Source organism: Streptomyces sp. NPDC005722, assembly GCF_040630935.1.
Lineage (GTDB): Bacteria > Actinomycetota > Actinomycetes > Streptomycetales > Streptomycetaceae > Actinacidiphila.
Window position 1 is genome coordinate 1 of record NZ_JBEXYN010000015.1, and the last position, 109,929, is coordinate 109,929.

The window sequence follows — 109,929 nt, forward strand, 5'->3', positions numbered from 1 at the left end:
CAGAAACAGGCGTACTCCGCCCTTGTACGGGCTGACCGCCCCGCTCCCCCCGGCGGTATAAATTTCTGTCGGGCTCGGTCGGGTGGTGCCGTCACCGCCGCGGGAGGGCCGCTGCAGGCGCCCTGCCCGACCTCCTCACCGTGGGCCGTCACCGTCCGGGCCCGGGGGACCGGGCGGTGACGGTCGCGGTGGGGACGTCATCGGGCGGGCCTGCACGTCACCGGTGCCGGCGCCGAGGCGTCAGTGCTAGAAGCCTCCGTAGAAGCCGTAGAAGCCGGGGTAGTAGCCGTAGTAGCCGCCGTAACCTCCGTAACCTCCGTAGCCGCCGTAACCGCCCCAGCCGTAGCCGCCATAACCGTAGCCGTTGCCCCAGCCGCCGTAGCCGCCGTGGCCGCCGTGGCCGCCGTGCCCGCCGCCCCAGCCGCCGCCGTGGTCGACGACGGACTGCGCGGTCGCGGGTGCTGTCTGTGGCGTCGCCGCGCTGGCCGCGGTGGCTCCGGCGAATGCGAGCAGGGGCGCCACCACGACAGCGGCGGCGATCCTGCGGATGGTAAGCCTTCGCATGACTCCCCCTTCGGGGATGTGGACTTCGGGTCGCGGCCCGCGCGGGGCCGACCACCGTCCGCGCGGGAACGTGCGTGATCCCGGCGGGTTGGGGTGCGGACGACCGGGCGCGGAACGCACCTCACGGACGTGGAACGCCGGAACAGATGTCTGTAGTTGAAGACGTCCCTATATGCACGGTAGGCGCGTTTTGTGCCGCCCGTCAAAGGGATCCGGCAAAAAGTGCATATTGGTATCTTTTGCTCTGCTGTGACGCCCTGTCAACCGTGCGTGCCGCGAAGGTTCCGTTGCGTCAGTGGCGACCCAACTGCAAGTCCGCGTGCGGAGGTTGGCGTCGCGCAGCAACCCCTCCCGCACCCCTGACCGCGTGTCCGTAGAGGCGGGTGTGGCAAACGTGACAGAAGGGGTGTGAGGGGCCAATGGTGCCCAAAAGAAGATCCCGCCGGAATTCGGAAGCTGCGAATCCGATTCGATGCCAAGCGCTTCCGCCCCGTGAGCGACGCCGCTGCGTCCACACCCGGTCACTCCGGGCATCCGTCGCATGTCACGCACTCGTTGAGCGTCGGTAACACTTCAAAAATCGCAGGTCGGCAATTTGTTAACACCATTGACATATCTGCGCCCGCTGCATACGGTCCTGCGTCGAAGCGCTTCGACGCGTCGCATCGAAACCATTCGATGGGCGCCTCACTCGTTCGGCCCAGGTGGAGGTCACTTCAATGTTGAAGGTGCGCAGACCGCTGGCTCTCGCAGCAGCTGCCCTTGCGGGCGCCATGCTCATCACTTCGTGCGGAAGCTCGGACAGCGGTGCGGAGGGCGACGGCAAGACGCTGAAGCTCTGGCACTACGAAGCTCCGAACAGTGCCATGGGCATCGCCTGGAACCAGGCGATAGAGGAGTTCAAGAAGTCCCACCCCGGCGTCAAGGTCGAGTTCGAGGCGAAGGGCTTCGAGCAGATCCAGAAGACCGCCTCGATGGTGCTCAACTCCAGCAACGCCCCTGACCTCATGGAGTACAACAAGGGCAACGCCACGGCCGGCCTGCTGGCCAAGCAGGGCCTGCTCACCGACCTCACCCCGCAGGTCACGAAGCACGGCTGGGACAAGTTGCTCAGCCCCAGCGTCACCACCACCAGCCGCTACGACGCCAAGGGCGTCATGGGCTCCGGTAACTGGTACGGCATCCCGAACTTCGGTGAGTACACGATGGTGTACTACAACAAGGACCTCTTCTCGAAGAACGGCGTGAAGGTCCCGACCACGTTCAACGAGTTCGAGCAGGCCCTCGCGGCCTTCAAGGCCAAGGGCATCACCCCGCTCGCCAACGGCGGCGCCGAGTACCCGGCCCACCAGTACCTGTACCAGCTGGCCCTGACCAAGGCCGACCGCAGCTGGGTCGACTCCTTCGAGCTCTACAAGGGCAAGGCGGACTTCCACGACGCCGCCTGGACGTACGCCGCCAACACCCTGTCGGACTGGGTGAAGAAGGGCTACATCGCCAAGACGACCAGCGGCGCCAAGGCCGAGGACGCCGGCGTCTCCTTCATCAGCGGCAAGTCCCCGATCTTCTTCTCGGGCAGCTGGTGGTACGGCCGCTTCCGCGACGAGAGCAAGTTCCAGTGGGGCTCGTTCCTCTTCCCGGACTCCAAGATGACCCTCGGCTCGGGCGGCAACCTCTGGGTCGTCCCGAAGAACGCCAAGAACAAGCAGCTGGCCTACGACTTCATCGACATCACGATGAAGAAGGGGATCCAGAACACCCTGGGCAACAACGGCGGTGTGCCCGTCGCGGCCGAGCCCTCGGCGATCACCGACCCCAGCTCCAAGGAGCTGATCGAGAACTTCAACAAGGTCTCGGACCAGGACGGCCTCGCCTTCTACCCGGACTGGCCGGTCCCCGGCTTCTACGACGTGCTGGTCTCGGCCACCCAGAAGCTGATCACCGGCAGCGGCACCCCGGACCAGGTCCTGGACGAACTGCAGAAGGCCTATGACGCGGGTGCGCCCACGTCATGAGCGCCCGACCCCTCCGGCTGCGCAATCCCTACGCGCTGTACTTGATCCCGGGTGTCATCGCCTTCCTGGCCGTCGTGATCGTGCCGTTCGTGATGAACATCTACTTCAGCTTCACGCACTGGCAGGGCGTCGGCTCGCCCACCTGGGCGGGGCTGGAGAACTACCGGGAGCTGATGAAGGACTCGCGGTTCTGGGAGTCCTTCCGGCACAGCGTCGCCATGGTCCTGGCGATGGCGGTGATCCCCACCGCCGTCGGCCTCGTGGTGGCGGCGGCGCTGTTCGACTTCATCGGCAAGCACTTCGGTTCGAAGCTGGCCAGCGTGCTGCGTGCCTGCTTCTACCTGCCCCAGGTCCTGCCCATCACCGTGGCGGGCATCGTCTGGAGCTGGATCCTGGCCCCCGAGAACGGCTCGCTCAACGAGCTGCTGAAGGCGGTCGGCCTGGGTTCGCTCCAGCAGGACTGGCTGGGTGACCCGAAGTTCGCGCTCTACAGCGTGATGGCCGTCATGGTCTGGGTGCAGCTGGGCTTCCCCGTCGTGATCTTCATGGCGGGACTCCAGCGGGTCGATCCCTCGCTCTACGAGGCGGCCGAGCTCGACGGGACGAACTGGTGGCAGCGTTTCTGGCACGTGACGCTGCCCCAGATCCGCCCCGAGATCTACGTGGTGATGCTGTGGTGCACCATCGCGGCCCTGAAGGTCTTCGGCGCGGTGTACGTCCTCACCAAGGGCGGGCCCGCCGACGCGACCATCGTGCCGTCCTACTTCTCCTTCTCGACCTTCTTCGAGAAGACGGACGTCGGCTACGGTTCGGCGATCGCGACGGTCCTCACCCTGATCATCCTGGCGCTGACCACGGTCGGCCTCCGCTTCCAGACCCGATCGGAGGACGCACAGTGAAGGCGCTCAAGCGCTACCCGGTGCTGGTGGCGATGATCCTCGGCGCGATCTTCATGGTGCTGCCGCTCCTGATCGTGCTCATCAACGCGCTGAAGTCGCCCGCCGACTACTCCGCGCACGGTCCGCTGTCCCTGCCCCACGGCCTCCACCTGGACGGCCTGACGGACTTCTGGACGCGGGTCAACTTCGGGCACACGCTGCTGAACTCGATCGTGATCTCGGGTTCGGTCGCCGTGTTCGGCGTCATCCTCTCGGTGCTCAACGCCTACGCGATCGGCATCGGGCGGATCAAGGGCAAGGCGTACTTCCTCGCCTTCTTCGTGCTGGCCAACGTGCTGCCGCAGGAGGCCCTGGTCTACCCGCTGTACTACCTGTCCAAGCAGGTGGGGCTGTACGACACCAGGCTGAGCCTGATCATCGTCTTCAGCGTCGTGCAGGCGGCCTTCGGCACGTACCTCCTCTCCTCCGTGCTCGGGGCCTTCCCGAAGGAGATCATCGAGGCGGCCAGGATCGACGGCGCCAACAGCTGGCAGATCCTGTGGCGGATGGTGGTCCCGGTCAGCCGGCCCACCCTCGGCGTCCTGCTCGTGTTCTTCTTCATCTGGACCTGGAACGAGTTCCTGCTCCCGCTGGTCATGCTGCCGTCGAACGACAACCAGACCGTCTCGGTGGCGCTCGGCGTGCTCCAGGGCCAGCGCCTCATGGACGCGACGATGACCAACGCGGCCGGTCTGCTCGGCGCGCTCCCCGCCATCGTGTTCTTCCTGCTCTTCCAGCGGACGCTCACCCGGGGCATCGCCGTCGGCGCCGTGAAGTGACCGCCGCCCGGACGCCTGTGTCCGAGGCCCTCCACCCGGGCGGGTGACCACCCCGCCGACCCGCCCACGGCTCTGCCTCCCCCCGTCACGGGGCAGGAGGCAGGGCCACCCCCACCTGCTCCGACACGTACACGTACCGAGAACGCCGGTGGCAGCCCACCGGGAAAGGCATCGACCATGAAGTTCACCAACGGGTACTGGCTGCTGCGCGAAGGCGTCACGGCGGCGTATCCGGCCGAGGTCCTCGATGCCGTCCCGGGCCCCGGAACCCTGCGGGTGCACGCACCCACGCAGCACATCCGGCACCGCGGCGACCTGCTCAAGGGCCCGCTGGTCACCGTCGACTGCACCGCGCCGATGCCCGGTGTGATCGGCGTGCGCATCACCCACTTCGAGGGCGAGGTCGAGACCGGCCCGAACTTCGAGCTGCACCACGAGCCGCACGAGCCCGTCGTGACCGTCGACGAGGAGCAGGCCGTCCTCACCTCCGGCGACCTGAGCGTCCGCTTCCGCCTCGACGGCGAGTGGCGGATGGAGTTCCAGGCCGACGGGCGCACCCTCACCAGCAGCGACGTCAAGGCCATGGCGCTGATGGAGACCGCCGAGGGCGAGCACCACGTCCGCGAGCAGCTCCGGCTGGCCGTCGGCACGTCCGTCTACGGGCTCGGCGAGCGCTTCGGCCCGCTGGTCAAGAACGGCCAGACCGTCGACATCTGGAACGCCGACGGCGGTACGAGCAGCGAGCAGTCCTACAAGAACATCCCGTTCTACCTGACCGACGCCGGCTACGGCGTCTTCGTCGACGACCCCGGCAAGGTCTCCTTCGAGGTCGCCTCCGAGCAGGTCTCGCGCGTCCAGTTCAGCGCCGAGCGCCAGCAGTTGCAGTACTACGTCATCCACGGCCCCACGCCGAAGGAGATCCTGCGCAAGTACACCGCGCTCACCGGCCGGCCCGCGCTCCCGCCCGCCTGGTCGTTCGGGCTGTGGCTGACCACCTCCTTCACCACCTCCTACGACGAGCAGACCGTCACCGGGTTCGTCGACGGGATGGCCGAGCGCGACCTGCCGCTGTCGGCCTTCCACTTCGACTGCTTCTGGATGCGCGAGTTCAACTGGTGCGACTTCGAGTGGGACCCGCGCGTCTTCCCCGACCCCGAGGGGATGCTGCGCCGGCTCAAGGAGCGCGACCTGCACATCTGCGTGTGGATCAACCCCTACATCGCCCAGCGCTCCCCGCTCTTCGCCGAGGGCAAGGCCGCCGGTTACCTGCTCAAGCGCCCCGACGGCGGCGTCTGGCAGTGGGACCTGTGGCAGCCCGGCATGGCCCTGGTCGACTTCACCAACCCCGACGCCTGCGCCTGGTACGCGTCCAAGCTCGAGGCCCTCCTGGAGATGGGCGTCGACTGCTTCAAGACCGACTTCGGCGAGCGCGTGCCCACCGACGTCGCCTGGTTCGACGGCTCCGACCCGGAGCGCATGCACAACTACTACACGCAGCTGTACAACAAGACCGTCTTCGACGTGCTGCGCAAGCACCGCGGCGAGGGCGAGGCGGTGCTCTTCGCCCGCTCCGCCACGGCCGGCGGCCAGCAGTTCCCCGTGCACTGGGGCGGCGACTGCGAGTCCACGTACGAGTCGATGGCCGAGTCGCTGCGCGGCGGCCTCTCCCTCGGCCTGTCAGGCTTCGGCTACTGGAGCCACGACATCGGCGGCTTCGAGGGCCTGCCCGACGCCGGGCTGTTCAAGCGCTGGACCGCCTTCGGCATGCTCTCCTCGCACAGCCGCCTGCACGGTTCCTCCTCCTACCGCGTGCCGTGGCTGTTCGACGAGGAGGCGGTGGACGTCCTCCGCCACTTCACCAAGCTCAAGCTGAGCCTCATGCCCTACCTCTACGGTGCCGCGCACCAGGCGCACACCGAGGGCGTCCCGATGATGCGCGCCATGGTGCTGGAGTTCCCGGACGACCCGGGCTGCGCCTCGCTGGAGCGCCAGTACATGCTCGGCGGGGACCTGCTGGTCGCGCCGGTGTTCTCCGAGGACGGCGAGGTGTCGTACTACGTGCCCGAGGGCACCTGGACCCACTTCACGACCGGCGAGCAGGTCACCGGACCGCGCTGGGTCCGCGAGACCCACGACTACCTCAGCGTCCCGCTGCTGGCCCGGCCCGGTTCCGCGATCCCGGTCGGCGCCGTCGACGACCGCCCCGACTACGTGTGGGCCAACGACGTGACCGTCCGGGTCTTCGAGCCGGCCGACGGCTCCCGCACCACCGTGCGGATCCCCCGCGAGGACGGTTCGGCCGCGGCCGAGATCACCGTCGTGCGCGAGGGCTCCACGCTGCGGGCCGAGACCTCCGACGCGTCCCTGCCGTGGGGCGTCGAGGTCGCCGGCGGTCCCTCCGCGCGTGCCGCGGCCGGTACCGCCGTCCTCACCCTGGAGCTCGCCGGCTCCTGAGGACGGCACGGCACAGCACGCACGTAGGGGAAGGGAGTTGCATGGTCAAGATCACTGACGTCGCGCGGCACGCCAACGTGTCGCCGAGCACCGTCAGCTACGCCCTCAGCGGCAAGCGGCCGATCTCCCCGGAGACCCGGCGGCGCATCGAGGACAGCATCCGTGAACTGGGCTACCGGCCGCACGCCGGGGCCCGGTCCCTGGCCAGCAGCAGGTCACGGGTGATCGGCCTCGTGCTGCCCCTCCGGAAGGGCATCCACGTGCCCGTGGTCATGCAGTTCGCCACCTCCGTGCTGACCGCCGCCCGGGAGCACGACCACGATGTCCTCCTCCTCACGCAGAACGAGGGGGAGGAGGGCATCAACCGGGTCGCCCAGAGCGCGATGGCGGACGCCTTCATCATCATGGACGTCGAGATGGACGACCGGCGGCTGCCGTTGCTGCGCGCCCTGGACCGGCCGTCCGTGCTCATCGGTTTCCCCTCCGACCCGGCGGGGCTGACCTGCGTCGACCTGGACTTCGCGGGCGCCGGCGAGGCATGTGTCGAGCACCTCGCCGCGCTCGGCCACCACACCGTAGCCCTCGTCGGCTCGCCGCCCGAGGTCTACGTCCGCGGCACCGGCTTCGCGCGCCGGGTCGCCGCGGGCTTCACGGCGGCCGCCGACCGCCTCGGCCTGCGCTCGTCCGTCCACCCGTGCCCGGAGACCCCGGCTGCCGCGCGGGACATGGCGGAGCAACTGCTGCGCGAGCAGCCGGGACTGTCCGGCGTCGTCGTCCACAACGAGCCGATCACCCAGCCGCTGATCGCGGCCTTCCAGGCCATGGGACTGCGGGTCCCGGACGACCTGTCGGTGGCCGCGATCTGCCCCGACGAGACCGCCGAGCAGGCACCCGTGCCCATCACGTCGGTCTCGATACCCTCCGCCGAGATCGGCACCCGCGCCGTCCAGCTCCTGATGGCCAAGCTCGCCGACCGCGACGACGTCCCGGAGACGACCGTGCTGTCCGCGGTCCTGACCCGCCGGGCCACCACCGCCCCACCGGCCCGGCACTGACAGGGTGACGCGGAGGTGGGCTGGAGAGCCCGCTCAGGGCATCCCGGATGGGGACACACGGCGAGGATTCCCTCGGTCGATCGTGAACACCACGCTGCTCCCCGTCTGCAGCGGTGTGGTGAAGATGGCATGGGCGGCGACCTGGCCGAATGCGTCGGGGTACGTACGGCCGTGTTGCGTCAGGCCCCCGGTGCCGAGCCTGGTGAGTCCTGACACCTGAGTGTTGAGGATCTGGGCGCCGATGCCCTGTCCTACGGTCAGGCGGTACTCGGCGTCCAGTACGGGTCTGAACGTGTACGCCTGCACCCGGATCTCACGGTCGGTTCCCAGGTACTTGCGTGTGACGACGTTGAACTCAACGGAACGGAAGCCGTGATGGTGACGAGGTTCCGGCAACACGAAACGGTATTCGACCGCCGGTGAGCCTCGCAGTTCGGTCTGGCGCGGGGAAGTCTGTGACAACTGCTGCCCGTCGACGCGAACATGATCGACGCGGAAGCAGTCGCCATCGGTCAGCGACAGTCCCTCGTCGATCTGCCAGCGGAAGACGTATCGGTTGTCGCTGGCGAGGATGCCGAAGGGCTCGTCGCTGAGGGAAGAGACGCAGATGAATCGCAGTTCCCTGGGTAATTCCGGTACGTGGTAGGAGATGCGCATTGCTTGGACCGCATAACCGTCGGAGCCGAGATGGTCCAAGTGACAGTCCCACCTGTAGCGCGCCAGGGCACCGGCAAAGAGGTTTTCACGAATGGGTTCGAGTATCTCTCGGAGCGCGTGGTCGATGGCTTGATCGACCTGAAGCGTCGTGTCACGGATGGTGATCTGCCCGAAGATGAAACTGACCATGGCTGCGGAGACAAGGGTGGTGCCCACTATCTCCGACGTCTTGGCAAGAACGTCTTCGTGCGCTCGGTTCACCGACACGATCAGCGCAACCGTTCCGACAACGAGGACGAGCAGGTTGTAGATGCGGACCGTCCGCCGTACTTCCGAGATTACGCCGCGCTGATCGGCCATCGCCCATCACCGACCTTGTCAGAGGGTTTCGTCGGCGAGGCGCCAGATGTCGGCTATGCAATCCCCGATTTGGATGTTCACGAGCGCCGTGTCTTCTTGCCGGTCCGTGAGAAAAACGGCGATCAAGTCGATGTGGCGTCCGTACAGGATGCCCGCATCATGTGCGAGTCCACTGAGACTTCCGGTCTTGTGGGCGACCGGCAGTTGGTCGGGAAGCCGAAGCGGCAGGCGGAAGTTCCGCATACTGTTGCGAAGGGCTGTGAGGAGTGGGCGGAGCCGCGGCGTGGTCGCCACGTATCGCAGCATGCATGCCGTGTCGTCCGCGGTTGTGACGCTGTCCCGTGCGGTCGCGTTGAGTTCGCCGTCAGTAAAACCCACCCGCATGAACGTCTGCTGGGCGCCTGCCCGGGCGGCCGTCGCTGTTACGGCGTCCATGCCGACGAGGTCGGTGAGGAAAGCTCCGATGGGGTTGTCACTGGTGGCGAGCATGAGGCCGCACAATTCGGCCAGAGTGAATTGATGCCGCGGCTCGAAGACCTCCAGAAGAGACGGGTAGTCCGTGCGGCCGAGATCCGATCGGGTCACGACGCGGCGTGGGTCCGACTGCTCCATCACGGTGACCGCTAGTGCCAGCTTCATCAGGCTTGCTGCGGGGAACACCCGGTCGGCATTCCGACCGACTCTGATGTCAGTACCGCGAAGGGACTGCAGTACGACGGCTCTGGAGTCGTCGTCGCCTACGAAATCGTTGACGCGGCCGACGATGTTCATGTGAACCCCCTGCCCCCCGAGAGGGTACGAAGACCCTCCGTCGCGCGCGACCCGTTCAGGTTAAGCGTGAGGTTTGCCGGTGTCCACTGCGCTTCGGGCGAATTGCCAGGTGTTCCCTGTGGCATCCGGATGTGTCCGAGGGCCGGTTCTCCAACTGCCTGACGCCGCCGCGTGTCACTCCGTGCGCAGGCCGTCCGGGCGCACCGTGCGGCCAGGGCGGGAAGGCTGAGACGGGTCACCAGGAGAACGACGGCCATGTCGACGCCGGTCGTGGCGGCAACGTCGTGCCAGTCGACGGTCACGGCCGTCCCGACCATGCGCAGCAGTACCGCCCCAGGGTCAAGCCGACCACGCCGGCGAGGGCGAGGACGAGGGCGACGAGGATCGCGGTCTGTCACAGCACCGACAGGCCGAGGGTGTTGCGGCGGGTGCCGAAGGCCACCACGGTTGACAGCATCGTGGCGGGCCCCGCCGAAACGGACGGCTGCGGACACCCCAACGGGCAAGAGCAGCCCCACGGGGACGATGAGCACGAGCAGCGCCAGGACCGGGTCTCCAGTGCCGCCCCCGGTCGACGGAGCCGAAGGCGTGGATGCATTCGACGCGGACGGTCTCCCCGGCCCTGGTGCCGGTGACGCGGTACGGCAGCCGCTCGCTCACCAGCGGGTCCCGCGCAGAGGTGAGCAGCCGCCGCAGGGCGGGGAAGGCCACCATCGTCCCTGGTGCGGGCAGCCTGCCGACGCCGGGCGGCAGCGGTGCCTCCCGGCCCTCCGGCTTCAGTAGGCGACCGCGCACCTCCTGGCCGCGGTAGGCGGTGTCCACCGCGTTGATCAACAGTGTGTCGTCGGCCCGGTCCTGACGATCGAGATGTACGTCATGTTGTCGCGGGCGCGTTCCAGGTCGTCACGCCTGGTCAGGGCGCTCGGCAGGGAGGCCGTGAGCAGCAGCAGGGGCCACCCAGAGGCCGGTCAAGAGGGTTCGCGCCCGGGCTTCGCGGCCGCCAGTGACGGCGGGATCCGGCGGGTGGCGAGGCGGGCGGCGCGGGAGATGTTTCCGGGCCTCATGCCACGCGCGCGGTGTCGCGGGCCTTCCCGTCGCGTACGACGACCTCGCGGTCGGAGTACGCGGCCACCCGCGTCTCGTGGGTGACCAGGACGACCGCGGCGTCGGTGTCACGGGCGGCGTCGGTGAGCAGGCGCATCACCCGTTCGCCGTTGAGGGAGTCCAGCGCGCCGGTGGGTTCGTCGGCGAACACCACGCGGGGGCCGGTGACCAGGGCACGGGCGACGGCCACCCGTTGTCCCTGTCCTCCGGAGACCGCCCCCGGGCGTTGCCCCGCGACGTCGTCGACCTCCAGCCGGCGCAGCCATTCCAGGGCGGTGCGCGCGGCCTCCTTGCGGGAGGTGCCGCCCAGGCGCAGGGGCAGTGCGACGTTCTCCGCGCAGGTCAGTTCGGGTACGAGCTGCCCGAACTGGAAGACGAAGCCGAACTCGCCGCGCCGCAGCGCGCTGCGCCGGGCGTCGTTCATGGCGGACAGTTCGGCGCCGCGGTAGGTGATGGTGCCGGCGTCGGGGACGACGATCCCGGCGAGGCAGTGCAGCAGCGTGGACTTCCCGGAGCCGGAGGGTCCCAGCACGGCGACGACCTCACCGGCGTGCACGGAGAAGTCCGCCCCGTCGAGCGCCGTCGTCGGGCCGTAGCTCTTGTGCAGGCCTTCGGCGGTGAGCAGGGGCTCGGGGGCCGTCATGCGCCGACCTCCCGGGCCAGCCTGTCGAGGCGCGCCGCCGTCAGCTCCAGCCAGCGCACGTCGGCCTCCAGGTGGAAGAGGGCGTGGTCGCAGATCAGCTGGTCGGCGAGGTCCCCGGTGCGCTTGCGCTCGGTCAGGTCGCGCATCAGCCGCAGGTGCTCGGCGCGCTGCACGTCGAGGATGTCGGCGGCGTCCCGCTGGGTGAGGAGCGCGAGGACGACCTTGGTGTAGAGGGTCGACTGCAGGTACGGCTCCGGCTTCTCCGGCGTCGCGAGCCACTGCGCGACGTCGGTGACGCCCGCCTCCGTGATCGCGTACCGCTTGCGCTCGGGGCCCTCGCCGGGCTCTATGGCCTCGACCTCGACCAGGCCGTGCTTCAGCAGCCGTGACATCGTGGAGTAGACCTGCCCGTAGTGCAGCGGGCGGTCGTGCCCGAATCGCTCGTCGAAGGCGCGCTTGAGGTCGTAGCCGTGGCGCGGTCCCGATTCGAGGAGACCCAGGAGGGTGTGGCCGATGGACATGCGCGTCAATATACACATGAGGTATACACGTCATGTAGACGGCGGGTCGCCGCGGGGTGGACGGGGGGTACCCCCGGTATGAATGACATGTATACCCCTTATGTATAGTCGCGGCCATGCGATATGTCCGGCCTCGACGCCACCTGCCCGCCCGACCTGACGCCGCCCCCGCCCGGTTCGCCCGCAGATGGGCGGCGCTCCCCGTGGCCGCCCTCGCGATAGCCCTCGCGCTCACCGGGTGCACCCGCGTGGAGACCACCTCGCCCGGCACCGTGCGTCAGGAGGCCGGCAAGAACGGCACGGGCACCTTCGGCAGCGTCGACTGCCGCAAGGCCAAGTGCATCGCGCTCACCTTCGACGCGGGACCGAGCAAGAACACCGCGCAGCTGCTCGACGTCCTCAAGGACAAGCAGGTCCACGCCACCTTCTTCCTCCTCGGCAGGAACCACGTCGAGCGCTACCCGGACATGGTCAAGCGCATGGCGGCCGAGGGGCACGAGGTGGCCAGTCACACCTGGTCGCACAAGATCCTCACGGACATCGACCCCGAGGAGATCCGCGAGGAGCTGAGCCGGCCCGACGACGCGATCGAGCGGATAACGGGCCGCAAGCCCACCCTCATGCGCCCGCCGCAGGGGCGCACCAACGACACCGTCCAGGGGATCGCCCGCGAGATGGGCCTCTCCGAGGTGCTGTGGAGCGTCACGGCCAAGGACTACGAGACCAACGACCCCGCCCTGATCACCAAGCGCGTCCTGGACCAGGCCGACCGCGACGGCATCATCCTGCTCCACGACGTCGTCCCCGGCCCGGACGCCAAGGGCTACCGCGGCACCCTGCCGGCCGTGCCCGGGATCATCGACGCCCTCAAGCGGCGGGGCTTCACCTTCGTGACCGTTCCGCAGCTGCTCGCGCCGGGCACCCCGCAGCCAGGCGTCGTCTACCGCCCCTGACCGGATCCGAGGGCCATCCGGCCGGATGGCCGTGGTCCCCGCACCGCCGCCGGAGCGACCCTGGAGGGGCCAAAGCGGGAAGCGCGCGGCGGGAGCGAGACATGACGAACACCCACCTTTCCGGTGCGGCCGACCCGCCGGGCGCCCCCGGGCCGGCCGGCGGGCGGCACGCGCGCCCGGACGGGGCCCCGCGCCACGGTGACGAGGGCGCGGTGGTCTGGCTGGTGGGGCTGCGTCATCGCGGCGGTTCGGGGGCGCTGGTCCACCACTACTACGTGGTCGCGGGGATGTCCGCCGGTGCCGAGGCGCTGCACCGGGCCCACTGGTACGCGGCCCAGCCCGCGGAGCGGCTGCTGCGCGGTGATGCGATCGTCGACGGCACCTGGGCCGAGGTGCGCCGGCTGGTGCGGGACACGCTAGGCCGGTTCCGTCTCGCGGCGCGGCCGGGCTGACCGCTCGGTGCCCCCGCTCCTCACTCCGCGGGCCGCGGGCCCACGAGCAGCAGGGCGATGTCGTCCCGGCCCCCCGAGGTCCGCTGCGCCTCCCGCAGGAGTTCGTCGGCGAGGTCGTCCAGCGACCCGACGGGCGCTACGGAGAGCCGCTCGGCGAGTTCCCGCAGCGCCGTCTCCAGATCGGTGCCGGGACGTTCGATCAGCCCGTCGGTGAACAGGGCGAGCACGCTTCCGGGCGGCATCCGCACCTCCGCGGCCCGGTAGTCGGCGGCCACGTCCACCCCGAGCAGGAGCCCCGGCGGCACCTCGAGGATCTCCGTCCGGCCCGACGAGTGGCGCAGCAGCGCCGGCAGGTGGCCGGCGCTCGCCAGCAGCGCGCGGTGCCCGGGCACGTCCAGCTGTGCGTACAGGCAACTGGTGAACAGGTCCGTGTCGAAGTCGCTGAACAGGCGGTTGATCCGGGTGAGGACGTCGTCCGGGGACGCGCCGGTGCTCGCGTGGGTGTGCACCGCCGTGCGGATCTGGCCCATCAGCGCCGCCGCGTTGACGCTGTGCCCCTGGACGTCGCCGATCACCGCGGCCGCGGCCCCGGAGCCGTCGAGGCGGATCAGGTCGTAGAAGTCGCCGCCGATGTCCATGCCGCTGGCGGCCGGGAGGTAGCGGGCGGCGACGCGCAGGCCGGGCACCTGCGGCAGGGAGTGCGGCAGCAGCGCCGTCTGGAGGGTGCGCGCGACCTGGCTCTTGGTGTCGTACAGCCGGGCGCGTTCCAGCGCCTGGGCGATCATGCCGGCCAGCGAGGTCAGGGCGGCGCGTTCGTCGGGCGGGAAGGCACGGGGGAGCGCGAAGGCCAGGACGAGGCAGCCGATCGTGCGGCCCGAGGCGTTGAGCGGGAGGAAGGCCCAGGCGCCCATGCGCGTGTACGGGGTGACGAGGGGGAACGCCTGCCGTATCGCGTCGACGTCGCTGAAGAACATCGGGGTACCCGTGGCGACGGTGCGCGAGCCGGCCGTGTCGACCGTCAGCGACAGGCCCCGGAAGAAGTCCTTGTGGGCCGGCGGGAAGCCGCGGGAGGCGACGTCCTGGAACCGTCCCTCGTCCGTGATCAGCAACGACAGGCCGTCGGCCCCGAGGACGGGCATGATCTGCTCCGTGACGGACGCGGCCACGTCCCGGACGCCGACCGCCTCGGTCAGGGACGAGGCGATGTAGAGCAGGTGGTACAGCGCGCCGGCGCGGGTCGGCGCCGTCCCGGAGGGAGTGCTGGGCGGGAGGCGGTTGCCCGCCGGCGCGGGGGCGGGCCGCAGGCGGATGCTGATCCCGGTGGTGTCCGGGTAGAGCCGGAAGGACAGCCAGTCGTCCGGGGGGCGCAGGGCGGTGAAGTCCGCCGGGAGGCGGCTGAACAGGGCGGCCAGGTACGGGTCCTCGTAGGCCGGGTCGATCAGCCAGGGAAGGCACTCCCAGAGGCGGTTGTGCATCAGCTGCCGCTTGTCCTGGCCCAGCAGCTCGGCCGCCTTGCCGTTGAGGAAGGTCACCCGTCCCTCCAGGTCGAGCGCGAGCACCCCCTCGTCCAGGCGCTCGGCCAGCTCCGCCGCGGCCTGGGCTTCGGCGGGCGGCAGGGGTGGCGGAGGGTCAGGCGCGAGCACCCGCGGTACGGGGCCCGGCCGCAGCGGCCGCCCCCGGGCGGCGGCCTGCGTCAGCAGCCCGTTCATCCGCTCGGCGGCGCGGGTGACCGCGGCCCGTTCGTCCGGGGAGAGGCGGTCGGGGCGCGTGTCGGGCCACAGCAGTTGCAGCACGCCCGACACGGTGGTGCCGGTGAGCAGCGGGACGACGTACATCGCCACCCGGTAGGGCAGGGCGAAGGCGGTCCGCGGGAACCGGCGGGCCAGTTCGTCGTGCCCGTGCACCCAGACCGGGTGACCGTCACGCGCCACCGTGGAGACGGGGGCCGGGGTGGCCAGCGCCAGCCGCGACCACGGCCGCACCACACCGGCGGACAGGCCCGTCACCACCGCCAGCCGCAACGCCTGGGCGTGCGGCACCAGCAGGAAGACGCCGGCGGCATGGGACCCGGTGGTTCTCGCCACCTCCGCCAGAGCCTGGTCGAGTGCGGCCTCCTCCTGCGGCGCGGCGCCTGGCGCTGCGCTCCCGCCCATCACCCACCGGCCCCGCGCGGTGCCCAACGGGCCGGTCGCCGCCGGGGAACGCCGTTCCGTCCGGGGCGGGGCGCTCCCATATGTGGACCATAGTCCCCGCCGACACGTGGGGGCATCTCGGCCGGGCGCGGCCCCGGCCGGTGCCGGAGCGGCGTCATCTGGTTTAAAGTTGAAACCACCCACCGGAGGAGAACCCAAGCATGCAGTCGGCCGCACCGGACGCACCCGTGACCGTCACGCTCCCGGAAGCGTTCCCGAGCACCCCCTCGGAGGTCCGGGCGGAGGCTCCTTCGGTCACGTCGTCCGGGCCCGCGCACGCCGCCGGCGGCAACGGCGGAGCCGCCCGGCGGGCGACCCGCATCGGGCTGATGTCGGTGTCCCTCGGCACGGCGGGGCTCGGCGGGCTCTGGCAGTCGGCGGCGGCCACGGTGTCCGCGCCGATCGGGGTCAGCGACGTCCTGTTCGTGGTCAGCGGCCTGGTGTGGGTGGTGCTGCTGGCGCAGTACCTGCGGCACGGCGGAACCCGCCGGCGCAACGTCCTGGACGATCTCCACCACCCCCGTCAGGGCTTCGCCCTCGCGTACGTGCCGATCATCGGCATGCTCGCCACCGGCCACTTCGCCCGCTTCGGCGTCGAGGCCGCGCGCTGGCCCTACGCGCTGTTCGCCCTCGCCTCCGCCGTGATCGCCGCCCGGCTGCTCGCCCACTGGGTGACGGGCGGCCTCGGTTCCGCGCCGCTCCACCCCGGTTACCTGCTGCCGGTGGTCTCCGGGCCCTTCATCGCCGCCACCACCGGCTCCGCGGTCCGGCTCCCGGCCGCGGCCGAGGCCGCCTTCGCGGTCGGGGTCGTGTACTGGCTCGCCTTCGGCGCCGTCGTCCTCGGCGGCCTCGTCACGAACGGCCTGCCCGGTCCCGCCCGTCCCACGCTGACCGTCCTCACGATCCCGCCCGCCGTGGGCGGCCTCGCATGGACCGCCGCGCACGGCGGACGGGTCGACGCCGTGGGCCAGGGCTTCGCCGGGCTGGTGCTCTTCACCGTCCTGATCGTGCTCTTCCTGGTGCCGCACGTCCGCCAGGACGGTTTCCACCTCGGCTACTGGGTCTTCTCCTTCCCGGCCGCCGCCAGCGGCAACTTCCTCGTGCGCTGGCTGCACGGCGCCGCCGTCCCGGGCGGGCGGGTGCTGGCCTGGCTGGTCGTCGCCCTGGTCAGCGCGGCGTTCCTCGCCCTCTACGCGGCGACCGTCCGCTACGCCGTCCGCGCCGCCGGCCGGCACCGGGCGGTCGCCGAGGCGTAGCCGCGGCCGAAGGCGCCGGGTCCGCTCGACCTCAGGTGAAGGGCGGTTCGCTGTCCAGGAAGCGCGCGACGTGGGCGCAGAAGAGCCGGGGGTACTGGAACAGCGCCCCGTGGCCCGAGTCCGGGTAGATGACGAGCTGCGCGTGCGGGATGGTCCGCGCGAGGATCCACGAGTTGACGGTCGGGACCATGATGTCGTCGCTGCCGTTGACCACGAGCGTGGGCTGCGTGACGCGTCGCAGCTCCGAGAACCGCTCGCCCCGCGGGGTGTTCCAGTCCGCCCGTACCGTCTGCTGTGCCCGCACGCTCTCCGGTCCCGACTCGGCGTCGGCGTCCACCGTCCGTTCGTGACGGCGCGCCCAGAACTCCCGGCCCGCCCGCCGGCCGCCGGGGGAGTCGTCGAAGAAGAGGTACAGGTAGTCCTCCTCCGTCAGGAGCTCGTGGGCGGACACCTCCGCGACGCGTTCGCCGACGCCCGCCGTCTCGCCCGCGCGCGGCTTCGTTCCGGCCAGGACCAGGCGGCGCACCAGTTCGGGACGGGCCAGGACGAGCGCCTGGGCCACGTAGCCGCCCAGCGAGAAGCCCAGCAGGTCGACGCGGGGGACGTCCAGGGCCCGCAGGAAGGCCGCGGTGTTCGTGGCGAAGCCCTCCGCCGATTCCGGTGTCCGGCCGCCGGAGTTCCCCACCCCGGCGTTGTCGAAGAGGATCACCGGCCGGTCCGCGGCGAGACCGTCCGTGACGAGCGGGTCCCAGTGGTCCATGCCCGCGCGGAAGTGCGGCAGCATCAGCAGGGGCGTGCCGCTCCCGGCGCCGAACCGGCGGTGGGCGTACCGCTCCCCGTCCACCTCGACGTACCGGGTCGGTGCCGTGGTGTGCACGTACGAAGGCATGACGCCCTCCCGTGGTCGGTGGGCCCCGCTGCCGCCGGTGCGGTGACCGCGTCCTGCCGACATTGTCCGGCAATGTGCGGTTCGCCTCAAAAGGCGCCGGCGACGGCGGGGCCCCACCGGCTCACCTGACGGTGGCCAGCACCTCGTTGAAGGCCTCGGTCGAGCTCGGGTGCGTGTAGATCGCGTCGCGCAGCTCGGTCGCCGTGACCCCGTGCCGTATGGCCAGCGCGACGGTGTTGATCAGCTCCTGGGAGTCCACGCTGAACAGGGCCGCGCCGAGCACCCGGTCCGTCGCCGTGTCCAGGACGAACTTCATCACCCCCCGCGTCTCCCCGACGATCTTCGCCCGGGGCATCGCGGCGATGTCGGCGACCGCCTTCTCGGCGATCGCGACCGCGTAGCCCTGCTCGCGCGCCTGCTGCTCCGTGAGCCCGACGCGGGACAGCGGGGGCGTGGTGAAGAGGGTGTACGGCACGGCCTCGCGGTCCCGGGTGGTGCGCGTGCCGGCGCCGGCCAGCTGGTCGTGGACGATCCGGCTGTCGTCGAGCGAGATGTAGGTGAACTGGGGCCCGCCGTTGACGTCACCGACGGCGAAGACGTGCGGCTGGCTGGAGCGCAGGTACTCGTCCACGGCGACGGCACCCGACGCCGTGGTCAGGATGCCGGCCTCCTCGAGGCCGAGCCCCGCGGTGGCGGGCCTGCGCCCGGCCGCGACCAGCACGGCGTCGACGTCGGCCGTCCGTTCCTGCCCGTCGACGCGGTAGTGCACGGTGGCGTGGTCCGCCGCGTCCGTGACGCCCGTGACCGTCGCCCCCGTCACGATGGTGACGCCCTCCTCGGTCAGCACGGACGCCACGGCGCCCGCGACGTCCTCGTCCTCACGCGGCAGCACGCGCGCACCCGCCTCCAGGACGGTCACCTCGGTGCCGAACGCGCGGTACATCCCGGCGAACTCCAGTCCCAGGTAGCCCGCGCCGAGGATCAGCATGCGGGCCGGACGCCGCGGGTCGCGCACCAGGTCGGTGCTGGTCCTGGTGTACGCGCTGGTGCGCAGCCCCGGGACGTCGGGGACGACCGGCTCGGCGCCGGTGTTGACGACGACGGTGTCCGCGGTGACGAGCAGCCGGTCGGCGCCGGCGCTGACCTCCACCGTCTTCGCGTCCACGAACCGGGCTCGGCCCGTGACGACCGTGACGGAGTCGACGGTGTCGAGCATCTCGAAGTTCTTCGCGCGGAGGGCGTCCGTCAGCCGGGTCGTGCTGTGCACGGCGTTACGGAAGCCCTCCTCCGGCGGATCGTCCGGGCGGCGCTCGCCGGCCCGGTGGATCAGTGCCTTGGTCGGTACGCACCCCACGTTGATGCAGGTGCCGCCGTACATCGAGTCCGACTGCTCGACGATCGCGACGCGCCGGCCGAGACGGCCCATCCGCCCCGCCAGGGTCTTGCCGCCCTTGCCGAATCCGATCACGAGGAGATCGACATGCATGTTTTCCATGGCGACCACCTTGCCGCCCGCCGGTCGAGATGCCAAGATCAGTGAGTACCGATTTCTATCGAGAAAGTCTCATGGACACCCTGAGCCGCGTGGTCCACCTCGCCCGGCTGCGAGGCAGCGTCGACATCCGCTGCCTGATCGCCGGGAGCCACACCATGGACAACCCCGCGGGCGGCACCGGCAGCTCCCCCTTCCACCTGCTGCTGGAAGGGGAGTGCACCCTCGAACTGCCCGACCGGAGCATCGACCTGCGGGCGGGCGACATGGTGCTCCTGCCGCGCGGCACGGCGCACCGCGTCCACACGCACGGCCCCGGCCCGGCCACCTCCGTCGAGCACCACGACGTCGGCCCGTACGCCCTGCTGAGCGGGACAGGACCGGTCGGCGACGTGGTGCCCGTCGACCTCTTCTGCGGCCACTACACGTGGGAGCGGGGCGCGGGCCAGGTGCTCATGGGCATGCTGCCCGAGGTGCTGCACGTGCCGCTCGGCGCCGGGCCGGGCAGCCCCCTGGCGCTGCTCAGCGCCTTCATGCGCGACGAGGCCCGCACGGCGGGGCCGGGCACGGAGGCGGTCCTCGACTCCCTCTGCGACGTGCTGCTGACGCTGGCCCTGCGCGGGGTGTCCGGCGTGGGCCGGGTGGCGTGGCTCGCCTCCACCCGCGGCGTCGTACGGACCGTCACCGACGCCGTCCTGCGCGACCCCGCCCACGACTGGGGCATCGAGAAGTTCGCCGCGCTCAACTCCATGTCGCGGGCCACCTTCATCCGGCACTTCGGCCGGGAGACCGGGATGAACGCCGGGGAGTTCCTGATGCGGCTGCGCATGCTCCTCGCCGCGGAACTCCTCACGGAGACCGAGCAACCGGTCTCCGCCGTCGCCGCTTCCGTGGGCTACGCCTCCGAGTCCGCCTTCGGCCGCTCCTTCCGGCTCGCGGCGGGCGACACCCCTGCCCGGCTCCGCCGGGCGGCCCGTCAGGGTGTACCCGGCGAAGGCGTCTCCGTCCTGCGTCTGCGCGACGCCGACGGCGGGGCGGCGCAGGCGCCGTGACCGGTCAGCGGCGGCGCCGCAGGCGGCGGGCCCACCCGCGCGGACCCCGCGCGGAGCGGGTGGCCGGGCGGGCCGCGAGGGTCGCCCGGGCAGGGCGCCACGGGTCGTCCGGCGACTCCACGGGCAGCTTGCGTCGGGCCTGGGTGCGGATCTCTTGGTGCGCCTCGTAGGACGTGACGCGGAACGCCTCCTCGTAGGAGGCGAGCGCGGCGGTCACCGCGTGCCCGGCGACTCCGCGGCGCCGGATCACCCGCGCGAGCCAGGCGAACGCGCCCATGACCACGGCCAGTACGGCGGCGAGGGCCAGGCAGCCCAGGAGGTCGTCCACGGGCCACAGCCTACGTCGGCCGCCCTCACCGGCGCGTCGGTCACGGCCGGTTGTTTTATCGGCCGATAAAGTGCGTCGAAGCCGGGAAGGAACGGGCCGGCGGGCGGGCGGACGCGCGGAAGGAGGGCCGGGGATGCTGGCGGTGGACGTACGGCAGGCGCTGCGCGACGGCCGCACCGTCGAGGAGAGCGCGGCCCGGGCGTGGCGCTTCTCGGCCCGGACGGTCGCCCAGCACGGGGACTTCCTGCTGGCGTTCGTCGACGGCGGGGTCTGCGTGGGCGCGTTCGAGATCCGCGGCAGCCGCTCCGACGACCGGAGCGGGGGCAGGTACCTCTTCGACCTGGCACCCGCACGGCGCTTCCGCTGGGCCCTGGGCCGCAGGCTGCCCCTGCCCCCGGGGCGCAACCCGGCCCGTATCCTCACGGGGCAGCACCTGCGCGAGTTCCTCGACGCGGAACCCCACCGCGCCGCCGGAACCGGCCGGGACTGAAGCAGCGAAGGAGCCCACCGCCGCATGGCCAGCACGTCCGATCCCGTCGACGCCCTCCTGAAGTCGGGGCCGCGGCGGACCCGCCTGCCCGATCCCGCCGAACGCGCCCGGCTGCGCACCGAGTACGGCCTGACCCAGGCCGAGGTCGCCGAGGCGCTGGACGTGACCCGGACGACCGTGGCCGGGTGGGAGGCCGGCCGCAGCGAACCGCAGGGTGCCACCCGTGCCGCGTACGCCAAGCTGCTGGACGGCATCGCCGCTCAACTCGGAGCCCCGGAACCTGTCCCCGTCTCGGCTCCCGCCCCCGCGCCTGCACCCGTGCCGGACCCAGCACCCGTGCCGGACCCCGCCCCTGCCCCCGCGCCCGTGCCGGACCTTGCGCCCGTGCGGCCGGCGCCGGCCCGCGCCCGTAGGGAAGCGGCGCCCGAACCCGCCGCGCCGGATCCGCGTTTCGCCCACGGCCCGCTCGCCGTGCTGGACGGCGACGGCACCGCCCACTGCGCGGGCGGTCTCCTGCTGCCGTGCCCGGCGACGGACCTCCCGTCGCTCGTCACCTGGACGCTCGCCGAGGCGAAGCTCGGCGCGCCGCGGCTGCACCGCAACGGCAAGGACGCCGACCCGCTGGTCGTCCTGACGGCCCAGGCCGCCGAACGCCTCGGCCTGCCCGCCGTCCTGGAGGACCGCCGGACCCTGCGCCTGCCCGCCGACCACAAGGTCGTCCGCCAGATCACCCGCGCCAAATGGCAGCTCACCCGCCGCGGATTCGGCCCCTGGGCCCGCGTCTACCGCCCGGCGCAGGACGGCACGCGCCAGTGCGTGCAGTTCGCCGTCCTTCCCTGGGGCGCCTTCGACAGCCGCTCCTGGGGCGACGCGGAACACCTGCCGCCCCCCGAACTGGCGCAGCTGCTCACGGACTACGCGCACCGCGTCATCACCCCCAGGGGCTCCACCGCCGTGAGCGGCCTGGAGCTCATGACGGCCCTGCGCCCGCCGACCCGGGCCGTCAGGGACCAGTCCACCGGTGCCTGGGTCTCCGGACGGAACCCCGGCGCGCTGGCGGAGCCCGTCGACCCGGCACCGCCCGAGGCCCCCGACGAACACCCGGTCGTCGCCTCGCGGTTCGCGCGCGGGCACCGCCGCACCCCGGAGGAGGTCCTCGACGAGGAGGCCTTCGAGTGGATCCGGGACCCGCAACTGCTCACCGACGACGAGTGCGCCCGGAAGTACGCGGTCGGGATCGACGTCAACATGGCGTTCGCCGCGGCCGCGAACCGGCTGAACGTCGGCCTGGGCGCCGCCGTCCACGTACGCGCCCCGGAGTTCGACACGTCGCTGCCCGGATCCTGGCTCGTCGACCTCTCGCACGTCGACGTCGACCCGCGGCTGCCGAACCCGTTCACCCCGGCCGGCACCCGCCCCGAGGGCCCCGCCTGGTACGCCACCCCGACCGTGGCCTACGCCGTCGAACTCGGGTACGAGGTGCGCCCGGCCGAGGCGTACGTCCGCCCCGAACACGGCGCTTACCTCGACGCATGGTACGGCCGGCTGCGCGACGCCTACCTGGCCACGATGGCCGAACTCGGCGTCGTCGCCGGCATGCCGGAGGCCGACTTCCTCGCCGCGATGGAACACCACAAGGAGACCGATCCGACCCGCGCCGCCCTCCTCTCGGCCGTCAAGGCCACCGTCAAGGGCGGCATCGGCAAGCTCCGCGAGCGTCCCCAGGGCGCCGGTTACCGTCCGGGGGAGCGCTGGCCCGCACTCGACCGGCCCACGTGGCGTCCCGACATCCGCGCCGCCGTCATCGCGACCGCGCGCGTCAACATGCACCGCAAGATGGTCAAGTTCGCCTCCGCGGGCCTCTTCCCGGTCGCCGTGCTGTCCGACTGCGCCGTGTACCTGTCCGACGGCCCGGGACCGCTGGACTTCCTGCCGCGCACACCGGAGGACAAGCCGCTGCCGGGCGGTTTCCGCCTCGGCGTCTCACCCGGCATGGTCAAGCACGAGGGCACCCAGTCCCTGATGTGGGCCGTGGAACTGCTCGAGGACGGCCACAACCCCGCCCGCCACATCAAGGGCGGCGACGCCGCATTCGACGGAGAGTAGGAGAGCCCGGTGGGCATGCTCGGCGACGGCCTCGACAAGGCCACGGCGAAGACCCTCACGCGGCCCGTGCCCAAGTCGGCGCAGGCCCAGATGCGTTTCCTGGTCAAGCAGGATAAGGGCACCAGGGCCGTGGCCGCGCTGCTCGGCGTCTCGCAGCGCACCGTCGAGCGCTACCTGACCGGCCAGATCAAACGACCGCGCAAGGACCTCGCCGCCCGCCTCGAGGCGGAGGTCCGCAGGCGGTGGCAGCCCCGCGTCCGCGAGCGCGCGCGGCAGCGGGCGGCCACCACCGGCGGCATCGTCATCGAAACCCGCGCCCGCTTCGGCTTCACGGCCGCCCCGGGCTCCACCGACGACGCCCGCATCCGCCTCGTCACCCAGGCCCTGCCCCCGGACTACGCTGCCCGCCTCTTCGACGCCCAGTCCGCGGGCGCCGGCGAGGACCGGCTGCGCGCCATCGCGGCCGAGGGCCTCCAGGAGATCTACTTCAAGGACCGCGGCCGCCGCGCCCAGGGCCTGCAGGTCGACTTCACCGACATCGACTACGTCGAGTTCGAGTTCTGAGCCGCACCGGCGGGGCCGGGCGTGCGGCGGGGCCGGGCGAATCAGGGTGCGGCCAATCCGACCTCACTGATCCACACGGGGAAGGGCGCCGGCTCCGGCCGGCCGGTCGTGCCCGGATCCTCGTCGCGCAGGAAGCCCTCGACCACACGACCGAGATCGCGGGTGGGCGCGTAGTGGCCGCCGAACGGCAGCTCGTCCGCGGCCACCGACCCGGTCGAGCACCGCAACTGGCCGGCCTGCTCGTCATGCCAGACGTAGAACGTCGCCACCCCGGCGTAACCTGACGCGCGGATACGGCCCCGCACACGGCCGGCGACGCGCTCGAAGGCGGCGACCACTTCGGACACGGACAGCGTCCGCCGGTCCGCCTCCTCCGCGCCCAGCCACCAGGTGTTCGCCTCCCACTCCGCACGCCGGTCGGCCGGCTCCAGCACCAACGGCTCGTGCGCGATCTCCGCGATGGATGTCAACAGCACTCCGGCAGTATCCGGCACGCCCTGCCCACGAGTGCCGGTGGCTCGACTTCCTCGTCGACTCAGTTGCCGACGGACTCCGCGATCCGCCGGGCTGCCTGGGCGGGCGTCAGGTGTGTGGTGTCGACGACCTCGGCCGCGCTGTGCAGCCAGGTACGGGCCGCCTCGGCGTAGGGCTCGAGGTACGTGCGGCGGAAGGAGGAGGGACCGAGCACGGTGTCGCCTTCGATGCGCGCACGGAGGGTCTCCTGGTCGGCGTGGAGGACGAAGTGCCGTACCGGGATGGCATGGTCGGCGAGCCCGGCGCTGATCTCGCGCCAGTACTCCTCGACCAGGACCGTCATGGGCATCACCAAGGTGCCCCCCGTGTAGTCGAGCACCCGGCGGGCGGTCTCGACGACGAGCGGCCGCCATGGCGGCCAGTGCTGGAAGTTGCCCATCTCGGGCAGTCCCGGCGTGATGTCCATGAGCGTCTCGCCGACCTTCTCGGCGTCGAACACGCGTGAATCCGGGATGAGCTGCTGCACGAGCGCGCTGGTCGTCGTCTTGCCCGCGCCGTGGGTTCCGTTGAGCCATACGATCATGGACCCCGAGGCTAGCGCCGTGCGGCCGGCGGGGACAGGTGCACCAGGCGCGTCATCTCCGCCACCGGCAGCGACGGGTTGGCGGCCGCGGCGCCGGCCACCTGCCAGTCGTCGTCCGCGAGCAGTTCGGCGATCACCGCGGGTGGCAGCGCCGGATGGCCGGCGGCGATGAGCCGTGCCCGGCGGTCGTCCAGGCATGCGACCAGCGCCGCGGCCGTCGCGTGCGGGTGCCGGGCGATCTCGCGCAGTGCCTTGCGGGCCGGGGGCCGCCGGCGGGCCAGCCGCTCCAGCAGGGCCGCGGTCGCGCCGGGGTTCGCCGCCACGGCGGCAGCGACGCGCACGCCGTGCCGGTCGACCATCGCCGCCAACCGGTCCTCGGTCAGGCCCGGATGGGACGCGACGGCGGCCAGCACTTTGGCGTCCCGGTCGCGGGCCAGCGCGTCGCGGATGCCGTCCGGCAGATCGCTGCGCCGGGCCGCGAGCATCCGTACGGCGGGGTCCGGCGAGGCGGCCAACTCCGCGAGCTCGGCGGGGGAGGCGGAGGCGACGCGCGGCAGCGGGGCGGAACCGGTCCGCACGCCGGCGACGAGGCGGCACAGGACGTCCAGCGGGACGGCCGGGTTGTGCGCCGTCCGTTGCCGGACGTCATCGTCGTCGTCCGCGGCCAGTGTGCGGATCAGTGCCTCACCGATCGCCGGGTTGTCCGCGAGCCGCGCCCTGATCCGGGGGTCGGGGTCGGCGGCGAGCCGCGTGTACGCCTGCGGTGGCAGGTCGGTCCGGGCCGCCAGTTCCCGGCGCAGCAGCCAGGAGGGGTGGGCGGTGAAAGGCGTGGCGGCCGCCGCGGGCGTGGCCGGGTTGCCCAGTGCGGCGTACCACATCGCGTGGACGGTGGACTCGTGCACACCCTCGCAGTGTTCCCAGGGCGGGACCGGCTCGCCCTCGCACACGTGGCAGGACCGGGCCGGCGGCAGCGCGTCACCGTCGAGGAGGGCAGCCAGCACCTCCGGTGGGGTCGCCTCGTTGACCGCGACCGCGCGGCGCACCTCCGCGTGCGGATGCTCCGCCAGGCGGCCGAGCAGCCCGGATGTCGTCCGGAGCGCGAGTTCCGCGACCACCCGGACCTCCGGGTCGGCCGCGAGGGTACATGCGACGTCCTCCGGCAGATCGGGGCACTCGGCCAGCTTCTCCCGGTGCTCGACGGACCTCGCGCGGGCGAGCAGACGCGCCCACTCCGGTGGTCCCCCGCGCTCGCCGAGCAGGGCGAGCGCGACGAGCGGTTGGGTGACGGGATCGACGGCGGCCGGGGCAAGACGTCCCGCGTACGCCAGTTGCAGCGCCGCGTCCTCGCCGCGGGCGGCGAGCACCGCCACCTGCGCCCGGGTGAGGTCGGCCCGGCCGGCGAGCGCATCGGCGAGTTCAGCGCCCGCGGTCGCGATCAGCCGGTCGACCAACTCGCGCGGCAGCGAAGGGTTGCCGGCCAGGTCGTGCAGGACGTGACTCATGGGCGACCATCGTGCCGGAACCCCTGCCCGGCCGCGCCTCGATTTCGTACGGCTGTGCGGCTCGGCTCCGCCCTGCGACGCACGGTGTTCCTCGCGCACGGCACCAGGGCGATCCTCGGCGAACTCGTCGTTCCCCACCCGCGAGGCTCGGCACCGCCGCCGGACCCGCTGTGGCAGGGCGACCGAGCCTGGTGGGTCGGAGCACCACCCGTAGCCCCTCGACGCCCGGCCCGGCGGGCCGCAGCGCCGACGGCGACAGCGGCCCCACACTGACCGGCGGCGCCGCGCGCCGGGGCGTCAGGCCGTCATGGAGAAGCGGCGGCACACGTGGACCCGGCTGAACTCGGCGCGCATGCGGGCCTCGTCCTCCAGCCCGGCGTGCAGGAACGCGGCCATGAGGCGCAGGCCGGGGCGAGGGGTGAGGATCGCGCGGTCCGGTTCGGCGGGATCGGTGTACCGGTGGGCGTAGACGTGCAGGTAGTGGTCGCTCTCGGCGAAGCCCACGGCCCGGTACCAGGCGAGGGTGGCCGGGTCGTCGCGGGTCCAGGCGTCGAGGGTGGACGCGCCGCGCACCCGGACCTCGGCCCGGGTGCGGTGCAGGAGGGCGCGGCCGAGGCCGCGGTGCTGGTGGTCGGGGTGGACGGCGACGGTGTCGATGGTCGCCAGCCCGGCGTCGACGGCGGTGTCCATGATGCCGACGACCGTCCCCGCCCCGTCGACGGCGACGAGTTCCAGCCCCGGCGCCGGGACGGGCGGCTTGGCGCGGTCGACGTCGTCGTAGTAGGCGGTGCCCAGGAACGAGAGCACCCTGCAGCGCAGCCAGGAGGTCTCGTCGGCCGGGGTGTACTCACGCAGTGTGTAGGTCACGTCCCAGAACCTCGTGTGCCGGCGGTGGATGACGGACGCGATGCTCCTCGCGCCGTGCGGCGCCGCGCAACGTGGTTTCCGCGTACCGCGCCGTGCCCGCGACGAGCCGTCCCCGCCGCACGACGGTGCGACGGGGACGGCGACGGGACGGACGCGCGGGACCGGGGCGGGCGGCTCCGGGCCGCGTTACGGCGGTCAGGCGCGGTGGTACTGAACCGGGGTGTTGACCTGCCCGCCCAGCGCCGCGGCCGCGTGACGCGCCCAGTACGGGTCGCGCAGCAGCTCGCGGCCGAGGAGGACGGCGTCGGCCTTGCCGGAGCCGACGACGGCCTGCGCCTGGTCGGGCTCGGTGATGAGACCGACCGCGGCGACCGGCATTCCGGTCTCGTTGCGGACGCGCTCGGCGAACGGCACCTGGTAGTCGGGGGCCGCGACGATCTTCGCGTTGGGGGCGTTGCCCCCGGTGGAGACGTCCATCAGGTCGACGCCGCGGGCCTGCAGCTCCTTGGCGAGGCGCACGGTGTCGTCGCCGGTCCAGCCCTCGCGGTCGTCGTCGGCGTTCTCGCTCAGCCAGTCGGTCGCGGAGATCCGGAAGAAGACCGGCAGGTCCTGCGGCCACACGGCGCGGACGGCCTCGACGACCTCCAGGGCGAAGCGGGTGCGGCCCTCGAAGTCCCCGCCGTATCCGTCGGTGCGGCGGTTGCTGTGCGGGGAAAGGAACTGGTTGATGAGGTATCCGTGGGCCCCGTGGATCTCGGCGACCTGGAACCCCGCGTCAAGGGCGCGCCGGGCGGCGTCGGCGAAGTCCGCGACGATCCGGCCGATCTGCTCGGTGCTGAGCTCCTCCGGCGTGGTGGAGCCGGTGTCGAACGGGACGGCGCTGGGGCCGGCCGGCGTCCAGCCGTGCCGCTCGCCCGGGGGGAGAGGGGCGCCGCGGTCGACCCAGGTCCGCTCCGTGGAGGCCTTGCGACCGGCGTGCGCGAGCTGGATGCCGGGCACGGTGCCCTGGGACTTCAGGAACGCGGTGATCCGCCGGAACGCCTCGACCTGGGTGTCGTTCCAGATGCCGAGGTCGTACGGGCTGATCCTGCCCTCGGGGCTGACGGCGGTGGCCTCGGTGATGATCAGGCCGGTGCCGCCCGCCGCCCGTGCCGCGAGGTGCGTGAAGTGCCAGTCGTTCGGCACGCCCGCCTGCTCGCCGTCCGGGGCCGCGCTGTACTGGCACATGGCTGCCATCCAGATCCGGTTCGGGACGGTCAGCGACCGGAGGGTGAAGGGCTCGAACAGGGTGGTGGTCACGAAGCTGTCTCCTCGGGAGGCGGTCGGGGCCGGGTCGCGCGGCGACGAGTCGGTACATCGTTCATGCGCCTGCGCCCTACAGGCTCAATCAATAATTGCACACGCCGATTAATTCCCGTACGCCGGCCAACAGGCGACATTCGGACCGCGCAGGTATCACGCGTTTGCATTAGTCGGCGTCTGCAAGTAATGTTAGATCCCGTCAGGCGCCGGACGTGGTGCACGCCCCGTCCGGTCGCGCCCCCGGCGAACGCCCGGCCTCCGGGCACCCGGAGGCGATCCCCTCACAACCCCGGCCCCCGCGGTGGAGCACCCCGCGCCCCGCGCACGGCCGCCGAAAGGCACACCATGTCGCTCAAGGAACTCATCCCCGGCCGCCTCGGCTTCGGCACCGCCCCCCTCGGCAACATGTTCCGGGCCATTCCCGAGGAGGAGGTGAACGCGACCCTGGAAGCCGCCTGGGACCAGGGCATCCGCTTCTACGACACCGCCCCCTTCTACGGAGCGGGCCTCGCGGAACTGCGGCTCGGCGAGCTGCTCTCGCGGCGGCCCCGCGACGAGTACGTGCTGGCCAGCAAGGTCGGGCGGGTCGTCCTGGACGAGCCCGAGCCGGGCGCCCGCGACCTCGGCGAGAAGGGCGGGCTGTTCGAGCACGGCCGTCCGAACGCGATGCTCCACGAGTGGACCGCCGACGCGACCGAGCGGTCGATCGAGGGCAGCCTGAAGCGCCTCGGCGTGGACCGCCTGGACATCGTCTGGGTGCACGACATCGCCCAGGACTTCCACGGCGACCTCTGGCTGAGCAAGTTCGAGGAGGCCCGCACCGGCGCCTTCCGCGTGCTGTCCCGGCTCCGCGACGAGGGCGTCATCAAGGCCTGGGGCCTCGGCGTGAACCGGGTCGAGCCCATCGAGCTGACGCTCGACCTGGACGAGCCGCAGCCCGACGGGTTCCTGCTCGCCGGCCGCTACACCCTGCTGGACCACGCGCGCCCGCTGGAGCGGCTGCTGCCCAAGGCGCAGGAACAGGGCGTCGGCATGGTCGTCGGTGGCCCCTACAGCTCCGGGGTCCTCGCCGGCGGCACCCACTTCGAGTACCAGGACGCGCCCCCGGAGGTCGTCGAGCGCGTACGGCGCATCAAGGAGATCACGGCCCGCCACGGGGTGAGCGTCAAGGCCGCGGCCCTGCAGTTCTCCCTCGCACACCCGGTGGCCGTCGCCGCCGTCCCCGGTGCCACCAAGCCGGGCCGCATCGCCGAGGACATCGCCGCGCTCCACGAGGACGTCCCGGCCGCGTTCTGGACCGACCTCCGCGCCTCCGGCCTCGTCAGCCCCGCCGCTCCGCTCCCGAACGGCGCCTGAAGCGCTCCCGCCCGACCCCGCAAGCCAAGGAGAGAAGACCCATGGCCTCCACCTCGGTCAGTCGTGTCGTACCCGCGTCGCCCGAACGCGTCTGGAACCTGATCGGCGGCTTCCACGCGCTGCCCGACTGGCTCCCGTTCATCCCTGAGAGCGCCCCGCTGGAGGGCGGGCGGGCCCGCAGGCTCCGCACCCCTGAGGGGGACGTGATCGTCGAGCGCATGGTGGCCTTCAGCGAAGCCGAGCGGCACTACGCGTACGCGCTCCTGGAAGCACCCTTCCCCGTGACCGGGTACGTCTCCGACCTGCGGGTCCACGCCGTGCCCGGACAGCCGGAGGTCGCCGAGGTCGTGTGGAGCGGCCGGTTCGTCCCGGAGGGGGCCGGCGAGGCGGAGGTGGTCGAGCTGTTCACCGGCATCTACCGCGACGGCCTCGAAGCCCTCCACGGCGCGCTGGCGGGCTGAGCCCGCGTGCCGGCGCTCTCCCGTCACGTCCGCCGCCGGGGGAGCGCCGGTCCTCCGCGTCCCGTGCGCACGTCATGATCGTTATCCTGTGGGGGCAGGGGCGCCGTCCCACTGGGCGGGCCCGGGCCGGCCGACGGCCCCCCGGCACCCCGGACGTGAGGTGAGCGAAGCCATGGGTGACATCCCCGCCGACAGCCGGCCGCTGGACGACGCGCGACCCGGCCAGATCGTCGTGATCGCCCGCTGGACCCCCGCCCCCGGCAACCACGAGGCCGTCCGCGCCGCGCTCGCCGAGCTGGTCGGCGCCTCCCGGGCGGAGCCGGGCTGCCTGGGCTACCAGGCCTTCCGCCCCGACGGGAGCGAGGAGGGCGACATCGTGCTGGTCGAGCGGTACGCCGGCCAGGAGGCCCTGGACGCACACCGCGGCAGCGTCCACTTCCGGAGGCTGGCGCTGGAGCGGATCGTCCCGCTGCTCCTGGACCGCCACGTCGTCGTGACGACGGTCTCCTGAGCGGGAGGCGGTCTCAGGGGAGGATGGCGTCGACGTAGCCGCCGTCGACCCGCAGGGCGCCCCCGGTGGTGGCCGACGCCAGGTCGGAGCTGAGGTAGACCACCATGTTGGCGATCTCCTCCGGCTCGATCAGGCGCTGCAGCAGCGACTGCGGGCGGTGCTCGCGCATGAAGGCCCGCTGTGCCTCGTCCCAGGGGAGGCCGGGGTCCACCAGTTGGTGGACGAAGTCCTCGACGCCCGCCGTGTGCGTGGGGCCGGCGATCACCGAGTTGACGGTGACCCCGCTTCCGGCGGCCCGCTTGGCGAAGCCGCGGCCGAGGGCGAGCAGCGCGGTCTTGGACATGCCGTAGTGGATCATCTCGGCCGGCGTCACGACCGCGGAGTCGCTGGCGATGTACTGGACGCGGCCCCAGCCCCGTTCGAGCATCCGGGGCAGGTACATCCGTGTGAGGCGGGCCGCGGCGAGCACGTTGACCTCGAAGTAGCGGCGCCACTCGTCGTCGTCGATGTCGAGGGCGTCCACGGCCCCGTAGACGCCCAGGTTGTTGATGAGGACGTCCACGTCCGGCACCTGCTCGTACACGCGGGCGGCGTCCTCCGGTGAGGCGACGTCGGCGCCGACCGCGAGGAAGTCGCCCTCCGGGACCTCGCCGCGCATCCGTGCGACGGCCTCGTCGACCCTTCCCTGGTCGCGGCCGTTGACCGCGACCCGGGCGCCCGCCCGCGCGAGGCCGGCGGCGATGGCCGCCCCGATGCCCTGCGTCGACCCCGTCACCAAGGCGGTCCGTCCGGTGAGATCGATGCGCATGTACCGCTCCTTCGGCTGTCCCGGTCTCCGGCGGACGGCCGTCGGCGCGGCCGCCCACCTCCCAGCCTTCCCGCGCGGGGCCGTGGTGAGCGGTGGGCGCGCCGTGCGGGGGACGTTCCGGCGTGCCCGCGTCCGGCACCTGCCTGACGGTGTGTTAGCTGGGGGCCGATGATCGGCGTCAGTGAGGAGTGGACATGACGACGGCGACGGCGCAGGGGCCCGTGGAGGAGTTCCGCCGGCTCAGTGACGGCGACGCGGAGCTGCGGGCGCACGGGGCGTACTTCAGCTGCACCTATCTGCTGGACATGGAACGGCACACCTTCCTGGTGCGCATGCACCGCGGCCGGGTGGAGGACCTGGTCGTCGACCCCGAGCCGCTCACGGCCTACGACTTCGCCATCAGGGCCGGTGCGGCGACGTGGCGGGAGTTCTGCTCGCCGGTGCCGAAGCCGATGTACCACGGCATCTGGGCCGCCAGCTTCCAGCGGGACATGCGGCTCGAGGGCGACCTGCTGGTGCTCATGCAGAACCTGCGCTGCCTCACCCGCCAGCTGGAACTGCTCCGCCTCACCGGCCCGCTGGGCTGACCACCGCTCCGGCCCCGCGCCGCCGAAAGGACCCGTCATGAGCACCGCCTCCCGCATCTCGCCGGTGACCGGCCACTACGTCACGATCGACGTGGAGGACGTCCAGTACAAGGTCTTCTACCTGGAGAACGGCCAGGGCCAGCCGCTGGTGTGCCAGCACACCGCCGGCTGCCACAACCACCAGTGGCGCGGCCTCCTGGAGGACGAGGAGATCACCGCGAACCACCGCGTCATCGCCTACGACCTGGCGCGCCACGGCAAGTCGGACCCGCCGCTGAACAAGGAGTGGTGGAAGGAGGAGTACAAGCTCACCGCCGACCACTACGTCGCCTTCATCACCGCGTTCTGCGACGCGCTCGGTCTGGAGGACCCGATCTTCATGGGCTCCTCGTTCGGCGGGAACGTGGCCCTGCAGCTGGCGCTGCGGCACCCGGACCGCTTCAAGGCGGTGATCCCCGTGGAGGGGGCCGACTACTCCCCGGGCTTCTACCTCGACTGGTGGCAGCACCCGCACGCCAACGCGGCGCAGGTCTGCGCCAGCGGGGTGTGGGACCTGATGGCCCCGCAGTCGCCCGACGCGGACCGCTGGGCGACCTGGTTCTACTACAGCCAGGGCTCCGAGGCGTTCAAGGGCGACCTGTACTTCTACTCCGTCGACCACGACCTGCGGGGCAGGCTGGGGGAGATCGACGGGGAGCGCTGCCCGGTCGTCATGCTCACCGGCGAGTACGACTACCTGACCACCCCCGCGGACGGGGCCCGGACCGCGGAGCAGATCCGCGGGGCCGAGTTCATCGAGATGAAGGAGATCGGGCACTTCCCGATGAGCGAGAACTACCCGCGCTTCGCCGGTTACCTCAAGCAGGCACTGCGGCGTATCGAGGAGCGCACCGCCTCCTGAGCCGGGACGCCGGCGGGCCGGCCCGCCGGGTCGCGGGGTGCGGCCCGCGGTCCGGCGGACGGGACGGCCCCGCGCGCCCCCGGCGGTCAGTTGAAGGAGGCGGGGTCCGGGCCGATGCGGGCGCCGGTGTCGAGGGCGGTGATCGCCGCGATGTCGGCGTCGGAGAGCGTGAAGTCGAAGACGTCGATGTTCTGGCGGATCCGCTCCGGGGTCACCGACTTGGGGATGACCACGTTGCCGATCTGCAGGTGCCAGCGCAGGATCACCTGGGCCGGGGTCCTGCCCAGGCGCCCGGCGATGCCGGTGACGACCGGGTCCTTCAGCAGGGCGCCCTGGGCGAGCGGGCTCCACGCCTCCGTGGCGATGCCGTGCCGGGCGTGGAAGGCGCGCAGCTCGGCCTGCTGGAGCCGGGGGTGCAGCTCCACCTGGTTGACGGCGGGGACGACGTCGCTGTCGTCGATCAGCCGCTGGAGGTGCTCGGGCTGGAAGTTCGACACGCCGATGGCCCGGGCGCGGCCCTCGGCGTGCAGCTTCTCGAAGGCCCGCCAGGTGTCGAGGTAGGTGTCGCGGGCGGGTGCGGGCCAGTGGATCAGGTAGAGGTCCACGTGGTCGAGGCCGAGCTTGGCGAGGGAGGCGTCGAAGGCGGCGAGGGTGCTGTCGTAGCCCTGGTCGGCGTTCCACAGCTTGGTGGTGACGAACAGTTCGTCGCGGGCGATGCCGGAGGCGGCGAGGGCCTGGCCGACGCCGGTCTCGTTGCCGTAGACGGCCGCGGTGTCGATGCTGCGGTAGCCGCTCTCCAGGGCCGAGGTGACGGCGGCCGCGGTGTCGGCGTCGGGGACCTGGAAGACGCCGAAGCCGAGCTGCGGCATGGTGACGCCGTTGTTGAGGGTGATGTCCGGGGTGGGGGTGGTCATGGTGCTGATCCTTTCGCGTCGCGGCCGGCGGCGGGCGCCGGTGCGAGTGCGGACGGGTGACGTCCCGGGAGGGGGCGGGTGACGCGCGCCCTTCCCGTGCTCCACGACCACATTAATTGCGTACGCGGTTAATTGCAAACGCCGCATAACCTCGCACGCGGATGCCGGGCTCGCGGATGCCCGGCTCAGGAAGCCGGGACCTTCGCGCCCTGCAGGTCCTCCACCGCCTTGACCAGGGGGGCGAGCTCCGGGACGAGCGCCGCCTCGTCCATCGCCGCGCGCAGCGCCTCGTTGTTGGTCGGGCGGGCCTCCTCCAGCAGCTTGAGGCCGGCCTCGGTCACGTCCGTGTAGATGCCGCGCCGGTCGGTGGGGCAGAGGTACCGGGCCAGCAGGCCGCGGTCCTCCAGCCGGGTGACCAGGCGGGTCGTCGCCGACTGGCTGAGCACCACGGCGTCGGCGACCTGGCGCATCTGCAGGTGGCCCCCCTCGCCGTCGTGCTGGCGGCTGAGGACGTCGAGCAGTGAGTACTCGCGCACGCTCAGGTCGTGATGGGTCTGCAGCTGCTTCTCGATCCGCCCCTCGATCCGTCCGTGCAGCAGCGACAGGGCGTGCCACCCCTGGGCGAGGGCGGTCAGTGCCGGATCGGTGGCGGTCATCGAAGTCCCCTTCGTGCGGCGGCTGCGGGCGCGGTCAGGCTGTTCGCCCGTACTGGCCATGGTATGCCGCCGTCCGAAGATGTCCAGCGCTTGACGTTATAGCGCGTCTGCAATTATTGTGAGCGCTCGTTAGGTGCCACTGCAACATCTGGAAGGTCTCCGCCATGCCTCTCGCGCTCCTGGCCCTCGCCATCGGGGCTTTCGGTATCGGGACCACCGAATTCGTGATCATGGGCCTGCTGCCCGAGGTCGCCACCGACTTCGGGGTCTCCGTCCCCACCGCCGGCCTGCTCGTGACCGGCTACGGACTCGGCGTCATGATCGGCGCGCCGATCATGACCCTGCTCGGCACCAAGGTGTCCCGCAAGAACATGCTCATGCTGCTCATGGGCGTGTTCGTGCTCGGCAACCTGGTCTCCGCCCTGGCACCCGCCTTCGGCGTGATGATGGCCGGTCGCATCGTCGCCTCCTTCACCCACGGCGCCTTCTTCGGCATCGGCTCGGTCGTCGCCGCCGACCTGGTGGCCCCGGAGAAGAAGGCACGCGCGATCTCCATGATGTTCGCCGGCCTCACCGTGGCCAACGTCGTCGGCGTACCGCTCGGCACCTTCATCGGGCAGCACGCCGGCTGGCGCGTGACCTTCTTCGTCGTCGCAGGCCTCGGGGTCGTCGGCCTGGCCGGTGTCCTCAAGCTGGTGCCCGACATGCCGAAGCCGCAGGGCGTGCACCTGCGCCACGAGCTGGGCGCCTTCCGCAACGTGCAGGTCCTGCTGGCCATGGCCATGACCGTGCTCGGCTTCGGCGGCGTCTTCGCGGCCATCACCTACATCGCGCCGATGATGACCGAGGTCACCGGCTTCGCCGACTCCTCCATCACCTGGCTGCTGGTGCTCTTCGGCGTCGGCATGGTCGTGGGCAACCTGATCGGCGGCAGGTACGCCGACCGCGCCCTGATGCCGATGCTCTACACGGCGCTGGGCGCCCTGGCCGCCGTACTGGCGCTGTTCGCCCTCACCGCGCACAACGAGTTCACCGCCGGTGCGACGATCTTCCTCATCGGCGCCCTGGGCTTCGCGACCGTCCCGCCGCTGCAGAAGCGGGTCCTGGACCAGGCGTCCGGCGCACCCACCCTGGCCTCGGCCGTCAACATCGGCGCCTTCAACCTCGGCAACGCGCTCTCCGCCTGGCTGGGCGGCGTCGTGATCGCCGCGGGATTCGGCTACACCTCGCCGAACCTCGTCGGGGCGGTCCTGACCGCCTCCGCCCTCGTGCTCGCGGTCGTCTCCGCGGCGCTGGAGAAGCGCCGCGGCGGCCGGCCCGGCCGGGTCGTCACCGGGGCCGCGCCCGCCGAGGAGACCGCCCTCACCTCCCGGCACTGACCGCGACGCCCGGGACCTCCGGCACCACCTCCTGGAACCACCCCGGGGGCGATGGCCGACCCGGGTGACGCCGAACCCGCGCCGGGCCCCGGTCACGTGACCGGGGCCCGCCGCGCCGCGGACGGGCCGGCGCGGGGTCAGCGGTGCCGGGGGCTGCGGCCCGGGGGCTGCTCCGGAGCCGTGCGGCTGGGGAGGGTCGGCACCTTGCGCGTCTGCGGGTGATCGACGGCCACGCTGAACAGGTCGTCGTAGTGACGCAGTTCCAGCGGGTCCCCCTCGAGGAGGGTGTACGTCGCGGCGGCGCCGGTGATCTCCACCTTCAGCCGCCGTCCGAGTACCTGCACCGTGAAGGCGAGCCGCCGCAGCTTCTCCGGCAGCCGGGGCGCGAAGGCGGCGCAGCCGTTCCGGTACCGCATCCCGCCGAAGCCGCCGACCAGGGCGGCCCAGGTGCCGGCGAGGGAGGCGATGTGCAGGCCGTCGCGGGTGTTGTTCTCCAGGTCGTGCAGATCCATCAGCGCCGCTTCGCCCAGGTAGTCGTAGGCGAGGCGCAGATGGCCGACCTCGGCGGCCATGATGGCCTGCGTCGACGCCGACAGGGACGAGTCCCGCACGGTCAGCGGCTCGTAGTAGGCGAAGTTGCGGGCCTTCTGCTCCTCGTCGAAGGCCTGCGGCTGCTTGACCATGGCCAGTACCAGGTCGGCCTGCTTGACCACCTGCCTGCGGTACAGGTCGAAGTAGGGGAAGTGCAGCATCAGGGGGTACTGGTCGGGCTGCGTGGTCGTGAAGTCCCACGCCTGGTGCCGGGTGAAGCCCGCCGACTGCTCGTGGACGCCGATCGCGCTGTCGTACGGCACGGTCATCGCCGCGGCCGCGTCGCGCCACGCCGCGGTCTCCTCGTCGTCGACGCCGAGGGCGGCGCCCTCCTTGGTGTGACGCTCCACGATGTCGGCGGCGGCGCGCAGGTTCGCCTGCGCCATCAGGTTGGTGTAGATGTTGTCGTCCGCGATGGCGCTGTACTCGTCGGGCCCGGTGACCCCGTCGATGTGGAAGTTGCCGTGCGGGTCGTGGTGACCCAGCGAGTGCCACATGCGGGCGGTCTCCACCAGGATCTCCACGCCCGTCTCACGCTCGAAGTCCTCGTCGCCGGTCAGGGAGACGTAGCGGATGACGGCGTCGGCGATGTCCGCGTTGATGTGGAACGCGGCGGTTCCCGCCGGCCAGTAGCTGGAGCCCTCCGAGCCGTCGATGGTGCGCCAGGGGAAGGCGGCGCCCTCCAGGCCGAGCTGGCGGGCGCGCTCCCGGGCGGCGGGCAGGGTGGCCTGGCGCCAGCGCAGGGCCTCCGCGACGGACTCCGGCGAGGTGAGGGTGAGCAGCGGCAGGACGAAGGTCTCCGTGTCCCAGAAGGAGTGCCCGTCGTAGCCCGAGCCCGTCAGGCCCTTCGACGGGATCGCCCGTTGTTCGGCGCGCGCACCGGCCTGCAGGACGTGGAACATGGCGAAGCGGACCGCCTGCTGGATCTCGGCGTCGCCGTCGATCTCCACGTCCGCCCGCGACCAGAACGTGTCGAGGTAGTCGCGTTGCTCGTCGCACAGCCCCTGCCAGCCGGTGCTGCGGGCGCCTGCGAGCGCGGCCTCCACCTGGTCGCGTACGGCGGGCAGCGAGCGGACCTGGGACCAGCTGTAGGAGACCATCTTCTCCAGGCGCAGCTTCTCCCCGGCCTTCAGCGAGCAGGTGACGGTGAGCCTGCTGGTGTCGTCACCGCTCTCGCTGAAGCTCCGGGTGGACGGCGGGCCCTCCACGGCGTGGTCGGCCGCCACCGCGACCCGCAGCCCGGTGACCGAGGTGGTGTGCACCAGGCGCAGGCGGTTGTCCAGCGCGAGGTTCTCCTCCGGTTGCAGGGGGGAGTCCAGCACGGCGGAGACCCGGGGGTCGCCCGAGGTCCTCGGCAGCTGCTCGTTGGCCACCAGTTCGGACTGGACGACCAGCCGCACGTCGTCCACGGCCTCGACCTCGTACACGACGGCCGCGATGGACCGCTGGGTGAGGGAGACCAGACGGGTCGAGGTCACCCGGACGGAACAGCCCGCCGGGGAGGTCCATTCGCAGCTGCGGCGCAGCTGCCCGGCGCGCAGGTCGAGGACGCGCTCGTGCGAGACGAGCCGCCCGTAGCGCACGTCGAAGGGCTCGTCGTTGACGAGCAGCCGGATGATCTTGCCGTTGGTGACGTTGATGACGGTCTGGCCGGCCTCCGGGTAGCCGTAGCCCGCCTCCGCGTACGGCAGCGGGTGGCGCTCGTGGACACCGTTCAGGTAGGAGCCGGGCAGTCCGTGCGGCTCGCCCTCGTCGAGGTTGCCCCGCCAGCCGACGTGTCCGTTGGACAGGGCGAACACCGACTCGCTTTGGGCGAGCACCTCGAGGTCCAGCTCGGTCTCGCGGACGCACCACGGCTCGACCATGTAGGAGGAGTGGCTGATCACGCGTCCGCCTCCAGCAGCTCGGCGAGGTCCTGTACGACGATGTCCGCGCCGTGCGCGCGCAGCGCGTCGGCCTGGCCCACCCGGTCGACCCCCACGACGTAGCCGAAGTGGCCGGAGCGGCCGGCGTCCATGCCGGCCAGCGCGTCCTCGAAGACCACCGCCGCCTTCGCCTCCAGCCCGAACTCGCGCGCCGCCTCCAGGAAGGTGTCCGGGTTGGGTTTGCCCGGGAGCTTGCGTTCGGCGGCGACGACGCCGTCGATGCGGACGTCGAAGAGGTCCTCGATGCCGACCGAGACCAGCACGTCGCGGCAGTTGGCGCTGGACGACACCACGGCCGTCCGCAGGCCGGCGGCCCGTACGGCCTTGACGTAGCGGACGGAGCCCGGATAGGCCTCGACCCCCTCGGTGCGGATCTTCTCCAGCAGGATCTCGTTCTTGCGGTTGCCCACCCCTTGCACCGTCTCGCGCTCGGGCGGGTCGTCCGCGGAACCCTCGGGCAGCTCGATGCCGCGCGAGGCCAGGAAGGACCGTACGCCATCCGCGCGTGGGCGGCCGTCGACGTACTCGTCGTAGTCGGACACCTTGTCGAAGGGGCGGAAGTCCGCGCCCTCCCGGCGGCGCAGGAAGTCGTCGAACACCTCCTTCCAGGCGGCGGCGTGCACGACCGCGGTCTTGGTCAGCACTCCGTCGAGATCGAACAGGCAGGCCCGGATGCCCTCCGGGAGACCGGTCTTCGTCATGCAACGCGCTTCCCCGCAGCGGACCACCGGCATGCCTTCCGCGGCTGTGGACCACCGGGACGCGGGAACAATCCGGGCCGGGACGCGGTTCCCTTTGATGCGGGTGCCGTGAGTGGGCCAGTGACCCCGGGCCTCATCATTCCGCCCGTGGGGACGATCGTCCGGCTGAAGCCCCACGGAGCCCCCTGCCGGGGGCGACCGCCACCACGGCCCCGCACCGCGATCGGCGCCGGTCAGGTTTCCCCCGTCCTGGCCGGCGTCCCGGTGTTCAGGCGGAGACGGCCTTGATCACGGGCTCCCGGTGCGGCACGAGCGCCTTCGTGACGAGTGCCAGCGGTCGCCGGGGAGGCGCGCTGCCGGATTGAAGGGCCGTCACGTAGGCGAGGGCCTCGGCCGGGCCGAGCGCCGGTATCCGTTCACGCAGCTCGACCATGGCGAACACACGGCCGCGGGCGGCCGCCGACGCGCGTACGCGGTCGTCCAGCTCGTCCACCGCCGTCCGCACGGGCAGTCCGCGGACGCGGGCCCGGTACTCGTCCTCCCATCCGCCCATGAGGTAGTCGACCGGGCCGATCGTGTGCATCCGGCCGTCGGCGCGGTCCACGAGGTAGGGGCCGTTGCCGGCCAGGAGGTGCCGCGAGTCGCCCGTCCTGACGTACTCCGCGGACTGGTAGAGCACGACCCACACCAACTCGTGCTCCTCGGCCTCCACCACCGCCATCCGTCCCGGGAAGTGCAGGTCCAGGTGCTCCTGGACCCTCCGGACCGCGTCCTCGCGCTCGATCATGCGGTGAGCATCCCCCAACCGGGCCGGGCCGGGCCAGTCGTCCCTTCGTCCTAGGTCCCCGCCGGTTCGGTGCTCCGGCGCTTCTCGGCGCCCCGGTCCTCCTCGCCGCTCTGGCCTTCCGCGCCGCCCCGGCCCTTCTCGGCGGCGGCCTTCAGCATGCGGAGTATCTCCTCGTGGCCCTCACGGAGCCGTGCGCTGTCGTAGAAGAGCGTGAGCAGCGGCCCGGAGAGCGACTCCTCGATCGTGACGACCGTGCCGCCGCCTTCCGCCGGCGCCATCCGCATCCGGTCGATCGCCTTCATCCAGCCCATCGCCACGCCCGTCCACGTCAGCTCCCGCTCGGGCTCGACCACGGCGAAGGTGGACGTGATGGGCGTCCCCCGCAGCTTCCAACGGAAGCGCGCGTCGGGCTCGACGGCCCCGAGCTCGACGACGCGTGCGTCGGAGCGCCACCTGTCCCAGCCGTGCATGTCGCTGACGAGCCGCCACACCGCGGCGACCGGTGCGTCCACGCGCACCGAGCTCGTCGACCTGACCGGCGCCTGCTCGTCCAGCCGGCCCTTCTTGGCGTACTCCTCGTGCAGTTCCCGCAGCGGCGGGCCCATACGGAACAGCTTCGGCGTCATCGTCGTCATCCCATCCGAGAGCATCGCTTCCTTGTGAGAGCAATGCTCTCTCTTCGGCGTGGGTGCAGTCAAGACCCCTTTCGGGGCATGCGTCGACGACCCCGGTGTCTCCCGGGGTTGGGGAAGGGGTGTCGGGTGTTGGGCTGGGGCGCGCGTGCGCTACGGCGCCGTCGTGGGCGCCGTCATCTCCAGGCGCGCGGGCGGCGGTTCCGGCAGGGGCCCGGCGTCGGTGGCTACCAGCCCGTCGAGGGCCAGTGCGAGGTAGCGGCGCCAGGCCTGGGGCTGCACGGGCAGCAGGGGTGCCGCGGTCTGATGGATGCCGCCGAGCAGCAGGACGACGTCGGTGCCCGTGACGTCACCGCGCACGGCGCCTCGCTCGCGCGCCCGGGCGGTGAGTGCCTCGGCGGCGTCGCAGAGCAGGGCGATGCGGTCCCGGACCTCGGCGTGCTGCAGTGAGGGGCGGCCGATCACCTCGCAGAACGCCCGGTCGGTGGCGAGCGCCTCGACGCCGTCGGACATGAACTCCCGCAGCGCGACCGCCGGGTCGGCGGCCTCGAGGAGGCGGTCGGCGGAGCCGATGAGCTGGTCGAGCAACTGGAGCATGATCGCCGCGAGGAGGTCCTCCTTCGAGGCGAAGTGCCGGAACACCGTGCCCTTGGCGAGGCCGGCCCGCTGGGCGATCTCCCCGATCGGCACGTCGACGCCGTGCTCGGCGAACGCCGCCGTCGCCGCCTCGAGCAGCTGGCGTCGATTGCGCACCATGTCCGCCCGCCGGCCCGGAGTGGCCGTCGTACCGCTCATGCCTGCCTCCTCCCAGGTGTGGAGCCTACCACCAACGTGACCGAGTGGTCAGGTTAGCTGTTACGCTCAACATGACCCGGCGGTCACCTTCCGCCCGGGTCGTGCACCACGTACACGAACACCTGGGAGAACAACGTGAACAGCACCCTCGAAGGCAAGGTCGTCCTCGTCACCGGCGCGTCCTCGGGCATCGGCCGGGCCACGGCCCTCGCCCTGTCGGAGGCCGGGGCCGCGGTCGCGGTCGGGGCCCGGCGGGCCGACCGGCTGGAGGACCTCGTGCGGGACGCCCCCGGCGACATGCTCGCCCTCGACCTGGACGTCACCGACCACCAGGCGGTGCGGGACGCGGTGGCGGCGACCGTCGAACGCTTCGGGGGCCTCGACATCCTGGTGAACAACGCGGGCGTCATGCTCAGCGGGCCGATCCTCGGCGCGGACACCGAGGAGTGGACGCGGATGGTCGGGACCAACCTGCTCGGCTCGATGTACGCGGTCCACGCCGCGCTGCCCCACCTGCTGGAGCGCAAGGGGGCCGTGGTGCAGGTCTCCTCGACCTCGGGGCGTACGGCGACCGCCGCGAGCGGCGTCTACTCGGCCACCAAGTTCGGCGTCACCGCCTTCGCCGAGTCGCTCCGGCAGGAGGTCACCGAACAGGGAGTCCGGGTCGTGGTCGTCGAACCGGGCTTCGTCTCGACCGAGTTGACGTCCCACATCACGAACCCGGCCATCCAGGCGATGGCGAAGAGCATGGCCGAGTCCATGCGGACGCTCCAGCCCGAGGACGTCGCCGCCGCCGTCCTCTACGCGGTCACCCAGCCCGACCACGTCGCGGTCAACGAGATCCTGATCCGCCCCACCGACCAGGCCCGCTGACCCCGCCCCCCGGCCCGCCGCCCCCGAGCCCCGCCCGGCCCGCGCGGACCGGGGGCGTCGCCGGCGTCGCGACGTGCGAGCGGCCCGGCGGGCGGCGGACGGTGGGCTCAGGGCGCCTCCAGTGCCTCCAGCATGATGCGCTGCGTCTCGGCGAGGTACGCGCCGGCCGCCGTGCGGGCCGCGGCCGCGTCGCCGTCGGCGACCGCCGTGACGAGGGGCTCCAGGCGGGCGGCCGCCTCGCCCGGGTCGCGGAAGGGCGCGACGAGGCGGGCGCGCAGCGGCAGGTAGGCGGCGAACAGGGTGTTGGTCAGCAGCACGTAGACGCGGTTGCCGGTGGCCTGGGCGAGGGCGCGGTGGACCTCGGCGTCGGCCAGTTGGGCGGCGTCCGGCCCGCCGGCCGCGGCGACGGCCTCCAGGAGGGTGCGCAGCCGGGCCCGTTGCGGGGCGGTGGCCGCGGCGGCCGCGCGCTCGGCGATCAAGGCGCCCACGCCGGCCCGGACCTCGAAGATGTCCGCCAGCCATCCGGGGTTGTGCCGGACGAGCATGGGCAGCAGATCCGCGCCGCCGAGGCGCAGGAAGTCGCGGACGCGGGTGCCGACGCCGTGGCGGGTCTCCAGGAGCCCGGCCTGGGTGAGCCGGCCGAAGGCGTGCTTCACCGTCGTGCGGGTGACGCCGTAGCCCTCGGCCAGGCGCTGTTCGGGCGGCAGCAGGCTGCCGGCGGGGTGGGTGCCGCCCAGGATGTCCTCCTGCAGGCGGCGTTCCAGTAGGTCGACGATGGTCTCGCGGGGCAGTGGCTCCACCGTGGTCGTCCCCTCTCGTGCGGTCCGGCCCAAGCCCACCCGGCGACGGGGCGGCGCGTCAACACACTCAGGCAGTGGATGAGCCACTCATTCAATGAGTCTGTGTGCAACCTCTTGCCCTGACGTCACGTCAGCGGCATCCTGCGTGGTGCCCAGGCCCCGTACGCCCCGTCCCCACGACCGCCGGAGCCCGCCCATGTCCCGCTTCCGCCGTCCCTCACGCCTGCTCACGTCCGCCGTGGCCGCCCTGCTGGCCGCGACCGCGGCCACCGCCGCCGCGCCGGCCGCCGCGAACGCCCCCGAGCCGTACACCGAGCCGCCGTTCTCCGCCGCCTGTGACTGGCACGCCTACGGGGAGGGCGAGACGCCCGACCCCTGGCTGTGGCTGTCCGACCCGGTGTGCGTGGAGTACTCCAAGCGCGACATCACCCTCGACAACGGCGGCGCCGTCCGCTTCCTGCTCGCCGAGCCGGCCCGCTTCGCCCTCGCACTGCCCGTGTGCCGCTACTACCAGCGCGACCACTGGAGCGTGCAGTCCACCACCGGCGCGATCCCGTACGTCTCCTGGGACGGCCGCTACTGGTTCGACAAGCGGGGCCGCCGGGCGGCGATGCTCCTGACGAACCTCAAGGTCGGCGGGGTCACCGCGGGCATCGGCGACCTGGTGGCCGCGCTGCGCCCGCACCTGCCCGAACTCGCCGACGTCCTGGAGGCCTACGGCGACGAGGCGGGCGAGACCGGTCTGTCCGTCACCCTGCCGTTCAGCCTGCTCTGCGCGGGACGGTGACGATGCCCCCCACCCCGAGCCCCTCCGGCACCCCGGACGCCGCCACCCCCGGCATCGACCGGCGCGTCCTGCTGCGCGGCCTGGCCGCCGCCGTCGCCGCGCTGCCCACGCTGGGCACGGCCGCGGCACCGCCCGCCGCGGCCGCCACGCTCGGCTCCTGGCCGGTCTCGACCCTGGAGGCCTTCGCCGACACCCTCGTACCGGGGGAGCGGCGTTCGTCCTCCGACCGCGCCGTCGCCGGTGCCGCCCCCGGCCCGGGCGCCGTACAGGCCGGCGCGATCGCCCTCCTCACCTCGCCCGACCTCCCACTGGGACCGCTCCTGCCGGGCATCGCGGTACTGCTGGACGCCCGCGCCACCGCCTACGCGGTCAGCCGGCTCATCCTGCTCCCCATCGACCGCCCGCCCTTCGTCGGCCTCTCCTTCGACCACCGCACGAACCTGGTCGCCGGGCTCTTCCAGGCGGACGACCTCGACCGCCCCGTCTGGCAACTGCTGGCCTTCCTCGTCGGCCTGGCCTTCGACACCGCGGCCCACCGCCACACCGCGCAGGCCCTCGCCGAGGGTCACCCCGGCCTGGTCTGGACGGGCTTCCCGCCGCCCGGCGCCGACGGTCTGTGGCGCTTCCCGTCCCACTCCTACGGCACGGCCCTCGCCGAGCCGCACCCGGCCACCACCCCCTCCGGGAGCCCCGCATGAGCCCCCAGACCACCGATGTCCTCGTGATCGGCAGTGGTTTCGGAGGCGCGATCCCCGCCTACCACCTCGCCGCCGCGGGCGCCCGGGTCACCGTCCTCGAACGCGGACCGCGCCTGGCCACCGAGGACTTCACCCACGACCTCGACCTGGGCGCCTACCCCCGCATCGTCGACGTGATCAAGGGCGACGGCGTCTCGGTCGTCGCAGGCAACTGCGTGGGCGGCGGCAGCGTCGTCTACTTCGCCGCGTCACTGCGCGCGCCCTCCTTCGTCTTCGACCGGCGCGACGCGGCCGGACGGCGGCTGTGGCCCGCCTCCCTCAGCCGCACCGTCCTCGACCCCTGGTACGAGCAGGTCGAGCAGGCGCTGCCGGTGACGAAGCTCGACTGGCCCGACGTCTCCTACGCGGGCGGTGTGCTGGCCGCCGCCTGCGACCGCGCCGGACACACCTGCAACCCGGTGCCCGTCGCCGTCGACCGGGCCCGCTGCACCGACTGCAACTGGATGCTCTCGGGCTGCCGCTTCGGCGCCAAACGCTCCATGCTGCTCAACTACCTCCCCGCCGCCGAGGCCCACGGCGCGGAGATCCGCCCGCTGCACGAGGTCCAGCTGATCCGTCCCTCCACGGTCCCCGGCTACCGCTACGCCGTCGACCACACCACCGTCGACCCGGACGACTACACCTGCCCGACCGGCGTGGGCACCCTCCACACCAAGGTCCTGGTGCTGGCCGCGGGCGCCGTCGGCACCCCGGTCCTGCTGCAGCGGTCGGCACTCGCCCTGGGCGGAGTGCCGCCGGCCGTCGGCGGCTACTTCTCGGGCAACGGAGACCGGGTCAGCGTCGCGGAGATGGACGAGGGCAAGGTCCGCTCCCTGCTGGGGCTGTCGCGCAGCGCGTCCGTGGCGTACGAGGGCCTGCACATCGGGATGCCGATCACCGCGGCGTCGTTCGACCGCCTCGACGCGCGGGCGCCGCAGTTCACCCGCTTCACGCTCCAGCAGATCTACTTCCCGGCCGTCACCAACACCCTCGCCCAGACCGCCGGGCAGCGCTGGTCGGGCGTCGCCAAGAAGCAGATGCGTGCCCGCTGGCGCTCCTGGCTCACCGTGCTCGCCATGACCGAGGACGAGGCCGAGGGCAGCTTCGGCGTGCCGCCCCTCACCGGCAGCTTCACCCGGCTGGCCAACGGGCTGGGCCTGGGCAGCATGCGGTTCGCGCCGACGGCCGGCACCCGGCGCGGCTGGGCCGAGGCCGACGCCCACACCCGGGCGGTGCTGGAGCGGGACGGCCTGGCCACGGTCCGCCCGTGGAGCGAGGACGTCGCGGGCACGGTGACCGCCCACCCCCTGGCCTCCTGCCGGATCGGCGACGACGCCGCGATCTCCGCGCTGACCGACCTCAACGAGCTCCGCGGCCACCCCGGCCTGTTCGTGACGGACGGTTCCGCCGTCCCCACCTCCCTCACCGTCAATCCCTCGCTGACCATCGCGGCGCTCGCCGAACGGGCCTGCCCCGCCATCGCCGCCCGCTGCGCCCAGTACGGCGTCGCCGTGCGCTACGCGCCGAGCGATCCGCTCACCGGCGCGGCCGGCCGGGGCGAGGTCGCCGAGGCGGCACGGGCCGTCGCCGGCCGCGCGGGGGCTTGAGTCTCCCTCAGGGGGAGACGGAAGAGTGGGCGCGTGAACGGCGACGCGCACCACTCGATCGGTGACCTGGCCCGGCGTACCGGGCTGACGGTCAAGACCATCCGCTTCTACTCCGACCGGGGGATCGTGACGCCGGCCGGCCGCAGTCCGGCCGGCTACCGACGCTACGACGGCGCGGCCCTGGCCCGGCTGGAACTGGTGCGGACCCTGCGCGACCTGGGACTCGACCTCGCCACGATCCGGCGGGTCGTGGACCGGGAGCTGTCCCTGCCCGAGGCCGCGGCGGCCCACGCCGCGGCCCTGGAGGCGCAGATCCGCACCCTGCGGCTGCGGCGCGCGGTGCTGACGGCCGTGGCCCGGCGCGGGTCCACCCCAAAGGAGACGGAACTCATGCACGAACTGGCCGGGCTGTCCGCGCAGGAGCGCGGCCGGCTCGTCGACGACTTCCTCGACGCCGTTCTCGGCGCACCCGACGGCGACCGTGCGGATGCCTCCGCGATCGCGGGCCTGCGCCACACCCTCACCCCGGTGCTGCCCGACGACCCCCACCCGGACCAGGTCCAGGCCTGGGTGGAGCTGGCCGAACTCTCCCGGGACCCGGGGTTCCGGGCCGTCATGCACCGGGTGGTCGAGGAGCACGCGGCCGACCGCGCCCGTACCGGGACCGCACTGCCGCGCCGGGACGTCGTCGCCTCGGCCGGCGAAAGGGCCGGCGCCGCCGTGGCCGCCGGCGTCGACCCCGCCTCCGACCGGGCGCGTCCGGTCGTGGCGGCCGTCGCCGCGGAGTACGCCGGCCTCCTCGGCGCCGCGGACGGCGCCGAGCTCCGGGGACGGTTGCTGGGCCGGCTGCGGACCGCGTCCGACCCGCGCCGGGAGCGGTACGCCCGGCTCCTCGCGGTGATCAACGGGTGGCCCCCGCCGGCGAGCCGTGGGCCCGCCCTCGACTGGGCCGTCCGGGCCCTCGAGGCCGCCCCGGCCTGACCGCACGCCCCCGCGCCCGGCACGCGGAGTCCCGGGGGCACGTTCCGTCAGGTCGCGGGGGTGCACCACCGGCAGTAGCTTGGGCGGCGGGTTCGCCCCCGCAGCCCAGGCCGTGCAGCGACGCGGCCCGGGGCGGGGCCCGGCCGTCCGGAGGGCGCGATGAGGGTATGCCGATGACTCACCCCTCCGGGTTGTCGCGTTTCCGGCCGGCCGTGATCATCGTCCTGCTCCTGGCGGTGGGCGCGGGGCTGTTCGCCGGCTCGTACAGCTTCGCCATGGCGCATCCGACACCGCACCACATCCCCATCGGCGTCGTGGACGACTCCCCGCAGCTGCAGAGGTTCGTGGCGGGGATGGACGCGGACCTGAGCACCGAGCTGGTGCAGCGGCGCTTCGCCACGCGCGGGGACGCCGTCGACGCCGTCGACCGTCAGCAGGTGTTCGCCGTGGCGCAGACGAAGCCCGGGGGCGGCACTGTCTCGTTCGACCTGGTGCCGGCCGCCGGGGCCTCGGTGGCCCGCGTCCTGGCGGCGGCCGCCCCGACCGCTGCCCAGCAGGCCGGGGTGGGGCTCAGCCTGGGCGACCTCAGGCCGCTGCAGCCCGGCGACCCGCAGGGGCTCGCGATCTTCTACATCACCTTGGCCGCGGTCATCGTGGGCTTCCTCGGCGCGGTGCAGCTGACCGTGCACGCGACGGAGCTGAGACCGCTGGAGCGCTTCCTGACGGTCGTCGTGTACTCCGTGCTAGGCAGCCTCTCGATCGTGGCAACGGTGGACTGGGGCCTGCACGTCCTGCGCCTGCCCTTCCCGGAGTCCTGGGGGATCCTCACCCTCACGATGGTGACCTCGGGGCTGGTGTTCACGGCGTTCTACATGCTGTTCGGCAAGTGGGCCATCCTGCCGACGTGGCTGCTCATGGTGCTGCTGGGCAACCCGTCCTCGGGCGGCGCGGTCTCCTGGCTGCTCCTGCCCCAGCCGCTGGGCGCCGTCGGCCGCTGGCTGCCGCCCGGCGCGTCGGTGAACGCGCAGCACAACGCGATCTACTTCGAGGGCAACCAGTACGCCTTTCCGTACCTGGTGCTCATCGGGTGGGCGCTGGTGGCCGCCGCGGTCGCGTGGACCTGGCGCCGCCGCCGCTACCCGGACATGTGAAGCGCCCGGCTTCGCCGCGGCCGCGGGGCGGGTTCGTGGGCTGTCGAGCTGTGGCGGCTGCCCGGGGTGCCGGTGAACGTGCGGCGCGGGGCTGATGTGTTGCGCGGACGACCAGGATGCGCCGCCGGTTCATGGGGTACGTCGCAGGACGCCGTCCGGGACGCGGGGCCCGGGTGCCGGCCGTCCCCAGGGCGGCCGCTCAGCGGCGGTGCCGCTGGGCCGTCACGATGTCCTGCGTGACGCGGTCCGCCGATCCGCTGAGCCGCTGGACGCGGGCGGCGAACACCGGGAACTGCCCGGCGACGGCGGTGAGCAGGCGCAGCTCGGGCGGGGCCACGTTCACCTCGCCGAGGTTGCGCTCGACGGCCCGCACGACCCCTGACGTGACCTGGCGCGGCGTCACCGTACGGGCCCCGGCGGGCGCCCTGGCGCCGGTGTCGGCGAACATGCCCGCGTCCCTGACGAATCCGGGCTGCACCAGCGACACCCCGACGCCGGTGCCGTGCAGGTCCTCGCGGAAGCCGTGGGCGAAGCCGCGCAGTCCGAACTTGGTCGCGTTGTACAGGGAGGTGGAGCGCGAGGCGGCCTTGCCCGAGAGGGAGCCGATGAGGACGATGTGGCCCCGCCCGGCCGCGACCATGGCCGGCGCCAGCAGCCGTGCGAGCAGGACCGGCGCGCGCAGGTTCACCATCAGGGCGCGGTCGAGCTCGTCGGGGGAGTAGTCCAGCAGTTCGCCGCTGCTCGGCAGGGCGGCGTTCGCCACGAGGACGTCGACGCCGGCGCACTCGGCGGCCAGCCGCTCCACGTCCGCCCGGTCCGCCAGGTCGGCGGGGACGGCGCTGGCGTCCAGGCCCTTCGCCAGGGGTTCGAGGACGTCGGCGCGGCGCCCGCTGAGGGTCAACCGCGCTCCTCTGGCGGCGAGTTCGCGAGCCATGTCCTGGCCGAGCCCACCCGTGGCACCGGTGAGCAGAACGGTTGCACCGGCGATGCGCATCCGTCTAACCTCCCGTCTCGTTCGTTCGAACGAACAATAGGGAGAGGGGGCGGCCGTGTCCACTGCCCGTACCGAGGGCCTGGCGGCGCAGGCACGTGCGCTGCGCGAAGGCGATGTCACCGCGGCGGAACTGGTGCGCACGGCGCTCGAACGCGTCGCCGCCACCCAGCCGACCGTCAACGCCTTCCGCCGCGTCCGCGCCGAGGCGGCCCTCGCGGAGGCCGAGGAGGCCGACCGGCGGCTGGAGCGCGGCGAGCGGCTGCCGTTGCTGGGCGTTCCCGTCGCGATCAAGGACGACACGGACCTGGCGGGCGAGCCCACCGCGTTCGGCTGCGCCGGGGACTTCGCGGCCAAACCGGAGGACGGCGAGGCGGTACGGCGCCTGCGCGCGGCCGGCGCGATCGTCGTCGGCAAGACCAACACCTGCGAGCTGGGGCAGTGGCCGTTCACCGAGGGCCCCGCGTTCGGAGCCACCCGCAACCCGTGGGACCTCGGGCACACGCCCGGCGGATCCTCCGGCGGCGCCGCGGCGGCGGTGGCCGCCGGGGTGGTGGCCGCGGCGCTCGGCTCGGACGGGGCGGGCTCGGTCCGCATCCCCGCGGCGTGGACCCGTCTGGTGGGCATCAAGCCGCAGCGCGGCCGGGTCTCCACGTGGCCGGACGCCGAGTCCTTCCACGGCCTGACCGTCAACGGCCCGCTCGCCCGCACCGTGGGCGACGCGGCGCTGCTGCTGGACGCCGCCGCCGGACAGCACCCGGGCGACCTCCACCGGCCGCCGGGCATAGCGGCGGTCGAGGCGGCCGGACGGGAACCGGGCCGGCTGCGGATCGCGGTGTCCTGGCGGCCCCCGTTCGTCGCCGCCCGCGCCCCGCTCCACCCGGGCGTGCGCCGCGCGGTCGGCGACCTGGCCGACGCGCTCGCCCGGCTCGGCCACGACGTGGAGGAGGCCGAGCCGCGCTACGGCCTGATCGGGTTCGGCTTCCTGCCCCGCGCGTTCGCCGGCATCAGCCAGTGGAGCGACCGCGTACCGGACCGCACGCTCCTCGATCCCCGCACGCTTGCCGCCTCCCGGAACGGGCGCCTGCTCGCCGGGGCCGCCCTGCGCCGGGCCCGCCGTGCGGAGGGCGGCCAGCACCGCCTGATCGGGGAGGTCTTCTCCCGCTTCGACGTGCTCCTCACCCCGGCCACCGCCACCCCGCCCCCGGCCGTCGGTGCCATGGCGGAGCTGTCCGGCCGGCGGACCGACCGGGCGGTGATCGCGGCCTGCCCGTACGCCTGGCCGTGGAACGTGCTCGGCTGGCCCGGCATCAGCGTCCCCGCGGGTTTCTGCGAGGGTCTGCCGGTGGGCGCCCAGCTCCTCGGGCCCGCCCACAGCGAGCCCCTGCTGATCTCGCTCGCGGCGCAACTGGAGGGCGATCAGCGCTGGTACGAGCAGCGGGCCCCGGCCGCGGTGACAGAATGACGGACATGCCCAACCCCGCCGGCACCCGCCAGAACATCATCAGCGCCGTCCTGCGGATCATCGGCCAGGACGGTGTCGCCGCGGTCACCAACCGGCGCATCGCCCAGGAGGCCGGGGTGTCCCTCGGCTCGGTCACCTACCACTTCGCCACGCAGCACGACCTGTTGCGGGAGAGCCTGCTGCACTTCGTGGAGGAGGAGACCGGCCGCTTCACCGAACTCGCCGCCCGGGGCCGGCAGGAGGGCCTGGACGTCAAGGGCGCCGCGGCGCTGGTCGGGCAGGTCGCCGAGGGGACGGGCTTCGACAGCACGCACCTCGCGCCCTTCGAGCTGTACGTCCAGGCCGGTCGTGACCCCGCGCTGCGGGAGGCCGCGGCCGAGTGCTTCGCCGCCTACGACCGCCTCGCCGCGTCCGTCCTGACCGGTCTCGGCGTTCCGGACGCCGAGGAGGCCGCCTCGACGGTGGTGGCCCTGGTCTTCGGCATGCAGATGCGCCGTCTGGCCACCGGCAGCTCCGCCGAGAGCCTGGTCGACGCGCTGCTCCTGCTCGCACGGGGTGCCTCGGGCCCCCGCTGAGCCGGGCCGCTGAGGCGGGTCCGCTGAGTCCGGCCTGCCGTGCGCCACAGCACGGCAGAAGACGGGCCCGGGGCCGCGGCGGGTTCACCGGGGTCGTGCCGCCCGGCACGGCGTGCCGGATCGCCGGCAGGGCCCGGGCAGCGCCCCGCCCCGGTCCCGTACTCCAGCACCCCGCGGGCGGCCTCGCGCAGCACGTACCGGCGCCGGTCCCGCCACCCGTACCAGCGGGTGCCGGCCCGCCGGTACGCACCGGTGGCGTCAGCCGCGCGCCTGCCCGGCCGCCTCGGCGGCCAGCTTCGTGACCTCCTCGGCGGCCCGCTTCGCGCGTCCGGAGACCTTCCAGGCGACCATGCGCATGGCGACGGCCGGCGACGGGGGGAAGACGCCGAGCTGGCCCAGCATCGTCACGTCGTCGCGCAGCGCCTCGTGCCGGACGACCTTGCCGTCACGGAGGTCGAGCAGGTGCACCTGCTCGAAGTCGACCTCGCGCCCCGTGGGCGGGATCGCCTGGTCGAGGACGCCGTCGCGGAAGCGCACGAACGGGCCGGTGTGCCGTCCCTGCATGCGCAGCCGGATCCAGACCTGGTCGTCGTTGCGGGCGATGCCCAGCACCGGGAAGCGCAGGTCGGCGAAGGCCGAGCGGAGCCACGCGCCGGAGGCGAGCGTGCCCGCCGGGCCGGGTATCGAGCAGGCCGCGGGCGAGACGGCCGCCTCGCGGTTGTGGTTGTCGGGTCCCACGACCTCGGCGGCCAGTGCCGCGTCGCCCGTCTCCAGGATCCGGAAGAGCCCCTCGGCCAGGTCCTTGGCGTCCATCGCCATCGTTCCCATCTTTCGCCCGCCCGCCCCGCGGGCCGGTCTCGGCGGACGTGCAGGCCGCGCGTCCAATATTGAGGTTATAGAGGACCGATTGGATAGGTCAAAGCGGCATGGATGTCCCGTAGGATGCCGCCATGTCCACCAAGCGCGCTTACGTCTCCCCGCTCCGAGAACAGGCCGCGGCGCGCACGCGTGCGCTGATCCTCGAACAGGCCGAGCTGCTCTTCGCCGAGCGCGGCTACGGCCGGGTGACCGTCGCCGACATCGCGACGGCGGCCGGGGTCGCGTCGAAGACCGTCTTCGCCAGCGTCGGCAGCAAGTCGGACATCCTGGACCGGATCGTCGACAAGGCCGTCGTCCGCTCCGGATACGAGGAGGCCGTCGCGCGCATCCTGGCCCTGAGGACGCCCGAGGAGGTCCTCAAGGCGCTCGCCGGCGGTACCCGGGCGGGCAACGAGAGCCAGTTCAAGGCGCACGAGGCGATTCGCAAGGCACTGCCCGTGCACGAGAACGGCGAGGCGCTGTGGGAAAGAGCGACGGCCGACTACCGGGCGGCGTTGCGCGCGGTGGCGCGGCATTTCCTGGAAGTCGGCGCCGCCGCGCCGCGGTACTCGCCCGAGGAGACCGCCGACCTGCTCTGGCTCTGGTTCGGCCCGACCGGCTGGCGGACGCTGGTGGTGGAGAACGGCTGGTCGTGGGACCGGGCCGAGGAAGTCCTGTACCGCACCGCCGCGTCCGCCCTCGGCTGACCCCCGCCGCTTCCCGGTCGCCGAGGAATTCGGCGGGAGGGGCGTGATGAGACGTCATAAAACGGGCCGGGGTGTCACTCGTTAAGGCGATCCGTGGATTGACGGACGTTCACCGGGGAATGCGTTCTTCCGAAAGGGAGTGATTCTTCATGGATTTGAAGATTCGCAGGCTCGTTTTCGGTGCGGGAATGCTGGGCGTGGTGCTGGGCGCCGTGGTCGGGGCGCTCTCGGCGGGCACGCTCTACAGCGTCTTCGTCGGTGCGTTGCTGTGCGCCACGGCCGGTGTCGTCGCGGTCCTCTACTGGGGTGAGCACGGAGGTGCCCGGCGCCGCCGTGTCCGGTGGGCGCAGCGACCCGAGCAGATCCCGCACCCGCGGCGCTTCGGGCGGCTCGACGGCCCCGACGCCTTCCGCTACTGACCCGACGGGGCGTGGCGCCCGGGACCGGTGCGCGCGAGCGCCGGGTTCCCGGGCGCCCCCATACAACGGCCGAAGCGGGGAAGGCGGGCATTCGACGCCGAAGTGGAGGTGCCCATGTCCCCCGTGTCCGACCGTGTCCACGACCGCCGCCATCCGTACGGCGGCCCCCTCGTCCCGTGCCGGCGAACGCCCCTCCCGCACACGGAGGATCTGCGATGATCGCCGCGTTGGTGCTCGGGCTGCCGGTGTTCCTGCTCGGGCTGATGCTCGTCCTGTCCGCGGTGGAGGACCGGATCATCGCTCCTCCCCCCACCACCCAGCCGCCGACGGGTCCCAACGCGCCCGGCACGCAGACGCCGTAGGGCGACCGCCCGCCACTGCCGCGGCGGTCCGGCGGCGGAGGAGGCACGTTGACCGGAGCCGACGCGACCGACGCCGGTTCCGGCGGCCTCATCGTCTTCCTCAACGGGACGTCCAGTTCCGGGAAGTCGAGCATCGCCGGGGAACTGCTGCTCACCCTGGACGGGACCTGGTTCCACCTGCCCGTGGACGCCTTCCACGCCATGCGGTCCCGTCGCGAGGTGACCGCGCAGGAGCTTCCGGGCGTGCTGCGGCGCACCTGGCGGGGCTTCCACCGGGCGGTCGCGGGCATGGCCGCCGGCGGCAACAACGTCCTGGTCGACCACGTGCTCAGCGAGCCGTGGCGGTTGCGGGACTGCCTGGGTCTGTTCCCGGCCAGGGACGTCGTCCTGGTCGGGGTGCACTGCTCGCTCGCGGAACTGCGGCGGCGGGAGCGGGAGCGCGGCGACCGTCCCGAGGGTCTGGCGGCCCGCCAGTTCGGGCTCGTCCACGCCCACGGCCACTACGACGTCGAGTGCGACACGACCGCTGCCCCGGCGGCGGAATGCGCCCGCCGCATCCGTGACTTCCTGCCTCGCAGGCCCTTCCCGACCGCGTTCGAGCGGCTGGCGGCCGTCAGCCGGTGAGGGCCTGGGTGCCGAGGACGGTGAGCAGCGCCAGGCGGTCGGCGTCCTCGGTGCCGGGCTCGGCGGTGTACACCATGATGCGCAGGTCGCTGCCGGTCACGGTGAGCACGTCGCAGTCGAGGGTCAACGGGCCCACGCGCGGGTGGTCGACGGTCTTGCGGGCCGCCTCGTGCCGGCCGACCGCGCCGGCGTCCCACAACCTGGCGAACCGGTCGCTGTGCGCGCGCAGGTCGGCGACGAGCCGGCGCACCCGCTCGTCGGCCGGGTAGCGGTCGGCGGCCGCGCGGAGGTCGGCGACGAGCGCCGACTCGAAGGCGGGCAGGTACTCCGGGGTGCGCCGGACCCGCCCGGGCTCGCCGACGAAGTGGTTCCAGACCCCGTTGCGCTCGTTGCCGCGCCGGCCGGACGGATCGCCCATCAGCGCCGTGTACGGCGGGTTGGCCACCAGCAGCGTCCAGGAGGCGTCGTAGACGGCGACCGGGGTTCCGCTCAGCCGGTCGAGCAGTCGCTGCACGCTGGGGGTGATGTACGCGGGGACGGCGTCCGGCCCCGGGGGCGCCAGGCCGGCCAGCTGGAACAGGTGCCCGCGCTCGTCGGGGGACAGCCGCAGGGCCCTGGCCAGGGCCTCCACGACCTGGGCGGACGGATGGGAGGCCCGGCCCTGTTCGAGCCGGGTGACGTAGTCGACGGAGATTCCCGCGAGCTGGGCCAGTTCCTCCCGGCGCAGTCCCGGGGCACGCCGGTGGCCGCCGACCGGCAGCCCCGCGGCCTCGGGCGCCACCCGTTCCCGCCACCGTCGCACCGCCCTGCCGAACTCCGTCGCCGCCATGCCCCCAGTGTGCTGCGCCGGAGACGAGGGTGCCTGGTACCAGGAGGGCCAGGAGGGCCGCCGGTGCCGGACGCGGGTGCACACATTTGACTCAGTCCAAACTGGGTTCTACGTTGGGTCGAAGCGGAGGCAGGGCTTCCGGGCCCGCAGGGACGTGCGCGCACCCGGGCGCCGGCCCCTCGCTACGGCGGGGCGGCCCGCGCCGACAGTTGGCCCCGGCGCGGGCCGCCCCGCCGACTCACTCGGTGGCCAGGCGCGACAGACGGTGCAGGCTGTCGTCCAGCGCCCGGTCGACGACGTCCTCCGGGGGCGCGATGCCCTCTTCCGCGAACGACAGGTGGATGGTCACCTCACTGCTGCGTTCGCCGGTGCGGTCCACCTGCAGCCACCCCGCGTAGCGGTCGTCCTCGCTGGTGCCCCACTCCAGCCGTTTGTGCGCGCGGTCGGCCCGGAAGAGCGCGGCGGCGTCGCGGCCGGTGTCGTCGTCGTGGACGGTGACGGCGGGCGGTTCCGCGGCGCGTACGTGCAGTTCGCCGGGCAGCCAGGACTCGATGCGGCCGAGGTCCTCCGCCCGGTCGAAGACCCGGTCCGCGGGGGCCGTCATGTTCATGGAGCGCTCGAACTCACTCACGGCGATCCTCCTCAGGGGAGACGTCGAGTGGGGAGACTTCGAGTGTCCCTCCGGCCCGTGGCCGCAGCCACCGCGCGCCGTCCGTCCTCCCGGAGCGGCGGGCCGGACGGCGGCGCCCACCACGCAGCGCCCACAATGGAGTCCACCGGTGCCCGGAGCGCCGGCAACCACCGCACAGAACCTTGGAGCGCAGCCGATGCCCGGCAAGATCACGCTGTCCGCCTGGCCCACCCCCGTCGAGCCCGCGCCGAGGCTGGCCGCCGCCCTCGGCCTGGACGCGGACGACCTGTGGATCAAGCGCGACGACCTCATGGGCCTCGGCGGCGGCGGCAACAAGGTCCGCAAGCTCGAGTGGACCGTCGGCGAGGCGCTCGACGCGGGCGCGGACACCCTGGTGACGGTCGGTGCGGCGCAGAGCAACCACGCCCGCCTGACGGCTGCGGCCGGCGCCCGTCTCGGCCTCGACGTCGTGCTCGTCTTCCCCGGCGAGGAACCCGCGACCGGGTCCGGCACCGGCAACCTCGTCCTCGACGGGCTCTTCGGCGCCAGGGTCGTCTGGGCCGGGGAGGCCGAGCCGGCCGGCCTCGCGGACGCGGCCGAGGAGGTCTGCGGGCACCTGCGCCGTGAGGGCGCGCTGCCCCACCTCATCCCCTTCGGCGGTTCCAGCGCCACCGGCGCCCGCGGCTACGTGGAAGGCGGCGAGGAGCTCCGCGCCCAACTGCCCGACGTCGACCACGTGGTGGTGGCCCTCGGCTCCGGCGGCACCATGGCCGGTCTGGTGGCCGCGCTGGGGGAGGAGAGGGTGCTCGGCGTCCACTGCGGCGCCGTGACCGGACCCGCCGCGATCGTCGCGGACCTCGCCGGTGCGGTCGCCCGGCGCGCCGTCGACCCGGAGGCGCTGCGCATCCGCACCGACCAGGTCGGCGCGGGCTACGCGACGCTCCACGCACCGGTCCTGGACGCGATGCGGACGGCGGCGGCCACCGAGGGCGTCGTCCTGGACCCCACCTACACCGGGCGCGCCATGGCGGGCCTGGCCGCCGCCGTGCGCGACGGGGACATCCGCCGCGGACAGCGCACGGTCTTCCTGCACACCGGGGGCCTGCCCGGGCTGTTCGGGCACGCCGAGGCCGTCCGCCGCTCGGTGGCCGCGCTGCGCCGGTACGAACGGAGCTGACGGGACCGGGAGTTCACGCCCCGTCGTGCAGGACGGCGTCGACGAACCGGCCGCGCGGCTCGGGGTTGCCGGTGAACCACAGGGCGAGCCGGTGATCGGCGTCCGGGTAGGTGAGCCGGGTGAAGCGCGCGCGGGAGCCCCCGAGCGCGGCCGCGACGGCCTCGGTGACGGCCGGCGGGATCACCTCGTCGGCGGCCGGTGTCGCCAGCACCGCGCGGCCGGACAGGGAGCGGAAGACGTCGAGGGCGGACGAGGTGCGCCAGCTCTCCGGCGTACGGATGATCTCGGTGAAGCCCGCCCCGAACGGCACGCTCCACGCCTCGGCCGCGTACACGGCCGGTGCGCACAGGCCCACGGACGCCACCCGGGCGCCGTAGTGCCGCACGAGGTCGGCGACGGTCTGCCCGCTCATGCTGAAGCCGATGACGGCCAGCCGGTGCCGGGGCGGGACGTGCCCGTCGACGACCGCCCGGGCCTGGAGGAAGCGCTGTCGCAGGCTGGACCGCGCGAGCAGGCCGGTGCTGTCGCCGTGTCCGGAGAAGTCGAGGGACAGCGCGTGGTGACCCCGGTCGGCGACGTCGCCGAGCAGTCCCGCCAGCCGCTGCCGGTCGCTGGTGCCGGCGCCGTGCAGGACGACGGCCGTTAGCGGTTCCCCGGGGCCCGTGTGCGCCGTGCCCGGGCGGGCGGAGGAGCAACTCAGGGACTCACCGTCGCAGTTCACGGTGAAGGACCCGGTCACCACGGAGTCCGAGGCGGTACGGTCGGTGCGGGTCATGCGGTCGGGACCTCCTGCCGTGCCGGGGCGGTGCGCGCGGACGGGCGCAGGATGCCGGCCGCCGCGGCCGCGACGGCACAGCATGCCACGGGCAGCAGGAAGGTGAGGTTGAGCGGCATGAGATGGGTCAGCGGCCCGATGACCGCGGGGCCCGCGAGCATGCCCAGGTAGCCGAGCCCCGCGACCCGGGAGACGTTGGCGCCCGCGGCCGCCGGATCGGCGTGGCCCGCCGCGCTGAACAACTGGGGCACGCAGCCGGACAGTCCGGCGCCGAAGACGGCCCAGCCGGCCACCGCCAGGGCCACCCAGGGCGACAGTGCCGCCGCCAGCAGCCCGGCCGCGGCCACCAGGGCGCCGACCCGCAGGACGGCCGTCGGGCCGACGCGTGCCGCCAGGCGGTCCACGACGAAGCGGCCGGCCGTCATGGCGGTGGAGAAGGCCCCGTAGGCGAGCGCCGCGGTGGCGGCCGGCGCGTCCAGCACCGTGCTCAGGTGCAGCGTGCTCCAGTCGTTCGCGACGCCCTCGCACATCATGATCATCAGCGCGAGCACGGCGAGTGCCCAGATGCGCCGCGGCGTTCCCCGGCGTTCGGGCCGGCCGGTGTCCGCGGCCTCCTGGTGGCGGGCGGCGGGCCGCAGCAGGGCGGGTGCCGCCGCGGCTGCGACGACGACGCCCAGCGCGCCCACGACGCCCAGCGTTCCGGCCGGGCTCCAGCCCAGGCTCAGCGTGCGCGCGCCCACCAGCGCGGCCAGGACGCCGCCGACGGAGAAGGTGGCGTGGAAGGCCGACATGACGGGGCGTCCGTAGGCGTGCTCGACCTGGACGGCGTGGGCGTTCATGCTCACGTCCAGACTGCCGTTGCCGATGCCCAGCAGCAGCAGACCCGCCCCCAGGGTCCAGGCGTCCCCCGCGAGACCCGGCAGGACGAGGGTGGCGCTGCACAGCGCCGCGCTGACCGGCACGACCGTACGGGCGCCGAGGCGGTCGGTGAGCGGGCCGACGATCTGCATGCCCGCGAAGGCCCCCGCGCCGAGCAGCAGCAGGAGCCAGCCGAGCGTGGCGTGGCCGATCCCGGTGCGGTGCTCGATCTCGGGGATGTGCACGATCCACATCCCCAGCAGGAAGCCGTTGAGCACGAAGTAGGCGAAGGTGGCCATCCGCGCGGCCCGAGGTGTTCTGTTCACACAACGAACATAGCGAACAGATTTTGGTTTCGAAACCTTGCCTTTCGAACGTTGAAGCTGTTCAATGCTGTCATGGCTGGTACCGACCGACTCAGGCAGATCACCGAGGCCGTGCAGGAGGCGGGGCGCCTCGGCGTCGCCGAACTGGCCACCCTCACCGGCGCCTCGGAGATGACTGTCCGCCGTGACCTGGAGGTCCTGGCCGCCCAGGGCGTCCTGGAGCGCTACCGCGGCGGTGCGCGGAGCCTGTTGCTGCGCGGCGAGGAGCCGCCGTTCGGGCTCAGGTCCCAGGAGGGGCAGGAGACCAAGCGGCGCATCGCCGCCGAGGTCGCCGGACTGATCGCCGACGGCGAGGCCGTCGTGCTGGACAGCGGTACGACCTGCCTGGAGGTGGCCCGGGCCCTCGAACCGCGCCGGCTGACGGTGATGCCGCTGTCCCTGCACTCCGTCAACGCCCTGACCGGCGCCCCGCACCTGACGCTGCTCGTCCCCGGCGGGCGGCCGCGGCCCGGCGAACTGGCCCTCACCGGGCCCCTGACCGAGGCCTCACTGGCCGCGCTGCGCTTCGACACCGCCGTCATCGGCTGCTGCGGGCTCAACGCCGCCAACGGCCTCACCGCCTACGACCTGGACGACGCCGCCGTGAAGCGCGCCGCGATCGCCTCGGCCCGCCGTGTCATCGCCGTGACGGAGGGCGACAAGCTCTCCCGCACCGCCCTCGCCTTCGTCGCCCCCGCCGGCGCGCTGCACGCCGTCGTCACGGACGACTCGGCCCCGCGGGACGCGGTCGGCGCGCTGTCCGCGGCGGGCGTCACGGTGCGGCAGGTGTGACCGCGTGGCCGGCGCCGTGCTCTTCGACCTCTTCGGTGTCATCGCCCGTCCCCAGTCCGCGGAGGGCAGGGAACGGCTGGTCCGTACGGCGGGGGTGCCCGCGACCGGCTTCTGGGACGCCTACTGGGGACTCCGCCCTCCCTACGACCGCGGGGAGTTGACCGGGCCCGCCTACTGGGACGGTGTGGCGGCGGCCCTGGGCACCCGCTTCGACGCCCGGCGCACCGCGGCGCTCGTCGCCGCCGACGTCGACAGCTGGAGCGCGGTCGACCCCTCGATGGTCGCCCTCGTCGGGGAACTCGCCGCCCAGGGGCGTCGCATCGGGCTGCTCTCCAACATCCCCGAGGAACTCGCCGTCCACTACGAGGCGCGCCACACCTGGCTGCGGCACTTCCGGGTGCGCGCCCTGTCCTGCCGCACCGGCCGCGCCAAACCCGACCCGGACGCCTACCACGGGTGCCGGGACGCCCTGGGCGGGGACCCCGCGCGCATCCTCTTCGTGGACGACCGCCCGGAGAACGTCCGCGCGGCGGAGGCGGCCGGCATGCGCGGCCACCTCTTCACCACCCCGGGTCGGCTCAGGGAGCGCCTGGCGGATATATGACGCCGCGTCAGGCGGCCGTGCCGGCCTGGTCGTTCACGCCTGCGCGGTCGACTTCCGGCAGTCGGCGCACAGGCCCCACCAGGTGATCTCGGCCTCGTCGACGGTGAAGCCCTTGTCGTCCACGGGCTCCAGGCAGGGGGCCGCGCCGACCGTGCAGTCGACGTCCTCGACGCGGCCGCAGCCGCGGCACACCAGGTGGTGGTGGTTGTCGCCGACGCGCAGTTCGTAGCGGGCGGCGGAGCCGGCGGGCTCGATGCACCGGACGAGTCGTGCCCGGGTCAGGTCGTCGAGCACGTTGTAGAGGCCCTGCTTGGACAGTCCACCCGCGCCCGGGGAGCCGACGTTGATCCGCGCCTCGAGTTCGGAGGCGGTGGAGTGGGGATGGCCCCGGAGGGCGCCGAGGATGGCGCGCCGCTGTGCCGTGCTGCGCAGCCCCTTGCTCTTGAGCAGGTCGCCCACTGGCTGCTCCATGGCGGCGTCACGCTCCTTCGGCGGCTGCGCAAGAGATTTGACGAAGTCAATTCTAGTCGGGGTGCCGTACGGCCGCGCTCAGTCGGCGGTCTCGGCCGTGTGGCAGGTGGCGCAGACGACCCGGCGCGCGGGCAGCCTGCTGGTCGCCCGGCCGAGGCCCCTGGGCTGGTGGACGGGGAGGCGGACGACGCGGGAGTGGTCCGCGCAGGTGACCAGGCCGCAGCGGGTGCAGACGCCGATGCCCTCGCTGTCGTGGCGCGCCTCCTGGACGCAGTCGTAGCACTTCACGGGAGTTCGCTCCGGGTGGGTGGGGGAGGGGCGCGGCTCTCGTCGCCCCGCCCCTCGAACGTAAGGCCGAGAATTGACTGAGTCAAATCTCGGCCTTACATATCTCCGGCGCATGTTCCGGCGTACGGACGGGCATGCGATCCGCCGCGCGTTCCGCCCCGCGGGCAGGCTTCAGGCCGGCGGGCGGCGGAAGGTGCCGTACCACTCCGACTCGGCGAGGTCCCGGGCGACCGCCTCGTCCCGGGCCGGGTCGCCCATCGCCACCTGGCGCGCGATGACCTGCTCGCCGCCCCAGGCCAGCACCTGTGCGGCGGCCTCCGCGTCGACCCCCCGGTGGAGGCGCCCGGCCTCCTGCTCCTCCTCGATCAGCGTGGCGATGTGCCGGGTGAACCGGCCGAGCTCGCGCACCATCGCCTCGCGCATCTCGGCGTCGTAGCTCGCCACCTCCGCGATGGCGGCGAGCAGCGGGCCGCGCTCGCGGTAGTAGGCCAGCTGCTCCGCGTAGATCGACGCCAGGCCGTCGGGGCCGCCTTCCGGCCCGGTCGGCCGCCAGTCGCCGCCGATCCGGAACAGCCCTTCCTTCATGTGCGCGGTGAGCCGGATCAGCAGGTCGGTCTTGTCGCGGAAGCACAGGTAGAAGGTCGACCGCGCCACGCCCGCCTCCGCGGCGATGCGCTGGACGCCGAGCTCGGTGAAGGTGGCGCCCGCCTGGAGGAGCCGCTCGGTGGCGGCGAGTACCGCCGCCTCCGACTCCGCGCGGCGTCCGGTCTGCCGGGTCGGGCGGGTGATCGATGCCATGCGTGCTGCTCCCTGGTCGGCCGGACGTGCGTGGTCTCCGCCGCAGGTCACGGTAGCGCCTCGGACATGGTGTCCGACACCATGTCGTGCATACTGTCCGATGTGCCCCCAGCGGTGCACCGCTGTCCGGACCGCGCGGCAGTGACACGCAAAGGCAAGGCGACGACGACATGCGCTACACGCGACTTGGCAACACCGGCCTCCTGGTGTCCCGGCTCGGCCTGGGCACCATGTCCTTCGGCGGGGGCGACCACGAGTTCTGGAAGAGGCTCGGCGGCCTCGGGGACACCGAGTCCGGCAAGATGCTCGACGCCGCGCTCGACGCCGGTGTGAACCTGATCGACACCGCGAACATCTACTCCGACGGGGAGTCGGAGGAGGTGCTCGGGCGGATCCTCGGCGGCCGGCGCGACGACGTCGTCCTCGCCACGAAGGTCTTCGCGAGGATGGGTGTCGGCCCCAACGACATGGGCCTGTCCCGCGTCCACGTCATGCGCGAGCTGGAGGCCAGCCTGCGGCGGCTGGGCACCGACCGGATCGACCTGTACCAGATCCACAGCTTCGACCAGTTGACGCCGCTCGAGGAGACCCTCCGCACGCTCGACGACGCGGTGCGGCAGGGCAAGGTGCGCTACATCGGCGCCTCGAACCTCGCGGCCTGGCAGCTGATGAAGGCGCTGGGCATCTCGGCCGTGCACGACCTCGAGCGCTTCGCCTCCCTGCAGGCCTACTACTCCCTCGTCGGCCGGGACATCGAGCGCGAGGTCCTTCCCGCCGTCCGTGACCAGGACCTCGGGCTGCTGGTCTACAGCCCCCTCGCGGGCGGCTTCCTGAGCGGCAAGTTCCGCCGCGGCACCGAGCGCGACCTGTCGACGCGCTGGGGCAAGGCCTCGAACCCGCCGGTCGACGAGACGCGCGGCCACGACGTCGTCGACCGCCTCGACGAGGTCGCCGGACGGCACGGCGCGACGGTCGCCCAGGTGGCCCTCGCCTGGGTGATGCAGCAGCCCGGGGTCAGCAGCGTGCTGGTCGGCGCGAGCCGCATGGACCAACTGCAGGCCAACCTCGCCGCGGCCGAGCTGACGCTCACCGAGGACGACCTCGCCGCCCTCGACGAGGTCAGCCGGCTCGCCCCGGAGTACGTCGAGCGCGTGCAGTCCGGCCCGGGCGCGGTGCGCAAGGCGAACGGCTGATCCGCCCGTGCACGCGCGGGGCGCGGCCCCGCCGTCATGTACGGCCGGTCCGCGCCCCGCGCGTACGGGACGGCCTCACTGCCTCGGGCCGGGGCGGACCGGGTGCTTGCTCAGGATGGAGACCCGGTTGAAGGAGTTGATGGTGATCGCCACCCAGATGAGGGCGGAGAGCTCGTCGTCCCCGAACACCTCGCGCGCGGCCTGGTAGGCCTGCTCCTGGGCGCCGGCGTCGGTGGGGTCCGTCGTCACCTCGGCCACCGCGAGCGCGGCGCGCTCGCGCGCGGTGAACAGCTCGGTGTCGCGCCACGCCGGCAGTACGTTCAGCCGCTGCGGGGTCTCGCCGGCGGTGAGGGCGGCCCTGGTGTGCCGGTCGAGGCAGAAGGCGCAGCCGTTCAGCTGCGACACGCGTATGTTCACCAGTTCCACCAGGTCGCGTTCGAGGCCGGCCTCGGCGGCCACGGCCCGTACGGTCTCGGCGGCCGCCACCATCGCCTTGTAGGCGCGCGGGCTCTGCTTGTCGATGAAGATCCGCCTGCTCGGCCGTACCACCGTGGTGTCGCTCACCAGCACTCCTTCGCCGGGCCGTCTCCGGCCGTCGCGGGATGCGCCGTCGTCCGTCGCGGGCATCGCCGTATCATCAGGACCATGATTGTTGAAGTTCGAAGCAGTCGACGTGTGAGAAGCGCGACATGAGCGAGTTCCGGTCAGCCACCACCGTGGAGATCCTGTCCGCCCGCGACGTCCCGCTCGGCGGACCCCGTGCGATGACCGTGCGGCGCACCCTGCCGCAGCGGGACCGCTCGCTGATCGGCGCCTGGTGCTTCGCCGACCACTACGGTCCGGACGACGTCTCCGACACCGGGGGCATGGACGTCGCGCCGCACCCGCACACCGGGCTCCAGACCGTGAGCTGGCTCTTCAGCGGCGAGATCGAACACCGCGACAGCCTCGGGACGCACGCGTTGGTGCGGCCCGGCGAGCTCAACCTCATGACCGGCGGGCACGGCATCAGCCACTCGGAGGTCTCCACCGAGCGCACCACCGTGCTGCACGGCGTCCAGCTCTGGGTGGTGCTCCCCGAGCGTCACCGCGACACCGCCCCCGCCTTCCAGCACCACGTCCCGGAGCCCGTGGCGCTCCAAGGGGGCGTGGCACGGGTGTTCCTCGGGTCCCTGGCGGGTGACACCTCGCCGGTGCCGACCTTCACCCCGCTGCTCGGCGCCGAACTCGTCCTCGACCCCGGCGCGACCGTCGTGCTCGCGGTCGACCCGGCCCACGAGCACGGGCTGCTCGTCGACAGCGGCGACGTCGAGCTGGCCGGCACTCGGCTGAGCCCGGCCGAACTCGGCTACCTGGCCCCCGGCCGCGACACCCTGACCCTGACCAACCACTCCGACGCCCCCGCCCTGGCGGTGCTGCTCGGCGGGCCGCCCCTGGGCGAGCGGATCATCATGTGGTGGAACTTCATCGGCCGCACCCAGCAGGACATCGAACAGGCCCGTGCCGACTGGATGACGGGCACCCGGTTCGGTGAGGTCAAGGGCTACGACGGCGACGCGCTGCCCGCCCCCGAGCTGCCGCGCGTGCCCCTGAAGCCGCGGGGGAACGTGCACTGACCGGCGCGGTCCAGCGGTGGTCCTCCGGGCACACCGCCGGCCCGCCGTCCGTGTCGCTCAGACCGGGACCGACTCCGGGGCCTCGGCGGGGGCGGGCCCGCCGGCGGGCCTCCCCGGCCTGCCGCGGCCCAGGAACGCGTACGCGGCGCCGACCAGCAGGCCGCCGCCGACGAGGTTGCCGAGGCCCACGAACAGCAGGTTGCGCGCGAAGCCCGCGGCCGTCGCGTCCGGCACGTGCTCGAACATCCCCAGCGAGTAGTACGTCATGTTCGCCACCACGTGCTCGAAGCCGGAGCCGACGAACGCCAGCAGGGCCCAGAAGATCAGCGTGATCTTGGCGCCGTCCGACCTGGTCCGCGCGGCCATCCAGACGCCCAGGCAGACCAGGAAGTTGCAGAGCACACCGCGGAAGAACAGCGCCGAGCCGGACTCCGCGGCCTTCGTCTCGAGGAGGGAGGTGAGCAGCGTGAGGGCCGGCGCGGCGTGCCCGGGAGCGGCACCGGCGCCGATGACCCCGCTGCCGTGCACCACCAGGGCGAAGAGCACGGACCCGATGAGGTTGCCCACGAACGAACCCACGATCAGGGCGGCCGCGTTGGCACCGCTGATGCTGCGGACGAGGACGCCCTGGACGCTGGTCATCATGTTGCCGGTGGCGAGTTCGGCGCCGGCGAAGACCACCAGGACGAGCCCCACGGCGAACAGCAGGCCCTGGACGAGCTTCGTGAACGGCGACCCCGCGGCCGCCAGCGGTCCGGTGACCGTGAGCAGCAGCACCGCCGCGATCCCGATGAACGCGCCGGCCAGCAGGGAGCTGACCAGGTAGCGGCCCGGACTGAGGAGGCCGGCGGCCTTGTCGGCGGCGGTCTGCCCCTGCTCGTCGAGGGCCTGGGACACGGGGATCGGCATGGTGTCACCTCTTCACTGATGTACCGGAATGTCCGTCATGCGTTTCCCGATGCTAAATCCGTGCGGGCGCCGCGGAGGAAAAGGAGTTGCACGTCACAACGGGGAAGGGGGGTTCTCTCATCGGCGGGCAATCAGCTGCGCACGTCCGGGTCAAAGAGAATCCAGCCGTCGGTAAAGTGGCGCTGTGTGACCGGTTGACGTGCAGGTGGGGGGCGGTGTGGGGATGACCGCAGAGGCGATCACCGAAATGCCCGCGGATGCCGCGGGGCCTGATGGGTGGCAGATGAAACTACTTCCCGGTCGGCCCTGGCGCGGGAAAGGACTGCCGGGCCGGTGTACCTGACCGTTCGCGGGGAGGGCGGCCGGCGCGGACGATCGTCCGTACAATGGCCGCCGAGAGGATGTCCGTGCGGCCGGGACCGCCGAAGGGGAACGGACGCAGGCGCGACGCCGGCTGCGGACGGTCCGCCCTGCGGTCACCGGTGGACGGGGCATCGCGGACGTGGAGCCGGGAGGCATCGGATGGCAGGGCGCGGAAGCGGTCCCGACTTCGTGGAGGCGCTGGCCCGCGGCCTGGACGTGCTCGGCTGCTTCGGCGCCGTGCACCGCCGGCTGACGCTCAGCGAGATCGCCGCCGCCACGGGGCTGGCACGCCCCACCGCGCGCCGTCTGCTGCTGACGCTGGAGGAACTCGGCTACGTCCGCACCGACCAGGGCGCGTTCACCCTCACCCCGCGCGTGCTGCGCCTCGGGATGTCCTACGTAGGCTCGCTCGGCCTGTGGGACGTGGCCCGCCCCCACATGGAGGCACTGGTCACGCAGACCGGGGAGTCGTCCTCGATGGCGCAGCTGGACGGCTCGGACATCGTCTACGTGGCCAGGGTCTCCGTACCGAAGATCATCGCGCTGCGGGTGGACATCGGCACCCGGTTCCCCGCCCCGCAGACCTCCCAGGGCAAGGTGCTGCTGGCCGCCCTGGGCCCGCAGGAGCTGGAGGCCGTCCTGGCCGAGCCCAGCCGCTCCGGGCTGCCGGACCTGCCGCGGCGGGCGCCCGGCGAGTTCGCGGCGGAGCTGCGCACGGTCCGGGCCCGCGGCTGGGCGCTGGCCGACGAGGAACTCGCGCCCGGCGTACGGTCGGTCGCCGTGCCGGTGCGGGACGGGGACGGTGTCGTCCGCGCCGCGATGAACGTCACCGTGCACGCCGCCGAGACCGGCGTCGACGTGCTCACCGGCACCTACCTCCCCCTGCTGCTGCGCGCGGCCGGGGAGGTGTCGGCGGACTGGGCGCTGTGGCAGAGCCGCCCCCACGGCGAGGTCCGGCGGCCCGCCGCGGCGCCGGCCCCCGGCGGCACCGCCGCGGGCTGAGGCGTACGCCGGGCTGCCGCCGGCCCCGGCGCGCCGCCCGGCCTCTCAGCGGGGCTGCAGGACGACGTCGAACTCGGCGTGCAGATGCGGCACGTCGAGCGACGTGCCGTCGGGAGCGGTGCCCGCGGGACGCTCGGTGAACCGCACCACCAGCGCCTCCTTCGTCCCGAAGACGACGTCGCTGTCCAGGTAGTCGCTGCCCTCCTGGAACAGATGGGTGATCAGCCTCTCGTAGCCCGGCTCGTCGACGAGGAAGTGCACGTGCGCCGGCCGGAAGTGGCTGATGTCGGTGCTGCCGACCAGGTCGCCGACCGGTCCGTCCATGGGGATGGCGTACCCGCGCGGGGCGATGGTGCGCACGCAGTAGGTGCCGTCCTCCCGCGCCCGGTACTTCGCGCGCAGCCGGGCCTCGTCGACCTCCGGGAGCTGCGCCTCGTAGGCGCCGTCCGCGTCCGCCTGCCACACGTCGAGGACGGCGCCGGGGACGGGCTTGCCCTCCAGGTCGGTGACCTTGCCGGTGATGAACAGCGGCGTTCCGGGGACGCCGTCGGACATGTCGAAGCCGTACGGGGCGGCGGGCGACCCGTCGATGTGGAACGGGCCGAGCACGGTGGCCGGGGTCGCCCGCGGCGCGAACCTGTTGTTCAGCTGCACCACGAGGGTGCTCAGCCCGAACACGTCGGAGGCGAGGATCAGTTCCTGGCGCTTGTCGTCGCTGATCCGGCCCGCCGCGGTCAGCCACCGGATCGCGGCCATCCACTCGTCCTCGCCGAGTTCCACCTCGCGGGCGAACGCGTGGAGGTGGCGGACCAGCGCGGACAGCAGCTCCGCCTGGCGCGCGTCGTGCGAGGTCGCCCAGCGCTGGGCCGCCAGTTCGGTGAGGTTCTCCTCGTTGACGAACATGGTCACTCCTTGGTGTTCCCTGCGGATTCGGTGCCGGGCCGGGGCGGGACCGGCCGGGGCGGGACGGGCCGGTTGTTCAGGTCGACGGAGAGGAAGATGTCGTTCGCCACCGGGTCGCGCATCTCCTCGGCGAGCTGGCCGATGAGCCCGGCGGTGCGGGCGAGCAGGGCGAAGCCGCGCAGCAGGGGCAACGGCAGCCCGAGGTCGGCGAGTGCGGCACCGCACACGCCGGCGCCGTTGAGCGGCAGGGTCCGGCCGAGGACCTCGGGGTGGACCCGGCCGATGGCCGCGAACAGCGACAGGTGCGGGCCGAACAGGCCCTCCTCGGCGGCGATGCCCATCAGCCGTGGGGTGCGCGGGTCCCCGTCCTTGTGCACGTGGTGGCCGAGGCCCGGGACGAAGCCGCCGGCCGTCCGCCGCTCGCGGACCAGACGGAGCGCCAGCTCGTCCCAGCCGGCGTCGTCGCGGGGCGGTTCGCCGTGTGCGGCGAGGGCCCCGTGCAGGAACGTTCCGGTGTCCTCGGTGACGCCCAGGAAGCGGGAGCCGCCGCCGAGCAGCCCCGCGGCCAGCGCGCCCTGGACGGAGTCCGGCGCGGACAGGTAGGTGAGCCGGGTGACGATGGCCGTCGGTGTGAAGCCGTGGTCGGCGAGGGCCGCGAGGACGGCCTCGAAGACCCGGGTCTCGCCGCGGCTCGGACGGCGCTGCGCCGCAAGCCAGAAGGCGAGTTCGCCGAAGCCGACCGTGCCCATGATGTCCCGGGCGAGGTCCTGGCCGAGCAGCGTGATGCACTCGCGGTCCGAGGCGCCCAGCGCGGTGGGGTAGCCGCCGGGGGAGGCCGGGTCAGTCACGGGTGTCCTCCGGGTCCCGGGCCAGCCAGGCGCGCAGTTCGGCGCCGTGCTCGTCGAGTTCCGGCGGCGGCAGCCGGTACACGGCGGGAGTGGCGGAGAAGGTGACCGGGTGGCGGGTCGTGGGCACCGCGCGCTCGCCCTCGCCGACGGTGACGACCGGGTCGAGCCCGAACCGCTCGGCCAGGGCGAAGCCGCCGTCGATGGTGTTGATCGGCCCGCTCGGCACGCCGGCCTCGACCAGCAGCCCGAACCACTCGTCGGCGCCCCGTTTGACCAGCTGCTCCACGAGCAGCGGCCGCAGTTCCCCGCGGTTCGCGGTGCGGTCGGCGTTGCGCGCGAACCGCGGGTCGTCGGGGACCCCCGGGATGCCGAGGACCTCGCACAGCCTGCGGAACTGGCCGTCGTTGGCGGCGGCCACGATCAGGTCGTTGTCGGCGGTGGGGAGGGGCTCGTAGGGGAACACGCTCGGGTGCGCGTTGCCCATCCGGTACGGGACCTCGTCGCCGGCCACGTAGGCCGAGCTGTGGTTGACCAGCCCGGTGAGCGCCGACGACAGCAGGTTGACCTCGACGTGCTGGCCCTCGCCCGTGGCGTCGCGGTGCCGCAGCGCGGCGAGGATGCCGATGGCGGCGTGGTTGCCCGCCATGACGTCGAAGACGGAGATCCCGGCCCGGTAGGGCGGGCCGTCGGGCTCGCCGGTGAGGCTCATCAGGCCCGAGACGGCCTGCACCATCAGGTCGTAGCCGGGTACGTCGCGCCCGGCGCCCGTGCCGAAGCCACTGATGGAGGCGTAGACGACGGCCGGGTTCGCGGCGCGCACCGAGGCGTAGTCCAGCCGGTACTTGACCAGGCCGCCGGGCCGGAAGTTCTCGATGACGACGTCCGCCCGGCGCGCGAGCTCGCGTGCCGCCGCCAGGTCCGCCTCGTCGTGCAGGTCGAGCGCGACGGAGCGCTTCCCGCGGTTGATCCCGAGGTAGTAGGTGGACACCTCGCCGCGCACCGGGGGCGTCCAGCTGCGGGTGTCGTCCCCGCGCGGGCCCTCGACCTTGACGACGTCCGCGCCGAGGTCCGCCAGCAGCATCGTGGCGTAGGGCCCGGCGAGGATCCGGGAGAAGTCGGCCACCAGCAGCCCGGACAGCGGGCCCGCCGGGCCCGGTCGCGCAGGCGCGGTGCTCTCTGACATCCGGTGTCACCTTTCGTCTGACCGCAGGACGGACAGACGTCCGTGCGCCTGATTCTGTTGCCGGATGCCGGGGGCGTCAAGGGTGATCGCCCCTGCCGTGGCCGGTTCGGGAGCGGCCGTCAGGGCAGTGTCTCGTTCTGCGACAGCTTCCGTGCGGGCCGGGCGCACCTGCCTCCCGAACTGCGTCGCGAGGCTAGCGTTCGATTCGATGGCCGAATAGCGTACTCGTGTCCGTCAAGCGGCCAAGGGAGTTCATGATGGATAAGGTCGAGGCATTCACACCGGGGCGGCCCATTGTTCTGCGCGGTGGGACCGTGCTCCCCGTCAACCGCGGACGCGAGGTCCTCGCGGACACCGACGTGCTCGTCGTCGACGACCGGATAGCGGCGGTGGGTCCGCGACTGGCCGTGCCCGACGGGACGGCGGAGGTCGACGCCACGGGCGGCATCGTCATGCCGGGCATGATCGACACGCACCGGCACATGTGGCAGACCGCGATGCGGGGTTACGGCGCCGACTGGACGCTCACCCAGTACTTCGTCTGGTACTACCTGGAGCACGGCAGGAAGTTCCGCCCCGAGGACGTCCACGCCGGCAACCGGCTCGCCGCCGTGGAGGCCCTCGACGCCGGTGTCACCACCGTCGTCGACTGGTCGCACGGCCTGCAGACCGTGGACCACGCCGACGCCGCCGTGGACGCCCTGCGGTCGGTGCCCGGCCGCTTCGTCCTGGCCTACGGCAACATCCAGCAGGCGCCCGCGGAGTGGACGGCCGCGCCGGAGTTCCGCGACTTCGTCGGCCGCCGCGTCGACGGCGACGACATGCTCGGCTTCCAACTGGCCTTCGACGTCACGGGCGACCCCGCCTTCCCCGAGAAGCCCGCCTTCGAGGTGGCCCGCGAACTGGGCGTCCCCGTCACCACCCACGCCGGGGTGTGGGGCGCCACCAACGACGACGGCATCCGCCTGATGTACGAGAACGGCTTCATGACGCCGGAGACGGTGTACGTCCACGCCTCGACGCTCAGCGCCGACTCCTACCACCGCATCGCGGCCACCGGCGGCTCGGTCTCGGTGTCGACGGAGAGCGAGCAGAGCGCCGGCCAGGGCTACCCGACGACCTGGGCCCTCCGCTCGCACGACATCCCCGTCTCCCTGTCCGTGGACACCAGCGTGTGGTGGAGCGGCGACCTGTTCTCCGCCATGCGCACCACCCTCGGCGCCGACCGCGCCCGCGCCCACCTGGAGGCGCACGCCAAGGGGGAGACCGTCACCCACTGCGCGCTGCGCGCCGACCAGGTGGTGGAGTGGGCCACCCTCGGCGGCGCCCGGGCCCTCGGCCGCGAGCGCGACCTGGGCAGCCTGGAGGCCGGCAAGAAGGCCGACATCGTCCTGCTGAAGAACGACCACTCGCCGGTCTCCTTCCCGCTGCTCAACCCGTACGGGCAGGTGGCCTTCCAGGCGCAGCGAGGCGACGTGCACACCGTGCTCGTCGACGGACGGGTCGTCAAGCACGAGCACCGCCTGCTGGGCGTCGACCTGGGCGCGGTGCGGCACGAGGTCGAGCGCACCGTCGAGCACCTGCGGTCCGCCATGGGCGAGGAGGAGTGGCGCAAGGGGATGAACCCCGACGTCCCCGAGACGAAGGTGCTCGACAACCCCTACACCTACACCGACTACCGCAGCTCCTCGACCCACGGCCGGTGACACGGCGGACGGGAACGACACGGGCGACACGAAGGAGGACCGAGAGATGAGCCTGGGGCTGCTGCTGCTCCGACTGCTGCTCGCCGCCCTGCTGTTCGGCCACGCCACGCAGAAGCTGCGCGGCTGGTTCGGCGGGGCGGGCCTGACGGGCACCGGAGCCGTCTTCGAGCGCTACGGCATCCTCCCCGGGCCGCGGATGGCGCTGGTCGCCGCGGTGGCCGAGCTGACCGGGGCGGCGTCGGTCGCGGCCGGACTGCTGACGCCGGGCGGCTGCGCGGTCGTCGTCGGCACGATGACGGTGGCCGCCGCCTCGACGGCGCCGAACGGTTTCTGGGCGCTGAAGGGCGGCTGCGAGGTGCCGTTCCTGTACGGCGCGGTCGCCGCGTGCCTCGGCTTCACCGGGCCGGGGGAGTGGTCGCTCGACCACGTCCTCGGACTGGACTGGCGGCCCGCCCCCGCCTGGGGCGCGGCCGCGCTCGCGGCCGGGCTCCTCGCGGCGACGGTGCCGCTCGCCGGCCGGGCCAAGGTGCTGCGCGGCAGGAAGGAGTCCCCCGGGCCCCACGGGAACGCCTAGTCACTTCCGGATAACCGCTCCCCGGCAGGGCATACGGCTGGAGTACGCCACGCGACGCGGCGGCCGGAGGGGCCGCGGCGGCACAGGAACCGGGGGGCACGACGGCCATGGGCGCATCGCTGGAGGAGACCGACCGTACGGACGGGGGCCGGCCGGAGCGCTCCGCCGCCGACCGCAAGCAGGAACTCCGCCGCCGCCTGGAACGGTTGATCGGCATCGCCGCGACCGAGGGCAACTGCCTGCAGGCGCTGCGGAACGGGGACGAGATCTTCCCCGCGATGCTGGAGGCCGTCCGGGCGGCCAAGCACACCGTCGACATGACCACCTTCGTCTACTGGCGCGGCCAGATCGCGCGCGACTTCGCGCACGCGCTGGCCGCCAAGGCGGCGGAAGGGGTGCGGGTGCGGCTGCTGCTCGACGGCTTCGGCGGGCGGCTGATCGAGCAGCGACTGCTGGACGACATGGACCGGGCCGGCGTGGACGTCGCCTGGTTCCGCAAGCCCGTGCGGCTCTCGCCGTTCAAGCAGAACCACCGCTGCCACCGCAAGGTCCTGGTGGTCGACGCCGAGGTGGCCTTCACCGGCGGGGTCGGCATCGCCGAGGAGTGGTCCGGCGACGCCCGGCACCCCGGTGAGTGGCGGGACACCCACGTCCGGGTCACCGGCCCCGCCGTGGACGGGCTGGCCGCGGCCTTCGCGCAGAACTGGGCCGAGTGCCGGCGCAACGGGCTCTTCGACGACCGTGACCGCTTCGGCGAGCACGAGCAGAGCGGCGGCGCGATCGTCCAGGTCGTGCGCGGCTCGGCGAGCGTCGGCTGGCAGGACATGCGCACCCTGCTCCGGGTGGTGATCGCCTCGGCCGAGCAGCGCATCCGGCTGGCCACCGCGTACTTCGCCCCCGACCCGTACTTCGTGGGCCTGCTCTGCCACGCGGCGGCGCGCGGGGTGAAGGTCGAGATCCTGCTGCCGGGCCCCTACACCGACAAGCGGGTCTGCCAGCTGGCCGGGCAGCGCTACTACCAGCGGCTCATCGACTGCGGCGTGCGGATCTGGCACTACCTGCCGACCATGATGCACGCCAAGGTCATCACCATGGACGGGGTGGCCACCCTGATCGGCTCGACCAACTTCAACCGTCGCTCCCTCGACCACGACGAGGAGGTGATGCTGGCCGTCCTCGACGAGTCCTTCACCTCCGTCCTCGACGCCCACTTCGACGAGGACCTGCTGCGCAGCGAGCCCGTCGACGGCGCCCTCTGGCGGACCCGTCCCGCGCTGGAGCGGGCCCAGGAGGTGGCGACCGCGCCCATCCGCCGTTTCCTGTGAGGATGATGGTCACGCCCCGCGGGACGGCCGTACGGGGCGTACCGACGGCGTAGGAACCCGGTCGCGTCAGCGCACCGCTCACCCTGGAGGGCGACATCAACCTCAACACCGGCCCCGAACCGGCTGCGGCGGGCGGCACCGACGCCGCCGACGCGGCGCAGCACGAGGCGTTCCCCGCCGACCTGGAGGTCGCGACGGTCGCCGAGCTGACCGCCTTGATGGCCGCGGGCCGCATCACGAGCGTCTCCCTCACCCGTGCCTACCTGCGGCGCATCGAGGACCTGGACGTCGGCGGACCGGCGCTGAACGCGGTACGCCGCGTCAACCCCGCCGCGCTGGAGGAGGCCGCGGCGGCCGACGCGCGCAGGGCGGGCGGCGACCCCGGCGGTCCGCTGCTGGGCATACCGGTGCTGGTGAAGGACAACATCGACGTCTTCGGCATGCCGACCACCGCGGGATCCGTGGTGCTCGCCGGCTCCCACCCCGCCGGCGACGCCCCGCTGGTGACGCGGCTGCGGGAGGCGGGCGCGGTGATCCTCGGCAAGGCCAACCTCACCGAGTTCGCCAACTACCTCACCGTCGGCATGCCCAGCGGCTACAGCTCGCTCGCCGGTCAGGTGCTCAACCCGTACGACCTGAGCGAGACCCCGAGCGGTTCCAGCGCCGGGTCCGGGGTCGCCGCCGCGGCCGGACTGGCCGCCGTCACCATCGGCACCGAGACCGACGGGTCCATCCTCAGCCCGGCGTCGGCCACCTCGGGCGTCGGGGTCAAGCCCACCCTGGGCCTGGTCAGCCGCACCGGCATCGTGCCCATCGCCTCCAGCCAGGACACCGCCGGCCCGATGACCCGGACCGTCGCGGACGCCGCCGCCCTGCTCACCGTCCTCACCGGTACCGATCCCGAGGATCCGGCCACCGCGGGCAACCCCCTGGAAGGCCACGACTTCACCGCCGGCCTGAGCTCCGACGCCCTGTACGGCGCGCGCATCGGCGTCGTCGCCGAGCAGACCCCGCAGGACGGCACGGACGAACGGGCCCTGTGGGACGCGGCCCTGGACGCCCTGGCGCGACGCGGCGCGGAAATCGTCGAAGTCGGCATCGAGGCGCGCCGCCGCTACGACGTCGCCTCCCCGGTGCTGAGCCACGAGTTCAAGCGCGACCTCAACGCCTACCTGGCGCGGCTGCCCGAGGGCGCGCCGGTGCGCACCCTGGCCGAGGTGATCGCCCGCAACGAGGCCCACGCGGACGTCGCCCTGAAGTTCGGGCAGACGCTCGCGCTCGCCGCACAGGCCAGGGACCTCGGTCCGGACAGCGCGGACACCGCCGAGTACGAGGCCGCCCGTGCCCGCGACCTGGAGGAGAGCAGGGACCGCATCGACGCCCTGATGGCCGGACACGACGTCACCGCCCTGCTGTTCGTGAACAGCGGCAGTTCGTCCATCGGCGCCAAGGCCGGCTACCCCTCCGTCACCGTCCCCGCGGGCTACCGTGCGGCCAACCGGCGCCCGTTCAACATCACCTTCCTGGGACGGGCGTGGAGCGAGCCGCTGCTCCTCGGCTACGCCCACGACTACGAGCAGGCGACCCGGCTGCGCAGGCCGCCGTCCGTCGTCAACCCCACCCTGTGGCGCCGCCGTTCCCCGGCCGTGCCCGCGCCGAGGGCGGCGGACGGGGAGCGCTGACGGCGACCTCGCACGGGACCGCCCGCGCGGGCGGCGCGGTCCCGGGGTCCTAGGGATCCGGGGTCCGGGGTCAGCCCTCCCCGGCGCCCTCCAGCAGGTCCCGCACCTCCTCGGCGGTGGTCTCCGTCAGCTCCTCGCCCACGAGCAGCCAGCGCGTGATCCCGACCGACTCCAGGAACGGCAGGTCGTGACCGGCGACGACGAGCGCGCCGCGGAAGGACGCGAGGGCGCTCGTCAACTGCCGGACACTGGCGACGTCCAGGTTGTTGGTGGGCTCGTCCAGGATCAGCAGTTGCGGGGCGGGCGCCGCGAGCATCGAGGCCGCCAGCGCGGCGCGGAAGCGCTCCCCGCCGGAGAGGGTGCCCGCGGGCTGTTCGGCGCGGACCCCGCGGAACAGGAACCGCGCGAGCCGGGCGCGGATCTCGTTCTCGGGGACGCCGGGGGCCACACGGGCGACGTTGGCGGCCACGCTCAGCTCCTCGTCCAGGACGTCGAGGCGCTGCGGCAGGAACCGCAGCGGCACGTGCGTCCTCGCCTCGCCGGACAGCGGCGCGAGCTCGCCGGTGAGGGTGCGCAGCAGCGTCGTCTTCCCGGCGCCGTTGCGCCCGACCAGTGCCACACGCTCCGGCCCGTGGACGTGGAGGTCGCCCGCCCGGAGCGAACCGAAGCGCGGCCGCAGTCCCCGCAGGGTCAGCACGGCGCGACCCGGCGGGACCGCGGTGTGCGGCAGGTCGACCCTGATCTCCGCGTCGTCGCGGAGCGCGTCCGCCGCGTCCTCGCGGCGTTCGCGCGCCTGGGCGAGTCGTTCCTCCTGCACACCGCGGAGCCGGTCGGCGGACTCCTGCGCGGAGCGCTTGCGCTCGCCGGCGACGATGCGCGGGGCCCGCCGCTGGGCGTCCATCTTCCGGCTGTGCCTCTGGCGGCGCGCCGAGGCGATCCGGGCCTCCTCCAGTTCGCGCCGCTGCCGGCGCACGTCGGCCTCGGCGGCGCGCAGCGCGCGGCCGGCGGTCTCCTGCTGGGCGGCCACGGCCTCCTCGTAGTCCGACCACCCTCCGCCGTACCAGGTGACGGAGCCCGCGCGCAGTTCGGCGACGCGGTCCACCCGCTCCAGCAGTTCACGGTCGTGGCTGACCACGACGAGGACGCCGGAACGCCAGGAACCGACGGTGTCGTGGAGCCGGCGGCGCGCGAAGAGGTCGAGGTTGTTGGTGGGTTCGTCGAGCAGGAGGACGTCGGGGCGGCGCAGCAGCAGCGCGGCCAGGCGCAGCAGCACGGTCTCGCCGCCGGACATCCGGCCCACGGTGCGGTCCAGGTCGAGGCCGCCGAGTCCGAGGGAGCCCAGGGTCGCCAGGGCGCGTTCCTCGACGTCCCAGTCGTCGCCGACGGTCTCGAATTGCTCCTCGGCGACGTCGCCCGCCTCGATGGCCCGCAGGGCGGCGCGCCGCTCCGCGATGCCGAGGGCCTGGTCGACCCGGAGCGCGGTGTCGAGGGTGACGTCCTGGGGCAGGTAGGCGAGGCTGCCGCCGACGGTCACCGACCCCGCGGCGGGGCGCAGCCGGCCGGCCAGCAGCTTCAACAGGGTGGACTTCCCGGTGCCGTTGGCGCCGACGAGCCCGGTGCGGCCGCGGCCGACGGTCAGGGAGAGCCCGTCGACCACGGGCGTGCCGTCCGGCCACCGGAAGGACAGGGCGGAGCAGCCCAGGGACGGGCCGGTCGCGGTGAGGGGGAGGGACATGGAGGTCCTCGCAGTCGCAAGCGCAGGGATGGCGGGCTTCGTGTGCGAGCACCACGCGGCGACCGTGCCGGAACGGGGGGTGCCATCCTCCGGGGGACGGGGACGGATCGTGCACCGAGGTCGCATGCGCGCGGGGTCACGGACGGCGGCAGGGCCGGCTGCGGCGTGACCGGCGTACGGCGGCGGGGCCGTGCGCGCGATGATCGCGGACCTCAGATGAGCAACGTCCACCTCTATCGGAGACGACAGGACCCGGGAACTGTACCTCAACCCGCTGCGGAAACGCACGGCCGCGAATTGCCGGGGCCCGCTCGATACAATTCAGGAAAGGAGCGGGGGAAATCCCCGGTGTCCGGCCGCGTGGCGGTGGTGTGCGATGAATTCGGTCCCGCATGACGTGAGCGTGTACGCCGGGCGGCCCTCCGGACTCATCGGGGCCCGGATCGCCGGTTACCGCGTGGAGCGGGAGATCGGCCGCGGCGGAATGGCCGTGGTCTACTGCGCCCGGGACCTGCGGCTCGACCGCACGGTGGCGCTCAAGCTGCTCGCCCCGGAGCTGGCCCGCAACGACACCTTCCGCCGTCGTTTCACCCACGAGTCACGGGTGGCGGCCGCCATCGACCACCCCCACATCGTGCCGATATTCGAGGCCGGCGAGACCGACGGTGTCCTCTACATCGCGATGCGTTACGTCTCGGGCCTCGACCTGCGGGCACTGTTCGACCGCGACGGCCCGCTGCCCGTGACGACGGCGCTGCGGATCGCGGCCCAGGTGGCCTCCGCGCTGGACGCCGCCCACGACCACGACCTGGTGCACCGCGACGTGAAACCGGGGAACGTGCTCGTCGCCGAGGGCACCGACAGCGAGCACCCCGAGCACGTCTACCTCACGGATTTCGGGCTGACGAAGAAATCGCTGTCGCTGACCGGATTCACCACCGTCGGCGAATTCGTCGGCACGCTGGACTACGTGGCGCCGGAGCAGATTTCGGGGCGCCCGGTGGACGGCCGCTGCGACCTGTACAGCCTGGCGTGCGTCGTCTACGAGAGCCTGACCGGGGGCCTGCCCTTCGAGCGCGAGGAGGACGTGGCCCTGCTGTGGGCGCACCAGTACGACCGGCCGCCGCCCCTGACGGAGCGGCGGCCGGACATCCCGCCGGCCATGGACGACGTCATGACCAAGGCGCTCGCGAAGGTCCCCGAGGACCGCCACGACTCCTGCCTGGAGTTCGTGGGCGCCCTGCGGGCGGCCGCGGCCGGGCCGGACGAGCCGGCCCCGCGGGGGAGTTCCCCCGACCACCAGGTCACCCGGGTGACGACCCGGCCGGCCGCGGTCCTCGTGCCGCCGGGCCCGCCGCCGGACCCGCCGGCGTGGGCCCGGGCGGTCGTCCGTCGTCTGCCGGGGCGGTGAGCGTCAGCTGCTGGGGGCGGCGCTGGGAGCGGTGCTCGGTGCGCTGCTCGGCGCGCTGCTGGTGGTGCTGTTGGCCAGCTGCTTGGGCTCGGTGGTCTCCAGGGTGTTGTCGACGAAGGTGTTCCCCTTGCCCTTCAGGTCGCGGTTGGCGAGGTCGGCCGGCTTGTTGCCGCGGGCGACGTTGTCGCGGATGGTGTTCTCGGAGTTGGACGTCCCCACGACGCTGCTGAACAGCACGATGCCGCCGGACATCGGGGACTTGCCGCTGTTGTCGCGCACGTCGTTGTCGGTCACGACGGTCTTCTCGACGCCCGTGAGCAGGATGCCCGTGCCCTGGATGAACGGCAGACGGGCACTGGGCGCGCAGTACTTGTTGTTCGCGGTCACGGTGTTGTGGGAGACGGTCAGCGCGCCGCCGCGCGGGACGCCCTCGTCGCCGACGACGAAGACACCACCGCAGTTGCCGGTGACCTGGTTGCTCTCGACCGTCACGCCCCGGACGCGGCGCAGGCCGATGCCGATCCGGTTCTCCGACACCTTGTTGCCCTCGATGACGGCGCCCTTGGTGTCGAGCGCACCGCCCTCGGTGTCCATGGAGTTGGCGAGGAAGATGCCGGAATCGGCGTTGTTGCGGGCGGTGTTGTCACGGAAGACGGTGCGGACCGACTTCTCCACGAGGATGCCCTGCACCTTGTTGTCCCGTGCGGTGACGCGGAGGACCTGCAGCCCGTCGGCCCCCGTCGCGTGGATGCCGGCCTTCTTGAACCCGGCGACCGTCAGCGACTCCAGGGTCACGTCGGAGGGCTTCTTCTGCGCCGTACCGCTGACGCAGATGCCCTCGCCCGCCTTGGCGCAGGCGTTCTCGTCGCGCTTCGCGCTCGGGGAGATGACCGTGCCCGTGCCCGCTCCGCGCAGCGTCAGCCGCGGCGTGCTGATCTGGACGCTCTCGTGGTAGGTACCGGCCGCGATGTCGATGACCTGGCCGGGCTCGGCGCGGTCCACCGCCGACTGGATGGATTCCCCCGCGCGTACGGAGATCGTCTTCTGCGCGTCCGCGGACTGCGAGGCCGTGGGCTTGGACTCGCCGCCGCACGCGACCGCGCCTCCCACGATGGTCGCCGTGGCGGCCGCCGCGGCGACGGCCCTGCGGGACCGACAGAGCTTCATGTGTGTGCACCTGCTTCCCGTGATATGTGATCAGCCGAAAACAGACGCTATGGACGGATCTGACACCTCGCCACTCCAGAGGCCACGGCGCGCGGGTGACGATGCCCGGAACGGCCGAAGGGCCGGGGAGTCACGGGGGCACCGGGTCCGGTGGCCGGGAATCGCCCCGGTACGGCTGATGGGGTGGCCGCCGCGGCATCAGGGACCGCGCCCCGGGCAGGCGCATCGTCATGGGAACGCTGAAGCGATGGGAACGGGTGATCGAGCGCTGGGAACGGGCGCTGGTGGCGAGGGTGCGGCACCGGGAGCCGGTGGAACTGCTGGACGCCCTGCGCCGCGAGTGCGACGACCGGGCGGTGGTGTGCAGCCCGACCCGGGTGGTGGTGCCGAACGTCTTCACGGTCGAACTGGCCGACGCCCCGCACCGGGAGCTGGTCCCGCACCAAGGCCGCGTGGGGGAGGTCCTGACCGATTCCCTGCTGCGGCACGCGGACCGGCGCGGCTACGAGTGGGCGGGCCCGGTCACCGTGCGCATCGTCCGCTCCGCCCACGTACCCAACGGCCGCTACCGGGTGAGCAGCAACCCGATGAGCCGGATCCGCGCGGACGCCCTGGCCAGGATCGCGCCCGGGCTGTCCTGAGCCGGCCGCCGTGTGGAGCGGGCGGGCGCCGCGCTCAGGGTGCCGCGCCGTCCGACGGGGTGAACTCCACGTCCGCCGCCGGGAGCACGGCGCCCGCGTCGTCGACGAAGGCCACGCTGACCGGGCGGCCCCCGTCCACCGACCGCCGCAGGACCGCCGGGCCCCGTGCCGGTGTCCGGTGCGTGTCGCCCCACTGCTGGAACGCCGCGAGGACGAGCCGCAGCTCTTCGCCCGCCGCCGTCAAGTGGTAGCCGTACCGCGTGCGGCTGCCGGGCTCCCGGTAGGGCCGCCTCTCCATGATCCCCTGGTCCACGAGCGTGGTCAGGCGGCCGGTCAGCAGATCCGGGGCGATGCCGAGCTCTTGGCGGAAGTCGGCGAAGCGCGTCACTCCGCGCAGCGTCGCCTCGCGCAGGACGAGGAGCGTCCACTTGTCGCCGACGACCTCGAGGGTCCGGGCGATCGAGCAGACGGCCTCTTCCCCGCCGGTGGCGCTGACGCTGGACATCTCCTCATGCTACCTCTGGATTGACATTCCCAATTCAGCCCCGGTCGCCCCGGTGGCCGGCGGGTGACGGGCTGCCGTCCGGCTCAGAGGGCCTTCGGCGCCGGCAGGTCGGGGTAGAGCAGTTCGAGACCACCGGACAGGGCGGACCGGACGCCGCGGCTCCGGTCGTCGACGACGACCTCCAGGGCCCGCTGCTCGATGCCGTCCAGGGCGAGGCCGGCCACCCACGCGGGGTCCACCTTGTCGGAGGGGTCGACGTAGTCGGCCATCTCCGTGTCCATGTAGCCCACGTGGAGCGCGGTGACGTCGATCCCGGAGGGGGCGAGCTCCCGGCGTACGACGTTGGTCATCGCCAGTTCCGCGGCCTTGGCCGCGCTGTAGCCGCCGTATCCCGGCAGGTGGATCCAGGACAGGATGGACAGGACGTTGAGGACGGCGCCGCCGCCGTTCGCCGCGATCACGGGGGCGAAGGCCCGCGTGACGCCCAGGGAGCCGAAGAAGTGGGTCTCCATCTCCAGGCGGATGTCGGCCATGTTCCCGTCGGCCAGCCCCACGTGCGTGCTGACGCCCGCGTTGTTGATCACGAGGGTGGCGTCGGAGGCCGCCCGGGCGGCCCGGGCGATCGACTCGGGGTCCGTGATGTCCAGCCGGAGCGGCTCGACGCCGGGCAGGTCGAGGGCCTCGGGGTTGCGGACGCCCGCGTACACCTTGGCGGCGCCCCGCTCGAGCAGCTGGGTCGCCAGGTGACGGCCCAAGCCGCGGCCCGCGCCGGTCACGACGGCGACGGAGTTCTTGATGTCCATGGGGGTGCTCGTTCCGTTGGGCTGAGTAGGTATCTCCAATCTAGGTCAGCTGGATTCAGAAATGCAACTCAGCTGGGGAAAACACCTTGCCACGGGGCCGGGGCTCCCGTTGGCTGGGCGGCGTGACCGAACTGAGCACCGAGCGCCTGCTGCTGCGCCGCTGGCAGGACCGCGACCTCGCGCCCTGGGCCGCCATGAACGCCGACCCCGAGGTGCGCGAGCACCTGGGGGCGCCGCTGACCCGGGAGGAGAGCGACGCCTCCGTGGCCCGGTTCCGGGCCGATTTCGACGAACGCGGCTACGGCTGGTGGGCCGTCGAGGTCCGGGCGACCGGCGAGTTCGCCGGCTTCGCGGGCCTGGACCCGGTCGACGACGGGCTGCCCTTCACGGGCGTGGAGATCGGCTGGCGCCTGGCCCGCGCGGCCTGGGGCAAGGGCTACGCCACCGAGGCCGCACGGGCCGTCCTGGCCTTCGGCTTCGGCACCCTCGGGCTCCCCGAGATCCTCGCCGTGACCACCGCGGGCAACCTCCGGTCCCAGGCCGTCATGCGCCGCATCGGCATGACCCGCGACCCGGCCGGCGACTTCGACGACCCCACCGCCCCCGAAGGGCCGCTGCGCCCCAACGTGCTCTTCCGGATCGGCGCGGGCGCCCCGGTCACGACGCCGGAGGACCGGTGACGGGGTGGCGGCGGTTCGAGTCCGCCGGGGAGGGAAGGCCCGAGTACCGGGAGATCCGCCAGGAGGGGATCCGCTGCTTCCTGCGCTGGGGCGCCGTCGGCGGGACGGGGAAGTCGAGCACCTCGACGCTCGACGACGAGGAGCACGCCCGGCGCCACGCCGCGCGCAAGGCCGCCGAGTGGCTGCGGAAGGGCTTCACGGAGGTCGACCCGCCGCACGACGAGGCCGGACCCGACCCGGAGGCCGAGGTGCTCGACGTCCTGTGGGCCGGCCGCGGGCCGCACGCCCCGGCCTCCGAGTACCTGCCGGTCGAGGGCTTCGAAGAGGTGTACCGCCATGTGATCGGGCCCGGCCGGCCGGTGGGCTTCCACGAGTACGTCGTCCTGCGCGACGACGGGCGCGGCGCGGTCCGCTTCACGGTGCGCCCCGACCGGAGCGACGCCGCGGCGGTGACCGCGTTCCTGCACCTCGTCGCCGCCCGCCGTGACCTGGCCTTCGACGGGCGCTCCCACCACAAGGTGCCGCTGCCGGAGCCGGTCGGGGAGTTCACCCACGCGCTGTTCTGCGCACCGGCGCTCGGCCGGGGCTGCGCCGCGTACCCCGCCGTCGCCGACCGCGTCGCGGCCGCCTTCCCCGTCTTCGACTGCGAGATCGGCGACGAGGACCCCGAGGTCCTGGTCGACGCGCGGATCCACGGGCACGGCTCGCTGCCGTACGCGGACTGGGCCCGCCGCCCGCACCCGGTCGTCGACCTCCGCTTCGACGTACGGCCTTCCCCCTACCGGCCGGTGCGGACGTTCAAGGTGTTCGGCACGGCCGACCTCGACGCCCTCATGGCGGCGCTGCCGGGCGCGGACCCCGGCAGCCGGCTGGACGTGCGCTCCTTCCGCGGCGAGATCCGGAGCCTCACACCCGCCGAGGTCCCGCCCCCGGCCGAGGTGAGGGCCTTCCTGCACGGCTGAGACCGCCCCGAGTGGTGACCGCGCCCGCCTGCGCAACACTGGGAACCGGAGGACCGGAACGTGATGGGACGGTCATGGGCACTGGGGCATCGCGAGAGCGCGGCGAAGAGCGCGAGGAGCCGGCGGAACGCACCGCGGCGCGACTGGTGGTCGACGGCCACGGCACGGTCGTCGGGTGGAGCCCGGAGGCGGAGCGCCTCCTCGGCCGCCCGGCGGACGACGTGCTCGGCCGGCCCGTGCTGGACCTGCTCGCACCCGACACCGGCAGCGACGACGGCGGAGCCGGGTCCGGGTGCGTGCCCCTGCGGCACGGCGACGGCCGGACGGTCGCCTGCCGGCCGGCCCTGCGGGCGGTGCGCGACGACGGGACGGGCCTGCGCCTGACCGTCGACCTGCTCACGGGTGCGCCGCAACTCACCCCGGACATCGACCGCGCCCTCCTGGAAGCCCTGTTCACCCTCTCGCCCATCGGCCTGTTCGTCCTGGACCCGCAGCTCAGGCTGATGCGCTTCAACGCGGCGGCGAAGGGCATGCAGGACCACCGGGCGGCGCTCGCCCTGGGCCGGCGCCCCACCGAGGTCTGGCCCGACTTCAGCGCGGAACTCGCCGAGCGCGTGATGGGCCGGGTGCTCAGGACCGGGGAGGCCGCGATCTCGTTCGAGAAGCACGGCCGTCCGCCCGGCGACCCCACCCGGGAGCACGTCTACTCGGCGTCCGCCTTCCGGCTCGAGGCGGAGGACGGCCGGATCCTCGGCGTGGCCGACGCCGTGGTCGACGTCACCGAGCGCCACCTCGCCGAGCAGCGCCTCGCGCTGATGGCCGAGGCGGGCCGGACGATCGGCACCACCTTGGACCCGATCCGCACGGCACAGGAACTTGCCGAGGTGGCCGTGCCGGGGCTCGCCGACTGCGTGAGCGTGGACCTGCTGGCCTCCCTGCTCGGCGGCGAGGAGATGGGCGCGGGCCCCGTCGAGGACGACACCGGCCTGCGCCGCGCCGCGACCTCGGCCCGCTGTGGCCGGACCGGCGGCTACACCACGGGCGCGGTCGGCACCCACCTGGTGGGCCCGCTCGCGCTGCGGGTGCTCGCCGACCACGAACCGCTCCTGGTCCGGCGGCTCGGCCAGGACGAGGAGTGGATCCGGGACGACCCCGTCCGGGGCGGCAGGGTGCTGGAGGAGCGGGTGCACTCCCTGATGGTGGTGCCGCTGCTGGTCCGCGACTGCGTGCTGGGCCTCGTCACCTTCCACCGGTGGGACCGCGACCTCGGGCCCTTCGACGACGACGACCTCGCGCTCGCCGTCGACCTGGCCGGCCGCGGCGCGATGGCCCTGGACAACGCCCACCGCTACGTGCGCGAGCGCAACGCAGTCCTCGCCCTGCAGCGCGGCATGCTGCCCCAGCGGCCGCCCGCGCCCAGCGCCGTGGAGTGGGCCCACCACCTGGTGCGTTCCGGTGCCGGCGGTGACTGGACGGAGGTCATCCCGCTGCCCGGCGCGCGGGTCGCCCTGGTCAGCGGCAGCACACCGGGCCGCGGCATGCGCACCGCCGCCACCATGGGCCGGCTGCGGGCGGCCGTGCACACCCTGGCCAACCTGGACCAGGCCCCCGACGAGGTCCTCGCCCGCCTGGACGAACTGGTGCGCAGCCTCGCCGACGAGCACGCGGGCACGGGCTCCGGCTCCCCGGTCGGCGCCACCTGCCTCTACCTCGTCTACGACCCCGTCACCCGGCAGAGCACCATGGCGTCGGCGGGCCATCCGCCGCCGGCGGTCGTCCACCCCGATCACACCGTGTGCATCCCCGACGCCCCCGCGGGCGAGCCCCTGGGCCGCCCCGGGCCGTCGTTCGGCATGGCGACCCTGCAACTGCCCGAGGGGTCCATGCTCGTGCTGCACACCCCCGGGCTCCTGCAGAGCCGGCCGGAGGGGACCGGCCGGGCGGAGTTCGAACGGCTGCTGGCCACCCCCTGCGACTCCCCGCAGGACATGAGCCTGCTGCTCACCGACACCCTGGTCCCCGCGGACCCGGACCGCGACGCCTCGGTGCTGGTGGCCCGGCCCCGGCCGCTCGGTCCCGACTCCGTCGCGACGTGGGACCTGCCGTGCGACCCGGCCGCGGTGGCCACCGCCCGCACGCTGACAACCCGTCAACTGGCGGCCTGGGCGCTGCAGGAGGAGTGCTTCGCCACCGAACTGATCGTCAGCGAACTGGTCACCAACGCCATCCGCTACGCGGCACCGCCCATCCAGCTCCGGCTCATCCGTGACCGCGCACTGACCTGTGAGGTCTCCGACACCAGCAGCGCCGCCCCCTTCCTGCGGCACGCCCGCACCACCGACGAGGGCGGCCGCGGCCTCCTGCTCGTCTCCCAGTTCGCGGAACGCTGGGGCACCCGCTACCGGGAGCGCGGCAAGACCATCTGGACCGAGCAGACGATCGCCGTCTGAGGCCCGGGCTCGGTGGGGCGCGGGTGCCGTGCGCGCACGAGGCTCCGGAACGGGAGGACGGTCCGGGATTTCCATGGGTGCTGAAACCGGTGTCCCGGGGGATTTCTCCGGATGAAGGGGCGATCTCTCTCACGTTTTTCCCGGGGCTTTCCCGCGACCGTGGACCGTGCCGCGCCGAGCAGCAGGTTCGCGCCCGGTTCCCCCACGGCCCGACGGGCCGAATACCTCTTTCGCCGGCAGCCGTTCGTTCATCGGCGCCGCCTATCAAGCGCAAGGGACGGCCTCTTTGACGGGCCGGTGAAGCGGGTTTAGCTTTTCGGCGGATCGGTATTTCGCGGCGGTTTCCGCGGTGTCGGAAGCCGGGAAGGCGGGCCAGGCATGAGTGTTCTCGAGGACCCCACGGACGAGCACCTGGAGATCGGCCCGCCCAAGACCTCGGCGGCCGGTCTGCCCGCGGTCGCGCACGCGCTGCAGTACGCACTGGGACAGACCTCGCCCCGCCGGACCATGCTGACCCTGCTGAACATCAACCAGGCCAAGGGCATCGACTGCCCCGGCTGCGCCTGGCCGGAGGCGGCGCCCGGCAAGCGGCACATGAACGAGTACTGCGAGAACGGCGCCAAGCACATAGCCGACGAGGCGACGTCACACCGCGTGGGGCGCGCGTTCTTCGAGCGTCACACCGTCGAGGAACTGGGCCGCAAGTCCGACTACTGGCTCAACCAGCAGGGCAGGCTGACCGAACCGATGGTCAAGCGCCCGGGCGCGGAGCACTACGAGCCCATCTCCTGGGACGAGGCCATCGCCCTGATGGCCGGCGAACTGCGGGCCCTGGACTCCCCGGACGAGGCCCTGTTCTACACCTCCGGACGGGTCGGCAACGAGGCCGCCTTCCTCCTCCAGCTCTTCGCCCGCGCCTACGGCACCAACAACCTGCCGGACTGCAGCAACATGTGCCACGAGTCCAGCGGCGCGGCGATGTCGGAGACGCTCGGCGTCGGCAAGGGCACCGTCAGCCTGGACGACATCCACGAGGCCGACCTGATCCTCGTCGTCGGCCAGAACCCCGGCACCAACCACCCGCGCATGCTCTCCGCGCTGGAGGAGACCAAGCGGGCCGGCGGGAGCGTCGTCGCCGTCAACACCCTGCCCGAGGCGGGGCTGATGCGGTTCAAGCACCCGCAGAAGCCGCGCGGGGTGATCGGGCGCGGCACGGTCATCGCCGACCAGTTCCTGCACATCCGCGCAGGCGGCGACCTCGCCCTCTTCCAGGCGCTGAACCTGCTGCTCCTCGAAGCCGAGGACGCCGCCCCCGGAACCGTCCTGGACCACGACTTCATCCGCGAACACAGCACGGGATTCGAGGAGTTCGCCGAGCACGCGCGCAAGACGTCCTGGGACGACGTGCTCACGGCCACCGGCCTGACCCGCGAGGAGATAGAGCAGCTCCACGAGCGTGTGCTGGCCGCGAAGAGCGTCATCGTCTGCTGGGCCATGGGCGTCACGCAGCAGAAGCACGGTGTGCCGACCATCCGCGAGATCGTCAACTTCCTGATGCTGCGCGGCAACCTGGGCAGGCCCGGTGCCGGGGCGTGCCCGGTGCGTGGCCACAGCAACGTCCAGGGCGACCGCACCATGGGCATCTGGGAGAAGATGCCGCAGAGCTTCCTCGACTCCCTGGAGCGGGAGTTCGGCTTCGCACCCCCCACCAAGCACGGCCACGACTCCGTCGACGCCATCCGCGCCATGCGCGACGGCGAGGCCAAGTTCTTCCTCGGGGTGGCGGGGAACTTCGTCCGGGCGACGCCCGACAGCGATGTCACGGAGCGGGCGATGCGCCGCTGCCGGCTGACGGCGCACATCTCCACCAAGCTCAACCGCTCGCACACCGTGTGCGGTGACACCGCGCTGATCCTGCCCACCCTGGGCCGCAGCGACCGGGACGTCCAGGCGGGCGGCGAGCAGTTCGTCACCGTCGAGGACTCCATGAGCATGGTGCACGCCTCCCGCGGCAAACTGGCGCCCGCCTCCGCCCACCTGCTGAGCGAGGTGGCGATCGTCTCCCGGCTGGCGCGGGCCACCCTCGGCGACACCCCGGCGATCGGCTGGGAGGAGTTCGAGGCCGACTACGGCACCGTCCGGGACCGCATCTCCCGGGTCGTCCCGGGGTTCGAGGACTTCAACCGGCGCGTCGCGGAACCGGGCGGCTTCCACCTGCCGAACCCGGTGAACGCGATGACCTTCCGGACGCCGAGCGGCAAGGCCGTCTTCACCCGCAACGACTTCGAGATGCCGCATGCGCCGAAGGGCCACCTCATCCTGCAGTCCCTGCGGTCGCACGACCAGTGGAACACCATCCCGTACGCCATGGACGACCGCTACCGCGGCATCCGGGGCGGCCGCCGGATCGTCATGGTCAACCCCGAGGACATCGAGGCCCTGGGGCTCGCCGAGACGCAGATGGTGGACCTGGTGAGCATCTGGACCGACGGCAGCGAGCGCCGCGCCGAGTCCTTCCGCCTGGTGCCCTACCCCACCTCCCGGGGGTCGGCCGCCGCCTACTACCCGGAGACCAACGTCCTGGTGCCGCTCGACAGCGTCGCCGACGTCAGCAACTGCCCCACGTCCAAGGGGGTCGTCGTACGACTGGAGGCGGCGGCATGGGCCGGGTGACCGCGCGGCGGCGGGTGCTGCGGATCAGGGACGGGGTGCCCGGGCACCGTTCCGACACGCTGGCCGCCGAGGAGCCGATGGAGATCCGGGTCGGCGGCCGCGCGCTGACGATCACCATGCGCACCCCGGGCAGCGACTTCGACCTCGCGGTCGGCTTCCTCGTCAGCGAGGGCGTCGTCCACGGCCCGGACGACGTGCTGGGCATCCGCTACTGCGCCGGTGCCACGGCCGACGGCGGCAACACCTACAACGTCGTCGACGTCGCCCTGGCGCCCGGTGTGCGCCTCCCCGACCTCTCGCTGGAGCGCAACTTCTACACCACCTCCTCCTGCGGTCTGTGCGGCAAGGCGAGCCTGGACGCCGTGCGGACCACGCAGCACTGGAGCGTGGCGGACGACGACACGGTGATCGACAGCGAGGTGCTCTTCACCCTCCCCGACCGGCTGCGGGCGGCGCAGCGGGTCTTCGACAGCACGGGCGGGCTGCACGCGGCCGGGCTGTTCACGACGGACGGCGAGATGCTGTGCCTGCGTGAGGACGTGGGCCGGCACAACGCCGTCGACAAGGTGATCGGCCACGCGCTGCAGGAGGGGCTGCTGCCGCTGCGGGGCACCGTCCTCATGGTCAGCGGGCGGGCGTCCTTCGAGCTCGTCCAGAAGGCGGCCATGGCGGGCATCCCGGTGCTGGCCGCGGTGTCCGCGCCGTCCTCCCTCGCCGTGGACCTGGCCGACGAGACGGGGACGACCCTGGTGGGCTTCCTGCGCGGCCGCTCGGCGAACGTGTACACCGGCGCCGAGCGGTTGCGCGTGGCCCAGCCCGCCGTCTGACACCGGGGCGGGCGCGGTCTCCCCTGCTCCGCGCCCGTCCCGGACGAGCCGCGCCCGGCGGAACCCCGGTTCCGCGGGACGCGGAGCGTCTGTCCGCGAGCGCGCCCCCGCGGCGGCCGGTGCCCCGCACCGGATCCCGGCGTCAGCGGTCGCGCTGCATCCGGGGAAGCGACTCCAGCGGCCTGAGGTCGGCGTGCTGCGCGGTGGCGACCAGCGCCTGCACCATCACGGACTCGGGGTCCCGGCGGAAGGCGGCCAGCCCTATCTCCGCGGCCCGGGCGGCCTCCACCATCGGGACGGCCCGCACCCCCGGCGGCACCCCCAGGGCGTGGATCCAGGCCAGCGGGACGATCCCGGCCCACCGGCCGGGCACGACGTGCGCGATCAGCGAGGCGAACGAGTCGGTCTCCACCCTCGCGACCGGTTCCGCACCGGCCGCCGCGAACAGCGCGTCCATGGTGCGCCGTCCGCGCATGGTAGGTGTGAGCAGGCACAACGGCAGTGCCGCTGCCTCGGCCCAGGACACCGTGGCGCCGCCGACCGGAGCCCACGAGGCATCGGTGAGCAGCGCGTACTTCTCGCGGTACAGCGGCACGGTACGGAAGGCGGCGCGCACCTCGTCGTCCAGGTACGTCACGGCGGCGTCGAGGGTGAAGTCCCTGAGCCTCGTGAGGATGTCGCTCGACGTCAGGTCGTTCACGATGTCCGCGGTGAGCAGCGGGTGCCGCGTGCACAGCGGGTCCACCAGACGTGGCACGGCGGTGGCGGCGCTCGGCACGACGCCGATGCGGATACGGCCGCTGAGCCCGGTGCGCATGGCGGCGACCTCGCCCTCCATGGCGTCCCGGTCGGCCAGGATCTGCCGCGCCCACACCACGACGCGCTCGCCCTCGGCGGTCAGGCCGTCGAACCGCCGGCCCCGCTGGATCAGCGGGACGCGCATGTCCTCCTCCAGCCTGCGGATCCCCTCGGACAACGAGGGCTGGGACACCCCGCAGCTCTCCGCGGCACGGGCGAAGTGCCCCTCCCGCGCCAGGGCCACCAGGTATTCGAGTTGCCGGAAGAGCACGACTGAGCACCTCTCAGGATCACCGGCCGGGAGACGCGTCGGACCGCTTCCCGGTTCCGAGCTGTATACCAAGCCGCTCCCGGCGGGCCCGCGGCACCCGCCCCGTGACGTGCGCGGCGCGCTCGTGTTCCCCGCGAACAGCGCAGCGCCGCGCCCCGCGGGCCGCCGCCGGACGGGACGTGCACCGGACGTCCCGCGCCGTCGCCGCGGAACCGCTGCCTCAGGACGCGGGCGTGCCCGCGCGCGTACGGAGCCAGACGGTGGTGTCCGCGGGCACCGAGCGGCCGTCGAGCGCGGCACTGGAGAGCAGTAGCTCGTCCCCGTCCGCGAGCGGCAGCGGATCCGGGCCGAAGTTGGTCAGGCAGCGCAGCCCCGGCGCGCGGTCGAAGGCGAACCAGGAACCGTCGGCGGGTCCCTCCGGGACCGGCACCGCCGCCGCCGGGACGGGTACGGCGCGCCGCAGGCGCAGCGCGGAGCGGTAGAGGGCGAGCATCGAGGAGGGATCGTCCTCCTGCGCGCGGACGGTGAGGTCCGCCCAGTCCCCGGGCTGCGGGAACCAGCAGGCCTCCGGGGCGGCGGTGCCGAACCCGTACGGTGCCGACGCGCCCTCCCAGGGCAGCGGCACCCGGCAGCCGTCGCGGCCGCGCTCGCGGTGGCCGGAACGTTCCCAGAGCGGGTCGCGCAGCCGGTCGTCCGGCACGTGGGCCTGGGGCAGGCCCAGTTCCTCGCCCTGGTAGACGTAGGCGGCGCCGGGCAGCGCGAGCATGAGCAGCGCGGCGGCCCGGGCACGCCGGCGGCCGCGCGGCCCGCCGCCGTAGCGGGTGACGGGGCGGACCGCGTCGTGGCTGGACAGCACCCAGGTGACGGGCGCCCCCACCGCGCGCATCGACGCGACGGACCGCTCGACGACCGCGCGCAACTGCGCCCCCTCCCAAGGCGACTCCAGGAAGGCGAAGTTGAAGGCCTGCTGCATCTCGCCGGGGCTGACGTACCGGGCCAGGCGGGCGGGTTCGAAGACGGCGGCCTCCGCCACCATCACGCGCTGCTCCGGAGGGACCGCGCCGGGCGGAGCCGGATGGGTGTCCAGCAGCCGGCGCCAGGAACGGAACAGCGGGTGCAGCTCCTCCTGGTCGTGGTACGGCATCAGGTGGTTGCGCAGGATGTCCTGGTGCTGTCCGGGCCCGGCGTCGGGCAGGCCCGGGGCCTTGAAGAGGGTGTGGGCCACGTCGATGCGGAAGCCGTCGACGCCGCGGTCCAGCCAGTGCCGCAGGACCCGCTCGAAGTCGGCCACGACCTCGGGGTGGCGCCAGTCGAGGTCCGGCTGCTCGGGCGCGTGCAGGTGCAGGTACCACTCGCCCGGGCCGCCGTCCGACGCGGGGACACGCGTCCACGCCGGGCCGCCGAAGGCCGACTGCCAGTCGTTCGGGGGGAGTTCGCCGTCCACGCCGCGTCCCGGGCGGAACAGGTAGCGGCTCCTGGCCGCGCTCCCCGGGCCCGCCGCCAGGGCCTCCCGGAACCAGGGGTGCGTGTCGGAGGTGTGGTTGGGGACGAGGTCGATCAGGACCTTCAGCCCCAGGCCGTGGGCGCGTGCGACGAAGACGTCGAAGTCCGCTTCGGTACCGAGGTCGGGGGCGACGCCGGTGTGGTCGGTGATGTCGTAGCCGCCGTCGGCCAGCGGGGACGGGTAGAACGGGGTGAGCCACACCGCGTCCGCCCCGAGCCGGGCCACGTGGTCCAGGCGGGCGGCGGCCCCGGCGAGGTCGCCGACGCCGTCCCCGTCGCCGTCGGCGAACGCGCGCGGGTGGATCTCGTAGCAGACGGCGTCCCGCCACCAGGGCGTGTCCGGTGCGGGATGGGTGGTGCTCACGGTGCTCCTCATGCTCCTGTCGGGCCGGACGGGACGGACGGGACGGGAAGGGTGCGGCCGGTCCGCGCCGAGCGGGTGGCGGCCTCGGCCACCGCGACGGCGGTCCGCCCGGACCGCGCGTCGGCCACCGGGGTGCCGCCTCCGGCCGCGCAGCGCAGCAGGTCGGTGAAGGCGGCGCGCACGCTCTCCGCGTACACGTGCTGCTTGCGCGCCTCACCGCCGAGGTCGACCACGCAGGTCACCTTGTGCGGGACGGCGCGCTCCACACCGCGGCCGCGGGCGGGCGCCGCCGGGCCCGCGTCGCGCTCCACCGTGACGGTGACCCCCTCCTGGCCGTGCGGCCGGAGCCCGGGCACGGCCAGCAGGTCGGCGGCGCGTGCGGGCAGCTCCTCCCAGCGGCATGCGCCGTGCTCGTCCGTCCAGGCCGTGACCGTCGCGTGGACCGGGATCCAGCCGGTGACCCGGGCCTCGGCGAAGCCGTAGTCCAGGCGCATCAACTGCCGTTCGGCGCGGTGGGCGTGGGTGAAGGAGTGGGTGTGGGTGGCGACGGCGCCGCCCGGGTGGGTGGCGGTGGCGACGACGATGTCGACCGGGCCGCCGTCGCGGCGGACGTCGGTGCCCTGCACCTCGACGGGTTCGCTGCCCATGAGGGCGCGGGCGGCGTCGAAGAAGTGCACGCCGTGCTCGACGTGGATGCCGCCGCTGTGCGCGGGGTCCCAGAACCAGTGGCCGGGGCCCAGGTCCTCGTCGGCGGCGTCGTTCTCGAAGGCGAAGCGCACCAGCGGGTCCAGCAGTCCCTCCTCGCGGAGCCGCAGGAGCATCCGCAGGACGGGGTTGTAGCGCAGGACGTGGTCGACGACCAGGACCCCGGCGGAGCGTCCGGCCTCGGCCTCCACCCGCAGGGCGTCCTCCAGCGTCACGGCCAGCGGCTTCTCGCAGAACACGTGCCGGCCCGCACGCAGCGCGCCGACGGCGAGTTCCGCGTGCGTGGCGGGTGGAGTGGCGATCGCCACGACGTCCACCCCGGGGTGGCCGGCCAGCGCGGCGGCGTCGGTGAGGACGGCGGCGCCGTGCCGCCGCGCGAGGGCGGTGGCACGGTCACCGTCGGGGTCGGCGCACGCCACGAGGCGTACGCCGGGCAGGTCGGCCACGGCGTCCAGCAGGTAGGCGCCGAACGCACCGCAGCCGGCCAGGCCCAGACCGAGCGGAGTCACTCGGCACGGTCCAGGCGGGCGACGCCGATGTGGGCGTCGGCCATGCCGTAGAAGACGTAGCGCACGCCGTCGATCTCCTCGATCGCGGTCGGGAAGACGACGTTGGGCACGGTGCCGGAACGCTCCTCCTCCGTCTCCGGCTCCATCAGCGGCTGGTCGGTGCGGGCCAGGATCCGGGACGGGTCCTGCGGGTCCAGGATCATCGCCCCCGCCGCGTAACTGACCTTCTGCTGCTGGGCGAAGGGGTCGTCGATCGTGCCGGACACGCCGTGGTGGATGAGCAGCCAGCCCTCCTCGACGCGGATCGGGGCCGGGCCCGCGCCGATCTTGAGCTCCTCCCAGGGGTGCTCGGACAGCGCCACCAGGCGGTGGTTCCGCGGGCGGACCAGGGCGCCGAGGTCCTTCTCGACCTCGGCGACGGGCACGTAGGAGATCCAGATGCCGGGGCGCTCGTCGGTCACACCGGCCGGCAGGTGCACGCCCTCGCCGGGGCGGAACCAGCCCAGGTCCCACATCGGGCGGTGCAGCATCGCGAAGCTCGGCTCGCCGTCCGGGCCCGGGACGGGCTCGGGGAAGTGCACCACGTCCTTGTTCGGGAACAGGTTGAGGTCGGTGTCCAGGTCGGCCTGGTAGGCGAACTGGATCGGGCCCAGGCGCTCCCAGGTCACCAGGTCCTTCGAGACGGCCAGCGCCGGCTTGGGGCCGAGCGGGCCGTAGGCGACGTACGACATGACGTGCAGCCCGAGCGCCTCGATCCACGTCGTGCGCGGGTCCTCCACGCCGGCGTTGTTCTTGCCGCGCTCCCAGCCGGCGTCGGGGGCGAGGACGACGCCGCGGCGCTCGACGCCGGTGGGCACGCCGTCCTCGACCACGACCTCGGCGAGGCCCACGCGGGAGACGTTGCCCTCCGCGACGAGGCGGGGCAGCAGGTGCAGGGTGCCGTCCGGGGTGCGGCCGGACGCGGGGTTGAGCACGCCCTCGGCCTCGTTCGCCTCGCCGGGCAGCGGGGACATCACGACGCCGACGCGGGTCAGGCGGTAGGGCACGGAGCTCTCGGAGCCGGTGGTACGGGCGGTGCTGGTGGTGCGGTCGTTCACAGCGGGTTCAGCCCTTCGTGGCGGAATCGAGGTCGGTGGAGGTGAAGCGGCTCTGGAAGACGAGGTAGAGGGCCACCGCGGGCGCGGCCAGTACGCAGGCACCGGCGAGGATGGCGCCGAACGGGTTGGCGGCGGCGGAGGAGACGGTGCTGATGTAGTTCGCCAGGGACACCGCCAGGGGCTGCATGTCCTGCTCCTTGGTGACCAGGAACGGCCACAGGAACTCGTTCCAGGGCCCGGTGAAGCTGAGCAGCACCACGGAGGCGAGCGCCGGCTTGCACAGCGGGATCGCGATCCGGAACAGGATCTGCAGCTCGCCCGCGCCGTCGATGCGCGCGGCCTCGAACATCGCCTGCGGCAGCTGCAGGAAGAACTGCCGGAAGATGAAGACCGCGCTGGTGTTGATCGCGAACGGCAGGATGATGCCGATGTAGGAGTCGGCCAGGCCGTAGTCGCGGACGATCAGCACGTACAGCGGGATCATCAGCAGCTGGAACGGGATGACCTGCACCAGCAGCACCAGGGCGAAGGTGGAGCCCTTGCCCCGGAAGTGGAGCCGCGCCAGGGCGTACCCCGCCAGCAGCCCGAAGACCGTGGTGCAGACGATGACGCCGCCGGTGAAGATCCCGGAGTTGATCAGGGAACGGCCGAGCGAGATGGCCGAGTTGATCTCCGCGTAGTTGTGCAGGGAGAGGTTCCCCGGTCGCGGGAAGGCCCCCGCGGGGCTGCTGTCGGGCTCGCGCTGCAGCGAGCCGATGAGCATGTAGTAGAAGGGGAAGAGGAAGGCGAAGGCCCCGGCGAGCAGTGCCAGCCGCGACAGGGTCCGGCGGGCGCGCGAGTGCGTGTGCGGCCGGTGGCGCGCGGCGCGGCGCATCAGCGAGGGGGCGTGTGCGTCGGCCATGTCAGTCCCTCTCCAGCAGACGGCGGTAAAGGAGGGAGATCCCGGTGATCAGCACGACGAGGATCACGCCGATCGCCGCGGCCTCGTCCGGATGGCCCTGCTGCAGACCGCGCTGGTACATCAGCAGCACCGGCGAGGTCGTCGCGCCGTCGGGCCCGCCGCCGCTGGTCAGCAGGTAGGGCTCGGTGAACAGGTTCGCGCCCGTCACCGTCGCCATGACCAGCACCAGCAGCGTCGCGGTGCGTACCGCCGGCACCGTGATCGACCAGAACATCCGCACCTTGCCCGCGCCGTCGAGCGCGGCCGACTCGTACAGCTCGCCGGGCACGTTCTGCAGCGCCGACAGGTAGAGCACGATGAAGAAGCCGAGCTGCTTCCACGCGACGAACAGCGCGATGGTCGGCATCGCCAGGTGCGAGTTGACCAGCCACGACGGGTCCGGCGCGAGCGGCCCGAGCGCCTTGTTGACCAGGCCGTTGGAGTTGAACAGGAAGAGCCACACACCGACGACGGCGACGCTGGCGGTGATGTACGGGACGTAGTAGGCGGTACGGAAGAACGAGCGCGCCCGGATCTTCGAGTTGAGCGCGGTGGCGAGCACGAGGGACGCCGCCACCGTCAGCGGCACGTTGATGACCAGGAAGACCGCGATGTTGCCGAAGGACCGCCACACGTCCGGGTCGGTCAGGACCGACGTGTAGTTGGCCAGCCCCACGAAGGGGCGGTCCACCTGGGCGCCCGGCGCGGCGAAGAAGTAGTCGTGGAAGGAGATCCACACCGCGAAGCCGAGCGGGTACAGGAAGATCGCGGCCAGGTAGACCAGGTACGGGGAGACGAAGGCGAGGCCGATCGGCTGCCGGCCCGCGAAGCGCAGCCGGCGCGGGCGTGGCCCGCGGCCCGCGCGGGGGCGGGCCCCGCCCCGGGCCGGCCCGGGGCGGAGGACGTCATGGTGCGTGGTGGACATGGCCGTGACTCACTGCTTCGCCAGGCCGTCGACCTTGCCCGCGGCCTCGCGGAAGGCGCTCTCGACGTCGCCCTTCCCGAAGATCACGGACTTGGTGTAGGCGTCGCGGAACGTCTGCCAGATCTCGACGGAGTTCGGCACGTTCGGGGCCTCGACCGTGCGGTCGGCCTGCTCGGCGAAGGTCTTGTAGTCCGGGTGCGAGGCGAAGTACTCGGGGTAGGCGGCCGCGAGGTCCTGCCGCATCGGCATCTGGCCGGTGGCCTCCAGCAGCTTGCCGTCCTGCTCCTTGCCGGTGGCGAACTTCAGCACGTCCCAGGCCGTGCCCTTGTTCTTGCACGCGGTGAACATGCCGATCGACTTCTCGTCGCTGAAGGTGCCCTTGGCCTCGGCGCCGGTCGCGGTGGGCACCGGCACGGCGCCCCACTCGACCTTGTCGCCGTAGACGGAGACGGCCCAGGGGCCGACGATCGCCATGGCCGCCTTGCCGTCGGCGAAGGAGTCGCCGTTGTACTGCTCGTTGGGGGCCAGGCGGTCCGCGTACATCGTCTTCCAGAACTCGGCGGCCTTCACCCCGTCCGGCGAGGCGAACTGGGCCTTGCCGTCCTCGACGAGCTGCTTGCCGGTCTGGGCCGCGAAGAGCGGGTAGAAGTCGAACCAGGACTGGTAGAACTCGGAGGTGGGCGCCGGCCAGATGGCGGCGTGCGCCCCGCCCTTGACCAGGGCGCGCGAGGTGGTGAGGAAGTCCTGGTAGCTCGCGAGCTTCGGCTTCTCGGGGTCGAGCCCGGCCTTCTTGAACAGGTCCTTGTTGTAGAAGATCATGACGGGGTTGCTCTTCCAGGGCATCTGGTAGTACTTGCCGTCGGGCGACGCGTACTGGGAGAGCCGGTCACCGGTCCGCTCCTCGAGGTACTTCTTCCCGCCGGGGAAGTCGTCCAGGGCCACCAGGCCGCCCTGCTTCTGGAAGCCGGGCACGGCCGCGGGGGCGGTGTTGAGGATCAGGCACGGCGCGTTGCCGGCCGTGATGGCCGCGCCGATGACCTCCTCGGAGCTCTTGCCCGCCGGTATCTCCTGCGCCTTCACCTTCTCGTCGGGGTGGGCGGCGTTCCAGGACGCGACCATGCTCTTGCCCCAGGCGACCTCCTGGGCGTTGTTGGAGTACCAGACCGTGATCGGCCCGTGGGCGTCGCCGCCGGAGGCGGAGTCCGAACCGCCGCTGCCGCAGGCTGCGAGCGGCACGGTCAGGGCGACGGCGGAGAGGACGGTCAGGAGGGTTTTCTTCATTGCGGTGGCTCCGTGTTCTCAAGGGGTGGGGAGCGGCCGTTCCGGGGCGTCGTCCTGCCTCGGTGACGGCCCTCCGGGGAGCGGAGAACGTCGTGGGCGCGACGGGCGCGCCGTTGTGGGGGTGGTGTCCGGGGATGTCGCGTTCGGGGCGCGTTCAGGGGTGGGCGTTCGGGCGGGCGGCCTCCGTGGGGGCCGGGCCCGTGGAGCCGCGCACCATGAGCGCGGCCGGGTCCAGTTCCACGTGCGGGGTGGTCCCGTGCTCGATGGTCTCGATCAGGGCGCGTGCGGCGGCCCGGCCCCAGCTGGCCGCGTCGGCACGGCAGGTGGTGAGCGAGGGCCGGGTCCAGGAGGCCAGCGGTACGTCGTCGAAGCCGACCACCGACAGGTCGTCGGGCAGCCGCAGGCCGGCCTCCTGGGCGACGGCCATGCCCGCGGTGGCCGACAGGTCGTTGGCGTACACGATGGCGGTGGGCCGCTCGCCCCGTGTGATCAGTGCCTGCGTCGCGAGCGCGCCGCCCTCGGCGGTGAAGCCGCCCGGCAGCACCGGGCCCTGGGGCAGGCCCGCCTCCGTGAGCGCGTCCCGCCAGGCGCCGAGCCGCCGCTGGGCGTGCAGGTACTCCTCGGGGCCGGCGACGTAGGCGATGTGGCGGTGGCCGAGCTCCACGAGGTGGCGTACGGCGCCCGCGACCACCGGACGGTCGTCCAGGTTGACCGTGGCGATCCCCTCGACACCGTCGTCGGCGCCGACGGCCACGGCCGGCAGTCCCATCTCCCGCAGCAGCTCCGGGCGCGGGTCGCCGACCCGCAGGTCGGTGAGGAACACCCCGTCCACGCGCTGGTCGTCCACCAGGCGGCGGTAGGTGTCCATCTCGTTGCGGGGGCTCGTCACGTGCAGCATGAGGCCGTCGCCGGACTCGGATATCACCGACTCGATGCCCGCCATGAAGGCCGGGAAGAAGGGGTCGGTGCCGATCAGGTCGGGCTCACGGGTCAGGACGAGCCCGACGGCCCGGGCCCGCCCCGTCGACAGGGCGCGGGCGCTGCGGCTCGGTGTCCAGCCCAGCTCCCCGGCCGCCGCGCGCACCCGTTCCTGGGTCGCGGCGGCCACGCCGGGGCGGTCGTTGAGGACGAAGGACACGGTCGCCCGGGACACACCCGCCAGCTGGGCGACATCGGCGATCGTGGGGCGTCGGGCCATGCGGACTCTCCGTGTACGGCGGCGGAAGGAAGGGGGCAGCGTCCGCAGCCGCGGGTCCCGTCGACCGGCGTGCCCGTGGGGGCACGCCGTCCGGCGGCACCTTCGGCGCCGGAGGCAGCACGTTCTGGCACTCGCATACCGGGGCAACCCACGCGAAGGGATGGCTTCACCTCGCGTTTGAACCGGTTTAAACGAGCGATGTGAGGAACCATGAACCCCAGGGGGCGGAGTGTCAAGGGGCCGCTTTCGGTTGTGGAGTTGTATATGCCAAGTGTGTGGATAAGTCCGTAATGTCGCGCTGTCCGGCCGTCACCACCCGACACGCGGCCCGTGACGTTGCGTCACCGTGCGTGCGGGGGTGCGGTACGCCGCGGCCTGCTGCTAGCGTCTGCCCAACCCCCCGGCCCGCGGCGGACGGAGCGAGCGACGGAACCGGATGTGTTCCCCGACACGGTCCTGCGCACCGAGCGGCTCCTCCTGCGCCCGTTCACCGCGGACGACACCCACGACACCTGGGCGAGCTGCGCGGACCCCGACACCCAGCGGTGGCTGCCCCTGCCCCGTCCGTACACGCGGGAGGCCGCGACGGCCTGGTGCACGACGGTCTCCCACGCGCTGCGCGCCTCGGGCGACGGCATCCACTTCGCCGTCGCTGCCCCTGACGGCGGGCGCCTGCTGGGCACGGTCGGCCTCAAGCGGACCGACTGGCGGGCGCGGACCAGCGAGGTCGGTTACTGGGTCGCGCCCTGGGCACGCGGACGCGGCATCGCCACGGAGGCCACCCGCACCCTCGCGACCTGGCTGCTGGCCGACCGGGGTTTCCACCGCCTGGAACTCCGCGCCGCCACGGGCAACACCGCCTCCCAGCGCCTGGCCGTGAAGGCCGGCCTGCGCCGCGAAGCCGTCCTGCGCAACGCGGGCTTCGTCCACGAGGGCCGCGTCGACCTCGTGGTCTTCTCCCTGGTGCGGGGCGACCTGGCACGCGGGACGTCCGCCACCGCTGAGTGATCGTCAGTTGGCCGCCTGCGGTCGTGCCTTGGCGCCGTCTCAGCCGGGTGCGTGCTGCGGTACGCCGGCACGACGCCCCGGCCGCGGATCAACGGGTGCGCACCACCGCGCCGCGCGCGAGCCGGTCGTGCATCCCCTGCCGGTGCGCGTGCGTGCCGATCGAGGTGACGTTCGCGATGAGGATCACCGGAGGGCGTTTGCGGGGCTCCAGCAATCCGTTCCGCCCCTACCTGGGGGCCTGCTCCGGGCGCGTCAGACGCCGCAGGCCCCCGCCGCGCCTTTGCGGCAGGGGTCCGACTCATGGCGATGAGGGCTCAGCGGGGGAGATGCGGAGCCCTCCGACTGCACCGTCCAGCATGGTCGCCCTGGTACGTGCCCGCACCTCGCGGTGGGCCGGACGGGTGACGGGGTCTGTGAGCGGAGTTCGTCGCGGGGGTGGCGTCCGGCGGCCGCCTTTCCAACACTGGTGACCTACAGGCGACGGGGGGACGGACATGGCGACGCGCGCGGAACCGGCGCAGGCACCGCGGCCGGAGCGGCGGCCGGAGCTGGACGCGATCCGGATGCTGGTCGTGATCGGGCTGGTCTTCTTCCACTCGGCGCTCGTGTTCGCCGCCGACGACGACTTCTACGTCAAGAACTCCGAGACCACCGAAGCCATCATGATCATCGCCGGGTTCGGGGTCGTGTGGGCCATGCCGCTGCTGTTCCTCATCTCCGGCCTCGGTGCCTGGCACTCGCTCCAGCGCCGCGGTGCGGGCGGCTTCGCCAGGGAGCGGCTGCTGCGGCTCGGCGTTCCCCTGCTCTTCGCGACCCTCGCGCTGAACCCGCTGCCGCAGTGGCTGAGGCTGCGCTCGGCCGACCCCGGCTACCACGAGTCCTACCTCGGCTTCCTGCCCCGCTTCTACGACGTGCACCTGGAGCCCGGGGAGTTCCCCTTCGTCGTCCAGGGCGAGCACTTCGAGACCGGTCATCTCTGGTTCGTCGTGCTCCTGCTGGCGTTCTCCCTCATGCTGGTGCCGTTCCACCGGTGGTTGCCGCGCGAGCGCGTCCGCCGCTTCGGCGACCGGGCGGCGGAGGCGACCCTGCGCCGGCGGGGCGTCGTGTTGCTGCCGGCCCTCGCCTTCGCGGCGATCTGTGCCTTCGCACGGCTGGAGGAGGAGTACGCGGGCTGGCACCGCTGGTCGTACCTGCTGTTCTTCGTCGCCGGGTTCGCGCTCGCCGGCGACGACCGCTTCCGCACCGTGATGCGGCGCGACGCGGGGACCGCGGCCTGGCTCGGCGCCCTGCTGTTCGCGGCGGCGGGCCCCGGATTCGCCCTGGCCGACGAGCCCTTCACGGAGACGACCGCCCTGGCCACCGTCTCACGGGCGCTTTTCGGCGCGGCCGGATGGTGCCTGGTGGTCGCCATCCCGGGCCTCCTCGACCGTCGGCGGCCGGCGCGACCGCCGGCCGAGCCGATCCCGGCCCCGACGACGCGGCGGCGCGTCTACGGCTATCTCGCCGCAGCCGTGCTGCCGCTGTACGTCCTGCACCAGCCGATCGTGGTCGCCGTCGCGTACTTCGTCGTCGGCTGGTCCGCGCCGATCCTGGTCGAGTACGCCGTGCTCGTGGTGATCGCCCTCGTCCTCACCCTCGCCGCGTACGAGCTCCTGGTCCGCCGCACGCGGGCGACCCGTTTCCTGTTCGGGATGCGACCGTAGGCCGTGCCGTCACACGCGCCGTCGGTCAGCGCACGCCCTGCTGCGGTGACCGGCCCCAGGCCATGAGCAGGCCCGGGGACAGGTCGGCGCAGTCAGGGGAGTCCAGGTAGCGCACGGCCTCGTCGACCAGGGCGTCGTCGACCAGGCCGGTGGCGGTGATCGTCGGCCGCGCCCGTTCCCACGTCTCCGCCCAGAACCGGCTGATCGCGCTGCCCGGCAGGAGCGGGGGCACGTGGACCTCCGCCGCCACCGACCGGAGCCCGGCGTCCCTGAGCATCCCCGGGTAGCGGGGGACCCGGGTGACGTCGGTGCCGATCGTGTCGCGCAGCCCGCGCCACATCGCCCGCATGACCCGGATGTACGGGGTGTCGGGGGCCGACACGGTGGTCAGGTCCACGGCGTCGCCGACCACCAGCACACCGCCGGGGGCGAGCAGCCGGCCCAGGGTGGCGATCATCCGCTCGGCGGACGGCAGGTGCATCAGCACGAACCGCGCGTGGACGAGGTCGAACCCTCCCGGCGGGAAGTCGGCCTCGGTCACGTCCGCCTGATGTACCGTCAGCCCCGGCACGGGGTGCGCGGCCAGGAACCGTACGTCCCGGTCGACGGCGACCACCTCGCTGACCCCGGCCTCGCGGAGCAGCCTGCGCGCCACCGTGCCCGTGCCGGCGCCCACGTCCAGGCAGCGCAGGCCGGGGCCCGCCCCGAGCCACCGCAGGCGGGCGACGGTGGTGTCGTCGTACGTGGCGGCGGCGAGGTCGACGCGGTCGCCCTCGCCGGCGTCCTCCGGGCGGAAGAAGCGCTCCCCGTAGCGGCCGGCGCCGGTCATGCCCTCATTGTGGCAACGGGCGGGCCGGGCCACACGTCGGCGGCCGGTCGTCAGACCGCGGTGTACCCGCCGTCGACGGTGAGCGTGGCGCCGTGGATCTGGGAGGCCTCGTCGCTCGCCAGGAAGACGACGGCCGAGGCCACCTCCGCCGGGAGGCCGGCGCGGCGCGCGGGCATGCGGGAGATGATCGGGGTCAGGTGCTCGCCCATCGCGGCCACCTTGTCCGTCAGGGTCGGGCCGGGGGCCACGGTGTTGACCCGGACCCCGTGCGGACCGTACTCGTCGGCCCACGACGTGGTCAGCGAGTGCACGGCCGCCTTGGTCATGCTGTAGAGCGCCGAGTGCGCCGAGCCCCGCATGCCGCTGATGGAGCCCAGGTTGACCACGGCGCCGTGGCCGCGCTCGGCCATGGGCGGCGCCAGCAGACCGGTGAGCAGGAACACCGACCGCACGCTCACCGCCAGCGCCTGGTCCACGGTCTCCTGCGGGACGTCGGCGGTCGGTGTGGGCGTCAGCAGGAGCGCCGCGTTGTTGACGAGGACGTCGATCCGCCCGCCGGCCGCCGCGAGCGCGCCTTTGGCGAGGCGACCTACGGCCTCGGCGCCCCCCGACAGGTCGGCGCCGACGAACGCCGCCGAGCCGCCGTCCTTCTCGATGCGGGCCACCACGTCGGCACCGCGGGCCTCGTCGCGTCCGCTGACGACGACGAACGCGCCCTCCGCCGCGAGGGCGGCCGCGATGGCGGCGCCGAGGCCCGTGGTGGAACCGGTGACCAGGGCCGTCCGCCCGGTGAGTCGCTGTGTCATGTTCCGCGCCTTTCTCCGTGAACCGGCTGGGAACGGCCAAGGTGCCACCCGGAAAATGGACCCGCAAGTCCAAAAAGTGGCACGATGGGGGCATGGCATCACGACTCACGGCCAAGGGACTCACGGCCAAGGGCGCCGCCACCCGGCAGCGCATCGTCGAGGGGGCCGCGGAGGAGATCCGCGAGCGCGGCGCGGTCGACACGACCCTGGACGACATCCGCGCCCGCACGGCCACCAGCAAGAGCCAGCTCTTCCACTACTTCCCCGGCGGCAAGGAGGAACTGCTGCTCGCCGTCGCCCGGCACGAGGCCGGCCGGGTGCTGTCCGACCAGCAGCCGTACCTGGGCGCGCTCACCTCGTGGCAGGCCTGGTACGACTGGCGGGACGCGGTCGTCGACCGCTACCGGCGGCAGGGGCGGCAGTGCCCGCTCGGCACGCTCGTCGCGCAGCTGAACCCCGCCACGCCCGGCGCGCAGGCCGTGACGAGGGAACTCCTCGCGTCGTGGCAGGCCCAGATCACCAGCGGCATCCGGGCCATGCAGGAGCAGCGGGAGATCGCGGCGGAGCTGGACGCCGACCGGGCCGCGGCCGCGCTGCTCGCGGGCATCCAGGGCGGTGTGGCGATCCTGATGACGACGGGCTCGCTCACGCACCTGGAGGTCGCCCTGGACCTCGGCATCGAACGGTTCCTCGCCGCTCCCGGGCCCGCATCCGGCCCCGCACCCGCGCCCGCGCCCGCTTCCGGGCAGCCGGCCCGCTGACCCGGCGGGGCGCCGCTCAGAGCACCTCCAGTGGTACGGGTCCGCGGGGCGGGGGGAACGCCGCGTCGAGCGCCGCCAGCGCGTCCGCGGGGAGCCGCAGGTCCGCCGCGGCGCGGTTCTCCCGCACGTGCTCGGGCCGTCCCGTGCGGGGGATCGCCGCCACGCCCTGCTCCAGCACCCACGCCAGGGCCACCTGCGCGGGCGTGGCACCGAGGCCGTCCGCCACGGCCCGCAGCGGTGCGGAACGCAGCAGCCGGCCCTGCTCGACGGGCGAGTACGCCATCACGCCCGCCCGGTTGCGCCGGCACCAGGGGAGCAGGTCCCCCTCGATGCCGCGCCGGGTGAGGTTGTAGAGCACCTGGTCCACCGCCACCGCCGACCCGCCCGGCAGGGCGACCAGTTCGGCCATGTCGGCGGCGTCCAGGTTGCTGACGCCCCAGGTGCGGATCTTGCCGGCGGCCATCAGTTCCGTGAAGCCGGCGAGCGTCTCCTCCAGCGGATGCGGCCCCCGCCAGTGCAGCAGGTACAGGTCCAGGATGTCGGTGCGGAGCCGTCGCAGGCTCGCCTCGCAGGCGGCGACGACACCACGGCGGTCGGCGTGGTGCGGCAGCACCTTGCTGACCAGGAACACCTCGGCACGGCGTCCCGCGACGGCCTCCCCGACCAGTTCCTCCGCCGCGCCGTCGCCGTACATCTCGGCGGTGTCGACGATCGACATGCCCAGGTCCAGGCCCAGCCGCAGGGCCGCGATCTCCTCGCGGCGGCGCCCCGGGTCCTCGCCGAGGTACCAGGTGCCCTGGCCGAGCGCCGGGACGTCCCTGGAGGACAGCCGGACCGTACGCATCGACGCTGTCGCCATCCCTGCCTCCCCGGCACGACACCTCTTCAGGCCACCATCCCGCCTCCGGTCGTGCAACCCGGTGGACGGCGACGGAGCCTACCCCACCACGGGCGGGCGGACGTTGCCGGTGAACGACGGGTGGAGGCGGGCGGACGCGAGGAGTTCGGCGGCGCCGCGCACCGCGGCGGTGTGCGGGGCCGGCACGACCTTGACGGGGACGTCCAGCCGGCGCGACAGACGGAGGACGACCTCGGGGCGCAGCGCGCCCCCGCCGGCCAGGAGGACGCCGTGCGCCAGGGCGTCCGGCGCGGCCGCCGTCCGGTCCTCCGCCAGCACGGTCGCCACCATGGCCACCAGCGAGTCGACGACGCGTGCGGCGGCCCCGGGGCCGCCGTCGAGGTCGGCGGTGCCGAGCGTCGCGCGGTGCGCGTCGGTCACCAGGCCGTCGACGAGCAGGACCGTCTCGCTGACGTGGGCGCCGGCGTCCACCACGAGCAGCGGGCGGGACGGGTCCTCGCGGGCCGCGAGCGCCACCGCCCGCGCCGTCGGCACGGTCAGTACGGCGCGCGGCCGCAGGACCTCGACCGCGGCCCTGGCCGCGGTGCGGTAGGCGACGCCGTCCAGGACGGGCGCCGTCAGCACGACCAGCGGGCGGCCGAGGCGGGGCAGCCGGTGGCGGAGCAGCCGGTCGAGCATCCGTGCGGTGCCGGGGACGTCGATGACACGGCGGCGGACGGGGTGGAGGGTGCCGGGACCGCCGGCGGCGCCGGTGCCGGTGCCTGGGAACGTCACCGTGGGGACGTCGAGCACCATGCCCCCGCCGGCCGCCCAGACCCGCGTACGGGTGCTGCCGAGGTCGATGGCGAACCCCGCCCGCCGGCTCGCGGGCAGCCACGGCGTGCTCATGCCCCGGCCCCCCTCGCCTGCCGGCAGCGGCCGCAGTAGCGGGCCTGGGGGACGACCACCAGGTGGTTCAGCGGGATGGGCTCCCGGCACAGCGGACAGATCCCGTACCGGCCCGCGCGCATGCGTTCCAGGGCCGCCTCGACGTCGGCGAGCACCATCCGGGCGGAGGCGGCGAGCGCGGCGCGCACCTCCTCGCGGGCCGCCGCTCGTCCGCCCGCCGCTCGTCCGCCCGCCGCCCGTCCCCCCGGCGGCCGGTGCGCGGGGGCCGGGACGGCCGCGGCGACCTGCCGCAACTGCTCCCGGCGGAAGAGCCGTTGCTCGAGGAGGCTCGCACGCAGCGCGGCGAGGTCCTCGGCGGACAGATGCGCGGCGCGGTCGCCCGCGGTCCGGTGGTTCACCACGTCACCTCCCTCCGGCCGGTCCACGGCGTCACGCGGCACGGCGCCCGCACGCCACGCAGCAGCGCGCGTAGGGGAGGATCTCCAGGCGCTCGGCCGGTATGGGCCTGGCGCAGTCGGGACAGACCCCGTAACTGCCGTCCTGGAGGCGCGCGAAGGCGGCCTCGATCTCGCCCAGCACCCGCTGGATGGCCTCCTTCTGCACGACCATGACGTGGTCGTCCGCCGCCCAGCCGGCCTCGGCGACGGCCCGCAGCTGGGTCAGCCGGGTGTCGCGTTCGTGCTCGAGGCGCCGGTGGGCGTCGGGCACGGACACGCCGACGGGACGGGGGCCGGGCCGGGCATCGGGCAGCGGACCGGGCGAGGGATCGGGCCGGGCGGTGTCGGGGGACACGGCGGGCTCCTTCCGGGGAGCGGATGCGCGGGCGGCCGGCGCCGAAGGCGGCGCCGGCCGGGACCACGCCGGGGGTCGTCTCCCACCATGGCGGGGCGGGCGGCGTCTGCCCATCGGCCGTGACACCCATCTCCTGTGGGTCCCGGACCCCATCCGCCGGGCTCCCGTCCACCCCGGAGATGGGGGTCGCACCCCATCGACCCGGGCACCCGTGCCGGGCAGGCTGGACGCAGGCCGTCCCGACGACGGCCGCGCCCGCCTGCCGGAACCCGCGGAGGCGGGCGCCAGGTGTGCGCGCGTGGCGCGACGAGGGAAGAGCGGGAGAAGGAGGCCGACGTCAGGTGTCCCTGTTCTGGCGGATCTTCGGGCTGAACGCGGTGGTGCTCGGCGCGGCCACGGCACTGCTGCTGTGGGCCCCGGTGACCGTCTCCGTACCCGTGGTGCTGGCCGAGGCGGTGATCCTGGTCGGCGGCCTCGCGGTGATGCTGGTCGCCAACGCCGTGCTGCTGCGGGTCGGCCTGGCCCCGCTGGACCGGCTGACCCGGCTGATGACCACCGTCGACCTGCTGCGACCGGGGCAGCGGCTGCCCGCGGCCCGCGGCCACGGCGGCGTACCCGAGCTGATCCGCACCTTCAACGCCATGCTGGACCGGTTGGAGGAGGAGCGGGCCACGAGCAGCGCCCGCGTCCTGTTCGCGCAGGAGGCCGAGCGCCGGCGGATCGCCCAGGAACTCCACGACGAGGTGGGGCAGAGCATGACCGCCGTCCTGCTCGAACTGAACCGGGCCGCGGGCCAGGCGGCCCAGCCACTCCGCGGCGAACTGCACCAGGCGCAGGAGATCACCCGGGAGAGCCTGGACGAGGTCCGCAGGCTCGCCCGCCGGCTGCGCCCCGCGGTGCTGGACGACTTCGGCCTGGTCAGCGCACTGACCTCGCTCACCGGCGACTTCGCCACGCACACCGGGCTGGGGGTGCGCCGCCGCTTCGACACCGACCTGCCCTCGCTCGACCGCGAGACGGAACTCGTCCTGTACCGCGTCGCCCAGGAGAGCCTGACGAACGTCGCCCGCCACGCCGAGGCCGAACGCGTCGAGGTCAGCCTGCGCCACAGCGGCGACCGCGTCGTGCTCGGCGTCAGCGACGACGGACGCGGCACCGGCATCGTCCACGAGGGCGCCGGCATCCGCGGCATGCGCGAACGGGCGCTGCTCCTCGGAGCCGCGCTCGACATCACCTCCACCCCACGGGCCGGCACCCAGGTCCGGCTGACCGTGCCCGCCCCCAGGGACCGCTCATGACCCCGACCCGACCGACCCCGATCCGCATCCTCCTCGCCGACGACCACGCCCTGGTGCGCCGCGGCGTGCGGCTGATCCTCGACCGCGAACCGGACCTGGAGGTCGTCGCCGAGGCGGGCGACGGCGCGGAGGCCATAGCGCTGGCCCGCGCCCAGGACGTCGACCTGGCGATCCTGGACGTCTCGATGCCCCGCATGACGGGCCTGCAGGCGACCGGCGACCTGGTCGCGCTCAAGCCCGGGCTGCGCATCCTGATGCTGACGATGCACGACAACGAGCAGTACTTCTTCCAGGCGCTCAAGGCGGGTGCCTGCGGCTACGTGCTGAAGTCGGTCGCCGACCGCGACCTGGTCGCCGCCTGCCGGGCCGCCATGCGCGACGAGCCGTTCCTCTACCCCGGCGCGGTCACCGCCCTGATCCGCAACTACCTCGACCGCGCCCGCCAGGGCGGGCAGACCCCGGACCACGTGCTGACGGCGCGGGAGGAGGAGGTTCTCAAGCTGGTCGCCGAGGGGCACTCCTCCAGGGAGATCGCCGAGACGCTGGTGATCAGCGTCAAGACCGTCCACCGGCACCGTGCGAACCTGCTGGGCAAGCTCGGCCTGCACGACCGGCTGCAGCTCACCCGTTACGCGATAAGGGCCGGCCTCATCGAGGCGTGAGCCCGCCGCACGGAGCACGTCCCACCCCACACCCCCGACGACCGGCGAGGAGGTGCCGCATGGCGGTGTGCCGTGCCCCCGCGACCCGGTCGCGCGGGCCCCGCCGGCCGGCGACGGCGGTCGCGGGGGCGGTGCTCGCCGCCCTCCTCGCCGTCCTCTGGCTCCTCGTCCCGGCCGCCGTGGCGGGCCCCGGGGACGCCCCGCCGCCGACCGTCGCCACCGGCGACCGGGACCCCGGGCCACACGCCACCGGTGCGTACGCCGAGGGACCGTACGCCCCCTGTGCCGCGCCCGCCCGGGCGTGGCGCGACGCCCCGGGCGAGCGGCACGCACCCCCGCCCGGCGCCGCGGTCGCCCCCGGCCGGACCGCCCTCACCGGTCCGGCGTACGCCGCGACACGACCGGCCCCGGACCGCCAGGCCCGCCCGACCGCCCAGGCGGCGCCCTGCCGCGGACGCGCACCACCCTCCTCCACAGGCATCTGACGCTTCGTCACATCCTCGTCACATCCCTTGCGCGGACCGCCCCCTGTGCGGCTGCGCCATGCCTGCTGGAGGCCCCCGTGTCACGCGCCACGCGCGTACGGGCGTTGCTCGCCCTCGTTGCCGTCGCCCTGTCCCTCTACGTCGCCGCCACGGTCCCGGTCCGTCTCGGACTCGACCTGCGCGGCGGCACCCAGATCGTCCTGGAGACCCGCTCGACCCCCACGGCGCCCGCGGACGCCGAGGCCACCGCCCGTACCGTCGAGGTGCTGCGCGGCCGCGTCGACGCCCTCGGCGTCGCCGAACCCGCCATCGTGCAGTCGGGGGACCACCGGATCATCGTCGAACTGCCCGGTGTGCAGGACCCGGAGCAGGCCGCGGCCGTCCTCGGACGCACCGCGCAGCTCACCTTCCACGCCGTGCTCGGCACCGCCGGCGACGGCGGCGAGCCCCCCGCCCCGTCGCCCGGGCGCCCCGCGGAACGCGTGCTCGCCGACGAGTCCGGCCAGTCGCTCCGGCTCCGCGCCGCCTCGCTGACCGGCGGGGACGTCAAGGGCGCGCACGCCCGCTTCGACCAGGACACCGGCGCGGGCTGGACCGTCGACGTCGACTTCAAGGGCGAGGGCCGGGACAGGTGGGCGCGCCTGACCGGAGAGGCGGCCTGCCGGCCCGACGGCGACCCGGCCCGGCGCGTCGCGATCGTCCTGGACGACAAGGTGATCTCCTCCCCGCAGGTCGATCCCTCCGTCGCCTGCGGGACCGGCATCTCCGGCGGCTCGACCCGGATCACGGGTACCTTCGACGACGCCGGGGCACGCGAACTGGCCCTGCTGATCAGCGGAGGCGCCCTCCCCGTCCCCGTGGAGACCGTCGAGCAGCGCACCGTCGGCCCCACGCTCGGTGCGGCGGCCGTCACGGCCGCCGTGTGGGCCGCGGCCATCGGCACCGTGCTGACCTCGCTGTTCGTCATCGCCGTCTACCGGCTCGTCGGCGCCCTGGCCGTCGTCGCGCTCGCCTGCTACGGCCTGGTCTCCTACGCCGCGCTGGCCGCCCTCGGCGCCACCCTCACCCTGCCGGGACTCGCGGGCTTCGTCCTGGCGATCGGCATGGCCGTGGACGCCAACGTGCTCGTCTTCGAACGGGCCCGGGAGGAGTACGCGGCGCGCCGCCGCGCGAGCCTGGGCTCCGCGCTGACCGCGG

109 protein-coding genes and 1 pseudogene (1 of these 110 only partly in view) are annotated in these 109,929 nt (G+C 73.2%); 54 read left to right on the forward strand and 56 right to left on the reverse strand.

Features of this window, described 5'->3' with window-relative positions; genetic code table 11:
• Positions 1-246 precede the first annotated feature (246 nt).
• A complete protein-coding gene (locus tag ABZ479_RS18855; RefSeq protein WP_500462625.1) occupies positions 247-564 on the reverse strand; it encodes a hypothetical protein in 318 nt (105 codons plus the stop codon).
• Between the two features lie 719 nt (positions 565-1,283).
• Between ABZ479_RS18855 and ABZ479_RS18860 the strand changes: the two genes are divergently transcribed.
• The 5 genes from ABZ479_RS18860 to ABZ479_RS18880 all read left to right on the forward strand — a co-directional run bounded on the left by ABZ479_RS18860 (position 1,284) and on the right by ABZ479_RS18880 (position 7,805).
• Positions 1,284-2,579 carry an ABC transporter substrate-binding protein gene (locus tag ABZ479_RS18860; protein ID WP_500462626.1) on the forward strand — a complete coding sequence of 432 codons (1,296 nt, stop codon included), beginning with the start codon at positions 1,284-1,286 and terminating at the stop codon, positions 2,577-2,579.
• Entirely contained in the window at positions 2,576-3,478 is a 903-nt protein-coding gene (locus ABZ479_RS18865) for a carbohydrate ABC transporter permease (RefSeq protein WP_018563759.1), read from the forward strand. Before ABZ479_RS18860 ends, ABZ479_RS18865 begins: the two co-directional genes overlap by 4 nt.
• 32 nt (positions 3,479-3,510) lie before the next feature.
• Positions 3,511-4,296, forward strand: a complete 786-nt coding sequence (locus ABZ479_RS18870; RefSeq protein ID WP_326580988.1) for a carbohydrate ABC transporter permease — start codon at positions 3,511-3,513, stop codon at positions 4,294-4,296.
• Between the two features lie 177 nt (positions 4,297-4,473).
• Positions 4,474-6,750, forward strand: a complete 2,277-nt coding sequence (yicI, locus tag ABZ479_RS18875) for an alpha-xylosidase (protein ID WP_500462627.1) — start codon at positions 4,474-4,476, stop codon at positions 6,748-6,750.
• Between the two features lie 41 nt (positions 6,751-6,791).
• Positions 6,792-7,805, forward strand: coding sequence for a LacI family DNA-binding transcriptional regulator (locus tag ABZ479_RS18880; protein ID WP_499605284.1), 1,014 nt, complete (start codon positions 6,792-6,794; stop codon positions 7,803-7,805).
• A gap of 33 nt (positions 7,806-7,838) precedes the next feature.
• Here the strand turns inward: ABZ479_RS18880 and ABZ479_RS18885 are convergent, their stop codons facing one another.
• The 5 genes and pseudogenes from ABZ479_RS18885 to ABZ479_RS18905 form a co-directional block, all read right to left on the reverse strand.
• Positions 7,839-8,822, reverse strand: a complete 984-nt coding sequence (locus ABZ479_RS18885; RefSeq protein ID WP_499605282.1) for a hypothetical protein — start codon at positions 8,820-8,822, stop codon at positions 7,839-7,841.
• 18 nt (positions 8,823-8,840) lie between these two features.
• On the reverse strand, positions 8,841-9,593 hold the full coding sequence (locus ABZ479_RS18890; RefSeq protein ID WP_500462628.1) for a serine hydrolase: 753 nt from the start codon (positions 9,591-9,593) through the stop codon (positions 8,841-8,843).
• A 174-nt stretch (positions 9,594-9,767) separates the two neighbouring features.
• Positions 9,768-10,050 (reverse strand): annotated as a pseudogene (locus ABZ479_RS18895) (ABC transporter permease); the annotation flags it as partial.
• 603 nt (positions 10,051-10,653) lie between these two features.
• Positions 10,654-11,340: an ABC transporter ATP-binding protein gene (locus ABZ479_RS18900; protein ID WP_500462629.1), complete on the reverse strand. Its 687-nt coding sequence runs from the start codon at positions 11,338-11,340 to the stop codon at positions 10,654-10,656.
• Complete coding sequence (locus tag ABZ479_RS18905; protein ID WP_499605278.1) at positions 11,337-11,861, reverse strand: PadR family transcriptional regulator; 525 nt, start codon at positions 11,859-11,861, stop codon at positions 11,337-11,339. Before ABZ479_RS18905 ends, ABZ479_RS18900 begins: the two co-directional genes overlap by 4 nt.
• 116 nt (positions 11,862-11,977) lie before the next feature.
• Between ABZ479_RS18905 and ABZ479_RS18910 the strand changes: the two genes are divergently transcribed.
• The gene (locus ABZ479_RS18910) at positions 11,978-12,814 is read left to right on the forward strand and encodes a polysaccharide deacetylase family protein (protein WP_500462630.1); all 837 of its coding nucleotides are present in this window, start codon (positions 11,978-11,980) and stop codon (positions 12,812-12,814) included.
• Positions 12,815-12,915: 101 nt separating this feature from the next.
• On the forward strand, positions 12,916-13,266 hold the full coding sequence (locus ABZ479_RS18915) for a hypothetical protein (protein ID WP_500462631.1): 351 nt from the start codon (positions 12,916-12,918) through the stop codon (positions 13,264-13,266).
• A gap of 20 nt (positions 13,267-13,286) precedes the next feature.
• Here the strand turns inward: ABZ479_RS18915 and ABZ479_RS18920 are convergent, their stop codons facing one another.
• Entirely contained in the window at positions 13,287-15,419 is a 2,133-nt protein-coding gene (locus ABZ479_RS18920) for a SpoIIE family protein phosphatase (RefSeq protein ID WP_500462632.1), read from the reverse strand.
• A 200-nt stretch (positions 15,420-15,619) separates the two neighbouring features.
• Here ABZ479_RS18920 and ABZ479_RS18925 point away from each other — a divergent pair, with 200 nt between their 5' ends.
• Entirely contained in the window at positions 15,620-16,714 is a 1,095-nt protein-coding gene (locus ABZ479_RS18925; protein WP_500462633.1) for a TDT family transporter, read from the forward strand.
• A gap of 31 nt (positions 16,715-16,745) precedes the next feature.
• Here the strand turns inward: ABZ479_RS18925 and ABZ479_RS18930 are convergent, their stop codons facing one another.
• Positions 16,746-17,603, reverse strand: a complete 858-nt coding sequence (locus ABZ479_RS18930) for an alpha/beta fold hydrolase (protein WP_500462634.1) — start codon at positions 17,601-17,603, stop codon at positions 16,746-16,748.
• A 121-nt stretch (positions 17,604-17,724) separates the two neighbouring features.
• A complete protein-coding gene (locus ABZ479_RS18935) occupies positions 17,725-19,098 on the reverse strand; it encodes an FAD-dependent oxidoreductase (protein ID WP_500462635.1) in 1,374 nt (457 codons plus the stop codon).
• A 71-nt stretch (positions 19,099-19,169) separates the two neighbouring features.
• Here ABZ479_RS18935 and ABZ479_RS18940 point away from each other — a divergent pair, with 71 nt between their 5' ends.
• Positions 19,170-20,147, forward strand: coding sequence for an AraC family transcriptional regulator (locus ABZ479_RS18940; protein WP_500462636.1), 978 nt, complete (start codon positions 19,170-19,172; stop codon positions 20,145-20,147).
• Positions 20,148-20,151: 4 nt separating this feature from the next.
• Here the strand turns inward: ABZ479_RS18940 and ABZ479_RS18945 are convergent, their stop codons facing one another.
• Complete coding sequence (locus ABZ479_RS18945) at positions 20,152-20,475, reverse strand: hypothetical protein (protein ID WP_500462637.1); 324 nt, start codon at positions 20,473-20,475, stop codon at positions 20,152-20,154.
• 133 nt (positions 20,476-20,608) lie between these two features.
• Here ABZ479_RS18945 and ABZ479_RS18950 point away from each other — a divergent pair, with 133 nt between their 5' ends.
• The 3 genes from ABZ479_RS18950 to tpg are packed head-to-tail and all read left to right on the forward strand — an operon-like array spanning position 20,609 to position 23,635.
• Positions 20,609-20,965 (forward strand): hypothetical protein, encoded by a 357-nt coding sequence (locus ABZ479_RS18950; protein ID WP_500462638.1) that lies wholly within the window; start codon positions 20,609-20,611, stop codon positions 20,963-20,965.
• Between the two features lie 24 nt (positions 20,966-20,989).
• Positions 20,990-23,071 (forward strand): telomere-associated protein Tap, encoded by a 2,082-nt coding sequence (gene tap, locus ABZ479_RS18955; RefSeq protein WP_500462639.1) that lies wholly within the window; start codon positions 20,990-20,992, stop codon positions 23,069-23,071.
• A 15-nt stretch (positions 23,072-23,086) separates the two neighbouring features.
• The gene (gene tpg, locus ABZ479_RS18960; RefSeq protein ID WP_500462781.1) at positions 23,087-23,635 is read left to right on the forward strand and encodes a telomere-protecting terminal protein Tpg; all 549 of its coding nucleotides are present in this window, start codon (positions 23,087-23,089) and stop codon (positions 23,633-23,635) included.
• A gap of 41 nt (positions 23,636-23,676) precedes the next feature.
• Here tpg and ABZ479_RS18965 read toward each other — a convergent pair whose 3' ends face one another.
• The 5 genes from ABZ479_RS18965 to ABZ479_RS18985 form a co-directional block, all read right to left on the reverse strand.
• A complete protein-coding gene (locus tag ABZ479_RS18965) occupies positions 23,677-24,111 on the reverse strand; it encodes a hypothetical protein (protein ID WP_500462640.1) in 435 nt (144 codons plus the stop codon).
• A 59-nt stretch (positions 24,112-24,170) separates the two neighbouring features.
• Positions 24,171-24,692, reverse strand: coding sequence for a P-loop nucleotide/nucleoside kinase family protein (locus tag ABZ479_RS18970; RefSeq protein WP_500462641.1), 522 nt, complete (start codon positions 24,690-24,692; stop codon positions 24,171-24,173).
• A gap of 11 nt (positions 24,693-24,703) precedes the next feature.
• Positions 24,704-26,194: a hypothetical protein gene (locus tag ABZ479_RS18975; protein WP_500462642.1), complete on the reverse strand. Its 1,491-nt coding sequence runs from the start codon at positions 26,192-26,194 to the stop codon at positions 24,704-24,706.
• A 297-nt stretch (positions 26,195-26,491) separates the two neighbouring features.
• The gene (locus ABZ479_RS18980) at positions 26,492-27,061 is read right to left on the reverse strand and encodes a GNAT family N-acetyltransferase (protein WP_500462643.1); all 570 of its coding nucleotides are present in this window, start codon (positions 27,059-27,061) and stop codon (positions 26,492-26,494) included.
• 195 nt (positions 27,062-27,256) lie between these two features.
• The gene (locus ABZ479_RS18985) at positions 27,257-28,360 is read right to left on the reverse strand and encodes an NADH:flavin oxidoreductase/NADH oxidase (RefSeq protein ID WP_500462644.1); all 1,104 of its coding nucleotides are present in this window, start codon (positions 28,358-28,360) and stop codon (positions 27,257-27,259) included.
• A gap of 348 nt (positions 28,361-28,708) precedes the next feature.
• On the opposite strand from ABZ479_RS18985, the gene ABZ479_RS18990 reads away from it, so the two are divergent.
• The 3 genes from ABZ479_RS18990 to ABZ479_RS19000 all read left to right on the forward strand — a co-directional run bounded on the left by ABZ479_RS18990 (position 28,709) and on the right by ABZ479_RS19000 (position 30,691).
• Positions 28,709-29,719: an aldo/keto reductase gene (locus ABZ479_RS18990; protein WP_500462645.1), complete on the forward strand. Its 1,011-nt coding sequence runs from the start codon at positions 28,709-28,711 to the stop codon at positions 29,717-29,719.
• Between the two features lie 41 nt (positions 29,720-29,760).
• On the forward strand, positions 29,761-30,180 hold the full coding sequence (locus tag ABZ479_RS18995) for an SRPBCC family protein (protein ID WP_500462646.1): 420 nt from the start codon (positions 29,761-29,763) through the stop codon (positions 30,178-30,180).
• A 172-nt stretch (positions 30,181-30,352) separates the two neighbouring features.
• Positions 30,353-30,691, forward strand: a complete 339-nt coding sequence (locus ABZ479_RS19000) for a putative quinol monooxygenase (RefSeq protein WP_500462647.1) — start codon at positions 30,353-30,355, stop codon at positions 30,689-30,691.
• A gap of 13 nt (positions 30,692-30,704) precedes the next feature.
• Here the strand turns inward: ABZ479_RS19000 and ABZ479_RS19005 are convergent, their stop codons facing one another.
• Complete coding sequence (locus ABZ479_RS19005; protein WP_500462648.1) at positions 30,705-31,499, reverse strand: SDR family NAD(P)-dependent oxidoreductase; 795 nt, start codon at positions 31,497-31,499, stop codon at positions 30,705-30,707.
• Positions 31,500-31,693: 194 nt separating this feature from the next.
• On the opposite strand from ABZ479_RS19005, the gene ABZ479_RS19010 reads away from it, so the two are divergent.
• Both ABZ479_RS19010 and ABZ479_RS19015 read left to right on the forward strand, forming a co-directional pair.
• Positions 31,694-32,086, forward strand: coding sequence for a hypothetical protein (locus tag ABZ479_RS19010; protein WP_499605246.1), 393 nt, complete (start codon positions 31,694-31,696; stop codon positions 32,084-32,086).
• Between the two features lie 37 nt (positions 32,087-32,123).
• Positions 32,124-32,987 (forward strand): alpha/beta fold hydrolase, encoded by an 864-nt coding sequence (locus tag ABZ479_RS19015; protein WP_391579787.1) that lies wholly within the window; start codon positions 32,124-32,126, stop codon positions 32,985-32,987.
• Between the two features lie 86 nt (positions 32,988-33,073).
• Here ABZ479_RS19015 and ABZ479_RS19020 read toward each other — a convergent pair whose 3' ends face one another.
• Positions 33,074-33,901, reverse strand: a complete 828-nt coding sequence (locus ABZ479_RS19020) for an aldo/keto reductase (RefSeq protein ID WP_500462649.1) — start codon at positions 33,899-33,901, stop codon at positions 33,074-33,076.
• Positions 33,902-34,086: 185 nt separating this feature from the next.
• Positions 34,087-34,557 (reverse strand): MarR family winged helix-turn-helix transcriptional regulator, encoded by a 471-nt coding sequence (locus ABZ479_RS19025; RefSeq protein ID WP_500462650.1) that lies wholly within the window; start codon positions 34,555-34,557, stop codon positions 34,087-34,089.
• Between the two features lie 164 nt (positions 34,558-34,721).
• Between ABZ479_RS19025 and ABZ479_RS19030 the strand changes: the two genes are divergently transcribed.
• The gene (locus ABZ479_RS19030) at positions 34,722-35,936 is read left to right on the forward strand and encodes an MFS transporter (protein WP_500462651.1); all 1,215 of its coding nucleotides are present in this window, start codon (positions 34,722-34,724) and stop codon (positions 35,934-35,936) included.
• Positions 35,937-36,073: 137 nt separating this feature from the next.
• On the opposite strand, the gene ABZ479_RS19035 is transcribed toward ABZ479_RS19030, so the two are convergent.
• The 5 genes from ABZ479_RS19035 to ABZ479_RS19055 form a co-directional block, all read right to left on the reverse strand.
• Entirely contained in the window at positions 36,074-38,413 is a 2,340-nt protein-coding gene (locus ABZ479_RS19035; RefSeq protein ID WP_500462652.1) for a glycoside hydrolase family 65 protein, read from the reverse strand.
• Positions 38,410-39,153: an HAD family hydrolase gene (locus tag ABZ479_RS19040; protein WP_500462653.1), complete on the reverse strand. Its 744-nt coding sequence runs from the start codon at positions 39,151-39,153 to the stop codon at positions 38,410-38,412. Before ABZ479_RS19040 ends, ABZ479_RS19035 begins: the two co-directional genes overlap by 4 nt.
• Before the next feature lie 268 nt (positions 39,154-39,421).
• Positions 39,422-39,940: a YrhB domain-containing protein gene (locus ABZ479_RS19045; RefSeq protein ID WP_500462654.1), complete on the reverse strand. Its 519-nt coding sequence runs from the start codon at positions 39,938-39,940 to the stop codon at positions 39,422-39,424.
• A gap of 50 nt (positions 39,941-39,990) precedes the next feature.
• Positions 39,991-40,566: an SRPBCC family protein gene (locus tag ABZ479_RS19050; protein WP_500462655.1), complete on the reverse strand. Its 576-nt coding sequence runs from the start codon at positions 40,564-40,566 to the stop codon at positions 39,991-39,993.
• Positions 40,567-40,725: 159 nt separating this feature from the next.
• Positions 40,726-41,367, reverse strand: coding sequence for a TetR family transcriptional regulator (locus ABZ479_RS19055; protein WP_500462656.1), 642 nt, complete (start codon positions 41,365-41,367; stop codon positions 40,726-40,728).
• A gap of 135 nt (positions 41,368-41,502) precedes the next feature.
• Here ABZ479_RS19055 and ABZ479_RS19060 point away from each other — a divergent pair, with 135 nt between their 5' ends.
• Positions 41,503-42,240, forward strand: a complete 738-nt coding sequence (locus ABZ479_RS19060; RefSeq protein WP_500462657.1) for an SDR family NAD(P)-dependent oxidoreductase — start codon at positions 41,503-41,505, stop codon at positions 42,238-42,240.
• A gap of 107 nt (positions 42,241-42,347) precedes the next feature.
• On the opposite strand, the gene ABZ479_RS19065 is transcribed toward ABZ479_RS19060, so the two are convergent.
• Complete coding sequence (locus ABZ479_RS19065; protein WP_500462658.1) at positions 42,348-43,040, reverse strand: FadR/GntR family transcriptional regulator; 693 nt, start codon at positions 43,038-43,040, stop codon at positions 42,348-42,350.
• A gap of 196 nt (positions 43,041-43,236) precedes the next feature.
• Here ABZ479_RS19065 and ABZ479_RS19070 point away from each other — a divergent pair, with 196 nt between their 5' ends.
• The 5 genes from ABZ479_RS19070 to ABZ479_RS19090 all read left to right on the forward strand — a co-directional run bounded on the left by ABZ479_RS19070 (position 43,237) and on the right by ABZ479_RS19090 (position 48,303).
• Positions 43,237-43,827, forward strand: coding sequence for a hypothetical protein (locus tag ABZ479_RS19070; RefSeq protein WP_500462659.1), 591 nt, complete (start codon positions 43,237-43,239; stop codon positions 43,825-43,827).
• Between the two features lie 2 nt (positions 43,828-43,829).
• Positions 43,830-44,525 (forward strand): DUF5987 family protein, encoded by a 696-nt coding sequence (locus tag ABZ479_RS19075; protein WP_500462660.1) that lies wholly within the window; start codon positions 43,830-43,832, stop codon positions 44,523-44,525.
• Positions 44,522-46,171, forward strand: coding sequence for an FAD-dependent oxidoreductase (locus ABZ479_RS19080; RefSeq protein WP_500462661.1), 1,650 nt, complete (start codon positions 44,522-44,524; stop codon positions 46,169-46,171). Before ABZ479_RS19075 ends, ABZ479_RS19080 begins: the two co-directional genes overlap by 4 nt.
• Before the next feature lie 33 nt (positions 46,172-46,204).
• On the forward strand, positions 46,205-47,152 hold the full coding sequence (locus ABZ479_RS19085) for a MerR family transcriptional regulator (protein ID WP_500462662.1): 948 nt from the start codon (positions 46,205-46,207) through the stop codon (positions 47,150-47,152).
• Positions 47,153-47,325: 173 nt separating this feature from the next.
• On the forward strand, positions 47,326-48,303 hold the full coding sequence (locus ABZ479_RS19090; protein WP_500462663.1) for an ABC transporter permease: 978 nt from the start codon (positions 47,326-47,328) through the stop codon (positions 48,301-48,303).
• 199 nt (positions 48,304-48,502) lie between these two features.
• Here ABZ479_RS19090 and ABZ479_RS19095 read toward each other — a convergent pair whose 3' ends face one another.
• Positions 48,503-49,297: an SDR family NAD(P)-dependent oxidoreductase gene (locus ABZ479_RS19095; RefSeq protein ID WP_500462664.1), complete on the reverse strand. Its 795-nt coding sequence runs from the start codon at positions 49,295-49,297 to the stop codon at positions 48,503-48,505.
• A gap of 55 nt (positions 49,298-49,352) precedes the next feature.
• On the opposite strand from ABZ479_RS19095, the gene ABZ479_RS19100 reads away from it, so the two are divergent.
• Together ABZ479_RS19100 and ABZ479_RS19105 are read left to right on the forward strand one after the other, a co-directional pair.
• Positions 49,353-50,759 carry an amidase gene (locus tag ABZ479_RS19100; RefSeq protein WP_500462665.1) on the forward strand — a complete coding sequence of 469 codons (1,407 nt, stop codon included), beginning with the start codon at positions 49,353-49,355 and terminating at the stop codon, positions 50,757-50,759.
• Positions 50,760-50,764: 5 nt separating this feature from the next.
• Entirely contained in the window at positions 50,765-51,334 is a 570-nt protein-coding gene (locus ABZ479_RS19105; RefSeq protein WP_499605211.1) for a TetR/AcrR family transcriptional regulator, read from the forward strand.
• A gap of 258 nt (positions 51,335-51,592) precedes the next feature.
• On the opposite strand, the gene ABZ479_RS19110 is transcribed toward ABZ479_RS19105, so the two are convergent.
• Positions 51,593-52,153 (reverse strand): ester cyclase, encoded by a 561-nt coding sequence (locus tag ABZ479_RS19110; protein WP_499605210.1) that lies wholly within the window; start codon positions 52,151-52,153, stop codon positions 51,593-51,595.
• A gap of 131 nt (positions 52,154-52,284) precedes the next feature.
• Here ABZ479_RS19110 and ABZ479_RS19115 point away from each other — a divergent pair, with 131 nt between their 5' ends.
• The 4 genes from ABZ479_RS19115 to ABZ479_RS19130 all read left to right on the forward strand — a co-directional run bounded on the left by ABZ479_RS19115 (position 52,285) and on the right by ABZ479_RS19130 (position 54,304).
• Entirely contained in the window at positions 52,285-52,899 is a 615-nt protein-coding gene (locus ABZ479_RS19115) for a TetR/AcrR family transcriptional regulator (protein WP_500462666.1), read from the forward strand.
• A gap of 149 nt (positions 52,900-53,048) precedes the next feature.
• Entirely contained in the window at positions 53,049-53,318 is a 270-nt protein-coding gene (locus tag ABZ479_RS19120; protein WP_499605207.1) for a hypothetical protein, read from the forward strand.
• Positions 53,319-53,533: 215 nt separating this feature from the next.
• Complete coding sequence (locus ABZ479_RS19125; RefSeq protein ID WP_500462667.1) at positions 53,534-53,680, forward strand: hypothetical protein; 147 nt, start codon at positions 53,534-53,536, stop codon at positions 53,678-53,680.
• A gap of 48 nt (positions 53,681-53,728) precedes the next feature.
• Positions 53,729-54,304 carry a chloramphenicol phosphotransferase CPT family protein gene (locus tag ABZ479_RS19130; protein ID WP_500462668.1) on the forward strand — a complete coding sequence of 192 codons (576 nt, stop codon included), beginning with the start codon at positions 53,729-53,731 and terminating at the stop codon, positions 54,302-54,304.
• Here the strand turns inward: ABZ479_RS19130 and ABZ479_RS19135 are convergent.
• The gene (locus ABZ479_RS19135) at positions 54,294-55,133 is read right to left on the reverse strand and encodes a helix-turn-helix domain-containing protein (RefSeq protein WP_500462669.1); all 840 of its coding nucleotides are present in this window, start codon (positions 55,131-55,133) and stop codon (positions 54,294-54,296) included. The genes ABZ479_RS19130 and ABZ479_RS19135 overlap by 11 nt on opposite strands.
• Before the next feature lie 238 nt (positions 55,134-55,371).
• Positions 55,372-55,764 carry an SRPBCC family protein gene (locus tag ABZ479_RS19140; RefSeq protein ID WP_500462670.1) on the reverse strand — a complete coding sequence of 131 codons (393 nt, stop codon included), beginning with the start codon at positions 55,762-55,764 and terminating at the stop codon, positions 55,372-55,374.
• A 196-nt stretch (positions 55,765-55,960) separates the two neighbouring features.
• Here ABZ479_RS19140 and ABZ479_RS19145 point away from each other — a divergent pair, with 196 nt between their 5' ends.
• Complete coding sequence (locus ABZ479_RS19145; RefSeq protein ID WP_500462671.1) at positions 55,961-56,941, forward strand: D-cysteine desulfhydrase family protein; 981 nt, start codon at positions 55,961-55,963, stop codon at positions 56,939-56,941.
• A 13-nt stretch (positions 56,942-56,954) separates the two neighbouring features.
• Here the strand turns inward: ABZ479_RS19145 and ABZ479_RS19150 are convergent, their stop codons facing one another.
• Positions 56,955-57,716, reverse strand: coding sequence for an alpha/beta hydrolase (locus ABZ479_RS19150; RefSeq protein WP_500462672.1), 762 nt, complete (start codon positions 57,714-57,716; stop codon positions 56,955-56,957).
• Positions 57,713-58,900, reverse strand: a complete 1,188-nt coding sequence (locus tag ABZ479_RS19155; protein ID WP_500462673.1) for an MFS transporter — start codon at positions 58,898-58,900, stop codon at positions 57,713-57,715. Before ABZ479_RS19155 ends, ABZ479_RS19150 begins: the two co-directional genes overlap by 4 nt.
• Before the next feature lie 72 nt (positions 58,901-58,972).
• Here ABZ479_RS19155 and ABZ479_RS19160 point away from each other — a divergent pair, with 72 nt between their 5' ends.
• Entirely contained in the window at positions 58,973-59,731 is a 759-nt protein-coding gene (locus tag ABZ479_RS19160; protein ID WP_500462674.1) for a DeoR/GlpR family DNA-binding transcription regulator, read from the forward strand.
• Positions 59,732-59,735: 4 nt separating this feature from the next.
• Positions 59,736-60,335: an HAD family hydrolase gene (locus ABZ479_RS19165; RefSeq protein ID WP_500462675.1), complete on the forward strand. Its 600-nt coding sequence runs from the start codon at positions 59,736-59,738 to the stop codon at positions 60,333-60,335.
• A 33-nt stretch (positions 60,336-60,368) separates the two neighbouring features.
• Here ABZ479_RS19165 and ABZ479_RS19170 read toward each other — a convergent pair whose 3' ends face one another.
• The 3 genes from ABZ479_RS19170 to ABZ479_RS19180 all read right to left on the reverse strand — a co-directional run bounded on the left by ABZ479_RS19170 (position 60,369) and on the right by ABZ479_RS19180 (position 61,892).
• Entirely contained in the window at positions 60,369-60,806 is a 438-nt protein-coding gene (locus tag ABZ479_RS19170; protein WP_500462676.1) for a Fur family transcriptional regulator, read from the reverse strand.
• Positions 60,807-60,884: 78 nt separating this feature from the next.
• The gene (locus ABZ479_RS19175; protein WP_499605186.1) at positions 60,885-61,094 is read right to left on the reverse strand and encodes a DUF2180 family protein; all 210 of its coding nucleotides are present in this window, start codon (positions 61,092-61,094) and stop codon (positions 60,885-60,887) included.
• A gap of 171 nt (positions 61,095-61,265) precedes the next feature.
• Positions 61,266-61,892, reverse strand: a complete 627-nt coding sequence (locus ABZ479_RS19180) for a TetR/AcrR family transcriptional regulator (RefSeq protein WP_500462678.1) — start codon at positions 61,890-61,892, stop codon at positions 61,266-61,268.
• Between the two features lie 170 nt (positions 61,893-62,062).
• On the opposite strand from ABZ479_RS19180, the gene ABZ479_RS19185 reads away from it, so the two are divergent.
• A complete protein-coding gene (locus tag ABZ479_RS19185; RefSeq protein ID WP_500462679.1) occupies positions 62,063-63,085 on the forward strand; it encodes an aldo/keto reductase in 1,023 nt (340 codons plus the stop codon).
• A 75-nt stretch (positions 63,086-63,160) separates the two neighbouring features.
• Here ABZ479_RS19185 and ABZ479_RS19190 read toward each other — a convergent pair whose 3' ends face one another.
• Positions 63,161-63,649, reverse strand: coding sequence for a carboxymuconolactone decarboxylase family protein (locus ABZ479_RS19190; RefSeq protein ID WP_500462680.1), 489 nt, complete (start codon positions 63,647-63,649; stop codon positions 63,161-63,163).
• A 125-nt stretch (positions 63,650-63,774) separates the two neighbouring features.
• On the opposite strand from ABZ479_RS19190, the gene ABZ479_RS19195 reads away from it, so the two are divergent.
• On the forward strand, positions 63,775-64,701 hold the full coding sequence (locus ABZ479_RS19195) for a pirin family protein (RefSeq protein WP_500462681.1): 927 nt from the start codon (positions 63,775-63,777) through the stop codon (positions 64,699-64,701).
• Between the two features lie 57 nt (positions 64,702-64,758).
• Here ABZ479_RS19195 and ABZ479_RS19200 read toward each other — a convergent pair whose 3' ends face one another.
• Entirely contained in the window at positions 64,759-65,610 is an 852-nt protein-coding gene (locus tag ABZ479_RS19200; protein WP_500462682.1) for a formate/nitrite transporter family protein, read from the reverse strand.
• A gap of 522 nt (positions 65,611-66,132) precedes the next feature.
• Between ABZ479_RS19200 and ABZ479_RS19205 the strand changes: the two genes are divergently transcribed.
• A complete protein-coding gene (locus ABZ479_RS19205) occupies positions 66,133-66,975 on the forward strand; it encodes an IclR family transcriptional regulator domain-containing protein (RefSeq protein ID WP_500462683.1) in 843 nt (280 codons plus the stop codon).
• A 45-nt stretch (positions 66,976-67,020) separates the two neighbouring features.
• Here ABZ479_RS19205 and ABZ479_RS19210 read toward each other — a convergent pair whose 3' ends face one another.
• Genes ABZ479_RS19210 through ABZ479_RS19220 form a run of 3 tightly spaced genes read right to left on the reverse strand, consistent with a single transcriptional unit; the run spans position 67,021 to position 69,909 of the window.
• On the reverse strand, positions 67,021-67,878 hold the full coding sequence (locus tag ABZ479_RS19210; protein ID WP_500462684.1) for a dioxygenase family protein: 858 nt from the start codon (positions 67,876-67,878) through the stop codon (positions 67,021-67,023).
• A gap of 2 nt (positions 67,879-67,880) precedes the next feature.
• On the reverse strand, positions 67,881-68,726 hold the full coding sequence (locus ABZ479_RS19215) for a citryl-CoA lyase (protein ID WP_500462685.1): 846 nt from the start codon (positions 68,724-68,726) through the stop codon (positions 67,881-67,883).
• Complete coding sequence (locus ABZ479_RS19220; RefSeq protein ID WP_500462686.1) at positions 68,719-69,909, reverse strand: CaiB/BaiF CoA transferase family protein; 1,191 nt, start codon at positions 69,907-69,909, stop codon at positions 68,719-68,721. The genes ABZ479_RS19215 and ABZ479_RS19220 overlap by 8 nt, the downstream gene beginning before the upstream one ends.
• Positions 69,910-70,223: 314 nt before the next feature.
• Between ABZ479_RS19220 and ABZ479_RS19225 the strand changes: the two genes are divergently transcribed.
• The 4 genes from ABZ479_RS19225 (at position 70,224) to ABZ479_RS19240 (ending at position 75,196) form a co-directional block, all read left to right on the forward strand.
• Positions 70,224-71,615 carry an amidohydrolase family protein gene (locus ABZ479_RS19225; RefSeq protein WP_500462687.1) on the forward strand — a complete coding sequence of 464 codons (1,392 nt, stop codon included), beginning with the start codon at positions 70,224-70,226 and terminating at the stop codon, positions 71,613-71,615.
• Positions 71,616-71,661: 46 nt separating this feature from the next.
• Entirely contained in the window at positions 71,662-72,189 is a 528-nt protein-coding gene (locus ABZ479_RS19230) for a DoxX family protein (RefSeq protein WP_500462688.1), read from the forward strand.
• 107 nt (positions 72,190-72,296) lie between these two features.
• Positions 72,297-73,514, forward strand: coding sequence for a phospholipase D-like domain-containing protein (locus tag ABZ479_RS19235; RefSeq protein WP_500462689.1), 1,218 nt, complete (start codon positions 72,297-72,299; stop codon positions 73,512-73,514).
• 218 nt (positions 73,515-73,732) lie between these two features.
• On the forward strand, positions 73,733-75,196 hold the full coding sequence (locus tag ABZ479_RS19240; protein WP_500462690.1) for an amidase family protein: 1,464 nt from the start codon (positions 73,733-73,735) through the stop codon (positions 75,194-75,196).
• Between the two features lie 70 nt (positions 75,197-75,266).
• Here ABZ479_RS19240 and ABZ479_RS19245 read toward each other — a convergent pair whose 3' ends face one another.
• A complete protein-coding gene (locus tag ABZ479_RS19245) occupies positions 75,267-76,931 on the reverse strand; it encodes an ABC-F family ATP-binding cassette domain-containing protein (protein ID WP_500462691.1) in 1,665 nt (554 codons plus the stop codon).
• Between the two features lie 376 nt (positions 76,932-77,307).
• Here ABZ479_RS19245 and ABZ479_RS19250 point away from each other — a divergent pair, with 376 nt between their 5' ends.
• Positions 77,308-78,342 (forward strand): serine/threonine-protein kinase, encoded by a 1,035-nt coding sequence (locus ABZ479_RS19250; RefSeq protein ID WP_500462692.1) that lies wholly within the window; start codon positions 77,308-77,310, stop codon positions 78,340-78,342.
• Positions 78,343-78,345: 3 nt separating this feature from the next.
• Here the strand turns inward: ABZ479_RS19250 and ABZ479_RS19255 are convergent, their stop codons facing one another.
• A complete protein-coding gene (locus tag ABZ479_RS19255) occupies positions 78,346-79,509 on the reverse strand; it encodes a right-handed parallel beta-helix repeat-containing protein (RefSeq protein WP_500462693.1) in 1,164 nt (387 codons plus the stop codon).
• A 230-nt stretch (positions 79,510-79,739) separates the two neighbouring features.
• Here ABZ479_RS19255 and ABZ479_RS19260 point away from each other — a divergent pair, with 230 nt between their 5' ends.
• On the forward strand, positions 79,740-80,150 hold the full coding sequence (locus ABZ479_RS19260; RefSeq protein ID WP_500462694.1) for a DUF3662 domain-containing protein: 411 nt from the start codon (positions 79,740-79,742) through the stop codon (positions 80,148-80,150).
• A gap of 34 nt (positions 80,151-80,184) precedes the next feature.
• Here ABZ479_RS19260 and ABZ479_RS19265 read toward each other — a convergent pair whose 3' ends face one another.
• Positions 80,185-80,655, reverse strand: a complete 471-nt coding sequence (locus tag ABZ479_RS19265; RefSeq protein WP_500462695.1) for a winged helix-turn-helix transcriptional regulator — start codon at positions 80,653-80,655, stop codon at positions 80,185-80,187.
• Between the two features lie 83 nt (positions 80,656-80,738).
• On the reverse strand, positions 80,739-81,458 hold the full coding sequence (locus tag ABZ479_RS19270) for an SDR family oxidoreductase (RefSeq protein ID WP_500462696.1): 720 nt from the start codon (positions 81,456-81,458) through the stop codon (positions 80,739-80,741).
• A 122-nt stretch (positions 81,459-81,580) separates the two neighbouring features.
• On the opposite strand from ABZ479_RS19270, the gene ABZ479_RS19275 reads away from it, so the two are divergent.
• The 5 genes from ABZ479_RS19275 (at position 81,581) to fdhD (ending at position 89,050) form a co-directional block, all read left to right on the forward strand.
• On the forward strand, positions 81,581-82,138 hold the full coding sequence (locus ABZ479_RS19275) for a GNAT family N-acetyltransferase (RefSeq protein ID WP_500462697.1): 558 nt from the start codon (positions 81,581-81,583) through the stop codon (positions 82,136-82,138).
• Complete coding sequence (locus tag ABZ479_RS19280) at positions 82,135-83,100, forward strand: WGR domain-containing protein (RefSeq protein ID WP_500462698.1); 966 nt, start codon at positions 82,135-82,137, stop codon at positions 83,098-83,100. Before ABZ479_RS19275 ends, ABZ479_RS19280 begins: the two co-directional genes overlap by 4 nt.
• Positions 83,101-83,174: 74 nt before the next feature.
• Positions 83,175-85,550, forward strand: coding sequence for a SpoIIE family protein phosphatase (locus ABZ479_RS19285; RefSeq protein ID WP_500462699.1), 2,376 nt, complete (start codon positions 83,175-83,177; stop codon positions 85,548-85,550).
• 378 nt (positions 85,551-85,928) lie between these two features.
• Positions 85,929-88,223 (forward strand): FdhF/YdeP family oxidoreductase, encoded by a 2,295-nt coding sequence (locus tag ABZ479_RS19290; protein ID WP_500462700.1) that lies wholly within the window; start codon positions 85,929-85,931, stop codon positions 88,221-88,223.
• Positions 88,211-89,050: a formate dehydrogenase accessory sulfurtransferase FdhD gene (gene fdhD / locus ABZ479_RS19295; RefSeq protein WP_500462701.1), complete on the forward strand. Its 840-nt coding sequence runs from the start codon at positions 88,211-88,213 to the stop codon at positions 89,048-89,050. Before ABZ479_RS19290 ends, fdhD begins: the two co-directional genes overlap by 13 nt.
• A gap of 142 nt (positions 89,051-89,192) precedes the next feature.
• On the opposite strand, the gene ABZ479_RS19300 is transcribed toward fdhD, so the two are convergent.
• The 8 genes from ABZ479_RS19300 to ABZ479_RS19335 all read right to left on the reverse strand — a co-directional run bounded on the left by ABZ479_RS19300 (position 89,193) and on the right by ABZ479_RS19335 (position 98,641).
• Positions 89,193-90,119 (reverse strand): LysR family transcriptional regulator, encoded by a 927-nt coding sequence (locus ABZ479_RS19300; protein ID WP_500462702.1) that lies wholly within the window; start codon positions 90,117-90,119, stop codon positions 89,193-89,195.
• A gap of 220 nt (positions 90,120-90,339) precedes the next feature.
• Positions 90,340-91,998: a glycoside hydrolase family 13 protein gene (locus ABZ479_RS19305; RefSeq protein WP_500462703.1), complete on the reverse strand. Its 1,659-nt coding sequence runs from the start codon at positions 91,996-91,998 to the stop codon at positions 90,340-90,342.
• Entirely contained in the window at positions 91,995-93,200 is a 1,206-nt protein-coding gene (locus tag ABZ479_RS19310; RefSeq protein WP_500462704.1) for a Gfo/Idh/MocA family protein, read from the reverse strand. The genes ABZ479_RS19305 and ABZ479_RS19310 overlap by 4 nt, the downstream gene beginning before the upstream one ends.
• The gene (locus ABZ479_RS19315; RefSeq protein WP_500462782.1) at positions 93,197-94,213 is read right to left on the reverse strand and encodes a glycoside hydrolase family 130 protein; all 1,017 of its coding nucleotides are present in this window, start codon (positions 94,211-94,213) and stop codon (positions 93,197-93,199) included. The genes ABZ479_RS19310 and ABZ479_RS19315 overlap by 4 nt, the downstream gene beginning before the upstream one ends.
• Before the next feature lie 91 nt (positions 94,214-94,304).
• Positions 94,305-95,171 (reverse strand): carbohydrate ABC transporter permease, encoded by an 867-nt coding sequence (locus tag ABZ479_RS19320; RefSeq protein WP_500462783.1) that lies wholly within the window; start codon positions 95,169-95,171, stop codon positions 94,305-94,307.
• 28 nt (positions 95,172-95,199) lie between these two features.
• Positions 95,200-96,162: a carbohydrate ABC transporter permease gene (locus tag ABZ479_RS19325; RefSeq protein ID WP_500462705.1), complete on the reverse strand. Its 963-nt coding sequence runs from the start codon at positions 96,160-96,162 to the stop codon at positions 95,200-95,202.
• A gap of 9 nt (positions 96,163-96,171) precedes the next feature.
• Complete coding sequence (locus ABZ479_RS19330; RefSeq protein ID WP_500462706.1) at positions 96,172-97,443, reverse strand: extracellular solute-binding protein; 1,272 nt, start codon at positions 97,441-97,443, stop codon at positions 96,172-96,174.
• 154 nt (positions 97,444-97,597) lie between these two features.
• Positions 97,598-98,641 carry a LacI family DNA-binding transcriptional regulator gene (locus ABZ479_RS19335; protein ID WP_500462707.1) on the reverse strand — a complete coding sequence of 348 codons (1,044 nt, stop codon included), beginning with the start codon at positions 98,639-98,641 and terminating at the stop codon, positions 97,598-97,600.
• Positions 98,642-99,079: 438 nt separating this feature from the next.
• Between ABZ479_RS19335 and ABZ479_RS19340 the strand changes: the two genes are divergently transcribed.
• Together ABZ479_RS19340 and ABZ479_RS19345 are read left to right on the forward strand one after the other, a co-directional pair.
• Positions 99,080-99,649, forward strand: a complete 570-nt coding sequence (locus ABZ479_RS19340; protein ID WP_500462708.1) for a GNAT family N-acetyltransferase — start codon at positions 99,080-99,082, stop codon at positions 99,647-99,649.
• Between the two features lie 494 nt (positions 99,650-100,143).
• Positions 100,144-101,352 carry an acyltransferase family protein gene (locus ABZ479_RS19345; RefSeq protein WP_500462709.1) on the forward strand — a complete coding sequence of 403 codons (1,209 nt, stop codon included), beginning with the start codon at positions 100,144-100,146 and terminating at the stop codon, positions 101,350-101,352.
• A 25-nt stretch (positions 101,353-101,377) separates the two neighbouring features.
• Here the strand turns inward: ABZ479_RS19345 and ABZ479_RS19350 are convergent, their stop codons facing one another.
• Both ABZ479_RS19350 and ABZ479_RS19355 read right to left on the reverse strand, forming a co-directional pair.
• Positions 101,378-102,181, reverse strand: coding sequence for a class I SAM-dependent methyltransferase (locus ABZ479_RS19350; protein WP_500462710.1), 804 nt, complete (start codon positions 102,179-102,181; stop codon positions 101,378-101,380).
• A gap of 50 nt (positions 102,182-102,231) precedes the next feature.
• Positions 102,232-102,987, reverse strand: a complete 756-nt coding sequence (locus ABZ479_RS19355) for an SDR family NAD(P)-dependent oxidoreductase (RefSeq protein ID WP_500462711.1) — start codon at positions 102,985-102,987, stop codon at positions 102,232-102,234.
• 92 nt (positions 102,988-103,079) lie between these two features.
• Between ABZ479_RS19355 and ABZ479_RS19360 the strand changes: the two genes are divergently transcribed.
• A complete protein-coding gene (locus ABZ479_RS19360) occupies positions 103,080-103,748 on the forward strand; it encodes a TetR/AcrR family transcriptional regulator (protein WP_500462712.1) in 669 nt (222 codons plus the stop codon).
• A 16-nt stretch (positions 103,749-103,764) separates the two neighbouring features.
• Here the strand turns inward: ABZ479_RS19360 and ABZ479_RS19365 are convergent, their stop codons facing one another.
• The 4 genes from ABZ479_RS19365 to ABZ479_RS19380 form a co-directional block, all read right to left on the reverse strand.
• Entirely contained in the window at positions 103,765-104,607 is an 843-nt protein-coding gene (locus tag ABZ479_RS19365; RefSeq protein ID WP_499605115.1) for an aldo/keto reductase, read from the reverse strand.
• Positions 104,608-104,685: 78 nt separating this feature from the next.
• Positions 104,686-105,495, reverse strand: coding sequence for a rod shape-determining protein (locus tag ABZ479_RS19370; RefSeq protein ID WP_500462713.1), 810 nt, complete (start codon positions 105,493-105,495; stop codon positions 104,686-104,688).
• Positions 105,492-105,896 (reverse strand): TraR/DksA family transcriptional regulator, encoded by a 405-nt coding sequence (locus ABZ479_RS19375; RefSeq protein WP_500462714.1) that lies wholly within the window; start codon positions 105,894-105,896, stop codon positions 105,492-105,494. The genes ABZ479_RS19370 and ABZ479_RS19375 overlap by 4 nt, the downstream gene beginning before the upstream one ends.
• Before the next feature lie 28 nt (positions 105,897-105,924).
• Positions 105,925-106,287: a TraR/DksA C4-type zinc finger protein gene (locus ABZ479_RS19380; protein WP_500462715.1), complete on the reverse strand. Its 363-nt coding sequence runs from the start codon at positions 106,285-106,287 to the stop codon at positions 105,925-105,927.
• Between the two features lie 341 nt (positions 106,288-106,628).
• Here ABZ479_RS19380 and ABZ479_RS19385 point away from each other — a divergent pair, with 341 nt between their 5' ends.
• From ABZ479_RS19385 to secD, 4 genes are all read left to right on the forward strand, one after another.
• Entirely contained in the window at positions 106,629-107,585 is a 957-nt protein-coding gene (locus tag ABZ479_RS19385) for a sensor histidine kinase (RefSeq protein WP_500462716.1), read from the forward strand.
• Complete coding sequence (locus ABZ479_RS19390; RefSeq protein WP_500462717.1) at positions 107,582-108,247, forward strand: response regulator; 666 nt, start codon at positions 107,582-107,584, stop codon at positions 108,245-108,247. The genes ABZ479_RS19385 and ABZ479_RS19390 overlap by 4 nt, the downstream gene beginning before the upstream one ends.
• A 59-nt stretch (positions 108,248-108,306) precedes the next feature.
• The gene (locus ABZ479_RS19395) at positions 108,307-108,732 is read left to right on the forward strand and encodes a hypothetical protein (protein ID WP_500462718.1); all 426 of its coding nucleotides are present in this window, start codon (positions 108,307-108,309) and stop codon (positions 108,730-108,732) included.
• Between the two features lie 77 nt (positions 108,733-108,809).
• Positions 108,810-109,929, forward strand: the start of a protein-coding gene (secD, locus tag ABZ479_RS19400) for a protein translocase subunit SecD (protein WP_500462719.1). Its footprint extends 1,133 nt past the window's final position; the window shows 1,120 of its 2,253 coding nt (coding positions 1-1,120); its start codon is at positions 108,810-108,812; its stop codon lies beyond the right edge, outside the window.

Bases quoted from the DNA above. Each gene is read 5' to 3' on its own strand.
- ABZ479_RS18855 (WP_500462625.1), bottom strand. From the start codon at position 564: ATGCGAAGGCTTACCATCCGCAGGATCGCCGCCGCTGTCGTGGTGGCG.
- ABZ479_RS18860 (WP_500462626.1), top strand. From the start codon at position 1,284: ATGTTGAAGGTGCGCAGACCGCTGGCTCTCGCAGCAGCTGCCCTTGCG.
- ABZ479_RS18865 (WP_018563759.1), top strand. From the start codon at position 2,576: ATGAGCGCCCGACCCCTCCGGCTGCGCAATCCCTACGCGCTGTACTTG.
- ABZ479_RS18870 (WP_326580988.1), top strand. From the start codon at position 3,511: ATGATCCTCGGCGCGATCTTCATGGTGCTGCCGCTCCTGATCGTGCTC.
- yicI (WP_500462627.1), top strand. From the start codon at position 4,474: ATGAAGTTCACCAACGGGTACTGGCTGCTGCGCGAAGGCGTCACGGCG.
- ABZ479_RS18880 (WP_499605284.1), top strand. From the start codon at position 6,792: ATGGTCAAGATCACTGACGTCGCGCGGCACGCCAACGTGTCGCCGAGC.
- ABZ479_RS18885 (WP_499605282.1), bottom strand. From the start codon at position 8,822: ATGGCCGATCAGCGCGGCGTAATCTCGGAAGTACGGCGGACGGTCCGC.
- ABZ479_RS18890 (WP_500462628.1), bottom strand. From the start codon at position 9,593: ATGAACATCGTCGGCCGCGTCAACGATTTCGTAGGCGACGACGACTCC.
- ABZ479_RS18900 (WP_500462629.1), bottom strand. From the start codon at position 11,340: ATGACGGCCCCCGAGCCCCTGCTCACCGCCGAAGGCCTGCACAAGAGC.
- ABZ479_RS18905 (WP_499605278.1), bottom strand. From the start codon at position 11,861: ATGTCCATCGGCCACACCCTCCTGGGTCTCCTCGAATCGGGACCGCGC.
- ABZ479_RS18910 (WP_500462630.1), top strand. From the start codon at position 11,978: ATGCGATATGTCCGGCCTCGACGCCACCTGCCCGCCCGACCTGACGCC.
- ABZ479_RS18915 (WP_500462631.1), top strand. From the start codon at position 12,916: ATGACGAACACCCACCTTTCCGGTGCGGCCGACCCGCCGGGCGCCCCC.
- ABZ479_RS18920 (WP_500462632.1), bottom strand. From the start codon at position 15,419: ATGGGCGGGAGCGCAGCGCCAGGCGCCGCGCCGCAGGAGGAGGCCGCA.
- ABZ479_RS18925 (WP_500462633.1), top strand. From the start codon at position 15,620: ATGCAGTCGGCCGCACCGGACGCACCCGTGACCGTCACGCTCCCGGAA.
- ABZ479_RS18930 (WP_500462634.1), bottom strand. From the start codon at position 17,603: ATGCCTTCGTACGTGCACACCACGGCACCGACCCGGTACGTCGAGGTG.
- ABZ479_RS18935 (WP_500462635.1), bottom strand. From the start codon at position 19,098: ATGGAAAACATGCATGTCGATCTCCTCGTGATCGGATTCGGCAAGGGC.
- ABZ479_RS18940 (WP_500462636.1), top strand. From the start codon at position 19,170: ATGGACACCCTGAGCCGCGTGGTCCACCTCGCCCGGCTGCGAGGCAGC.
- ABZ479_RS18950 (WP_500462638.1), top strand. From the start codon at position 20,609: ATGCTGGCGGTGGACGTACGGCAGGCGCTGCGCGACGGCCGCACCGTC.
- tap (WP_500462639.1), top strand. From the start codon at position 20,990: ATGGCCAGCACGTCCGATCCCGTCGACGCCCTCCTGAAGTCGGGGCCG.
- tpg (WP_500462781.1), top strand. From the start codon at position 23,087: ATGCTCGGCGACGGCCTCGACAAGGCCACGGCGAAGACCCTCACGCGG.
- ABZ479_RS18970 (WP_500462641.1), bottom strand. From the start codon at position 24,692: ATGATCGTATGGCTCAACGGAACCCACGGCGCGGGCAAGACGACGACC.
- ABZ479_RS18975 (WP_500462642.1), bottom strand. From the start codon at position 26,194: ATGAGTCACGTCCTGCACGACCTGGCCGGCAACCCTTCGCTGCCGCGC.
- ABZ479_RS18990 (WP_500462645.1), top strand. From the start codon at position 28,709: ATGTCGCTCAAGGAACTCATCCCCGGCCGCCTCGGCTTCGGCACCGCC.
- ABZ479_RS18995 (WP_500462646.1), top strand. From the start codon at position 29,761: ATGGCCTCCACCTCGGTCAGTCGTGTCGTACCCGCGTCGCCCGAACGC.
- ABZ479_RS19000 (WP_500462647.1), top strand. From the start codon at position 30,353: ATGGGTGACATCCCCGCCGACAGCCGGCCGCTGGACGACGCGCGACCC.
- ABZ479_RS19005 (WP_500462648.1), bottom strand. From the start codon at position 31,499: ATGCGCATCGATCTCACCGGACGGACCGCCTTGGTGACGGGGTCGACG.
- ABZ479_RS19010 (WP_499605246.1), top strand. From the start codon at position 31,694: ATGACGACGGCGACGGCGCAGGGGCCCGTGGAGGAGTTCCGCCGGCTC.
- ABZ479_RS19015 (WP_391579787.1), top strand. From the start codon at position 32,124: ATGAGCACCGCCTCCCGCATCTCGCCGGTGACCGGCCACTACGTCACG.
- ABZ479_RS19020 (WP_500462649.1), bottom strand. From the start codon at position 33,901: ATGACCACCCCCACCCCGGACATCACCCTCAACAACGGCGTCACCATG.
- ABZ479_RS19025 (WP_500462650.1), bottom strand. From the start codon at position 34,557: ATGACCGCCACCGATCCGGCACTGACCGCCCTCGCCCAGGGGTGGCAC.
- ABZ479_RS19030 (WP_500462651.1), top strand. From the start codon at position 34,722: ATGCCTCTCGCGCTCCTGGCCCTCGCCATCGGGGCTTTCGGTATCGGG.
- ABZ479_RS19040 (WP_500462653.1), bottom strand. From the start codon at position 39,153: ATGACGAAGACCGGTCTCCCGGAGGGCATCCGGGCCTGCCTGTTCGAT.
- ABZ479_RS19045 (WP_500462654.1), bottom strand. From the start codon at position 39,940: ATGATCGAGCGCGAGGACGCGGTCCGGAGGGTCCAGGAGCACCTGGAC.
- ABZ479_RS19050 (WP_500462655.1), bottom strand. From the start codon at position 40,566: ATGACGCCGAAGCTGTTCCGTATGGGCCCGCCGCTGCGGGAACTGCAC.
- ABZ479_RS19055 (WP_500462656.1), bottom strand. From the start codon at position 41,367: ATGAGCGGTACGACGGCCACTCCGGGCCGGCGGGCGGACATGGTGCGC.
- ABZ479_RS19070 (WP_500462659.1), top strand. From the start codon at position 43,237: ATGTCCCGCTTCCGCCGTCCCTCACGCCTGCTCACGTCCGCCGTGGCC.
- ABZ479_RS19075 (WP_500462660.1), top strand. From the start codon at position 43,830: ATGCCCCCCACCCCGAGCCCCTCCGGCACCCCGGACGCCGCCACCCCC.
- ABZ479_RS19080 (WP_500462661.1), top strand. From the start codon at position 44,522: ATGAGCCCCCAGACCACCGATGTCCTCGTGATCGGCAGTGGTTTCGGA.
- ABZ479_RS19090 (WP_500462663.1), top strand. From the start codon at position 47,326: ATGACTCACCCCTCCGGGTTGTCGCGTTTCCGGCCGGCCGTGATCATC.
- ABZ479_RS19095 (WP_500462664.1), bottom strand. From the start codon at position 49,297: ATGCGCATCGCCGGTGCAACCGTTCTGCTCACCGGTGCCACGGGTGGG.
- ABZ479_RS19105 (WP_499605211.1), top strand. From the start codon at position 50,765: ATGCCCAACCCCGCCGGCACCCGCCAGAACATCATCAGCGCCGTCCTG.
- ABZ479_RS19110 (WP_499605210.1), bottom strand. From the start codon at position 52,153: ATGGCGATGGACGCCAAGGACCTGGCCGAGGGGCTCTTCCGGATCCTG.
- ABZ479_RS19115 (WP_500462666.1), top strand. From the start codon at position 52,285: ATGTCCACCAAGCGCGCTTACGTCTCCCCGCTCCGAGAACAGGCCGCG.
- ABZ479_RS19120 (WP_499605207.1), top strand. From the start codon at position 53,049: ATGGATTTGAAGATTCGCAGGCTCGTTTTCGGTGCGGGAATGCTGGGC.
- ABZ479_RS19125 (WP_500462667.1), top strand. From the start codon at position 53,534: ATGATCGCCGCGTTGGTGCTCGGGCTGCCGGTGTTCCTGCTCGGGCTG.
- ABZ479_RS19135 (WP_500462669.1), bottom strand. From the start codon at position 55,133: ATGGCGGCGACGGAGTTCGGCAGGGCGGTGCGACGGTGGCGGGAACGG.
- ABZ479_RS19145 (WP_500462671.1), top strand. From the start codon at position 55,961: ATGCCCGGCAAGATCACGCTGTCCGCCTGGCCCACCCCCGTCGAGCCC.
- ABZ479_RS19150 (WP_500462672.1), bottom strand. From the start codon at position 57,716: ATGACCCGCACCGACCGTACCGCCTCGGACTCCGTGGTGACCGGGTCC.
- ABZ479_RS19160 (WP_500462674.1), top strand. From the start codon at position 58,973: ATGGCTGGTACCGACCGACTCAGGCAGATCACCGAGGCCGTGCAGGAG.
- ABZ479_RS19170 (WP_500462676.1), bottom strand. From the start codon at position 60,806: ATGGAGCAGCCAGTGGGCGACCTGCTCAAGAGCAAGGGGCTGCGCAGC.
- ABZ479_RS19180 (WP_500462678.1), bottom strand. From the start codon at position 61,892: ATGGCATCGATCACCCGCCCGACCCGGCAGACCGGACGCCGCGCGGAG.
- ABZ479_RS19185 (WP_500462679.1), top strand. From the start codon at position 62,063: ATGCGCTACACGCGACTTGGCAACACCGGCCTCCTGGTGTCCCGGCTC.
- ABZ479_RS19195 (WP_500462681.1), top strand. From the start codon at position 63,775: ATGAGCGAGTTCCGGTCAGCCACCACCGTGGAGATCCTGTCCGCCCGC.
- ABZ479_RS19200 (WP_500462682.1), bottom strand. From the start codon at position 65,610: ATGCCGATCCCCGTGTCCCAGGCCCTCGACGAGCAGGGGCAGACCGCC.
- ABZ479_RS19205 (WP_500462683.1), top strand. From the start codon at position 66,133: ATGGCAGGGCGCGGAAGCGGTCCCGACTTCGTGGAGGCGCTGGCCCGC.
- ABZ479_RS19210 (WP_500462684.1), bottom strand. From the start codon at position 67,878: ATGTTCGTCAACGAGGAGAACCTCACCGAACTGGCGGCCCAGCGCTGG.
- ABZ479_RS19220 (WP_500462686.1), bottom strand. From the start codon at position 69,909: ATGTCAGAGAGCACCGCGCCTGCGCGACCGGGCCCGGCGGGCCCGCTG.
- ABZ479_RS19230 (WP_500462688.1), top strand. From the start codon at position 71,662: ATGAGCCTGGGGCTGCTGCTGCTCCGACTGCTGCTCGCCGCCCTGCTG.
- ABZ479_RS19235 (WP_500462689.1), top strand. From the start codon at position 72,297: ATGGGCGCATCGCTGGAGGAGACCGACCGTACGGACGGGGGCCGGCCG.
- ABZ479_RS19240 (WP_500462690.1), top strand. From the start codon at position 73,733: ATGGCCGCGGGCCGCATCACGAGCGTCTCCCTCACCCGTGCCTACCTG.
- ABZ479_RS19245 (WP_500462691.1), bottom strand. From the start codon at position 76,931: ATGTCCCTCCCCCTCACCGCGACCGGCCCGTCCCTGGGCTGCTCCGCC.
- ABZ479_RS19250 (WP_500462692.1), top strand. From the start codon at position 77,308: ATGAATTCGGTCCCGCATGACGTGAGCGTGTACGCCGGGCGGCCCTCC.
- ABZ479_RS19255 (WP_500462693.1), bottom strand. From the start codon at position 79,509: ATGAAGCTCTGTCGGTCCCGCAGGGCCGTCGCCGCGGCGGCCGCCACG.
- ABZ479_RS19260 (WP_500462694.1), top strand. From the start codon at position 79,740: ATGGGAACGCTGAAGCGATGGGAACGGGTGATCGAGCGCTGGGAACGG.
- ABZ479_RS19265 (WP_500462695.1), bottom strand. From the start codon at position 80,655: ATGTCCAGCGTCAGCGCCACCGGCGGGGAAGAGGCCGTCTGCTCGATC.
- ABZ479_RS19270 (WP_500462696.1), bottom strand. From the start codon at position 81,458: ATGGACATCAAGAACTCCGTCGCCGTCGTGACCGGCGCGGGCCGCGGC.
- ABZ479_RS19285 (WP_500462699.1), top strand. From the start codon at position 83,175: ATGGGCACTGGGGCATCGCGAGAGCGCGGCGAAGAGCGCGAGGAGCCG.
- ABZ479_RS19290 (WP_500462700.1), top strand. From the start codon at position 85,929: ATGAGTGTTCTCGAGGACCCCACGGACGAGCACCTGGAGATCGGCCCG.
- fdhD (WP_500462701.1), top strand. From the start codon at position 88,211: ATGGGCCGGGTGACCGCGCGGCGGCGGGTGCTGCGGATCAGGGACGGG.
- ABZ479_RS19305 (WP_500462703.1), bottom strand. From the start codon at position 91,998: ATGAGGAGCACCGTGAGCACCACCCATCCCGCACCGGACACGCCCTGG.
- ABZ479_RS19315 (WP_500462782.1), bottom strand. From the start codon at position 94,213: ATGTCCCCGCTGCCCGGCGAGGCGAACGAGGCCGAGGGCGTGCTCAAC.
- ABZ479_RS19320 (WP_500462783.1), bottom strand. From the start codon at position 95,171: ATGCGCCGCGCCGCGCGCCACCGGCCGCACACGCACTCGCGCGCCCGC.
- ABZ479_RS19325 (WP_500462705.1), bottom strand. From the start codon at position 96,162: ATGTCCACCACGCACCATGACGTCCTCCGCCCCGGGCCGGCCCGGGGC.
- ABZ479_RS19330 (WP_500462706.1), bottom strand. From the start codon at position 97,443: ATGAAGAAAACCCTCCTGACCGTCCTCTCCGCCGTCGCCCTGACCGTG.
- ABZ479_RS19335 (WP_500462707.1), bottom strand. From the start codon at position 98,641: ATGGCCCGACGCCCCACGATCGCCGATGTCGCCCAGCTGGCGGGTGTG.
- ABZ479_RS19345 (WP_500462709.1), top strand. From the start codon at position 100,144: ATGGCGACGCGCGCGGAACCGGCGCAGGCACCGCGGCCGGAGCGGCGG.
- ABZ479_RS19350 (WP_500462710.1), bottom strand. From the start codon at position 102,181: ATGACCGGCGCCGGCCGCTACGGGGAGCGCTTCTTCCGCCCGGAGGAC.
- ABZ479_RS19355 (WP_500462711.1), bottom strand. From the start codon at position 102,987: ATGACACAGCGACTCACCGGGCGGACGGCCCTGGTCACCGGTTCCACC.
- ABZ479_RS19360 (WP_500462712.1), top strand. From the start codon at position 103,080: ATGGCATCACGACTCACGGCCAAGGGACTCACGGCCAAGGGCGCCGCC.
- ABZ479_RS19365 (WP_499605115.1), bottom strand. From the start codon at position 104,607: ATGGCGACAGCGTCGATGCGTACGGTCCGGCTGTCCTCCAGGGACGTC.
- ABZ479_RS19370 (WP_500462713.1), bottom strand. From the start codon at position 105,495: ATGAGCACGCCGTGGCTGCCCGCGAGCCGGCGGGCGGGGTTCGCCATC.
- ABZ479_RS19390 (WP_500462717.1), top strand. From the start codon at position 107,582: ATGACCCCGACCCGACCGACCCCGATCCGCATCCTCCTCGCCGACGAC.
- ABZ479_RS19395 (WP_500462718.1), top strand. From the start codon at position 108,307: ATGGCGGTGTGCCGTGCCCCCGCGACCCGGTCGCGCGGGCCCCGCCGG.